This is a genomic window from Metamycoplasma alkalescens, assembly GCF_900476125.1.
Lineage (GTDB): Bacteria > Bacillota_I > Bacilli_A > Mycoplasmatales > Metamycoplasmataceae > Metamycoplasma > Metamycoplasma alkalescens.
In genome coordinates, this window is the sequence record NZ_LS991949.1 from 288,358 (window position 1) to 403,700 (window position 115,343).

Consider the following 115,343-nt stretch of genomic DNA (forward strand, 5'->3'; position numbering starts at 1 on the left):
CATTATAAAATATTATTTATTAAAATTTGTTTAAATAATTTTGTACAATTAGTAGTATTAAAAATAATTTTTTTTAAACTTAATTTAAGTCATAAAGTCAATATTTTTTATTAAATTTGTTAAAAAATATTAGAATTACTAATTGACAATCATTTTGATCTTTTTTATATTAGAATCAAAATTTACATACAAAATAATACCACTAAGCTAATAATTTTTTTCATTTTTTTAAATTTAAATTTTAAAAGTTTATTTTAAAAAAATTACTGGCAATTTTCTCCAGTAATTTTAGTTTATAAATTTAAATATCAAGAATATAAATAATAAAACTCATTTTAGTTATTAATTTATATCATCATCATTGAAGTTATTACTTTCTTGATTGCCGGCATCTCTAAATGATTTATTATTCTTATAATTTTTATACATTTCAAATACTTCAGTTAGAAATATCTCTTTTTCTGAATCACTAATTTGAAAATTGTTCATTCCAGGAATTGAATTTTTTTTAAATTCATCAACAAATTCTTCAAGTAATTCCTTAACCTTATCATCACTTAATTTAAGGTCATTTAACATTGTAATAAATTGATTTAAAAAATTCTCCTTAATTTTTTCAAATGATTCAGGATCAAAATTATTTTGATTAAATATTTTTTCAATTTCTTCTTTTGGTAGATTTTGCAACATAATTTTTTCTTCTTCAGTAAGTGAATCAAAATTAAAAAAAACATTATTTTTTCAATAATTTTTTTCTTGGGATGAATCTTTTTCTTCCTTATTTTTGCTTTGGTTATCATCACTTGTTTTTGAATCTTCAATATATTCTTCAGATTCATATCTAATTTCATTAATGTTCAATCGTCATTCAAAAATTGATAGCATTTCTGGTGAGATTGTTGCTAATTCAATTCGCGTAAATAATTCTTCATAAGCATCATGTGAATTAGTAATTTTAATAAATTCTGGTTTTTCATATTCAAATTCAAAAAAAGCAAAATTATTTTCTAGTAATTTAAGTACTAATTTGTTTCCTAATCAAAAGCTATCTCTTGCATTTTGAAACATTTTATTTTTATCAAAATTAAGACTAAAGTTAGCTAATTTTTTGTTTAATAAATTATCTTTTAAATCATCATAATTTTTTGAACTTGCTTGAAATGGTGTTTGTTTAAAGAAAAATTCAAATGAAACAAGTCCCCGATCTGCAAGCACAAGTGTCAAATAGTTTTTATTTGTTTGATTACCAAAATATTTTTTGTAATGATAAAGATAACTGTCATTATTAATCACAGTATCTTTGCTAATTTTTGACAAAAAATCAAGATTTTGATTTAACTGATTTTGATTTTTTTCTAAATTAAATAATTCAAGTTCAAAAAAAGCATAGTAATTGCCTCCTTGCAAACCATGCATTCCAGCAATGATTCCCCCCAATTCTTCAAAACTTAAATTATCACTAATTAAAAGTTCTAAATCTTTGCTTGAATCAAGAAACTTTGTTAGTTTTATATTATTATAAGTTTGCAATTCTGGTGACAAATAATCAACATTTTTAATCACTAAATGATGATTTTTTCCAATTCGTGTTATCTTCATTATTTATCCTCCAAAAATTCATGAAACATATGTTTTCTTGCAATATTTTTTAAACGATATAAGTAATCTAAAATTGCTTCACCTAAGCCATTTTGAATCACATCGCTTGTAAAAAATTTAGCTACTTCTAAAGGTTTTTTAGTTGAATTTGCCATTGCATATGAATAATTTGTTAATGCAAGCATTGGCAAATCATTGTTGCTATCACCAATTGTCATAATTTCTTCTAATTTAACTTCATTTTTTGAATAAATATTTTTAACTAATCACTCAATTGCACTTCCTTTATTAATTCCCAAAGCATTAATTTCAATATTACAATGTGTTACAATCATTTCAATTCCATCTATATGTTTAATATGTTGATAGATTTCTTGTGGATATGTTTCTGAAAGCGGATTATCAATTGAATAAAGTTCAATTTTAATTGGATTTATTTGTTCGTGATTTCATTTTTTAGGAATTGCTTTTTTATTTTTTTCACTAATAAAATGATAGTTTAGAATTTCAGTTGTTATCTCTGGTGCATCTTCTAAATAAAAATAATTTTCATTATCCCAAAAAAACATTTGTAAATTTAGTTGTTTAGCTATTTTAATTAATTGCTCAAGAATTAAAAAATCAATATTTCAACTTTTAATTAAAATTTTATTTTGAAAATCATAAATTTGTCCCCCAGATGAACAAAGTAGATATTTAACATTTAATTTTTTGCCTAAATCAAGCATTCTTTCTTGCAAAGGATTACCTGTACAAATATTAAAATCTGCACCATTTTCAATTGCAAATTCAACATCTTTAATTGTCGCATTCAATAAATTAAAATTTTTATAAATTGTTCCATCAACATCAGAGAAAATAACTGGTTTTTTATTGTTTGTGACTGAGTACATCTTTATTCCTTTCTTTTTTTGTTTTTAAAAGCCGATTTTTTTCTTTTTACTAGTAATGCAATTAAAATATATAACAACAATCCACCAATCGCAACACTTGGAACGACATAACTTAGAATTTTTCAAACTTGATTTTTTTGTTTATTTTTATCGAATTCCTCATTATAAAATCAATGTCCATACAAATTAATTTGTTTTTGTCCAAGATGTTTCATATTCTTAATTTCTTGATCTTTTTCAAGATATTTTTTTTGTGTTAATCAAACTCAGACCAATATTGCTGATTCAGGTGGATCTAATTTAATTGATCGAAAAATTACAATTAATTTTTTGTCATCATCTTTATTTGCATTGAATTCTTTAATTTTTTGATGAATTTCATTTTCTTCAAAAATATAATCCTTCAATGTATCTTCTTTATCAATTTCAAGTGAATGATCAACTTGTAATTTATCAGATGCTTGATTAATTTCAATTTTTTTTAAATTTGCAAGTTTTTCTTTTTCACCTGCATATTCAAAAAATGATTCGTATGTAAAATTTTTATAATTTAAAACTTGATTATTTTCATTTTTTGATAAATAAAAATCTTCTCATTTTAAATTTTTTATTAGGTTTTGAATCTCTTTAACTTGCTTGATTTCCTCATTATTCTCACTTTCATATTTTACTTCATTTTTGTTTGTACAAGATGTAACTAAGACTGATGGTGGTAATAGTATCGCAAGCGGAATTGTTAATGAAAGATTTAATTTTTTTAATCGCTTTTTCATGATTACATTAAATTTTATATTATTAAATGTTATTATTTAGTAATTAATGATAGATTAAAAAAAATATCTAAAATTAAAAACTAAGTTATTTAAGGAATAAATTCATGACAAAAGAACTAATTATTTTATTGGTTATAAATATAATTGTTGCCCTTGTATTAATTGGTGGACTAATTTATTTAATAATCATTAAAAAATCTCAAAAAAAATTATCAGATCAAAAAAATCTTGAAAATAATGTAAAAATAACAACTGAATTAACTAAAAATATTAATCATGAGTTGGAAAAAAATCTAAACACAAACTTAAATTCAATAAAAGATGAAGTAAGTAATAAACTCACTAATTTCATTACAACATCAAATGAAACAAACACAAGTAATTTAACAAAGTTATTTAACGAAATTAAAAGTTTTGAAAGTGAACAAAAACAAAATTTTTTAGATCTTGAAAAAAAATTAAATGATGGAGTGACAAATAAATTAGATGAAATTGACAAAAAAAACAAAACTCAATTTGAAACAATTAAAGAAAATATTGATAAATATTTCAATGATAAATTAACAGAACAAGTTAAAACACAATTTCAAAATATCAAAACATCAATGGATGATATGAATAGGGGAATGATTGAATTTAGTACAATTCAAGAAGCAGTAACAAATCTAAATAAAACATTTTCAAATAATAAAAATATTGGTAATTTTGGTGAGTTTAATTTAGAACAAATTTTTCAAAATCAATTCCCAAATCTGCAAAATAAATTTTGATTTAAACAATACATAATTAATGATAAAAATAATGAAAAGGTTGATTTTGTAGTTAAATCAAAATTTTTAGAAAAAGATGAAGAAAAAGAGTTAATTATTCCGATTGATTGCAAATTCCCTTTTGAAAAATGAAACAAATATTTGAATAATGAACTATCATATGTTGAAATTGAAAAAAGTATTGAACATATGGCAAAAGATATTGCATCAAAGTATATTAATTTAAACAAAAAAACAACCCCATTTGCAATTTTATATTTGCCTTCAGAATATATTTATTTAACAATTGTCAAGAATTTTGATCTTGTCACAAAAATTTTTGATAAATACAAAATTTTTATTCAAGGTCCTTCAACAATTATTGCTTTTATTTATAATTTATTTATTCAAAATCAAAATCTAATGATTTCAAAAAATATTGATAAAATCAAAAATTTATTTTTAGACATTCAAAAAAATTACAAATATTTAAATGATCATATTAATGAATCACATAAACAAATTACTAAAGCTTCAAATTCAATTGAAAAAGCAAAAAAATATACAAATTCAACATTTAATAAGATTAATAATTCATCAGGAATTTTAAACATTGAGGCAATTGAAATTAAAAATGAATTAGAAAATGAATCATAAAAATTATTCCGAATAAAAATTATTTAATATCGATATTATATATACAAGACCTTATAATTTTATGAGTTATTTTGGTTAACTTGCAACCACTTCACAATAAGTTGTTGAGTTGCTTTTTTATATAAAATTTAGAAGATTTTAAATTAAAAAAATCTTATTCTAATGAGTTTAATTATTTTGGATATGAAAAAAAATTTCTAAAGCAAGAATTATGATAATTTTATAAAATAAAATTTCTTTTTAAAACATCATCAGATTATTTGATATGTGTAAAAAATAACTTAAATTTTTTCTATTAGATAATAAAAAATACGTCACTTTTTTAGCAACATATTTTTTATTATTTTTTTTTATGTTTTGGACTATTTTGTAATTTTTGTTACAGTTCCAGCCCCAACAGTTCTACCACCTTCACGGATTGAGAATCTTGTACCTTCTTCAACAGCAATAGGTGCAATTAAAGTAACTTTTAATTCAACTGTGTCCCCTGGCATAACCATTTCACGTTGTCCAATAAATGAAATTCCACCTGTAACGTCAGTTGTACGGAAGTAAAATTGTGGTTTATAGTTTTGGAAAAATGGTGTGTGACGTCCACCTTCTTCTTTTTTAAGCACATAAACTGTAGCTTCAAATTCAGTGTGAGGAATGATTGTTTTAGGTTTTGCTAAAACTTGACCACGTTCGATTTCTGAACGATCAATTCCCCGTAATAATAAACCAGCATTATCTCCAGCTTGCGCTTCTTTTAAGTTCTTTCTGAACATTTCAATTCCAGTAACAACTGTTTTTTTGGTTGGTTTTAGTCCAACGATTTCAACTTCTTCGTTTAGAGTTAAAACACCACGTTCAACTCTACCAGTTGCAACAGTTCCACGTCCTGTAATTGTGAAAACATCTTCAATTGCCATTAAAAATGGTTTTTCAGTTTCACGAACTGGTTCTTCAACATAACTATCAACTGCATCCATTAATTGCATAATTTGTTCTTCATATGCAGGATCACCTTGTAAAGCTTTTAGTGCTGAACCAGCAATAACTGGAGTGTTATCCCCATCAAATTTGTATTGGTTTAATAAGTCACGGATATCCATTTCAACTAAACCAATCATTTCTTCTCTTTCGTCATCTTTAAACATATCAATTTTGTTTAAGAAAACAACGATTTTTGGTACACCAACTTGTTTTGCTAAAAGAATGTGTTCACGAGTTTGAGGCATTGGTCCATCAGTTGCAGCAACAACTAAAATTGCAGCATCCATTTGAGCAGCACCTGTAATCATGTTCTTTACATAGTCAGCATGTCCTGGACAGTCAACGTGTGCATAGTGACGTTTTTCTGTTTGATATTCAATATGTGATGTATTAATTGTAATTCCACGTGCTTTTTCTTCAGGAGCATTGTCGATTGATGCATAGTCTCGAGCTTCTGATAAGCCTTTTTTAGATAAAACTGTAGCGATCGCTGCGGTTAATGTTGTTTTACCATGGTCAACGTGACCGATTGTACCAATATTAACGTGCGCCTTTGAACGATCAAAATCTAATTTTGCCATTATATTTCCTTTCTTTTTTTGATAAATAAATAATTAGTTTTAGAATCTAAATTAATCTTATTTATATTTTTTTTATTAAAGATTTTTTTAAAAATCTTGATTAAACGCGTTTAACCACCTAAGCATAGCCTTTCATCTATGTCCCGTCCAATCTAATTTACGCATGTACAATATATTTAAAATTCAATAGAATAATTTTAACAAAAATATAGTCTTTATATCTAAATAATTTTAAGAAAATATTTTTTACAAAAGAAAAGAAAAAAAGTTATCTAAATTTCATTTCTTGCTTGAAAAAAAATCAAAACCTAATTAATCTTAATTTCTTAATTATTTTAAAATCAAAATTTTAATTAATTCTTGGATTATATGCATTTGCAAATGCGCCTGATAATAATTTAAGAGTTAAGGCAAACAATATAATATAAGTTGCAACAAGCAATAAATAACTTGGATTTTCAAAAAATAAAATAATTCCTTCTTTTAAAACAGTGCCAATATTAATTGCGTTACTTGCAATAATAAAATCTAAAAAAGCTAATGATGAAACAATTAAAATATTAATTGAAAATCTTTCAACAAATAAAATTAAAAATTCAGGATACAAGTAATTAAAAATATGTCAATAAGCAATTTTTCAGTTTGAAGAACCTAGTGTTTTAGCAACTAAAATAAACTCCTTATTTAGTAAAGAATAAATTTTTTCTTTTGCTAATTTATAATATGAAACTCAGCAGATAAAGGATAATGAAATAAGCATTGCATATCATTGTGTTCCAATAAAAATTGATAATAAAAACACCCAAATAATTTCTGGAATAACAGACATCGCTGTAATTAATTTATCCAAAAAATTTACAAAAAGATTTTTTTGATACAAATTAACAATCACAGCTAAATTAAAACCAATAAAAATATTGATAAAAATTGCAAGAATAATAATTAAAATTGTCATTCAAAGTGTAATAATTGATCTTGCATAAATATCAATTCCTTGGTTATTGGTTCCCATATATAAACCAGATGGAACATTGATTAAATTGGTGTTTTTATTTAAGGAATTAATCGCATTAATTAGATCATATGGATTATATGCTAATGTGATAATATCAGTATAAATTGTTTGATCCCCACCAATTTCTTTGGCTGAATCAAAATAGATCACAAATAAAGGGTTTCTTATTTCCAAATTTGCTTGTTTTTCTTCTAATTGCGCAATTTCGCGAATGAAATCAATTTCAGGTCCACGGTTAAAATTTTTTGTAATAATCGGGTTGAAAGATGAAGGTAAATTATTAACTAAATTTGTTGTTGGATCAATTGATTTTGTTGCTGAATTTCGAACTAAAAATAATGCGACTAATAATGATGCAAATAAAATGCAAAAAATAATAAATCAAGTCAAACTAATTTTATTGCTAAAAAAACGTTTTCAATATTGTTTTTTGGCAGTGGTATGAATGACATAATCATTTTTTTGTATTTCAGGGTGTTTTTTAAATTTAAAAAGGTTATCCATGTTGCACCTCTTTAAATTTAAATTTTTTATTTTTTAAAATCAAATATGAATTCTTTTGCAATTCAGGATTTAATTTTTTGATTAAGAAATTATTGAAAAACAAAATCAATGTTAATAACACAAAATTGAAACTAAAATAAAACATGATAATATCAATTTCACCTTTTTTAAAAGCAAAGGAAATAAAAAGACTTTGACCCGGAATTGAAAAAATTGTTTCAATCAAAATTGTAATTGTAAAAAGTAATATATAAACTAAAAAAAACAAATTTAATTCACTAATGAATAAATTTTTTAAAATGATTTTATTTAATAACTGTTTTTTATTTAGACCATATGTTTTTGCAAATAAATAATAATTTGATTGCAAAATCTCTGATGTTTTTTTTCTTGCTTTGGAGAAAAAAATTGCAATTGTGGGAAATGATGAAATTAAAATTGGCACTAATAAAGAAATAAATCCTAAACTTCTATTTGTTTCAATAAACTGTGAAGGATAACCAAATATTTCTGCATTTGTTAAAGCTAAAATTGCAAGAATTAAAATTGGAATTGCACCTAAAAATGAAATAAGAATTGAAAATATAATGTCATATGACTTATTTAATTTATATGCAGAAATTATTCCTAAAAAATTACCCAAAATAAAGCTAATTAAAAAAATCAAAATACTAATCAAAAATGTTCATTTGAATTGATCAAGGTATAATAAAAAAATATTATTTTGAACACTTGCTAATTGATGCGAATAAATCACTCCAGGATTGAAACTAAAAAAGTTTTTTAAAAATATTTTAAATCTTGTACCAAAATTCGAAGAAACTTGCGAATAGACCGCAAGATTTTTTTTAATTTGTGGTTGAATTAAAAGATTTATTGCAAAAAAAACAATTGTAATCGCAATAAAAAAAATCAAAATATAAAAAGCAAATGTTTTTAGAAAGCTGATTCTTTTTTTAGCTAACACATTGCCTCCATATTTTAATTTTTATTGCTTCTATTTATTTTCTATTTTAAATCCTAGTAATGTGAATCTTTCTTTAGTTTTATTTTTTCCAAATAATAAATCTAAATGAATTTCTCCTTCATCATCATGGGCATGAGTATTTTTGTCAACTGAAATTTCTTGGGTTTCTTTTAATTCGTATTTAATTGAATATTTATCAAATACTTTTTTAATATCTTCCCAATTTTTTGTTTCTTTTAATTCTTTTACAACATCAGATGCTTTAATATTTTCTTGCCCACTAACAAATTTATGAATTACTAATCCAGATTTTTCTTGTTTATTTTTTTGATTAAAAGCTAATATAATGTCATTTGCTTCTTTTAATAGTTTTTCAACATCTTCTAGATTTGTGTTTTTTTTCTCAAGTTTTTTGATTTTTTCTAATAATTCTTTTGCTTTGGTGTTTTCTTTTTCAAACTTGATAATGTTTTCAAGTTCAGTTGTTTTTCCTTTAACTTCATTTATTTTTGTATCTAATTTTTTTTCCTTATCATCACATGATGCTGCGATTAAAGGAATTGTTGCTAATGATACAAAGGGAGCTAAAGACAAGATAATTTTAAAATTTTTTTTCATTTAATTTCCTTTCTAATTTTAAATTGATAACAAAATTATAACAAAAAAATATATATTATAATTTTATTTTTTTTGTAATTATATATTAATAAAGTTTATTTTATCTCAAGTCTTAATAATAAGATTTTGAGATTCTATTAGAAAATTAGTATTTATACTAAATTATTATTAAAGTTTCAAAATCGTTAAAAAATGTCATTTAAGGAATAAATTTTTTTATGTATTCAAATTTGAAATCAAAATTTTTTAAAAAATGTTTTTTATTTTTTTGTTTTTATAAATAAAAATTAAATTTGGGTAAAATTCAAATAAATAAATTTTGAGGAAAAAAATGAATACTAAAAAAGAAATTAAAATTCCAAATCGTCATCATTACAATAATAAACATTATACAATTAATTATCAAAATAAAACAATAAAACTTAATGATGATTACCACCAAAAACTGCTTGCAATTAAACCTGGTGAATTTGGTGGATTTAGGAAAATAACTGGTTCAGCATTGGGTGATATTTTGAAATTAACCCCATTTAATAGTGAATTTGCTGCTTTTGCAAGAGTTGCAAATTTTTCTATGCCAATTTTGGATAGAAAATATGTCAATGCCGGAATTGCATTGGAACCTAAAATAATCAATAAAATTGAACAAAAATATAATTTTAAAATTGAGCGTTTTGAAGGATCGAAATATAATTTTGATTATTTTAAAGAAAATGAATTATTTGGTGGATTGCCAGATGGGTATTTAAAGGATCAAAATTTAATTATTGAGATTAAAACTGTTGGTGCTAAAAAATTTGATTTATGAAATAATTCAAATATTAATTTAGCTTATATTAAGCAAGCACAACTTTATTCATATTTAATTAAAGCAAAAAAATTCACAATTGTTGCAGCTTTTTTGGAAGAAGAAGATTATGCTAATCCTGAATTAGTTGATATTAATCAAAGAAAAATAAAAAATTGATTTTTTGATGTGAATGAAAAACAAGTTTTGGATGATATGAAGAAATGTGAAAATTGGTACAAAAAATATACTTCATTAGGAATAAGTCCGAAATGAAATGAACAAATTGATGGCGATTTAATTAAGTATTTAGAATGTGAAAATTTTGAACAATGAAAATTCCTTTATTTGGAATGAGTCAAAATTGGAAAGGCAATTCCTGAATATGAAGAAGAAAAATAAATTTAGTTTTAATGATTTTTTAATTGCAAATACAACAAGACCATGGTTTATTTTTAACAATATTGATGAGATTGATAAAAATAATAAAAAAATTTTACTTAATGCTGAAAATTTATTTGAATTTGATGAAGAAAACGTTGAAGAAGAATTAGATTTTTTAGATTTTAAAATAATTGAAATTGAAGAAATATTTGAAAAACATATTATCAAAAATCTTGATACTGAAACAAAGAAACAATTAAATAAATATCCAACTTATGAAAAAATTGATTTTTTGAAAAAGCAGTTAGATAATAATCAAAAATTAAAAAAAATAATTGATGATGATGAAATTTTAAAAAATATCAATTATTTGTTTAGTATTTTTGCAAATTTAAATATGGTTGCAATTGGATTGGATGAAGTTTCCAATCAAGCAATTGCTTATTTAATTGATTTTTATAAAAAAAATTACCAAATTTCTGATCAAAAAATCAAATTTATTTCTTTAAAAAATACTTTGGAAAACCGAATTTTAGAAACAAAAAAAGCTATTGAAGAGGGATATACATTGCTTATAAATCCAATTTTTGAGTATCAAAATTGTTATTCAAAAGTTTTATTTTGTGATCTTAAACAAAACTATTTTGGAAATTTGAATTATTCAAACAAAACCAAAAAGAAAAATATCTTAAAAGCTTATTTTGATTATCATATTATTAAAAACTATTTTGATATAAAAGAAATTTTTATTTTAAAACCTAAATTCCAAAAAGCAAAAAATATTAAAAAAAATAAATTAGATTTTTTATTATCAAAATATAGTTCAATATCCAAAGCAGGAATTTCAATTGATAAAGAAAAAAAGAATGCTTTATCTGAAGACGAAATAAATGCTTTGTATATTTCAGATCCTAATTTCGAATATTCATCAAAAAGAAAAACAAAAAATAGTCCCAAAAATAACATTTCCATTCTAGAACATATAAAAGCAAATATGATTTTTGCTAATTATGATTTTGATGAAAAAAAACTTGCTGATGATCATGAAAAAATCAATAGTATTTATACTTGTTCATTCAAAGAATTTTTATACTTAATAAATAATTATAATAATTTAGATGTTGATTGAAAAATTACCAAAGATGATTTTATTGATAATTTTGGAGCAAATATTTGATTTCTAAAAATCTTTAATAAAGCTTTTCCTAATTATGAATTTGGTTCAAAAAATATTTTAAAAATTATTTCCGGAGTTGAAAATAAGATTAATTCCTTGCAAAAAAAACAAATTAAAGAATTTTATGACAACAATTTAATTTCAATTGATCCAAATATAGAAAATTTATTTGAATATAAAGTGATTACCAATAAAGAAATAAACATTGCTTGGTTTGATTTTGAAGGCGTTTCATTACCTTATCCAATGATGGATAATGTTGCACATTGAAATCAAATTATTTCCCAAACATCAATCATTAAAACAAAAAATAATCAAATTTATCAAAGCAATGATTTTGTTTATGACCCACTTAATTATGATCTAAATACTTATAAAAAAATTGTTGATGATTTATATGATAAAGAAATTTCATATTACATTATTTATAATGAGGGATATGAAAAAACAAAATTAAATGAAATTAAAGAAAAAATGTGATTTTATATCAATAAAAAACAACTTTCTTCAAATGAATATCAAGAATATTGCCAAAAAATTGACTTTATTGTAAATAGATTAGTTGATATTTGTAAATTTTTTAGTCCCCATGGATCGCAATACTTTGTTAGAAATCGAACCATTAATCTTGGACAAATTCATGGTTCATATTCAATTAAAAAAATTGAATATTTTGTGACAAAAAATAATTTGGGTAAATATTTAAAGCACAAAATTATTCCTTATTCAGAATTAAATGTTAAAAACGGTTCATTAGCGCTATTAATTGCGACAACAAGAGCACTTGGCGTCATTGGTGATGAGGAATGAAAACAAAAAACAAGTGATTTAAAAAAATATTGTCATAATGATGTTTTAGCAATGCTTATGACAGCCAATTTAATTGAATATTTAATGAATAAAAAAGATGAATATTTTTATAACTGAAAAAAATATAATTGCTAAAAAAAATTAGGGAAAAACTAGGGACAAATTCCCTATTTTTTTATGTTTAATATTTAATATGAATCTAATTTTTAAAAACCGAGGAATGTTGCTTGAAACAATTATTAATCAAACAAATGAATTTTATTTTAAAAACAATATTTGCTTAATTCATAAAAAAAATTTAGACATCAATTTTAAATCAGTTTTTTTAAAAAATAAACAATTAAGTTTAGAAAATGCATTCATTAAAAATAAAAGTTCTGTTGATTATTATGGAGTATACAAAGGCAAATTTATTGCTTTTGAAGCAAAGAGTACTGAAGAAAATTCCTTACCACTTAATAACATTAAAAAACATCAAATTGAATATTTAGATTTAATTGAAAAACATCAAGGAATTGCTTTTTGAATAATTTATTATAAAATTCAAAATACATTTTTATTAATTTTTCATAAAAATTTAAAAGAAGGTATAAAAAATAAAAAAGCCCTTAAATATAAAGAGGCTTTAAAACTTGGTAAAAAATTAAGTTTGTCATTTCCTGGTGTATTAAACATTATTGAAAATCTTATTTTTTAATTTTTTGATAAGCATCATTAATTTTTTGTTTAAAAACATTTGAAAATTTAAATTTGGGAGCCATTTTTTCTGGAATTATAATTGTTTCTTTTGTAATGTTATGTTGCTTTGTTTTTGAAGGAATTAATTTTGAATTTAAAACTCCAAGTCCAGAAATTGTTACTTGATTTTCATTTGCAACTTCTTCAATTAAAATATTTACCATTTCTTCCAAAATTGATTCAACCATCGCATGTTGAAATCCGGTTTTTTCTGATGTTATTTTGATTAATTCTTTTTTTGTCATATATTCTTCACCTACTATTATAAATTTTAGATTTCTTTCATTAGTTTGGTAATTATTTTCCTTGGTTCAACTTTATTATATATGATTTTATAAAGACTTTCAATTAATGGTAGTTTTATTGATTTATTGTTTTTTATTTGTTTATAAATATATTTTAGAGCATATAAACCTTCAACAGTGACAAAATTGTCATCAAGCTTATTTTTAAAAAAATTCTTGCCATACATATAATTTCTTGATTTTTCAAATAAGCCTGTTAACATCAAATCACCCAATCCACATAGGTCATAAACTGTATCAATGTTTGCATTACAATATAATGCATAGTTTTTAATTTCTTTTAACCCATATGTTAAAAAAGCTGTTTGTGTATTTGTTGAATATCCCATGCCAGCAATCAATCCAGAACCAATTGCTAAAACATTTTTAAAAGTTGAACCAATTTCAGCGCCAATTACATCATTTGTAATTGCAACACCAAACCATTGATTTGAAAAAATTTTTTTAACTTTTTTTGCCAAGTTTATATTATTTGAAACTGCATTAATAATTGTGATGTTTTTATTAACTATATCAATTGCAAAAGATGGTCCAATTAATGAAACTACTCCTTGAATTTTCTTATTTTTTGTAGCTAATTTTTCCATTCTTGTATGAATAAAATCATTTGAATTAGGTCAAAAACCTTTGGATAAATTAACAATAATTGTTTGCTTTTTAACTAAATTAATTACCTGGTAAAAAACATCAGGAATAAATTTTGTTGGAATTGCAATAATTACATAATTTACATTTTCAAGAGTTTTTTTTAAGTCATTTGATGTATTAAATTTGCTAACTAATTTTGTGGCAAAATATTTATGATTATATCCAGTTGCTAAATCATTTAGTTCTTCTTGATTAATACCATAAATAATCACATCATGATTGTTTTCACTAAGGACATTGGCACAAGCAGTTCCCATCGCACCACTACCTAAAATTGCAATTTTTTGTTTCATAATTATTTTTCCTCTTTTTTATTTTTATTTTTTAAAACCAAATTAATTGGCGTGCCTGAAAAATCATAATTTTGACGGATTTGATTTTCAATATATCTTAAATATGTAAAATGGGCACATTTTGGATCATTAACAAAAAGTAAAAAAGTTGGGATTTTTGCATCAATTTGTTTTGAAAATGTAATTGATAATCTTTTACCATTGATTGGTGAAGCTGGCTTGATAATTTGTGCTGTCATCATGATTGAATTTAATTGGTTTGTATTAATTTTTCTTGATAAATTATTTTTTACTTGAATAATTGCATCTTTGAGTTTGTTAATTCGTTGTTTATTTTTGGCAGAAATAAATACAACTGGTGCTCAGTCTACGAATTTTAATTTTTTAGCAAGATTTTTTTTGTAATTTGCCATTGTATTCGTGTCTTTTTCAATTAAATCTCATTTATTTACAATTACAATTAAAGGTTTTTTTAATTCATAAGCAATACCAATAATATTTTGACTAAAATGACTTACTTCTTCTTTGGCATCCAAAATTAATAAGCAAAGATCGGCTTCTTCAATTGAATTTTTTGCCCGAATTAAAGCATAATGTTCAATACTATCAACAAGTTTACTTTTTCTTTTAATCCCCGCTGTATCAATAACTTCAAAAATTTCATCATTTATTTTAATTAAATATGAAACAGAATCACGTGTTGTTCCTGCGACATTTGATACAATTGATCTTTCTTCATTTGCCAAAGTATTTAACAATGTTGATTTGCCAACATTGGCAGCGCCTAAAATTGTTAATTTAAAATGATCTGATTGCGGATTTTGATTGAAATTCAAATTCGCAACAACTTCATCAAGTAAATTCCCGATTCCTTCACCATGAATGGCGCTAATTGGATAAATATCACTGAATCCTAATTTGTAAATTTGACTATCAAAAAAATGTAAGTTTGATTCTAATTTGTTAACTGCTAATAAAATTTTTTTATTTGCTTTTCTTAGTAAGCTTGCAACAAAAAAATCTTCTTTTGTTAATCCTTCTTTTCCATCAACAATAAAAATAATTATGTCTGCTTCATTGATTGCAATTTCAGCTTGTTTTTTGATTTCTTCTTTGAAATTGCCAGTTTCATCAGTTATTCCGCCTGTATCAATAACTCTAAATTCATGACCTGATCATTTTCCTAGATCATAAATGCGATCTCTTGTTACACCAGGAGTATCATAAACAATTGATTTTCGTTTATCAATAATTTTATTAAACAATGTTGATTTGCCAACGTTTGGTTTACCAATTAAAGCAATTGTATTTTTCATAAATTAATTTAGCCTTTTTAAAATTTCATCAAGCATAACTCTAAAATTTTCTTCAATACTCATATTTGTTGAATCAATGCGGATACTTCCTTCACAATATTTTAGCGGATCAACTTCCCGGTTTATATCATTGTAATCCCTAATTTTAATTGCTTGTAAAATATCATCAAAATTACTTTCAATTCCAATAATGATATTTTGTCGGTATCTTCGTTTTGCACGAATTTCTGGTTCAGCTCACAAAAAAAACTTAACTTCAGCATCCGGTAAAATTCGATATGTTGCATCTCTTCCTTCAACAATAATTCCTTTGTTTTCTTTGCCAAATTTTTGAATATATTCATTAACTTTTAGTCGGATTGAATTAAATCTCGCAATTGCTGAAGCAGCTAATGAAACATCATCTTTACGAATTTCAAATGAGATATCTTGATTATTCAAAAATATTTTTTCATTTTCATCAATATATAAGTTTTCAAAATTTCATGCATTATTAATTTCAGATTCATTTTCTAAATCAATATTTTTTTGAATTGCATTATATGCAATAGCACGATAAATGTTACCACTACTAATAAATTTATAATTTAATTCTTTTGCTAACATTTTTGCCATAATTGTTTTTCCCACACCTGAGGGACCATCTATTGCAATATTTATTCTTTTTTGTTTCATATATAACCTTTCGCTTATTTCTTTTGAGATTCTAAATGAGATCTTTAGAATCATGTGTTATTTTGAAAACTTAAAATACTTTAAAACTAAAAATTTAGATTTAATTTGAATGTAAATAATCTCATATTATTAAAAAATTTTAAATTTTAAATATCATCTAGAGTAAAAATTATGATTTTTGGATAACTTTCAATACGTTTTTGCTCATTTGTACTTACAAATTTGAATTTAATTGTTAATTCGTTTAATCCTTTTTTTGGATTTCATAAAACATATTGTGATTGATTTTCTTTTTCCAATGGTTCAATTTTGAAATTTTTTTCACTTGGATAAATATCTGAAAAAGCATTTGTTTTTTCAAAAATTTCTTTAAACCATTTGAAAATGCTTTCTTGAAATGAAGGAGCTTTAAATAATTCTTCCTTTTTCTTTTTCAAGTCTTCAATTTGTTTATCAAGTTTAGCAACTTCTTCTTCGTTGTCTTTTAATTGAAGTTTTTTTTCTTCTAATTCTTGAATTTCTTTGTCATGTTCTTTATTTTTTTCATTAATTTCTCCAATAATTTTTTCGGCATCTTTTTTGTTTGTTGCTCAATTATTGTAAAAACTTGACCCCGGATAAATTTTTAAGTCATTTGAAAAAAATTCAACATCTTGAGATGATTTAAAATAATATTTTGAATTTGGTGTTGATTTAATTTTGTTTGTTTCAAACACACCTCTAGCATATTCGTAATTCAAAAACACTTCAAAATGAATTTTTAATTTTGAATTATCATTTTGAATTTTTTCTAAATCTGTAAATTTAAAATCCAAATACTTGGTTTGTTCAAAGTTTAAAAGACTATTAATTTTTGGTTTTAAAAAAGCATCTGGATCAAAAGCTGGTGGTGCATTTTTCAAGATCTTTTGTTGGTCAGAAATTGATAACCCTAATAAAGGAGTTGCATTTTCATTCAACAAAATATCACTAAATAATTGCGGATGTTTATTAAAATATTCTTCCCTTTGTTTTTGTATTTTAATTTTTTCGTTATTAAAATCATCATAAAGTTTATTCGCTTCTAATGAACCTACGATCATGTCTTTGATTTTTATTTTGCCAACTTCTTCATTAAATTTTTCGACAGATCAAAATTCTTTTTCAATACTTCGGGTATTTTTTACAACATAATAAATTGCACCAGCAATTGCAGCTGCTGTTAAGGTTGGAATTGCAACTCATGTTGTAATTAAAAGACCTTTTCTTAATTTTGAATTTTTAGATTTCATGCTACTTATTTTACTATGCTAAGGAAATAAAAATTGTAATTTTGCTAAAAAATTTTAAAAAATATAAAATACATTGTATTTTAAAGTATCAATTTTAAATAAAAAACTCTCTGAAATTAAAAAGAAATTTTGAAAAAAATTAAATTATTTTAAGGGGCATAAAAAAATTCAAGTTCTTTTGCATAAAAGAAGCTTGAATTTTGATTTTATTTTTTTGTTGTTGTTTTTTTTCTAAAATATTTTCTTCCTGGATTATCAATATTTCGAATGTAATTACATTTAGGAAATGCAGAACAACCAATGAATTTTTGTTTTTTAATTTTTGTATAACGATAAACTAAATCAGCATTACATAATGGGCATTGTTCATTTAATTTGTTTAACTCAAGCGTTGTAATATCAATTTGATCCTTGATATCATCGTATCTTGCATTAAATTTATTTCAAAAGTCTTGCATTAATTTTTTGTAATCTTCTTTTCCTTCAGAAATTAAATCAAGTTCTGTTTCAACTAAGGCTGTATATGCCTCATTGATTGTTTTAGGGAAACTACTCAATAGTTTTTCCAAAACAACTTTTCCAAACTCAGTTGGAACTAAATGCCCATCAATTAATTCAACAAATAATCTTTGCTTAATCACAGAAATTGTTGAAGCGAATGTTGAAGGTCGACCCACTTTGATGTCATCCAATTTTTTAATTAATGAACCTTCGTTATAACGACTTGGTGCCTGGGTTTGTTTATCTTCTTTAATAAATTCCTTTGCATCAATGACATCACCAATTTTTAAATTAGGAATTTGAATTGTTTCTTCCTTTCCAGCATATGCATAATACCCATCAAAAATAACTTTACTAAAAGACATTCGGAAATTTTGACCACTATTTTTTAAATTAAATTTATAAATTTCTTTTTTAGGACAAGTCATTAATGACATAATTGTCTTGTCATAAATGATTTTATAAATATAGGCATCAATTTCATTTAAATCATATTGATTTTTTGCAGCTTCAGGATCTAAATCAATTCTTGTTGGCCGAATTGCTTCGTGTGCATCTTGTTTTCCTGAAAAACCTTTGATTTCTTTAGCAATATAAGCTTCCCCAAATTTTTCTTTAATGTAATTTCTTGCCTTAGCAACAAATGATTCACTTAATCTTGTTGAATCAGTTCGCGGATAAGAAATTAATCCGGCTTCAAAAAGTTTTTGGGCAGAGGATTGGACAGTTTTTGAATTATATTTCGCTTCTTTATATAAAACTGATTGTTTAAAGGGTGTATATGCACTTTCAGTTCGTTTTGAAACTACAATGTCATCAATTAAAAGTTTGTAATCACTTGCTAATAAGTCTGCATAAATTTTTTTTGCATGCTCTTGGTCAATTCAGGTATTATCTTCAAAATCTTTATTGTTTTTTAGATATAAAATTGCTTCTAACTCATTTTTTAATAAGACATTAATTTTTGAATATAAAATTGGTTGAAACTCTTCAATTTCTTTTTCACGATCACAAACTAATTTTAAAGCAATCGATTGCACTCTTCCGGCTGAGGGATTAGTTGGTGCATTTTTTACTTTTTTCTTCATTAATTCAGATAAACGAAAACCTATTATCCTGTCAAGCATTCGACGCGCTTTTTGGGCATTAACTAAAGCTTTATCAATTTCGAGTGGATTTTCAATTGCAAATTTTATTGCCTCATCTGTAATTTCATTATATTTGATTCTTTTGTATTTATTTTCTAATTTTAAAGTTGTTATTAAATTATTTGCTATTGCTTCACCTTCACGATCGGGGTCAGTTGCAATCAAAACTTCATCGGCATTTTTTGTTGCTTTTTTTAGATTTGAAATAATCGTTTTTTTAAGTGGATCAGGAATCATTTTTGGTTCTCAGTTTTCAAAATCAATTCCTAAATTATTAATTCCGCCTGTCGCTAGTTTAAGAATATGTCCAACTGAGGCTAAAACGATTATTTTATCGCCAACGATTTTTTGAATTGTATTAACTTTATTAGGTGACTCAACAATCATTATTTTTTCAGACATAAAAATCCCCTTTTTGTCAATAAAATTTAATAAACAATAATGATAACATAAAATCAAATATTAAAACTTTAAAATAAAAAAACGATTAGAATTTTTTTAATCATTCTTCTCGTTTTGTATCAGTCTTATCTTTGAATAATTCTTTAATTTGACTATTTTCATGGTGATTTAATTTCGGAATATATAAATCTAAATGAATAAATAAATCACCTTTTGAATTTGAATTTTTATATGGGTATCCGCAGTTTTTAATCCGAATTGGTTCATTTAAATCTAAATTATGACTTAATTTAACTTCCTTTTTACCATATGGTGTTGGCACTGAAATTGTTTCTTCTAATAAAACACTTTTGATTGAAAGCGGCATTGATAAAAATAAATCATTATTTTGTTTTTTATACAATTTACTTTGAGCAACAGAGAAAACAAGATATAAATCACCAACATGGGAACCATTTACTGATGGTTTACCAAAACCACTTATTTTAATTGAATCCCCGCTTTCAATTCCAGGAATAATCGAAATTTTCTTGCGGATTTGATTTTTTGTTGTTTTTTTGCCCTTACATTTAGAGCAAGTCTTATTAATTATTTTTCCTGATCCATTACATTTTGGACATGTTTTGATCGTTGAAAAAATTGCAATTCGTTTGCTAATTTGACCATTTCCATGACATTCTGAACATGTAATAATATCTTGTGGACTATCAGCACCACTACCGCCACATCCATCACACATGTCATATTGGTCCAAATTAATCTCGACTTCTTTACCAAAAATTGCATCTTCAAAATTAACATTTAAAACTAATTGTAAATCTTGACCACGTGCATTTGCTTCATTACCAAAACCTCCAAATGAGCCAAAAATGTCATCAAAAAAACTTCCACCTGAAAAACCTGAACCAAAACTTTCAAAAAAGCTACTAAATATATCTTCTGAATTTCCAAATGAATATGAATTTGGATCAAAAGCACTATGTCCAAATTTATCATATTTAGCTCTTTTATTTGCATCTGATAAAATCTCATATGCCTCTGAAACTTCTTTAAATTTTTCTTCAGCATCTGGAGCACTATTGCGATCAGGATGGTATTGCATCGCTAATTTACGATAAGCTGATTTGATTTCTTTTTCTGTTGCATTTTTATTTATGCCAAGTATTTCATAATAATCTCTTTTATTTGCCATAATAGATAGTATTTTAGCACATTTTTATTAAGAGTGCTATTTTTTTAGATCTTCATAACTTAAAATTGCAATTCGATAGTTTTTATTAATATCCTTTTTAAAAATTGCTTTTGGATAATTTTTTGCAATTCAGTTTTTAGCATATGCATCAATTTCTAAAATTAAATAACCTTGTAAATTTAAATAATTCCTTGCCTCATTCAAAATTTTTTTATAAAAAAATAAGCCTTCCTCTTTTGCAAATAAAGCTTTTTTGGGTTCTCATTTTAATGATTTAGGAAATTGATGATTTTTGTTTAAATAAGGCGGATTGGAAACGATTAAATCAAATTTTTGGTTAATTTTCTTAAATAAATTTGATTTAATTACTAAACAATTTTTTAAATTGTTTAGTTTAATATTTAATTTTGTTTGTTTAATTGCTTGATTTGAAATATCACTAAAAGTAACAAAAGCATTGATATTTTTATTGATTGCAAGTCCAATAAATCCTGAACCACAACATAAGTCTAGTACTTTTGAATCTTGATTAATATAATTATAACTTTCAAGAATAACCTCTTCTGTTTCATATCTTGGAATCAAAACATTATATCTTAGATCAATATGCACATTTTGCATTGTTTGATAACCAATAATTTTTTGCACTGGATAATCTTTTTTTAATAATTTTTCTTCCTTTTTTGAAACAAAAAGAGGCTGCTCATATCTTCTTTTTTCTTGTAGCAAAACCTCTTTATCAATCATTTTATAATCCTACTTCTTGAATTTTTTTAGCTTTTTCATCAGCAATTAATGCATCAATAATTTTATCCAAACTACCTTCCATAACTGTTTTTAGTGAAGTTGAAAATCCAATTCGATGATCTGTAACACGGTCTTGAGGATAATTATATGTCCGAATTTTTTCACTTCGATCTCCAGTTCCAGCTAATTTTCTTAATCCACTTTCTTCTTCTTCGCGTTTTTGAATTTCAATTTCATACAAGCGACTTTTTAAAACTTTTAATGCCGTTTCTTTGTTTTGAATTTGACTTCTTTCATCTTGTGAAGTAACAACAATTCCAGATGGTTTATGTGTGATTCGCACAGCTGAATCTGTTGTATTAACCGATTGTCCCCCAGCCCCAGATGATCGAAAAACATCAATTTCAAGATCTTCAGGTTTAATTACAATGTTGACATCATCATCAATTTCTGGTAAAACTGTTACTGTTGCTGTTGAAGTATGTACTCTTCCTTGCGTTTCTGTTGCTGGTACTCTTTGTACACGATGCACACCACGTTCAAATTTCATTTTTGAAAAAACTTTTTCACCTTTAATGCTAAAAACGATTTGACTATATCCACCTGCTGAACCATATGTATAATCAATAATTTTTATTTTAAAATCCATTTCTTCGGAATATTTTTGGTACATTTTAAACAAATCACCCGAAAAAATATTTGCTTCATCACCCCCTGCTGCACCACGAATTTCAACAATAACATTGCGTTTATCATTTTCATCAACAGGTAATAGCAATTCTTTTAATTTTTCTTCTAATTCATTCATTTTCTTTAATTGATTATCAATATCATTTCTTGCAAGTTCAATTAATTCACTATCTTTTTCATTTTCTAAAATATCTTTAGATAATAAATAAAGTTCTTCAAAATCTTGGTATTTTTTAAAATAAACATAAATATCCTCAAGATCTGCTTTTTCTTTGGAGATTTTGGCATATTTTTTAATGTCATTATAAACATCGGGAGAGTTTAATTTTTGTTCAAGTTCTAAATATTGTTTCTTGATAGCAATCAAGGAGTCATACATTGTTTTTTCCATAATATATATAAGTATATTTTAAATAATCCAAATTTTATTAAAAATAATAAGGCATTTTCTTATATAATAATCATTGAATTTTCCATCAAGCCGTCATAGCTCAGGGGCAGAGCACTTCCATGGTAAGGAAGGGGTCGCTGGTTCAATTCCAGTTGACGGCACCATATATTCAAAAATATCAAATTCCAATGAAAAAAGCAGTCTTCTAAAAAAATATGAAGTCTGCTTTTTAATATATTTTTCTTATAATCTAAGCTGTTTAATTTGAAACAAAGATTATTTTTTATTTCTTTTTAGCTTTGAATTTGATTGGGATATTTGTTCAAGTTTCATTTTCTTTTCTATTAATATTATTAAAATATTGATGATTTGTAACTTTATCAACTTTCCAATTTTTTAGATCCTGATTAAATGCTTTTGCATCAGTAAACATTGATTTCATTGTTGTTACATTGCTTGTGTCCCAAATTGAAATATCTTGATTGAATTTCAATGCATTTTCAAACATGTTATTCATTTTGGTGACTTTTGTTACTTTTCAGTTTTTAATATTTCCATTAAACTCATTTGTATTTTGAAACATGTTACTCATATCAGTAACATTTGAAACATCTCAATTTCCAATTTCTTGGTTGAATTTTTTAGCGCCATTAAAAACTGAAGCCATATCAGTTATTTTTGACGTTTTTCATCCTGAAATATTTTGATTGAAACTTGCTGCATCTTTAAAAATACCACGCATTGTCGTTAAATTCTCAGTTTTTCAATTTGATATATTTTGATTGAATTTGCTTGCACGAATAAACAAGAAATCCATATTAGTTACATTTGAAACATTTCATTTAGAAATATCTGCATTAAAGTTATTTGCAGTATCAAACATATTTTTCATGGTTTTAACTTTAGAAGTATTTCATTTAGAAATATCACCATTGAATTTTGTTGCTCCAAAGAAAACGCCATCCATGTTTGTTATATTGCTTGTGTCTCATTTTTCAATGCCCTCAATTTTATCATTAACATTTTCTTTAAAAGCATCTTTTAAGCTTGTTATTTGCTTTGGAAGGGTTGTTGGAACTTTTTTAACTGTTTTGGGAACAGCTTCAATTTGTCCATTTTTAAAACCAATTTGAATCAGTTCGGTTCCATCCTTACTTAGAACTTGTTTTTGTTCAGTTTTTGTAATATTACATGATGCAGATATTAAAGGACTTCCTAAAATAATTGCATTCACACTCAATAATAAAACTTTTTTATTCATTTAATTTACTCCTTCAATTTTTAAAAACTTAATTTTAATATTTTTTTTTTTTTTTTTCTAAAATTAAGGGAGATTTTAATTAAAGAATTATCTAATTAAAAACAAAAAAATTATGAATTTAAACAAATTAAATTTTTTTAATTAAATTTGAGTAATCATTTTTTTAAAAAAAAATTAAATAAAAAAGCAGATATAACTGCCTTTAGAATTCATTTTCTTTTATAAAGATATGGCACGGGTAGCAAGACTCGAACTCACAACACACGGGGTTGAAGCCCGTTGTTCTACCATTGAACTATACCCGTAAAATAATGTAAAATGTTTTTTTAATAAAACATAAACATTTTACATTATTTTTTTTATTTTCGATTTTTTTGTTCGATTAAGTTTATGACATCGCCAATAGTTTTTATTTGCATTAATTCATCATCAGTTATTTCAATATTAAAATTCGATTCCAACTCTGATATCAAAATTACTAAATCTAAACTATCAACATTTAAATCTTTAATTAAAGTATCTAAATCAAATTTCTTTTTTGTAAGTTTACTTATTTTTTTAAATACTAATTCTTTAAAATCCAAATTCATAAGAGAAATTATAACTTATTTGTACTTATTTTATAACTCACAACACTTTTTTGTTTGTCATTATTTCATTTAAAAGTAATTAATAAATTTTGATCATCAATTTGTTTGTAGGCATAATCAACTTCACCATCTATTACAAGCATCCGGTTTAAAACGTCTTTAATAATATAAACGATCATTTCTTCATCAATCCATGCTTGTCCATTACGATAATTTAATTTTTCATAATAATCAGAACTTTTAATTTCTGGAAAAATTTCTTTTCATGGAACATCCTTTTTGTTTTTTGTTTCAATAATGTTTTGATCTTCATCTTGATTTTTATCATCAATTACTGAATTATTTTGATCCTCAGATTTTGAATCATCACTTATTTTTGAGTCTTCATTATTTTTATTCTCATTTGGATTGTTCGGTTTTTTATTATCTTGATTAATTTTATTTGCATCTTTTTTATTTGATTTTTGTTGCAAAATCACAAATGTTGCTGCTAATCCACAGGCAATTGCAACAATTGAACTAATTCCCAACCACAACCAAATTTTTTTCTTTTTTTCTTTCATTATTTATTCCCCATTTCTTCAATAAAATTCAAAGAATCAGCGTTTTTTATGATTTCAGCAAAATTTTTATACTTAATTTTGTGTCATTTTTCGTTCGTCAATCATCCTTTAATTGCTTTTGTTTTCATTTTTATTAACCCATTTTGTAAATGAAAAAAAGCTTTGGGAAAATCTTGAGCATAAGAAAGTTTGAAATCTTTTAGATTTTTACCAATATTTAAATTAATTTGATAACCAAAAATTCCACTATGTTTTAAAGGAATAAGCATCCCTAATTTTGCATAAGGATTTTGTTGTCCGACAACAACATTATCCAATTCCCTATCATAATAACTATATGAATCAACTAAAATCTCACTTCGATTAAAAGATTTATATTTTAGTTTAGTTTCATATTTTTCTTTAAAAGGACTAAAAATACTAGCTTGACCCAAACTTAAATCATAAGTATCAGAATTATCTAATGGATATTCTTCTTGGTCATTTTTATTTATTTTTGTTATTTCTAAGTCATATAATTTTTGATTAAGCAAACCTTGTTTTAATAAATTGGGTTTGAAAAATAAGTTGATATATTTTGTTTTGAACTGATGATTAACTTTGTTTTTGTCAACTCAATCTGAATAAGAATTAATTGAAATTTCAGATAAAACTTGAATATTTGTTTCTTTGCTAACCAAGATATTTTTTGATTTACTATTATTTTTTAATCAATATGTGAAATGCTTTGTTTGATTTCAATAACGCCCAATTTTATATTCAATTTCAAAATTTAAATTTAAAATATCTTTAAATTCAAGCTTATTTTTACTATCCAAATCACTGTTGTAACTAAAAACAAATTTGTTTTTCTCTTGATCAAAAGCCGGCAAAAAGTCAACTTTATTATTATTGATTAATCCAGTCACTCTTATTTCTTTAATATCAGCTAAATTATTTATATGCTCAAAAAAGACAATAAATTTATCATTTTTAATAATTCTTCGAATTTTTAATTTTGTAATTTCATTTGTGCTTGACCATTGATCTGTATAATCAACTTTTTTAGCATTAAAAATGAATTCTTCTGTTCAAGTGCTTTGCTTATTTTCGAAATTATTTTGATTTTGCTTATGAACAATATACATAATCAATAAATAAATCAACCAAATAATTTAATTTTTTATAATAAGCATTTTTTGATCAATTATCTAAGTATCAATATGGATTATTTTCATTTTTAATAAAATCAACAATGAAAATTTTTTTATAATCTTCACTTAATGAATTAATAAAAAAATCAAGAATTGAAACATTTTTAAATTGTGAATTGATTTGATTTTTATTTTTTTTAAGTTTCTGATTTAAACAAAAATCAACAATAAAAGCCCTTTTCTTTTGCAAGCTCATATTTTTTAAATCATTAATTTTATTTTCTAGCATCTTGTTATCTCCTACCAAAAACTTTAATTAAAAAACTAAAGAAAAAAAATAAAATGAAACTTAAAATAAAAGTATTTATAATAATAAATAGCATTTTTAAAAGTCTCATTAAATTAAATTAGGATCTAAATTATGGATAAAAAAATTAAAATTCAAAAAAGGATTTCTGAAATGGGTTTTTGCTCCCGTAGAGAAGCTGAAAATCTCATTAAAGAAAAAAAAGTTTATGTCAATAATCAAATTGCAGTTATTGGTCAAAGAGTCTTTTTTGATGATGAAATTAAAATTAATAACCAGATTTTAAAAAATCAAAATCAAAAATTTTATATCCTTTTAAATAAACCAAGAAACACAATTTGCACACTAAAGGATCCCCAAAATCGCCAAACAATTTATCAATGAATGAAACTTGAAAAATTTTGTTTTTCCATTGGTCGACTTGATTTTAATACAACGGGGGTAATTATTGTTACAAATGATGGTGATTTTGCTAATTTATTAGCACATCCTTCAAGCAATATTGAACGCGAATACATTGCGACACTAAAAAAACCTTTAAGTGAAAAAGAATTAAAATTTCTTAACTCCAATTTTGTGATGCTAAATAATAAATTTTCAAAACAAACTGTGAAAAAAATTGATGATTTTAATTATCTTGTTAAATTAAATGAAGGAAGAAATCACCATGTCAAAAATCTTTTTTTATTAGTTGATAATCTTGTTTTAAAACTGCATCGAAAAAGATATGGTATTTGGGATGATAAAAATTTAAAAATTGGTCAATTTCGCTATTTAGATGAAAATGAAATTCATTCTTATTTAAAAAAAATAAAATCAAACCACTTAAACTAGGGTTTGATTTTTTATTTATCAATGATTTTTTTGATTGCTTTTTCAATCAAATTAAAATCAGATTTAACTTTATTATTTGTATTGTTAAGATTTAAATTCATCTTCGCATATTTTAATCAGCCATTTTTGATATCTTTTGTAAAAGTAATTGCGCAATTTTTATTGTAATTTAGTTTATCCAAATTATCTTCATTGGAAATTGAAATTAAATTTAATTGATCTTTAACTGCAATTTTATAAGCTAATTGTAAATCATTTCCTTTTGCTAGTAATGTATATTGCGAAGGATTTTTTAAAACATAATATGCACCCAAAATAAAATTTGCTTTCGATGTATTTTCAGAGTTTCAACTACTATTAAATTTCGCAATGATTACAACTGGGGAAGTAGCTTTATTAAAATAATATTCGATTGCGCCAGCTAATTCATTTGCATCAGCTGGATAAAGAATTTTTAGTCCTTCAATTTGGTTTAAAATTGCAACTTGTTCTTCTTCTTGATATGAAATATTTGAATTTTTAAGTGAATTTAAATCATTATTAAAAATAAAAAGCATTTTTAAATTATTTGCTGCTGCTTGTTTTAGCCCAGGAATAAATAAACTTGCATCCGATAATGAATCAAAAATAATTGGTTTAAAATTCGAATGATAAAAAATCCCACAAGCAATTAACCCCATTGCTGATTTTTTCATTTCTAAAAATAATTTTCTTCCTTCAGGATTATTGAAATCATGCACACCACCTGCATTTTTTATTTTTGTTAATAAATCAAATAAAGAAGAAATTGCAATCGTGTTTTTATATTTATCAAAAACATTGTTCATGATTGTGATTAATTTTGCAGCTAAATCATTTTTATTCATCAAATAATTATCATTAACATTTTCTTTAATATTTTCATTTAAAAAATGCATTAGCTTATCTGAAGGCGTTCATTTTATAAATAATTCATTATTTTTTGCAAAAACTTTTTTATATTCATTGACAACATCAATATAGCAATCAAACAAATCACTTTTTTTGAAATTTGTTAAATCTTTAAATTCATCAATTTGTTCAAAACTTAAACTTGAAGATCTTGAATAATATCCTTCAAAATTAATGATTTTCATTTCTTGTAATGAAGTTTTAATTTCAATGATTGTTGGTTTATTGCTTTTTTTAGCTTTTGTGATTGCTTTTGAGATTGATTTATAATTTGCATCATTGATTTTTAAATATTTAAACCCATATGATTCATATGTTTTTTTATTGTTTATCATTGTCTTTTTAACATTAAAATTGCTTAAAAAAGAATTCGAATCATACAAGACAATCAACTTATTTAAACTAATTAATCCAGCATATTTTAGCGCCTCTTGGGCAATGCCAGTTTCCAAATCTTTTCTTGAAACAAAAGCATAAGTAAAATGACTTACTTCTTTAAATTTATTTGATAAATTAGCCTCAGCAACAGCAATTCCAACTGCTTGAGCAACACCATAACCTGGTTTGGTTGAAGATATTTCAATCCCGAATTTGTTATTTTTTGCAAGAAAATTTTGATAATTCGAAGTTGGTTTATTGATATTTTCCAAATCATTTTTGGAAATTAATCCTAACAAATATAATGTTGAATAATATGTTGGATTAGCATTGGCATCACTAAGAATGAACCGATCTCTTGCAATTCAATCGGGGTTTTTTAAATCAAATTTATAATGGAAAGCAAAAAGGGTATGAAAAATTTTTGCTGCACTAATATTAATTGGAATATTTGTTGTTTTCATATTTGCAATTTGCGCTAAAGAATTAATTTTAATGTTATCAATTGCAATGTTATTTATCTGTTTTTTTTTAAACATTTTCAATACCTTCAAAAATTAGTTTTATATTGCTTGGTTTTGTATTAATTAATGAATATATTCTTTGTTCTAACATAAAGATCATTTTTTTTGTTTCAAAAGACAAAATTGCATCTTTTTTCAATTTATATGAAATAGAAATTTCAAGATTATTTTTGTTAATGATTATTTTTGGTTTGATTGTTAAAATAATTGCATCTTGGGTTGCAAAAAAATCATCAATTGCTTGATGTATCGTTTCAATTTCAACCTTGAAATCAAAATTCATTTTTGTATCTACTGATATAAAATCATTCATACTATGCTCTTCCTACATATTTCCCAGTTTCTGTTGAAACCAAAATAACTTCGCCTTCTTTAATGAATAGCGGTGTTTCAATCACAAAATTAGTTTCCAATGTAACTTTTTTTTGTGCTGCTGTGGCTGTATTGCCTTTTACTGCATCAGGTGCTTCAGTAACTTTTAAAGCAACATTAGCTGGTAATTCAATATCTAAAACTTCTTCTTCAAATTTGCGAATAATTACACGCATTCCTTCTCTTAAAAAGTTTAATTCTCACTCAACATCTGCAACTGGAATTTCAATTTGTTCAAATGTATCTTGATCCATTAAAACAATGCTATCTCCTGAATTATATAAATAATCCATTGAGACTTTATCAATCATTGCTTTTTCAACTTTTTCACCACCAGTAAAAGACTTAATTGTTGTTGAACCAGATCTTAAATCTTTTGCTTTAACTTTAACATTTGCTTGACCTCGACCTTGTTTTGAATGTTGAAATTCCAAGACAACATAAATATTTCCATCTAATTTAAAAGTTACTCCTGGTTTTAAATCATTAACATTAATCATTTAATTTGCTCCTTTGATAATTTTTTATAATTTAATCCAAATTTTTAAATAAATTCAAACATTGATATTTGTATTACTTAAGAAATTATAAAGTATTAGATATTTAAAAAAACAAAATAAAATTGGGTTTTTATTGTTCTTAATAGAATAAAATTATTATTATGGAAAAATGACCTTATATTAATTTAAGTGAACTTGAGATAAAAAAATATCAAAAACTTATTGATAAATTAAAAAAATGAATTGAAAAAAAAGTTCTTGATGCAAATGCAAAAGGAATTGTTTTAGGTATATCTGGTGGTATTGATAGTGCTACTTTAGCAATGATATGTAAAGATATTTTTCAAAAAAATGCACATTTTTATTATTTAAAAACAAAAAAAGATCTTGAAAATGAAAAAGATATAAAAAAATTGAACGCAGTTTTAGATAATTCAATCAAAACAATCAATCTAAAAAAACAATTCAATTCATTATCAAAAAAATTTTCTTTGAAAAATAATTGAATCAAGGCTAATACAAAATCAAGGTTTTTTATGAATGTCTTGTACACAAAAGCTCAACAAAATGATTGTTTAGTATTAGGAACTGATAACTATAATGAATATTTTTTAGGTTATTTTACTAAGTGAGGTGATGGTGGTTGTGATTTATTACCATTTGCTAATTTATTAAAAAGTGATATTTATAAAATTGCAGCAATTTTAAAAGTTCCAAATTCAATAATTAAAAAACGACCAAGTGCTAATTTGTTAAATAATCAATATGATGAAGAAGAATTAGGATTTAGTTATGAAGAATTTGAAAAATATATCAAAAATCCTTTAGATTCCAATCCATTCACTGCTAAAAAAATCAAAGCATTGCACAAAAAAACTGCGCATAAAAGAAATCCAATTCCAAAAGGACCAAAATTATAAAAAGCACAAATCGTGCTTTTTATAATATTTTTTTAGTTCAATGTTCATATTGCGTATCATAATCTTCTTCTTTAATATTAATTACTTGACAATATAATTTAATAAGTCCATTTTCAAAATCAAATAATTTTTTTGGAAAATTATTTCAATAATTTATTGTTAAAAAATCATTGATTATTTTTTGATTGATTTGATATTTTAAATTAAGATCACCATTGTATCGAATTGGTAAATGATATCCTAATGCATCATTTTTAGTTGAATCTATAAATTCTTTTTTTGAATCATCTCATTGATTTTTTTTATCAATAAAATATTCAATTTTGTGTTTAAATTTTGTGTAATTTGTGATTTTTGATTTCAGATTGAAAGTTTTTTCCAAATCATTTTCCTTAATATAAACTTTATTAAAAAAGTCATAGACATAATTTCTTTTTGGAATAAAATGTTGATTCGGTGTTTTTAACTCAATATTTTGCTCAATTGCTTTATAAAAGAAATCATTTTGTTTCATATCCAAAAAATCAATATCATAAACCAAATGATTATAATAAGCTGTATTACTTCCAAATGGATCACTTTGAAGTTTTTTATCCCATTGAAAAATGAAATTAATTGATTCAATAAACTTCAATTTCAATTTATTTTCCTTGGTATTAATTTTTTTAAAATCAAAATTAGACTTAGTTAAATCAAAATCAAGAATAAAACTTAATTTACTTAATAAATCTCGCAATGAACGAAAACCAAAAAGAATTTTAAATGTTTTTAAATCTTCAAATTTAATTGGACTGTTGTCCTTAAATTTTTTGATTCTAAAACGCTTTTTTTGATTATTTAAATTCTCAACATCTTCAATCAATAAATCTTTACCATTTAATTGAAGAATTCTTTGTGTTGGTGTATCATAGGTGTGTCTTGGGGTTATAAACTCAATAATTCATGTGTTATTTTCTAAATTTCGAACAAAACTCAATTCAACAACATCACCTTTGTTTCTTAATCCAAGTGGATAAAATTTTTCGGGACTACGAAACGTTTTGTTTTCAACCAAACGAGCTTTAACACTAACTTGTTCTTGATATTCCTCTAATTTTTTTTGTTTTTGAATAATTTGATAACTATTATTTAATAGCATATTAGATCTTCCTTTTCTTTTACCATATTTGGTATATAAAAACTACATCATACTAAAAAGGAAAATATTTATTTTTGGGAAAATTATTGTTCTATTTATATTTCATATAAATATTGAATTTGAAATTCTCAAGTATATTTTTTTTGATACTTAAATGTTTTTAAATTATTAATCAAAAAGACATCACTTAATAAATTTTTCAATAAATTTCAATCTTCTATAAAATGTTGATTTAGAAATATTAAATGTTTTTCAAGAAACATTTTTTAAATCTTTTCTAAATAATATTGTTAGAAAAATTGAACGATCCAAATCAGAAAAATTATTGATTGTAAGTACAATGAATTTTTTGAAATTCTTAGCTGAAGATAACTTTTCATTTTTTATTTTTGAAAAATTGCTTATTTTCTTTTTAAATTCTTTTTCCAATTCATCATCCTCTTTAGCATTTATTTTTTTATTAGTTATATTTTCATTATTATTGTTATCTTTATTTTTTAGTGACTTAATTTCATCTTTGATGAATCTTTTAATCATTGGTTTCATAATAATTAAGTTCTTGAATTTTTCTTTATCAGCCAAAATTTTCTCCCTTCATCTTCATTTTAAATCGCTTTGAAAAATTTTCAATATAAGTGGGAATTCCAAAAAATTTTTATATATATAAAATATATATAAAAAATAAATATCAGTATTAAAAAATGCAACTTTTTTCAAAGTTACATTTAATTTCAAATATTTTTAATTTCTAAAGATATTTTTCGGGATGAATTTTTTTCATTTCTTTAATAAATTCTTCTTTGTCTAAAGATCCATATTTTTGCATTAATTCAACACATTCTTCATATTCTTTTTGTGCTCAGGCAATATCTTCAAATCCAGTTACGTTTGTCACATTTGGACCTTTGAAGAATTTGTAATTTTTAAAAAATAATTCAACTGAATGAAGTCACATCTTATCCAAATCATTTAATGATTTAATATGATCTAAACGATAATCATCTGCATGAACTCCAATTAATTTTGTATCAGTTTCACCTGAATCAATCATTTTCATTGCCCCAACTATTCTTACTTCAACAACACTTCCTGGCATAAATTTTTCAGGTGAATAAATTAAAACATCCAATTCATCGCCATCTCAATCAAGTGCTTCTGAAATATAACCATAATTTGCTGGATATTTAAATCCTTCACGAAGAATTCGATCAATCTTAATTTTTCCTGTTTTACGATCATATTCATATTTAATATTTGAATCTTTAGGAATTTCGACATTAACCAATATATTTTTCATAATAAAAATTTTATCAATTTTTTAGTTTTCTTATTTTTTTCCTAGATTTTTCACATTTTAAAAAAAATCCACAGAATAAAACTTATATTTAAGACAAAAGGAGGTAAAAAATGACAATTTATTTATATGGAAAAATTGTCCATGTAAGCACAAACTATCTAATTTTGGATCATAATGGAATGGGTGAATTAATTTATGTCCCACAAATTGATCGATTTAAAGTTGGTGATATTAAAAAAATTTTCATTTCGCAAATTATTAATGAATATAATAAAGTGACGTATGGATTTGAAAATTTTAAAGAAATGGTTATTTTTGAAGATTTAATTACCTTACAAGGATTAGGACCAAAAACAGCAATTTCAATTTTAAATGTTGGTTGAGAAAATATTATTAATTTTATTGCTAATTCTAAAAAAGAAGAGTTAACAAAGATTCCTTATGTTTCTTCAAAAATTGCCAATGCAATTTTATTATCTTTTAAAGATAAATATGCAAAATTTTTATCAAAAATTAATGCTGAAGAATTAGAAAAATTTAATAAAGTAATTAAAGAAAATTCATATCTAAAAGAATTTGAAGAAACAATGAAAATGTTAGGTTTTAAAACAAGTCAAATCAAATTAGCACTTGATCATATTGAATTAACAAATAATATTGAAGAATGTGTTGAAAATGCAATTCGAATAATTAGCCAAAAACAAAATGAAACAAGAATTCAGAGTTAATAATTTTGATGATTTTGTTGGACAAAATAAAATTACTTCGACACTAAAAGTTATGATTAATTCCGCAATTAAACAAACCAAACCGATTGATCATCTTTTATTTTATGGACCTCCTGGATTAGGAAAAACAACACTTGCCCAAATTGTTGCAAATGAAATCAAGGCAAATATCATTTATGTTCAAGGACCATTAATTCAAAAAAAGAGTGATATCTTAACTTTGTTTTCATCACTAAATGAAAATGATATTATCTTTATTGATGAAATTCATGGAATTAATAAAAATGTTGAAGAATTACTTTATTCAGCAATTGAAGATTATGTCATAGATTTACCTGTCGGGGTTGAGGGTGATATGAAAATAATGCGTTTAAATCTAAAAAAATTTTCTTTAATTGGTGCAACAACAAAATTTAATTTAGTTTCAAATCCCTTAAAAGATCGATTTGGGTATATTGGAAAATTACTGCCTTATACTATTGAAGAAATTCAAACAATAATTATCAATTCAGCAAAAAGAAATAACATCAAAATCACAAATAAAGCAATTGAAGAAATATCTCTAAATTGCCGCGCAACTCCAAGAATAGCAAATAATTTATTAAAAAGAGTTTATGATTTTGCTTTATTTAAAAACTATAAAATAATTGATGAAAATTTAGTTAAAGAAGCTTTTAATTATTTAGATGTTTACCCTGGTGGACTAAATCTTTTTCAAATTGAATATCTTAAGATTCTTAAAAATATTTTTAAAAATAAGAGTGCTTCTTTGGACACAATAAGTTCAATTTTAAAAGATGACAAAATTACAATCATTAATGATTTAGAACCAATATTATTAATAAAAAAATTTATTGAAAAAACCTCCCGGGGACGCAAAATAACAAAAGAAGGTCTTGAATACTTAGTTCAAATAAATAAATAATTCTAGAAAAATTTTAATTGAAATTAAATTGTTGAAATAGGTGAATATCTTATAAAAAAGATAACAATTATTATATAATTGTATCCATGAATAAAAAAAATAAAGTAGCCCCTGCGATAAAATGAGTATTTAGTATTTTTATTCTTTTATTTATGATCTTAGCAATTATTTTTGGATCATTATTTTATTTAAGTCCTAACTTAAAGAAAAATAATCCAGTGAATGATGGTCATGTAAATTCAAGAATTCTTCTAAAAATTCAAAAAGATAATTACCAAACTAGTTCAAAAAGAGAGCTTGCTCCAAATAAAATTGCTGATATAGTTAAAGACTATTTGCAAGAAAAAGATGATAAATTAACATCAAATTTTGATGTTAATTTAGTGTCAAACGATCAAATTGAAGTTAAAAGTTTATTAGCAACAAATGAAAAGAAACAAGAACAGCTTATTAATACTTTGGTAAAAAAACCATATCTAACAATTACAGATCATACAGGAACACCACTTTTTTACAAAGGAAAATTTCAAGGTAATCTTGAAACAGTCCATGGATTAGATGAACTTATTAAAGAAGGTTCACAAAACTTTAATATGGACTTAGATGCTAACCCAGCAAGTGATAAAATTCCAGAAGGTTATGCAGATCGCATTCAAATTAAATTAAATAATCATGCATGGGATCAATTTACACATTTAGCATTTCATTATTATATTCGTTCACTTCAAAATCAAAACCAAGATTTTGAAGATCCTCAAAACAAAGTTTATTTTTGATTAAATCTTGATGAATTTGTTCAAAATGCAATGCAAAATGACAAAGAAAATTGGGATGCTGCACAAAAAAATCCAGTTAACTATGCATATGTTGGTCATAAACCTAAAGAAGAAATTGAAAAAGACAAAGATGGTAATGTTATCAAGAGTTTAAAACCTTTTTTAAAAAATTCTATTAACGCTCAAAAATATTTAATTTCATCAGCTTCTCCAATTTCTTTAATTTCATCCAAAAAAAGAGATTCAATCTTTTATTTAATTAATAATAGTCCAAATGGATACTCAAATAAGCAGTTAACATCCTTAATTAATTTTTCATACACTCCATTCATTTTGGAAAAAGAAAAAGCAGAATTTGGAAATAAAAATTCAATCCAATTTGATTCATATATTTTAGCAATCACAATTATATTCATAGCAATGTCTGCTTTTCTTGTGATCAAGCACCGTTTATTAGGTGTAATTTCAGTGGTTGCAATGGCATTTCTTTTATTCGTATTATTAACAATCATCACCGCATTCGGGGTTATAATCAATTCTTTAATTGCCTTGACAATAATTTTTATCTTAGTTGTTTTATTCAATTTGATTGCCAAAAAATTACAAATTTTTAACAAAGAAATTAAAGAAGGTTCAAATACAAATAAAGCAATTAATAAAGCAACAAAAAAATCACTTTTAACAGGATTAGACATACTTGCTGTTTTGGGAATTGGGGCAATAATATCCTTTTATTTAAACATAAATCATTCAGCAACAATCGGCGCAATTATTGGAATAAGTTGTTTATTAATAGCAATCATAATCATTGGTTTCAATACACTGATTCTAAGATCAACAATTCAAACTGAATTTTTTGAATTAAAAAGATATTTATTATTAAAAACTTCTTCGAAAGAGATGAAATGAACAAATAAAATCAATATTTTCTTCAAAGCAAAATTCTTTATTATTCCTTTAATATTAATTTTATTTGCTGCTTTAATAACTTATAGTGTTTTTGCAATCAAAGAAAATTCTGCATATGCTGGATTTAATATCAAAAATTATTTTAATTTTGAATTTATAAACCAAACAATTAATTTAGCAGATACAAATGTTAATTATTTATTAAGCTGAACAGTATTACTAATTGTCTTAATTAATTTAGCAATTTTAATTTATATTTCATTTAGATATTCAATTCAAGTAAGTTGCATTTATTTAGTCAAACAACTATTAGCAACTAGTTTACTAATTTCATTTTTCTTAATATTTAGAATTAAAATTGACAATTTTATTTTTGATGCTTTATTAATAATTTCATTTATTAATATTCTTAGCACAACTATTGATTCTTCAAGAATAAATTCTGAATTTAAAAAAGATATTAATACTAAAAACTTTATTTACAAAGAAGAACAAATTAAAGATATCTTTCAAACAATGATAACTGATTCATTCCTAATTCAAAATATTAATTTATTAATTGGAATCACAATCTTAATATCATCACCATTTTTATTAGTAAGTATATCTTTTAATGCAATTTTAGCGCTTGGTGGTGGAATAATTATCATATGATATTTAGATTTATTCATAATCCCAAAAATATGATCATCACTTCTAATTAAAAAATATCAAAAGAAACAAAAAAGAATTGAAAATAATTATTGAAAAACAGAAAAAATTGCAGAACAAACATTTATTGGAATCAATGATTTTTCAATCTAAAAATAAGGGGTGCAAATATGTTCAATAAATTAAAGGGAACAAAAGATATTTTTGGTCAAGAAGCAAAAATTTTAAATTTTATTCGCCAAAGTTTTGAAAAAGTAAGTCTAAGATATAACTTTGAATTTATTGAAACACCAATTATTGAAGATTATAATCTTTTTGTTCGGGCAACTGGGGAAACTAGTGATATTGTTACAAAAGAAATGTATGTTTTTAAAGATAATGGTAATCGTACAATCAGTTTGCGTCCCGAAGGGACTGCTTCAGTAATTCGAGCTTTTGTTGAAAACAAAATTAATAATTTAACAAATTCAAAATTTTATTATTTTGGACCAATGTTTCGGTATGAAAGACCACAAAAAGGTCGTTATAGACAATTCATTCAAGGTGGTATTGAATTAATTGAAAAAAAATCTGTTTTAGCAAATTTTGAAATTATTAAACTTGCACATGATTTTTTGAAAGAATTAAAAATTGATGAGTTTGTTTTAGAAATTAATAATTTAGGATCATTTGAAACAAGAAATAATTACATTGCTGAATTAAAAAAATATTTCTTAACATATCAAAACCAATTGAATGAAATTTCAAAATTGCGTCTTGAAAAAAATGTGCTAAGAATTCTTGATGACAAAGATGAAAGTGAAAAAGATTTTGTCAAAAATGCACCAAAATTAATTGATTTTTTAACAAATAAAGAAAAGCATGATTTTGAATCATTACTTAATTTTTTAGATAAATTTAAAATTAAATACACATTAAATCCATATCTAGTTCGTGGTCTTGATTATTATAATGATATTGTTTTTGAATTTGTATCAACATCTAAAGCACTAGGAACAAAATCTACCATTTTGGGTGGGGGTAGATATGATGGTATGATTCAATCTTTTGGCGGACCAAATATTGACTCAATTGGATTTGCCTTTGGCGTTGATCGGATTGCTGAAATAATTGCATTTAATTTTGATAAATATAAAAATCTTGAAAATGATTTAGAAATTTTAATCGCTTATTTAAATGAAAATGAATTTAATTCAATTTTAGAAATTGCTTATGATTTACGGCAAGAATTTAAAGTTGAATTAATCAATGAAAAAATTGATGTTACAAAATTATTCAAAAAAAATTATCAATTAAAACCCAAAATCTTAATTTTTAAAGAATTAAATGCAAGGGGAAATGAGATTAAAATCAAAACAATGAAAAAAGAAGTTGTTTTTGAATATAAAAATATTGATGATTTTAAAAAGAAAATAAAGGAATTGCTATAAATGAAAACAAATTATTGCTCAAATTTAAATATCAATGATTTAAACAAAGAAATTGAGCTTTTTGGCTGAATTGCAAATAAAAGAAAATTTAAAAATCAAATGTTTGTTGACTTACGAGACTCAAGTGGTATCATTCAATTAGTTTTTAATAATATTTCTGATCCACTTTTAACAAAGGAAACATGTTTGTTTGTAAAAGGTAAAGTTTTAAAAAGAATTGAAACAAATAATCAACTTAAATCAGGTGAAATTGAAATTTTAGTTTCAGAATATAAAATTCTAAACCATGCTAAACAAATTCCTTTTGAAATCAATGATGATAAATTAAACTCAGCCAATGAAGATCTTCGTTTGGAATATCGTTTTTTAGACTTACGAAATGAAAAAGTTTTAAACAACTTAAAAATCAGACACAAACTAGCGCTACACATAAGAAATTTTTTTGATAAAAAGAATTTTGTTGAGATTGAAACACCTATTTTAGCAAAATCTACACCCGAAGGAGCGAGAGATTATTTAGTTCCAACAAGAAAAAAGGGTAAATTTTTTGCTTTACCACAATCTCCGCAATTATTTAAACAATTACTAATGGCAGGGGGGGTTGAAAAATACTTTCAATTAGCTCGTGTTTTTCGGGATGAAGATTTAAGAAAAGACCGCCAACCTGAATTTACACAATTAGACCTTGAAATGTCATTTGCAAACCAAGAAGATATTTTCTTACTTTGTGAGGAATTATGAGTTGAAACACTAGGTAAATTAGGTTTTCAAATTGCACCAAAATTTCCAAGAATGGATTTTGAATTTGCGCTAAAAAATTATGGAACTGATAAGCCAGATACAAGATATGAGTTTTTAATCAAAGATTATTCAAATCAATTTAAAACTTTATTTGGAAAAGAATATGTTAAGGCAATTATTTTTGATCGCGATGTAAATAAAAATATCAAATTGATTGAAGAAATTTTTTATAAAAACGGTGGTGAATTTTTTGAAGTTCTTGATCTAAGCTGTGCAACATGTCATGTGGGAACAAACTTAGCAAAAACAAAAGAAGCAACTTCATTCAAACAATCATATGCCTTAATTGCAGCTGGAAATGATGAAGAAAGCACCCTTAAAGCACTTGGAGCAATTCGAACATTATTAAATGAACTATATCAATTAGCAAACCCTGAACAACTAAACTTTTTATGGATAGTAAATTGACCGATGTTTGAATATAACAAAGAAGAAAAAAAATATGTTCCAGCTCATCATCCTTTTACGCAATTTGAAGAAAATACCTTGAAATATTTAGAAACAAAGGAATTTGAAAAAGTTAAGGCCAAATCTTATGATTTAGTTCTAAATGGTTTTGAATTAGGTTCAGGTTCAATCCGAATCTTTGATTTGGAAACACAAAAAATAATGTTTGATATTTTAGAAATCTCTGAAAAAGAACAAAAATCAAGATTTGGTTTCTTTCTAAAATCATTTGAATATGGTTTGCCGCCACATTGTGGGATTGCATTTGGAATTGAAAGACTTTTAATGATTCTCACAAAATCTTCATCAATTCGGGATGTAATTGCTTTCCCTAAAAATGCTAAGGGAACTGATTTATTAACATCAGCCCCATCAGAAATAACATCTGAACAACTACTAGAATATCATCTAGAAATAAAAAAATAAAGGAGTAATTATATAATATAGATATGACTTGATTTTTAGTTATTATGCTTTTAATATTTTCATTAGGAGTAATTGGAATTTCATTTATGATGGCCCCAGATTCAAACAGTTTTAGTGGGGCTTTGGTTGGAAGTAGTGATTTAGATCTATTTAAAATTTCAAAAGAACGGGGCATTAAAAAAGTTCTAAAATGATCGATGATTTTATTAGGAATTTTAATTTTTATTTTTGCAATTATCTTACGTGTTGTTTTACAATAAAGGAATAAATGAAATACGAAAATAAAAATATTGATAATCTAAACAAAGAAGAAATTCTTAAATTCATTCAAAATAATCATTTGGGGTCAAGTTTTTTAGAGATTGTTAAAAAATTAAAAATTCAACCAACATTAAATTCGCAACTATCAATTTTTTTAAAGCAATTGATTGATGAAGAAAAAATTGAAATAAATCGTGAGCAAAAGTATCTTCCAATTTTTTATTTGAAAACTGTCAAAAAACCAATTGCAATCACCAATAAAAGACTTGGTTTTATTGATCTAGAAGAAAGTGATCATAAAAAAAATAAAGCTGCAATTTTATTTCCCTTTCAAATAAGAAATCTTTTAAATGGTGATCTTGTTGAAGCAAAAATTTTTTATTACTATAATGAAAAAAATGAAATTCTATACAAAGCAAAAATAACTAAATTAATTGAACATAAAAAAAATATTATTACTGGAATTATTACTAAAAATTTAAAAAATCATTTTGTATTTGAAGCAATTAATGATAAAGATAAAGCTAATTTTGAAATCATTAATTACATTCATATTCCTAAAAATATTACTGAAAAAGATCTTGTTGAAGTAGAGATTTTAGAACCAAATAATAAATTTGTTGCCATCAAATTCAAAAAAATTCTTGATCGGGTTGATAATTTTGATTATCCATTTAAAAAGATTTTTTCTGAAAATGAAATTGAACTTAATTTTCCAACTGAAGTTTTAGAAAAAGCAAAAAAATTACCACAAAGTGTTTCAGAAAATGAAATTAAAAAGCGGCATGATCTAAGAAATTTATTAACTGTAACAATTGATGGACTCGATACAAAAGATTTTGATGATGCAATTTCTTGTTATACATTAGCAAATAAAAATACAAAACTATTTATTCATATTGCTGATGTTTCATATTATGTGGAAGAAAATGATGAAATTGATAAAGAAGCACTAAGAAGAGGGACATCAATTTATTTGCCTGACAAAGTAATTCCAATGTTACCTTTTGAATTATCAAATGGGATTTGTTCGCTTAATCCACATGTTGATCGGTGCACGATTACGCTTGAACTTGAAATTGATTCACAAGGAAAAAATGTTGACACAAAAATTTATGAAAGTGTTATTAATTCTAACTATCGTTTAACATACAATGAAGTTAATGATTATTTTAATAACAAAATCAATTTACCAAATGAAATTAAAAATATTTTAGATTCTTCACGAAGCATTTCATCCATCATAAGAAAAAATAAATTATTAGAAGGTTATGTAAATTTTGAAATAAAAGAACCAAAAATTATTATTCAAGATAATAAAGTAATTGATATTAAATTACGTGAAGAGGGTGAAAGTGAGAACATGATTGAGGATTTCATGGTTCGTGCCAATGAAACAATTGCTGCAATGATGCATGCGAAAAAAATTCCATCAATTTATCGTATTCATGATAAACCTTCGGATGAAAAATTACTTGAATTACAAGAATTAATTAAATTTGCAAACTTAAAAGATATTGCTGTTCCTTTTGATGGTGAACCCTTAAGTTTTGCAAAAATGGTGGAAAAAATTAAAACAAGAAAACTTGATGAATATATGAAAAGCGCACTCTTAAAAACAATGCAAAAAGCAATATATTCCTCAAAAAATATTGGTCATTTTGGACTTGCTTCAAAATTTTATTCACATTTTACATCACCAATAAGAAGATATCCCGATCTTTTATTGCATCGTTTAATTAAAAAATATCTATTTACAAACAAGGAATTTAGTGAAGATGAATTTAAGCAATTAAACACAAAAATTGAAGAAATAGCGCAATTAAATTCTGAAAGTGAAAAAATTGCAATGAGTGTTGAAAGAGATATTGTTGATATAAGAAAAGCTGAATTTTTTGAAGAATTAAAAAATAAAATTTTTAATGCAACATTGATATCAATTGAAAAATTCGGAGTTTTTTTAAATATTTATCAATACCAAACAAGTGTTTTAATTCATTTTGATGAACTTGATGATGAAATTAAAAAAATTTCAAATTTTGAAGCTAAAGGAAAAAAATATCATTTCAAGGTTGGCAAAGAGTACAAAATTCAAATTCTTGGAATTGAAAGAATTAAAGGAAACATTAATGCTAAATTGTGTTAGTGTTTTTTTATTCATTTATAATTTTAGTTATGCCAAAATTAATTGTAAAAAACAAATTTGCAAAATCTGATTATCAGATTCATAGCACATATGAAGCTGGCATTTCACTATTAGGTTGAGAAGTAAAAAGTTTGCGCGCAAAAAATGCAAAGTTAGATAATGCATTTTGTACAATTAGCAAAAAAAATGAAATTTGGCTTAACAACATGCATATTTCACAATATATGCTAGTAAAAGGTGAATTAGATCGCTCAAGAAAATTATTAATGCATAAAAATGAAATTTTAAAAATAAAAAATAATCTTGATCGTTTATCACTAATCATTATTCCACTTAGCATATACTGAAGCAATAATTACATTAAATTAGAAATTGCTTTAGCTAAAAAACTAAAGAAATATGACAAACGTGAAAAAATTAAAAAAGAAGAACTAAAAAAAGCCTTAAAAAACCAATATTAATTTTTTTGGGGATGTAATGGCATCGACAGGCATCTAAGTGTTTTTGTGGCAGTGGTCTTGTAAACCATAATACTTTCTAGGCTTTTTAAATGCAAACTTAGAAAAAAAACAAAAAGAATTCTACATGACAAACGTGATGTTGAATCAAGCAAACCCAGTTTACGCTTAATTAGTAATTGGTCGAAATTTTATGATGGCCCGTTATAAAATTTTGTTGTGAGGGCTTTTTGGTTTAGTGAAATTCAGTTAATAACTAAACGACATTGATAGCTGAAACTTATTATTTTTTTTGTTAGTTTTTAATTAATAAGTTTTTAAAAAAAATTAACTAAACTGTAGAAATAAAACATAAGGGTGTTTGGACCGGGGTTCAATTCCCCGCATCTCCACCATTTGTTAAATAAAAACACCAAAAAAATAAAACTTAATCGTATAGCATTTTTTTAAAATAAAAACCAATGCAAAATTTTTATTGGGCATTGGTTTTTTGGTTTTTTAAGCAATTAAATTCATATTATCTAATAAAATTTTGATTACATTATATAATGTAATGTAACTATATTTAATTTTGAATTAAACTTAAGGAGAAAAATAAAATTATATGGCTGTAAGACTAGTAATTAATCACCCAGATGGTTGGGCTGTTAAAAACCCAAAAGGCAAAAAAGCACTTAGAGTTTTCAAAACCCAAAAAGAAGCAATGGAATATGCCAAATCATTAAAAGACACAACATCAATTAATGTCCAAAGTAAAGTGGGTTCTTTTAGAAAAGCATAATATGACAATCATTTTAGATGGTAAAAAAACTAAAGAAAAAATTCAAAAAAAAATTCAATTAACAATAAATAACATTCCCCAAGAAAAATTACCAATTCTTGGAATTTTGCAAGTTGGAAATTTAGAGGAATCAAACCTCTATATCAAACATAAATTAAACATCGCGCACAGCTTAGGAATAAAAACCAAATTTATTAAATTACCCCAGGATGCGCAAAAAAAAGCAATTATTTCTGCAATAAAAATTTTAAATAGACAAACAACAGGATTCATTATTCAACTTCCAATTCAAACAACAAAAATAAAAAATCTTGACCAAATTTTAAACAAAATAAAAAAGCAAAAAGATATTGATGGCTTAACAAAGCATAACCAAAACACAAATTTTGTTTCAAATCCCAAATCATTTTTGCCCGCAACTGCCCTGGGAATTATTTGTTTATTAAATGAATATAAAATTGATTTTGTAAAAATGAATATTGGTGTCATTGGACAAAGCAAAATTGTTGGCAAACCGCTTGCAAATTATTTTGAACAAATTGGTGCCAAAGTTAGAAGATATGATCTTAATACGCCAAAAAATGATTTACATTACAACGATTTAATTGTTGTTGCAACTGGTAATCGAGGTTGTTTGGATAACATCCCCCTAAAAAACAATGTAATTATCATTGATGTGGGAATTCACCGCCTAGAAAGTGGTAAAATTGTTGGTGATGTGGATATTAATAAAATTAAAGAAAATATTGCTTTTTTAACCCCTGTTCCAGGAGGTGTTGGACCAATGACAATCATTGGTTTAATCCTAAATTTAATCAAAGCTTATGATTTGCAAAATAAAACTCAAATTTATAAAAAAATAATTTCTTAGTTTTTATTTCTCATTTTTTCTTATCCTAAAAAAGATAAGAAAATTTTTTTTATAATTATTTTTCTAGTAAAATAAATTAACACTTTTTTAATATTGAAAGGAAATTTAGATTATGGTAATAGGAATTAGTGGCATGATTGCGGCTGGAAAAAGTTCGTTAGCAAAAAAATTAAACCAACATTACCCAAATTCAATGATTTTGCATGAATTTGATGATAATGATGAAGTTTTTAATACATTTTTAAAATGATTATATGAAAAAAGACCAAATTTGACAATCGGATTTCAAAGTTATATTATTGAAAATCACTCTGATAAATTTGCAAATATCTTCAAAGAATTACAAACAAAAGAAAATAAGGACCGACATTTATTTTTGGATCGTTTTTCGGTTGAGCATTATATTTTTGCAAAAATAATTTTGGAGCAAAAAAATAAAAAATATCTTGAAGCTTATGATGCGTTATTTTCAAAATTAATCACCAAAGAAGAGCTTCCTGAATTAGTGATATTTTTAAACATTAATTTTAATACTTTTAAAAAACGAATTTTTGAACGGGGTCGCAAAGAAGAAATTGAAAACTGAGATCTAAATTTCGAATATTTTAAAAATTTACATGAAAATTATTATAAAATGTTTAAAACATTAGCAGATCGTTTTCAACTTAATTTTAAAACAATTGAGACTGATGAATTAAGTGAAGAAGATGTGTTTAAACAAGTAATAAAAATTATTGATGAAGAGGAAAAACTATGCCAAATGAGGCAATTGATCCAAGAATAGATAAAATTCTTTTTACCAAAGAAGAACTAGAGAAAAAAATTTATGAATTAAGTAATTGAGTAAATCAAACATACGCAAATTCTTCTGAGTTAATTGTTGTTGGACTTCTTAAGGGTTGCCTTCCTTTCTATGCCCAATTAATTAAAAATATCAATATTGATTTAATTACTGATTTTATGATTGCTAGTTCATATGATGGAACCCTAAAATCTTCAGGTAATGTCAAAATAATTTTAGATTTAGTTACAAATATCGAAGGTAAAGATGTTTTATTAGTTGAAGACATTGTTGACACCGGGCGAACAATATCCAAAACTGTTTCAATCTTAAAATCAAGAAATCCAAAGTCGCTAAGAGTTATTACACTCCTAAATAAACCAAGTGGTCGAGTTGTTGAATTTGAACCTGATAAATTTGGTTTTTTAATTGAAGAAGAAGATGACTTCGTTGTTGGTTTTGGTTTTGATTTAGAAGAAAAAATGCGCCAATTCCCATATATTGGAACAATCAAAAAAACATCTTAAAATTTCTTAAATAGTAGAATAAAAAACTTTTTTAATCATTTTTGTTTGGTTAAAAGAGTTTTTTTATTTTAATAATTTAATTTCAATTAAATTTAAAAGATCTATTTTTTTAAAAAAGATTGCTTCTTTTGAATATTTAAATTCCATCTTAGTTTATAATCAACTTTTTTAAAATATATTATGAAAACTAATATAATTATTTTTATGATTGAAATTAAGAATCTTAGTTATAAATATCCTGGTTCAAAAAAACTTGCACTTGATAATATCAACTTGACGATTGAAGATGGTCAATATGTTGCAATTTTAGGTCACAATGGTTCAGGAAAAAGCACATTTTCAAAGTTACTTGCAGCAATTTATAAAGCAACATCTGGAAAAATCATCATCGATGGTTTAGAAATAAATTCCGAAAATTTAACGCAAATAAGAAAACTTATTGGAATTGTTTATCAAAATCCTGATAATCAATTCATTGGTTCAACAGTTGAAGATGACATTGCTTTTGGTCTGGAAAATAAGCAAATTGAACATAATGAGATGGAAGCAATAATTAAAAAATATGCCAAGGAAGTTGGGATGCTTAAATTTTTGGAACATGAACCCCAAAATTTATCAGGAGGGCAAAAACAAAGAGTTGCAATTGCTTCAACTTTAGCACTAAATCCAAAAATTATTCTTCTTGACGAAATCACATCAATGTTAGATCCACGGGGAAGAAATGATATTTATAAAATTATTCATAATCTTCATCAAACAACTAATAAAACAATAATTTCAATCACCCATGATATGGATGAAGCTTTATTGGCTGATAAACTAATTGTTTTTTCAAACGGCAATGTTGTTGCGCAGGGAAAGCCAATTGAAATTTTAAATGATAAAAAAATTATTGAAATTGCCAAAATTGATTCACCGTTTATTTATAAACTAAGTGAAATGCTTAATGGGATTGAACCAACTTATGATCCAAATAAGCTATTGGAGACTTTATGCAAATTGAAATTAAAGTAAACAATATTACAAAAGAATACAACAAAGGTTTCCCAACCTATATTAAAGTTTTGGATAATGTTTCAGTTCAAATTAAAGAAGGTGAAGCAATTTCAATTATTGGCCCAACTGGATCAGGTAAAACAACTTTAATTGAACATTTTAATGCTTTGTTGCTTCCAGATACTGGTTCATTAAATTTTTTAAATATTCCGATTACAAAAAAAATTAAAAAACCAAAAAAACCAAAGCAAAAAAATTTTGATAACATTGAAGATTTTAATGCGCAGTATGATTTATATTTAAAAAAACTAGAAGATTACAAAAATCTAAATAAAAAAGAAAGAGTAGAAATTGTTTATACTGACATCAATATTGTCAAAACAAAAAAAAGAATTAAAAACATTAAGGCATTAAGAAAACAAGTTGGTGTTGTTTTTCAGTTTGCTGAGTATCAACTCTTTGAATCAACAATTGAAAAAGATATTATTTTTGGTGCTATTTCAATGGGGATTAAAAAAGATAAGGCCAAAGAATTAGCAGCTAAATACATTCAAATGGTCGGATTACCACTTGATTATTTACAAAGAAGTCCCTTTAATTTATCAGGAGGGCAAAAAAGAAGAGTTGCTTTAGCTGGAATCTTGGCAATGGAACCAAAATTTTTAGTTCTTGATGAACCAACAGCCGGTTTAGATCCACAAGGCGTTGAAGAAATGCTGCAATTATTTCATGACTTATATAAAAATGGGACAACAATCATTATTGTGACCCATGATCTTGATAATGCTTTAAAATGAACAAATCGAACGCTATTTGTCAAAGATGGAAAAATTATTCAAGATGGCAATACATATGAGATATTAAGCAATAATCAATTATTAATTGAAAATGATTTAATACCAACAAGACTATTATCTTATGTTGATAGATTAAAAGAATGTGGTTTTAAAATTGCAAAAGTAACAAATATTGAAGAACTTGCAGAAGAGATAAATAAACAAATTAAAAAACAAAAAAAAGGTAATCAACATGAGTAAAACAATTATTGGAAGATATATCAATCTTGATACACCAATTCATAAATTGGATCCAAGACTAAAATTTCTTGCAAATATTTTATTTATTGTACTTTTTTTTATTTCGCCACATTATATTACATTAGGAATTTTGATCTTATTTAGTATGGTTTTGTATTGCATTACAACAAAATCAATTAAATCAGTGTTTAAAAAATTAAAACTTCCTTTATATATTGCAATTTTTTTATTAATAATAAATATGCTTACTGTCAAAGGGGCAGTGATGTATTATGATGCTCACAACTATGTGCCTCTTCCCTCGGATCTTCGGCCTGATGCATATATCATTCACCGGGGAAAATTGTTTATTAATGTTGTTTATTTTGCTCCAAAAAATGATGTAAATTATGTTTTTCAATTAAACCTTTTTTCAATTCATCGAACATTTGCAATTTTTCTAAGAATCTATGGCGTGATTTTAATTACAACAATTTTAACAGTTTCAACAAAACCAATTTTGTTAACTAAAGCTATTAATGATTTATTATACCCTCTAAAACTAATTAAAATTCCAACTGAAATTATTACGATGATTATTTCAATTGCCTTAAGATTCATTCCAACACTAATGGAAGAATCAGGTCGGATCATGAAAGCACAATCAAGTCGGGGTGTTGATTTTAAAAATGGAAATTTTAAAGATAAAATAAGAGCTTTTATTGTGTTATTAATTCCTTTATTTGTTTCATCATTCAATAAAGCAAATGATTTAGCAGATGCAATGACTTCAAGAGGATATGAACCTTATTCAAAAAGAACACATTATCGTCAACTTATTCCAAACTGAAAAGATCTTTTAGCAACACTTATTTTATTAGCTTTTACTTTGCTTGTTATTATTTCTTTAATTAATAAAATCCCCTTACCTTCATGATGAATTGCAACATTTCAAAAAGTATAGATTATGGAAGAAAAAGAAATAAAAATTAAAAATCAGATCATTGAATTACAAAATCAAATTATTGAATGAGATAAACATTATTATGATTTTGATAATCCGGTTGTTACGGATGAAATTTATGATACAGCATATAATAAATTGAAAGCATATGAAAATCAGTATTCATATCTTTTTAGTCAAGAAGAACTTGAAAAATCGCCAACTAATCGCATCAATGCCCATGTTGCAAAAATCTTTAAAAAGATTCATCATAGTGAGCCGATGCTTTCTTTGAATAAAACATATACAATTGATGAAATTGAAAAATTTATGCAAAATATTGCAAAAATTACTAATAATTTTAGTTTTTTTATTGAACCAAAAATCGATGGTTTATCAATTGCAATCAAATATAAAAACGGTCGATTATTTCAAGCAATCACACGAGGTAATGGTGAAATTGGTGAAGATGTCACAAGTAATATTTTGCAAATCAAAAATATTCCCAAAAGAATTGATTACAAAAAAAACTTAGAAGTCCGTGGTGAAATTTTTTTACCAATTGATGAATTTAATCAAATTAATAAAAAACTAATTACCCAAAACAAACCAATTTTAGCAAATCCAAGAAATGCTGCTTCTGGTACAATTCGGCAATTAAATCCAGAAATTGTCAAAGAAAGAAATTTATCATCGTTTTTATATTATATAGTTTCAGCTGCAGAACATAATATTCATACGATGGAAGAAGCATTTAATTTTTTAAATAAACTTGGTTTTAATACTTCATCACAAGCAAAAAAAGTTTCTAATTTAGAAGCAATCAAAAAATATATTGATGACTTTAAAAATATCAAAAAAGATTTAAACTATGAAACTGATGGAATTGTTATCAAACTCAACGAAATGAAATTGTATGATCAACTCGGATCAACATCAAAATTTCCACATTGGGCAATTGCTTTCAAATACGAACCAGATATTGCCATCACCACACTTAAAGATATTTTTATCACAATTGGTCGAACTGGTGTGGTTACTTATAATGCCTCATTAGAAGAAGTTGAACTATCAGGAACAAAGGTTACTTTTGCAACCTTAAATAATTTTGAATTTATTAAAAATCTAAATATTAACATTGGTGATGAAGTATATATCAAAAAATCAGGTGAAATTATTCCATGTGTAATTGGCGTTGCAAACAAAAAAAATCAAGCTGCTTTTGAACCATTTGAAAAATGTCCATATTGTCAAGAAAAGATATTTTTCAATGAAACAAAATTGGAACAATTTTGCCTAAATGAAAATTGTCCAGAAATCAAAATTAGAAAATTAATTCATTTTACTTCCAAAGAAGCACTTGATATTAATTCCTTAGGTGAAAAAAACATAATTTTTCTTAATAAACTTGGTTTCATTGAAAAAATTGAAGATATTTATAATTTAAAAAATCATAAAGATAAACTTATTGCACTGCAAGGATTTGGTGAAGTGTCGATAAATAAAATCATTGCATCAATTGAAGAATCAAAAGAAAAATCATTGGAAAAATTTATTTTTGGTTTCTCGATTCCTCTCGTTGGACAAAAAGCTGCGAAATTTATTGCTTCAAAATTATTAAAACTAGAAAATGTGCTAAATTTTGATTTTGGAATTTTTGCAACATTTCATGATTTTGGTGAAAAAATCACTTCAGCACTTATTACATGATTTAATAAAAAAGAAAATTTACAATTAATTAATAATTTGTTAGCAATGAATATCAATCCGCAATATCAAAACACAATTAAAACAAATATTTTGCAAGATATTTCATTTGTGATTACTGGGACATTATCAAAACCAAGAAGTCATTTTGAAAAAATTATTCTTGATAATGGTGGCCAAGTATTCTCATCAATTTCATCTAATATCAAATACTTATTAGCTGGTGAAAAAGCAGGAAGTAAACTTCAAAAAGCTAAAAAAAGTAATGTCACAATTATCAATGAAGATGAATTTAATCAATTAATAAAAAGTATTTAAAACTTCGAACCGAATTTGGTGATGAAGTTTTATTTTTTTTCAAATCAAAATTGGCAAACAACCAATTAAGCAAATAACAATTGGAATTTTAAATTTAATCACAATTGCAATTTCAAATAGCAAATCAAATAAAGTATCAATAAAACTAAGAATTTTTTCAATAAAAAAGTTAAATCTAAAAAAGATTAAAGTAAGAATATAGTTAACTGAAATTAAAGGAACTAATAAAATTTGGTTAAAAAATGAAAAAATATTATACTCCTCATGAAATGTATGAAGAATTAAAACTGAATAAAAATGTGCAACTATTATCACTAATAATGCTTTCAAATAAAAATTATAGTTTTTGAAAATAAAAATTGCAATAAGAATAAATAATGTAATTAAAAAAGACAAAATATATGAATATGAATAAATTACAAACGGATTAATTAAAGCAATAATCAAACCACATAAACTTAAAATTGTAATATTATTCAATTTATAATTCAAAATATGCTTATTTATAAAAATCAATAAAATAAAAAGCAAAGATCTTGCTGCACTAATCTTAAAATTCAAGATCACCAAATAAATTCCTAAAAAACCAATTGCAATCAAATCATCAAAAGGAATTTTTTTATTGATTTTTTTAAACAAAAAAACAATAAACAAATAGATTAAATTAAAATGAAAACCACTAATTGTAAAAAAATGAATAATATTTAAACTTACTAGTTTTTTATAAAGCAAACTATTGGGTTGTGATTTATTAAGAATAATAATATTCAGATATTCAATAACATTTTCATTTGCTGAATTACTAATTAAAAAGTTATTTTCTTTTCTTAAAAAATTCATTTCTTCAAGTTTTAACTTAAAAAATATTTGATTGCTAAAATTAAATAAATTTAAATTTTTTATTTTTTCTAATTTACCTTTGAGATAAAAAATATATGATCAATTATTTTCAAAATCAAAAGAATTATTTTTTAAAAAATTACTATTATCAACCATAAAATTAATATTCTTATATTTAAATAAGAAAAAATTTTTGTAATTTTTTTGCAAAATAAATTCATTAGCAATGACTTTATTTTCATATCCATTAAATATTATTTGATAAATTGCATAACTAAAAAATAATATACTAAACAAAGAAAAAAATAGAAGTCAAAATTTTAAATTAAAAAAATTTAAAAATAAAATGATTGCAAATAAACTAGCTGAAATAATAAAATCAATTTTTAAAAATAAATTAAGAGTTAAAAATGCAGCTAAACAAGTTGGAAGAAATAAATCTATATATCGATATTTTTTAATAGTATTGAATAAGTTTTTTCACCAATACCAGATAATTCTAAAATTTCTTTTCAATCCCTAATTTCTCTTTTTTTTAAATATGAATAAACTTTTTGGGCAAGATGTGATTTAATTCCTAATTCAACAAGTGTTTGATAACTAGTAATTTCATTTAATTTAAGCTTTTGATTTTTTAAAAAAGGAACATAAATTTTTTCATTATCTTTTAAGAGCTGATTTTTATCAAGATTTTGCAAATCTGCTTTTGATTTTAAAATTGCTTGGTTAAATAATTCTAAATAAGTGCTTCCTTTTTTAAATGAATATTCCCCCGGATACTCAATTGCACCATCAATTAAAACAGAAATATATTCTGAATCATTTTTTTGAACTTGATTATTTTGCTGCTTAATTATTTGATTTTTAACAACAATCGCTGTAATTAAAATTGTTGAAGAAAATAAAAATAAACCAGCTGCTAAAAAAAATTTTTTCTTATTAAATTTAATTTTCATACTTTAATTTTCAAAAGAAATTTAAATAAATGATTGATTTTAGGAAAAAATTAAGAAAAAATTCACAAGTAAACATCTTTCACTTGTAAATTTAAAAATAAATTTCTATTTAAATTATTCTAAAAAAGTTGCATTATGTCAAACTTCTTGCACATCTTCATCATCTTCTAATAAATCAACAAATTTATTAAGTTGTTCAAATTTGTCTTTTTCAATTTCTGTTTCTGAATTAGGAATATATGTAACTTCTGCTGTTGAATAATTTTCAATTGCAAAAGCCTCATCAATTGCTTGTTTAACTTTTTGGAAATCAGATGGTTTTGTGATAATAACAAACAAATCATCTTCGATTTCAAAATCTTCAGCACCCGCATCCATTGCAACCATCATCACTTCATCTTCATTAGCAAGATTTTTTGAAAATTCAATTAATCCTTTTTGATCAAAAACATATGATGCTGTTCCTTGTTTGCCCAATTGACCATTATATTTATTAAAATAATGCTTAATATTTGAAGCTAAACGATTAAAATTATCTGTTAAGCAACTCACAACAAAATTTACACCACCAAAAGCTGTTCCTGAATATAAGTAGTTTTGATAATTAGCACCTTCTTTTGAACCACCTTTTACTTTTGAAATTGCTTTTTCAATGTTTGCTTTAGGCATTGATTTTGCTTTCGCTTTTGTAATTGCTAATTTTAAGGCAGGATTTGAATCAGGATCTGGTCCACCAATTGTGGCTGCAACAATGATTTCTTTTGAGAATTTTTGAAACATTTGTGCACGTTTTGAATCCATTGCTGCTTTATGATGTTTTGTTGTTGCTCATTTTGAATGTCCTGACATGCTTCTTAACTCCTATTAAATTTGATTATATTTTTAGAAAGATATTATTAGATTAATTTTATTAATAATATTTCGTGTTTATTATATCAAAATAATGCTTATATAATATAATAAATAACATCCATGTATTTAATTAAAGGTGATGAAAATTATTTTATTGACGAAAAAATCAATGAAATAATCAAAAATGAAACAAATAATAATCAAGAGGAAATAGAATTTATTAAATTCTATGATTTTTTTATGCTCGAGGAATTAGCTGATGCAATCAATAATCAAGGTTTGTTTTTTAATAAAAAAATCATCATTTTTAAAAATCCTTTTCTTTTCAATATTAAAAACAAAAATGTTAATGAAAAATTAATCAATGATTTTATTGAATTAATCAAATCTTTTTCACAAGATCAAAACACAATTCTTATTTTTAGTCAAGAAATTTATAAATATGACAAAAACTTTTTTGCTTCAAAAGCATTTAATTACATTGATAAAAATAGTCAAGTTATTCAGATTAAAAAAATTGAAGAAAAAAACCTTTTTTCGTTTGTATTTTCAATGGTGAAAAATCTTGGAGGAAACATCAGTGATCAGGCATTAATTTTCTTATTAGAAATCATGCCGAATAATCTTGATTTAATAAAGCAAGAAATTAAAAAATTGTTATTAATCGAAAAAAATATTACAAAGCAAATGATTGAGGATAACATTTTTTCAATGTCAAATAATATTGAATTTGCTTTATCAGAAGCAATTTTAAAATGACAAAGTCAAAGTCAAATAATTAAAAAAATTAATGAGCAAATTCAATATGGTTTTGATGCAAACCAAATCATTTCCCAAATTGCTTCGATTTTATTAAACACAAAAATGATTGCAATTTTAAGAAAGAAAAATTTGGGCAATGATGTCATTGCAAAAATAATAAATATTCATCCTTATCGGGTTAAATTACATCTTGATTTTTTTAGCAAAATTGACAGCAATAAACTTAATAAAATTATTGAAGAAATTGCAACAATTGATTTAAATTTAAAAAAAGGTTACTTGAATGATGAATTAGCTATGAATTTAATTATTTTAAAATTATTAAGATAAGGAATAAAATCTATGAATTTAACAAAAAAAATAATTTTATATGAATTAAAAGTTGAAAATTTCTTTGATAAAGAAAGAAGTGGGTTTGGTAATTTTAATGGTATTTTAAACAAATTAGCATATTTCAAAAACTTAGATGTTGATATTATTGCAATCGATGACATTTTAAACCAATATGAAAACAACATTGATCTTGAAGACATTAAAAATAAATTTGGTTCAATTAAAGATTTTGTTAATTTAGTCAATGTTTTTAAAGAAAATTCAATTGAAATTGCACCAATTATTGATTTAATGAACATCAAGCAATCATTTATTAATTGAAACAATATGATGAGTTTATATGATCTTAATGAAAAAAATGCCAATTTATATTTAACCAAACTAGATACATATTTAATCAATAAAAGTATTAAAAAAACTTCATTATATGAAATATATAATTTCATTAAATATTTTAAAAACATTTTAAATTTCTATTTAAAATTAAACATTTCAACAATCGTTCTTGATAATTTTGAATTTTTAGCATTTGATGGCTTAAAAGAGGATAAAAAAATTGATTTTATTAATGATTTATACAAAATCATTAAAAGAAAAAAACCAAATATGACAGTCATTTTTAAAACAGCAAATAACAATTTTAATTTATACAAAAAAATGCTATCGCCAAAAAATGAAAACATTGATTTTTTGTATCTAACTAATCTTTCAATTTTAGAGCAAAAAAATAAGCAAAAAATCATGAAAAATAAAAAAATAAGTTATAAAAATATTTTTAAATTTATTAAAAATTTTAATCAATCGCCAAAAGTAATTTTAAGTTTAAACTCAAATTTATCAGGAAGATTTTTATCTAAATGAGGTAGTGAGAAAGCTTATTTTAATGAATCACTAAAAACATTTTTAATGTTTTTATACTCAGGCAATAATTCCATTGCTTTTTATTATGGTGATGAAGTTGGTACATTACGAGCTTCTTTTAAAAAGGATTTTAATTTTAATGATGAAAATTACAATGAAGAAAAAAGATTTTATCAATCAAAAAATATTAGTTTAGAAAGTTTTTTTAATTATCATTGTTATTTCAATAAACTAAGTTCATACACGCAAATGCCTTGAGATAGCAAACAAAGTTCAAATTTCAAAAACAATAAAAATTTATTTTATGCAATTAATTATCAAAACCAAAATGTTGAAAATCAACTAGAAAATAAAAATAGTGCATTAAACTTTGTTTATTTTTTAAACAGCTTAATTTTTGATTCAAAATATGCAAAATTTTTTAAAAATAATCATTTCAAAATTAAGCACAAAAAAGGCATTTATATTATCAAAAAAAACATTGATAAAGAAAGTTTAGTTTTTTTACTTAATTTAACAAACCAACATAAAAAAATCTTGCAACTACATGATTATATGATTCTAAATGGCTCTTATGCAAATAAATTTTATTCAGAATTTCCAAAAGAATTAGGTCCTTTTGAAAGTCTTATTTTATGCAAACAAAAGCAAGACAATAAATAATTTAATGATTTAGTTAATGTTATAATATTAAAATGCAATAAATTATAAGGAGAAATTATGCCAGGAGGCGGTGGTCAAGTAGTTGTTTATACAATACTATCATTGATTCTTTTCTTTATTGTTTTTTATATTATTTGAAAAGCAACAAAAACAAAAAGAATGAAAAAACGCATGGAAAAGATTGAACAAAAAAAAGCAAAAGAAACACTAGAACTTTATTTTGAGTTTATTCTAACTTATAATTTAATCATTGATTTCACAAACAATGAATTAGAAAATTTCTTGAATAAAAATAGTGAAAGAAAAATGAGTGAAATTAAGGTTGGAGCAAAAAAATTGTTACTAAAATTAATTTCTCGAGAAGATTTTGCGATCTTTTTTCAAAATGATAGTAAATATGAATTATTTGTTCACAATGCCGAGCTTTTAACAGCAACTCAAGCTAATTTATGAGATAAAAAAATCCCAAATGTTCTTAATTTTTTCAAAGAGCAAAAAAAACTTGTTCCAAATGATGAAAAAATTAACAAATTAGTTGAAATTACAAATAAGACAATTATGAGGCAATTTTATGAAGAAAGAAAAAAAGATGCATAACCCAGGAAAAAACAATTTTCAAGCTGAAAAAAAATACTTGGGAACTGCTAATTGATTAACAATTATAAGAATGCTTTTAATGATTCCATTTGTTATTTTGATGACAATTGCTTTTCTTTTTATTTCAAAATATAATGGAACATTTTGATATGACAAAATTAAATTAGTTGGGCAGCAACAATATCCAGTTGCCCTTTCAGCAATCTATTGAATAAACGTAATTATTTTCTTAGCGGCAATGATCACAGATTTTGTTGATGGCCATATTGCACGTAAAACCAAAACGATTTCACAATTTGGAAAAATTTTTGATCCGATTGCGGACAAAATCACAACCTCATTGATGCTTTTATTCATTGCATTAATGAATTACTCATTTCTACCAATTGTTGTCTTTTTCATTGTAAGAGATATTCTTGTTGAAGGTGCTAGAATATATGCGGTAAAAAAAGATATTAAGGTTGCTTCAAATTGATGGGGTAAAACAAAAACAATTGTTGTTTCACTTGCATTAATTGTTGTTGCATTTGCTGGGCCTTGAATGGTTAAACTTGATGAAAAGGGCAACTATACACCAGATTATTTAAAATTATTCTTTATCAACATTCCTTTGATTCTTGGTTCAATTTTTAGTTGAATAACTGCAATTATTTATCTAGCAAAATACTTAAAAGGTATTACTAAAGATTATTCTGAAGAGATTAAAAACCAAAATGATAATCAAAAAAAAGAAATAAATCAAGTACAAGAAATCAAAGAACAAAATAAAGAAGAAAACAATAGCACTGAAATAAATCAAAATGAGCAAAATAAATAAATAGATTTAATAGTTGGTAATAAGCAATAACCAACTATCCTAAATGAAAAGTTCAAGTGCAACACTGTTGCATTTGCTTTTTTTATTATAAATTAAATGTTTCTATAACTTATTTTTTTGTTTAAAATGAAAAAATATTTATTATTTTTTTGAATCTAAATTCAATTTAAAGAGTTTTATTATTAAAACTAAAATTTGGAATACTCAAAAAACTGACATTAGTCAGTTATTATTTTTTTTAGTTTGATTTTATCAATTTTAAATAAGTAAATTTTTATAATATAAAGTCATTACTATTTTCTTTTTTAAACAACTCCAAAGGTGTTAATCAGTTTAATATTTCTCTTGGCATATTGTTGATTTTGAAAACTATTTTTTCTAATTCTTCTTGGGTTATTTCATTAAAATCAAACCCCTTTTTAAATTCTCTTCTTAAAATCCCATTTCAATGTTCATTACTACCTCGTTGGAATGATGCATATGGTTCTGCACGATATATTTTTATGTCTAACCACTTAGCTAATAAACCAATTTTTTCAAATTCAATACCATTATCTATGGTTATGCTTTTGACAAATAAATTGTTATCTTGAATTAGATTTTTAAGACTTGAATTTATTACAAATCCAGATTTTGAACGAACTTTTATTGCGAATCCGATTCTTGTTTTTCTTTCTGTAAGTGTTAAAACATTGTAATATCCATTTGATTTTCTACCCAATACAAGATCAGCTTCTCAGTGTCCAAATTCTTTTCTTAAATCAATTTTTTTTGGTCTTGTTCATATTGGAAAAACGTAATCTGCTGAATTAACCAATCTTTTTATAACTGATGTAGTTCTTTTTCCGCCCTTTTTATATCATTTTCTTAATCTATCTTTTCTTTTGATAACTCAAAGATTTTTATTTATTCAGTTGTATACCGTTCTTAATGAAGGACAATTTATATTTGGATCCTTTTTTATCTCATGTAATGTAGCTTTCACACCATAGTATTTTTTGTCATATTTATTTTTGAATAATTCTGTAAATTTATCAAATTTATTCGGCAACAAAAATCTAAAATAATATTTATGTCTATGACGTTTTTTAGCCTTAATGTTTGCTACAATGGGGTCATAAGTTCCTAAACTTGTGTTTCTTTTTATTTCTCGCATAATTGTTGAAGGACTTCTATCTAATTTTTTTGCAATTGAACGTATTGATTTATTACGATTAAGCTCAAATTTTATATAAGATCTTTCAACTTCATTTATATGTTTATATTTATTATTTTTGTTATAATTCATATTGAAAGTTCCTTTATCTCAAGCGGGACTTTTTTTCTTATTTTTAAAAATAAAAATTCAAGTGTCCACAACTATATTTTATATCTTTAGTGTGTTGCACTTGAATTTATAATTAAGCATAGTTGGTAATAAGCAATAACCAACTATTATTTTTTTAGGAAAAAAATAAGATTTGAAAAATTTATTAATTGATAAAAATCCTAAGTTTAATTCAGTTTTATACTATAATTTATTTATTATTTTTTAAATTTAGTGTCAGCGTATTTTATTAAATTCAATCAAAGAATATTAAAGTGGAGGAAAAATGCCAAGAGAAGGATTAACACTAAGATGTGAAGAATGTAAAATGGAAAATTACATTACCAAAAAAAATAAAAAATTACATCCTGACAAAATGGAAGTAAAAAAATATTGTTCAAAATGTAATGCACATACCAATCACAAAGAAAAAAAATAAAATAAGTTTTTAAAGGGGAATTTTAAATGCTAAAACAAGAATTATCAAAAGTATTTGATCAACTACAATTAGATGCAATATTATCTGAAGCACCACAAACAAGATTATGATACTCAAACATTCAAACTTCAGATGGATTTATTGTTATTGAAAAAGAAAAAGCATTTTTATTTGTTGACCATCGTTACATTGAATATGCAACAAAAAATGCCAAAAATGTCGAAGTTATTTTATTAGAAAAAGATTCATTATCAGCTTTTTTAAAAAAGAAAAATTACAAAACTATTGGAATTGAAGAAGATTATTTGAAAATTCAAACATTTGAACATTTCAAAAAAATGTTGCCAAAAACAACTTTTAAAAATTTAATTGGACAACAATATCGAATTAAAAAAGATGAAGAAGAAATTACAAAAATTCAAGAGGCATGTCTAATTTCACTTCAAGCTTTTGAGGAACTTAAAAAACTTCTTGAAGAAGGCATGACTGAATTAGAAGCTTCAAATAAATTAGGTTACTTAATGCGTTTATTTGGAGCTGAAAAAGAATCTTTTGAATCAATTGTTGCATTTGGCCCGAATACTGCTGAACCACATCATCACCCAACAAACCGTAAGTTAGCAGATGGTGATATTGTTAAAGTTGATTTTGGTGCCCAATTTGAAGGTTGAGCAAGTGATATAACAAGAACATTTTTCTTTGGCAAACCAAAAGCATCTTCAGGTGAATTAATTGATATTTTAAATATTGTTACTGAAGCCCAAAAATTAGGACGTGAAGCAGTTAAACCAGGAATTAAAGCTTCAGAAATCGATAAAATTTGCCGTGAATATATTGAATCAAAAGGATATGGTAAATTCTTTAGTCATTCAACTGGACATGGTGTTGGGATTGATGTTCACGAACTTCCTTCAGTAAGCAAAAATTCAGATATTGAATTAGAAGAAGGTATGATCATTACCGTTGAACCTGGCATTTATATCGAAGGTTTAGGTGGCGCAAGAATTGAAGATACAATTTTGGTTACAAAAGATAGTTCAAAAGTTTTAAGTCGTCCCGAAGATTATTAAAAAAGTGGTTTAGAGACTACTTTTTTTATTTAAAAAGCAAACAAAAAAATAAGTCTTTTTTAAGCTTAATTATAAATTCAAGTGCAACACACTAAAGATATAAAATATAGTTGTGGACACTTGAATTTTTATTTTTAAAAATAAGAAAAAAAGTCCCGCTTGAGATAAAGGAACTTTCAATATGAATTATAACAAAAATAATAAATATAAACATATAAATGAAGTTGAAAGATCTTATATAAAATTTGAGCTTAATCGTAATAAATCAATACATTCAATTGCAAAAAAATTAGATAGAAGTCCTTCAACAATTATGCGAGAAATAAAAAGAAACACAAGTTTAGGAACTTATGACCCCATTGTAGCAAACATTAAAGCTAAAAAACGTCATAGACATAAATATTATTTTAGATTTTTGTTGCCGAATAAATTTGATAAATTTACAGAATTATTCAAAAATAAATATGACAAAAAATACTATGGTGTGAAAGCTACATTACATGAGATAAAAAAGGATCCAAATATAAATTGTCCTTCATTAAGAACGATATACAACTGAATAAATAAAAATCTTTGAGTTATCAAAAGAAAAGATAGATTAAGAAAATGATATAAAAAGGGCGGAAAAAGAACTACATCAGTTATAAAAAGATTGGTTAATTCAGCAGATTACGTTTTTCCAATATGAACAAGACCAAAAAAAATTGATTTAAGAAAAGAATTTGGACACTGAGAAGCTGATCTTGTATTGGGTAAAAAATCAAATGGATATTACAATGTTTTAACACTTACAGAAAGAAAAACAAGAATCTGATTCGCAATAAAAGTTCGTTCAAAATCTGGATTTGTAATAAATTCAAGTCTTAAAAATCTAATTCAAGATAACAATTTATTTGTCAAAAGCATAACCATAGATAATGGTATTGAATTTGAAAAAATTGGTTTATTGGCTAAGTGGTTAGACATAAAAATATATCGTGCAGAACCATATGCATCATTCCAACGAGGTAGTAATGAACATTGAAATGGGATTTTAAGAAGAGAATTTAAAAAGGGGTTTGATTTTAATGAAATAACCCAAGAAGAATTAGAAAAAATAGTTTTCAAAATTAACAATATGCCAAGAGAAATATTAAACTGATTAACACCTTTTGAGTTGTTTAAAAAAGAAAATAGTAATGATTTTATATTATAAAAATTTACTTATTTAAAATTGATAAAATCAAACTAAAAAAAATAATAACTGACTAATGTCAGTTTTTTGAGTATTCCAAATTTTAGTTTTAATAATAAAACTCTTTAAATTGAATTTAGATTCAAAAAAATAATAAATATTTTTTCATTTTAAACAAAAAAATAAGTTATAGAAACATTTAATTTATAATAAAAAAAGCAAATGCAACAGTGTTGCACTTGAACTTTTCATTTAGGATAAGTCTTTTTTAAAAAATTAGACTTATTTTTTTAAATTATTAAATTTATTTTTTTATTAAAATAGCGTTGGTTCTTCTTTATTTAATAACATTGCAATTTCTTCTTTGTAAGGAGGTTTATTATTAATATAAGGGGTTTCAAGAATAATTGGAATATTATCAAAATCCTTGTCAAAAACAAATTTTTTTAGGGTTTCAAGTCCAATGTAACCTTGGTTTAAATTTGCGTGGCGGTCTTTTTTAGAATTTAGTTCATTTTTTGAATCATTTAAATGAATTACTTTTATATGTTTTAAAAAATCATTATCTTTTAAATATTTTTTAAATGCATCATAATTTTTTAAATTATATCCAGCATCCCAAATATGACATGTGTCCAAACAAATTTGAATCCGTTCCGAATTAATTTCATCAATGATTTCTTTTAAAATTTCAAAGTTATTGCAAAAATTTGAACCATTACCTGCCATTGTTTCTAAGACAATTACAACATCTTTTGTTTGCGCTAAAATTTCTTTTAATGAACAAATTAGGCTTTCTTTTGCTTCCTTAATTGTATAAGTTGTATGCGCACCGGGGTGCAAAACTAAATATTTGGCATTGATATAATTCATTCTTTTAATTTCTTGAACTAAAAAATCAACTGCAAAAGATCTTTTAGCTGGATTTGAAGGATTAACAATATAAGGAGCATGAACAATAATATCTTCTGGTTTGATTTTTTTAGCATACAATGCTTGATATTGTTCCAAATGATAATTTTCTTTGGCAACACGCATTGTTGTTTGTGGTGGGCCTAAATAAATCATCATGCAATTTGCCCCATTTTCAATTGACTCTTTAGCGGCTTTTTCCAAATAATCAGGTTTTGCAAAAGAGATATGACTGCCAATTTTAATCATTTTTTGTTCCTTAATATTTTTTATTAAATTAATCTAAATTATAACTTTCATTAACGAAGAATTCTTTTAATTTCTTACGTTTTTGGGGGTGTTTTAATTTTCTTAAAACTTTTGTTTCAATTTGACGAATTTTTTCTTTTGAAATTCCCAATTCTTTTGAAAGTTCATCCAGCGAATGCGGACGATAAGCTTCACCATTCACGTCTGAAACACCATATCTTTTACGAATTAACAAACGATCTGATTCATCAGGCAATGAGTTAATCATTTCATTTAAAATCACACTCAATTCTTGTTGTGATGTGAAATTAGTTGGACTAATCACACTTTCATCTTTAACAAAATCAGAAAAACTTGAGTTTTCTTCTTTTCCAATATTTTTATCCAGCGAAATTGGATTTATATTAATTTTTCTTATATAACGAACTTTTTCAGCAGTGAAATCTCCACCATATTTTTTTGCAATTTCTTCATCTGTTGGTGGATAATCCAATTCTTGCTGTAATTCTCTTTCAATTTTTAAAACCTTATTAATTGTTTCAACCATATGCACTGGTACCCGTACAGTTCTTGCTTGATCAGCAACCGCTCTTGTGATTGCTTGTCTAATTCATCATGTTGCATAAGTTGAAAATTTATACCCTGTTTTATAATCATATTTTGAAACTGCTTTAAGAATGCCGGCATTTCCTTCAGAAATTAAATCAATAAAATTAAGTCCTCTGTTTTTATATTTTTTAGCATTATTAATAACTAATCTTAGATTTCTTTTGACAAGTAAATCTCTTGCTCGCTTGAATTTATACATATTCCCAGCTTGCTTTGCGTTTTCCATTTTTTCAGCAAGTTCTCTTTCTTCTTTAGCAGTTAAAAGTTTTCCATATTTTCCAATTCAACGCATGTATCATTTAACAATATCATTTGTTTCAGTTAGGCGGTTTGATAAATTACTATTTTCAGAAGTATTTCGTGATGAATTAATTTGAATATCTTCAGAATTATAGTTTTTTAATAATTTAGAAGCACCAAAATCATCTGATTTTTTTGATCCTCAACTGCCTTCAGCATATTCATCATAGTCATCTAAATCATAAGTCCCATAGCCTTCTTCATCATCTTCATATTCATCACTATTGATACTATTTGAAAGAAATTCAACTTCTTCATCATAAATTTCTTCTTCTTTTAAATTCCCATCTGTTCTTGGAATTAAAGCATCATCAAATTCAACATATTCAGCGCCATTTTCAGTTTCAGCAAAAATATCATCATTATCTAGATCTTCAGTATCAATATCTTTTAGTTCTTCTTCATTAAAATGAACATCATCCCCAAAGTCAATAACATCATCATTATCGCCTTCATCAACATTGTTTGAAATAATCTTTTTTTCCAACAATTTTTTTAGCAATAAATCAGCTTCTTCTTCGTCAACATATAATTTCTTTTTATCAATAATATTAAAAACTTCTTCTTGAGAAAAAGTTTTTTTACTTGCATTTTTCTTTTGAATCTTCTTAATTTCTTGTTCAATAATTTTGACTGTATAGTCAATTGATTTTTCTAAATCTTTATTTTCCATTTCCCACTCCCTTAATAATTATTTTTTTTGGTTTTTTTTGTTTTTGATTAATTAAATCATCAATTTTTTTTATAAGAAAATAAGAATCTTCATTTTTATTTTCATCAAATCAAGTAATTTCTTTGATTTCCTTTGCTGCTTCTAAACTATTTTCAATTTTTTTCCTTCATTCCAAACGACTCTCTTGCGCTAAATCAGCCTCTAAAAAAAGAATCAAATTATTTGCATTAATTTCAATCCCTTCTTTTCTTTTATTAACAACATAATTGATTAAATCTTTCAATGGTTGATATGAATCATCAAAAGTGATTGCTTCAAAATTTTTACTTCAAAAATATGCTTCAAAACCAGGTTGGAATAAAGTAATTAAAAGTATTTCCTTCAATAAAGTTCCATGGGCACTAATGTTTTTTTTGTTGTTATTTTTTTTGATTTCTAATTTTGAAATTTTATTTTGATTTTTTAAATCATTTGAAAAATATTGATATTGTTGAATTTCTTCTTTTTTATTGTTTATACTTGCTTGATCACTTGATTCTTTTTCAAAAACTTTTGTTTTAAAAAAAGGATCTGAAGGAAAATTAGGTTTGGCATGTTCCTTATAATATGATTGAAATAATTTTTCGGATAAAATTGCATTTTTTTGGAGTTTTTCTTGCAAAATAATTGTTAATTGTTCTTTTAGATAATACACATATTCAAAAATTTGTTTATAATTCTCAAATTTTGTTTGTTCACTATTATTTGATTTATGGATTTCTAAAAACATGTTAAAAATAAATTCAACAAGATCAATTTTTTGATTTATTAATTGTTCTAATGTTTTACCTTGATCCAAATTGTATAATTCATCAGGATCCTTATTTAAATTATTTTTAATAAAGTTTATGTTTAAATGATATTTTTCTAAGTAATACAAAATTATTCTTAAACTTTTTAAAGTTGCATTTTTTCCAGCTTGATCATTATCAAAAAATAACGTAATTGTTTTATTGCTTAATTCTTTCAGGTGATATGGTGATAGCGAAGTCCCCATAATTGCAATTGCATTTTTAATGCCAATTTTTCATAACGCAATGCAATCAAATTGTCCTTCAACAATCAAAACTTCATTTGTTTTAATGATTTCATCTTTAGCATGATAATAATTAAACATTGCTTCATTTTTTTTAAAAACAATTGTTTCTGAACTATTTAAATATTTCGGATTTCCTAACCCTGTTATATCACGTCCTGAAAAAGCAACAATATTCCCAAATTTATCATGAATTGGGAATATTAAACGATCATTAAAAAAATTTCGATTTTCATTTCCGGATAGCAATGAGGAATTAAAAATTGCATAATCATCAATTTCATTATTTTTAAGTGTTTCATAAATTGATTTATCTTTAGCAGCAAACCCAATTTCAAATTCCTTGATGATTTCCTTTGTTAAATTTCTTTTTTGTAAGAAATTTTCAAGCAAAGAAGTTTTTTCAAAAGTAATTTGGTATCGAAAAAAATTAAGTGCGACTTGATTAGCTTCAAAAATTTTTGAATGTTCAGATGAAAGATTAGAATTATTTAAAAAATCTCCAAAATTACTAATATCTAAATTTTGTTTTTTTGCTAAAAATTTTAGCGCTTCAATGCCATTTAAATTTTCTTTGAATTCAATAAATTTAATTACATTACCACTTTTACCACAACCAAAGCATTTAAAAATCCCTTTTTCTTGACTAACAATAAATGATGGTGTTTTTTCACCATGAAAAGGACAACATGCTTTGTAGTTTTTACCTTGTTTGATTAAGTTAACATATTGACCAATAACATTTACAATATCAGATTTTGCAATAACAAATTCTCAAACACTTTCTTTTGACATTTATTACCTTTACCTTATTAAATATTTGCTAACTTAAAATATTTTTCAATCTCATCAATTGCAATGATATCTTGCTTCATTGTATCACGATTTCGAATTGTGACTGTTTGTTTTAATTCTGTATCAAAATCAATTGTTATACAATATGGTGTTCCAATTGCATCTTGCCGACGATATCTTTTACCAATTGATCCACTTTCATCATAAGTAATTCTTAAATTTGTATGAACTAACAAATCTTCAAAAATTTTTTTAGCTTGTTCAGATTGTTTTTTCATTAAAGGCAAAATTGCTAATTGATAAGGAGCAATTTTTTTATTTAATTTTAAAAGTACTCTTTCTTCATTATTTGGCAACTGTTCAATTGCAAATGCATCAATCAATAAAGCAAATAACAATCTATCCAATCCAATGGATGGTTCAATTACATAAGGAATTATTTTGCTACCATCTTCCTTTAAGTATTCAAGTGATTCACCAGAAAATTTCATATGTTGTTTTAAATCATAATCACCACGGTTTGCAATCCCCAACAATTCACCTCAACCAAATGGGAATAAATATTCAATGTCTGATGTTCCTTTTGAGTAATGACTCAATTCATCAACTTGATGTTCTCTAATCCGAATGTTTTCTTTTTTAAGTCCTAAAGATAAAATTAATGTTTGACATTTATTTATTCAATATTGATAAAATTCATTACTATCTTTTTCTTCACAAAAAAATTCCAATTCCATTTGTTCAAATTCTCTTGTTCGAAAAATGAAATCACGGGGGGTTATTTCATTCCGAAAACTTTTTCCAATTTGACCAATTCCAAATGGCAATTTTGCTCTTGAACTTCGCACTAAATTTTTAAAATTTACAAAAATTCCTTGTGCTGTTTCCGGACGTAAAAATGTTTCGGCAGAATTATTATCAATTGCTCCTAATTGTGTTTTAAACATTAAATTAAAGGGGCGAATAAATCCTCAATCAGTTTCAGAGTTTTCATATTTTTTAACTTTTTCTTTAATGATAGTTTCTAATTCTGAAAATGAACATGCTTCAGCATTAATTTCAGGAAATAAATCTTTAACAATATGATCAGCTCGATATCTTTTGTTATTAATCTTATTTTCAATCAAATAATCTGAAAAATTATCAAGATGTCCGCTTGCTTTTCAAACATTTTTATTCATGATAATCTTTGTATCAATTTGATAATTTTTTTCTTTTCGAATAAATTCATTAATCCATATCTTTTTAATTTCATTAAGCATTGAAGTTGCTAGTGGACCATAATCTCAAGTGTTTACTAACCCACCATAAATTTCTGAATTTTGATAAACAAATCCTTGATTTTTTAAGTGGGCTATTACAATTTGAATGTCTTTTTCTAAATTATTATCCACAAAGCCTCCAAACAATCTTTTATTATTAAACTTAATAATAAATTGTACCAAAAAATATTCTATTTAATTTGCAATATAGAAAATATTGTTTTTGTCAACTAAATTAGATAAATATAAGAAATTTTTTTTAATTTAATTCTTGATTAATTTTTTCAAAAATTAGATTCAAAATCGATTATTTTTTAGTTTTGTTATAATATGTTTATGTTAAATTTTATACAAAAAAGAATTCAAAAATCAATTGATAAGATTAATAAAAAATTGTCAATCAATGAAGAAGACATTCTAGAAATTTTAAGAGAAGTAAAATTAGCTTTACTTGAAGCCGATGTTAACTTAGAAGTTGTTAAATTATTTATCAAACAAGTCAAAGAAAAAGCGCTTAATAGTCAAATCATTGGTAAGTTAAATCAACAGCAAATGGTTTTGAAAATTTTTAAAGATGAACTAACAAATATTCTTGGGAATAATCCAATTGAAATTAAGCCTAAGGCATTTCCAACAAAAATCATGATGGTTGGATTACAAGGTTCAGGGAAAACTACAACATCAGCAAAATTAGCTTTTTATTTAAGAAAAAAAGGCATTTTTAAAAAACCACTTTTAGTTGGAGATGATATTTATCGGCCAGCGGCAAGAGATCAATTAGATCAATTAGCAAAACAAAATCAAATTGATTTTTTTACTAAAAATGAAAATGATGCCTTATTAATTGCAACTGAATCAATCAAAAAAGCTGAAAACTTCAATAATGACTTAGTGATTATTGATACTGCTGGACGTTTAGCAATTGATGAAGATTTAATGCAAGAGCTAAAAGAAATTAAACGCTATACAAAACCAGATTATATTTTCTTAGTTGTTGATGCAATGAGTGGACAAGATGTAATTAATAGTGCAAAAAAATTCCATGAAGAATTGAATCTAACTGGAACAATAATTACCAAATTAGATTCCGATGCTCGGGGTGGTGCTGCACTAAGTATTACACATCTATTAAATATCAATATTGCCTTTATTGGAACAAGTGAAAAAATTAGTGGTTTAGAATTATTTCATCCTGATCGAATGGCTGATCGGATTCTTGGGATGGGGGATGTTTTATCATTAATCGAAAAAGCCTCAGAAGAAGTTGATGAAAAAATGATGAAAAAAATTGGCTATAAAATGATTAGTGGTAAATTTGATCTTAATGACCTTATGAATTCATTAATGCAAATTAAAAAACTTGGCAAAATGAAAGCAATATTAAAATTAATTCCTGGCATGGCTGATAAAGTTAGTGATGAAAAAATTGATGAAGCTGAAAACAAATTTAAAATTTATACCCATTTAATTAATTCTATGACCGAAGCTGAAAAGAAAAATCCAAAATTATTAAAAAATCCGACGCGAAAAGAAAGAATTATCAAAGGTTCGGGTAGAAGTCCAAGAGAGTATAATATGCTTGTCAACGATTTTGAAAGAATGGCAAAACAAATGAAAGAAATGGCTTCAAACCCTCAAATCAAAAATGGAATTCTAAATCAATAAATAATAATAAAAGTTGGTATTTGTTACCAACTTTTAAATTTTATATTTGGCAATAATTTTTTTAATTGTTTGAATATTTTTAAGAATTCTAAATCCCAAAATTAAATAACGATTAATCGCAATGAAATGTGTTCATTTAATAATTTTTTGTTTATTTTCTTTAATTTGAAAAATTAAATCATATAATGAAAGATTTTTAATTTTATCAAGAAATTTTAAGACAACATAATTTCAATATTTTGGATTATTTTTAAAAATATCAATAATGTTTGAAATTGAATTTTTTAATAATTTATAGTCTTTTGATTCTAATTCTAAACGTAATAAATCATTGATTGCTTGTGTAAAAAAATCAACTGTTTGTGAGAAATTATTTTCATTTGTTAATTCAACTAGAATCTTGTCAAATAATAAAAGTAAGTTATATTTATTTTTAACAATAAAATGTTTTCAAAGTTCATCAAAATTTTTTAAATTAACATAAACATTTGAGTAATTAACTAAAGATTCAACAAAGAAATTAATAAAATCCTTAAATGAATCAAGACTTAATAAATAATTAATAATTTTTTCAAATTTTTGGTTGTTATTGAAATTAAATAAATAAGATAAAAGTTTTGTATTCAAACTTTCTTTGACAAAAAGTTCAATAATTTCATTGATTTCTTTTCTTGATTCATTGATTAGTTGTGAATTAAAAAAATATTTTAAAACATCATAAACTAAATATTGATTGTCCCTAAGAATTTTAAATAATTCTTTTTTTATTAAGTTTAAATCAATTTTTTTGTTTTCTAAAAGCTCTTTTTTAAAAAGAATTTGTTCTAAAATATACAAAATATTATCTGTTTTTTGATTTTTTAGCAAAATAAGAATAATTTCTTTTGTTCGCTGTTCATTGCTTAAAAATTTTGTTAATTTTTCAATAAATTGATAATTTTCTTTTGCTTGATTAAAGCGACTAATAATTAATCTTCGTGTTAATTCTGAGACTGAAACATTATAATATCTTAAAAATAAGGTTAAAAAATCTGAAATCCGAATTTTATAATTTAAAAGATCTTGATATTTTTTTTCATTATCATCCAACAAATAAATGCTTTCATTTTTATTTTTGCCATAAACTTGCTTAAACAACGCATGATTATTATTTACTTCATGAATTGAGTGATATAAATCAATATCATTTTCTCAATATGATTGACTAGATATATATTTATTTAAAAATTCAATGTTTTTTAAATCTTCTTTGAATGCATTTTTATTAATAAATAATTTTGTATAAATATCCATGCCAATTTTTTTATAGCCTTTTTCAGTCGGATAAAATGCAAAAATATTTTCAAATAAATATTTCTTATTTTCATTTCAATATACTGTGTCATTTACATCAATGAAATCGCAACCGACTTTTTTTGCTGCTTCTTTGATTGACTGATCAAAATTTGTTTGAATAAAATGATAAAGATTGAACTCATTTGCTTGTTTGGGATTGACATATGAATTAATTGCAAATTTTAAATGCAAAAGCAACTGAGGATAATTAGTAAGAACAATTTTTGCTTGTTTATTTTTATTTTGAATAGATTTAATTAAGGAAATTAATTTGTTTTTAACTTCAATAGTTATTTCTTCAATAATTTTTTTAATAACGTTAATTTCTTCTGCTTTTTTTTGTTGATCGATTTTATTTAGTAAACGGAAATGTTTAAAGGGTAATTTATTAAAAAAATCAAAAAATCCAGCTGTGATTGTAATAAAATTTGCTTCTTTAATTTTTTTGAAAAAAAAACTAAAATCATCATTATTTATATTTCAATCATTTAAGAAATTCGAAAAATAATTTTTAAAAGGATTTGTTGAAATTCAATCAATTGCTTGGATTAAATCAATAATATTGTTCATTTTTTTAAGTGCTTTTTTATCATTTGTATACAAAGCTTCTAAAAAACGTAGCGAATTTGTTGGAACTGCTAAATTATAAAAACTCTCAAGCATAAAATCTTGATTGTTTTTAATTAAATTAGCAATCACTGTTGGATAACATAACCCATGAATTTCATTGTTTGTATCTAAATATCCATTTGTTGAAAAACCTAATTTTGAATTATAGCCAGATGCAAATGCCTCACCAAGTGCAACATAATTAATTTTTATTTTTTTATTATTATTTTCCTGCATTATTTTTTTTCACTTTCTTCATAAACATCAAAAATAACATTATCTAAATTTTTAAAATAATTTATTAATAAATTAATTCCTTTTTTTAAATCATAAACACCATTTTTTAATAATAAATTATTGTTCTTTGCAAATTTATTTAAATTTTCAAAAATTGCTTCTTCTTCAAAAACAGCATTTAAATTAAGTTCATTTAATTTATTTGGATAGTATTTGGACATTAATTGATATAAAACAACAATTAATTGATTTTGATCAATTGCTTCTTGACGAATTGAACCAACAATTGCTAATTTAGCTCCGACTTCATCATTTTTAATTTTGGGCATTAAAAGACCAGGAGTGTCAAGAAGCAAATAATTTTTACAATTAATTCATTGCTCTGATCTTGTAATTCCAGCAATTGCCCCAACTTTTGTTGATTTAGTTTTTGACATCGTATTAATTAATGTTGATTTACCAACATTTGGAATCCCTAGAACTACACATTTAAGGGGGGGTGTTAATTTGCCTTTTAAAGCATTTTTTTGCTTAAATTTTAAATATTCTTGGTTCAATGCTTGATTGATTTTATGATATCCATCTTTGTTTTTTAAATTTGTTACAACAACTTGACCGCGTTCTTGGTATTTTTTAATAAATGGTTGCAATAAATTTAAATTTGTTTTATCGGCTTTATTAAGCACAAATAAAATTGGTTTTTGACCAATGATTTTAAAAATTTCTTCATTAAAGGAGCTACGAGGAATTCTTGCATCCATAACCACAATAAACAAATCAAAAATTTTTTGTTTTTCTTGAAGTAAGCGAAATTGCTTAGCCATGTGTCCTGGAAATCAATGAATCATTTTTGTAACCTCCTTTATTAAAAATTTAATTAATCTTTTTTTAGAATAAAATCTTTACCTTTTTGAACCTCATATTGTGAAAGACCAAAAAAATTTGTTTGACGCAAAATTTCATATAAAACAATTGCGACAGAATTTGCTAAGTTTAAACTTCGACAATGTTGATTCATTGGAATTCTTAAACAATTTTCAATATTATTTTGCAAAATTTTTTTAGGAATTCCGGTACTTTCAGTGCCAAACATGATTCAAATTTCTTGATTATTATCTAAAATTTCTTTGTAATTCAATTCCGCATAGTTATTTAATCCATAACGCGTAATATAAAAAATTTTTTTGTTTGGATATTTTTTTAAAAATGCCTCATAATTTGCATGAATTTCATGTTGAATTTCACTCAAAAAATGCCCAGCTGCCTTTCTTTTTAATCAATGGGGGTGTAAATCAAAAGCAATTGGTTTGATAATATGCAACTTTGCATTTCCGGCAAAAGATGTTCTTATAATATTTGCTGTATTTGGACTTATTTCAGGTTGGTAGAGCACAATGTTAATCATAATAAGAATTTTACTATATAAAAAATAAAATAAATGTTTTATAAAATTAAAAAAATCCAAGTAGAAAATAAAAAAATCTACTTGAATTTTTTAATGATTTAAATACTAAAAAATTACTTAAAAATCAATTATTTTCTAATATTTAATGCTTTAATGGTTGATTGATATAAAGTATAATCTTCATTTTTTAAGTGATTTAATAAAGCTTTACGGTGGTTAACTTTAGCCATAAATCCTCGCATTGAATGAAGATCTTTTTTATTAAGTGCAAAGTGTTTTTTTAGTGATTCAATATCTTCAGTAAGAATGGCAATTTGCACAGGAAGATATCCTGTATCCTTATCATTTCTTCCAAATTGTTTCACTAATTCACTTTTTCTTTGTTTTGAAACCATTTTTTTCCTTTCATAACCTAGCAATAATCGTAATCATCACCAAGGAATAAATTTTAATCGTCATTAAGTATATCACTTTTCAGACAATATCCTTATTTTTAGATGGATATTTTCTTAATTAAGATTTATATATCAAACATTAATCTAACCTTATTCTAATAGTTAAATATTTATTTCAATCACTATAATATGGTACCGAATATTTTTGACATAATTCTTGAACTTTTTTATCCCAATATAAAAAACTTTTATCAGCATCTTTAAAGAAAGAATAAAGTGGGACAATCATTCCATTGTTTGGATATGTTGTTTGTGCCATAACTATTATATAATGTAGAAATAGGTGTTGATCAAATGTTATTAATATTGCATCTGCAGTTTTATAATGTTCAGATGTTGCGGGGTGTTCTTTGAATATTGCACCACTAATTCTTATTTCATCAATATGATGTCTACAATAATTTCACTGCCCAACTTCATTTTTAGAATTACGATTACGATGTTCTTTTATATTTAAAATATTATAAGGTTTTATAATTGCTCCTTCAGCAACCATTTTATCAATAACTTGATAATAAACTTTTACTCAAGGGTTATTTTTTTGTTCATTTTCAAATTCTTCTGGAGATAAGAAATTATTTATTTGTTTATCCACTCCCGAAATAATTGCAGAAAGTGGTGATTTTGGTGTTTTATTTGTTAAAAAAACAGCATTATTTTTGTTATTATCATTATTTTTATTATTTAATTCAAATGAAACAATTTTTTTTATTACTTTTTTTTGGTTATTATTTTTTAATTTATTTAAAATTACTCCAATCAAAATTATGAGAGTTGCTAACAAAATTGTAAAATTTATAAAAAATATTTTCATTTTTTCTCCTTAAATTAAAAATTGTTAATTTGTTTGTTGTAAAACAAATTATAAAAAAATCTAATTAAAAAAACACGCAAATCGCGTGTTTGTTTTTTTGATCAAATACTGAAATGGTGCGAACAAATGGACTTGAACCATCGACCTCACGATTATCAGTCGTGTGCTCTAACCAACTGAGCTATGCTCGCATTAAACTCATATGGAATAAAAACCCATATAAGTATATCATAAAATCACTAACGTTTTGAAAATTGTCTTGCTCTTCTTGCTTTTCTCAAACCAAATTTCTTACGTTCTTTGACACGGGCATCTCTTGTTAGAAATCCTGCCTCTTTTAATTTGTTGTGGTATTCATTATTTGATGCTTCTAGTAGTGCTCTTGCAATTCCTAAGCGAATTGCTCCTGCTTGTCCTGTTAATCCCCCACCATTCACATTCACAAAAATATCAAATTGATTAGTTGTTTCAGTTACAGTAAATGGACTTGTTGCATCTTTTAATAAAATCCCTGAATTTAAGTATTGTTTTGCTTCCTTACCATTAATTACAAAGTTACCTTTTCCTGGAATCAAGTAAACTCTAGCAACAGATGATTTACGACGGCCTAAACCATAATATCTAATTTTTTCTGCCATTATTTAACCTCTAAGACTGTTGGTTGTTGTCCAACTTGTTTATGATTTGCATCTGCATATACATATAAGTTTTTAAATTGTTTACGGCCTAGTTTTGTATGAGGTAACATCCCTCTAACTGCTTTTTCAACCAAAAGTTCAGGTTTTTTAGCTCTTAGGTTTGCAGCTGTAATTTGTTTTAATCCACCAGGATATCCGGTGTGGTGGTAATAAATTTTCTTTTCATCTTTTTTAGCTGTTAAAAGAACATCTTTTGCATTAATAACAACTACATTGTCGCCCATGTCAACATTTGGTGTAAATGTTGGTTTATTTTTTCCGCGAAGGACTGAAGCTACAAGAGTTGAAAGTCTACCTAGTGGTACGTTGGCTGCATCGACGATGTATCATTTTTTGTCAACTAATTCTTTTTTAATAATTGTTGTTTGACGCATACTTTCTCTTTCTTATTTTATTTTTTATCTAAAATTAAATTGCAATTTAAATTTATGCTTACCAATTATAATATACAAATTAAGATTTTTAAATAATTTTTGCCAACATGTAAATAAGTGCTGTCTCAGTTCGCAAAATTGTTTTTGTTAATCCCACGACATTGACTTGATGATTTAGTGCCAAATTGATTTCATCTTGACTAAATCCTCCTTCAGGACCAACAATTAAAAGTGTATCTTTGTTTGTTTGACAAAGAGTATTTTCTTTTTTCTTTTCATAAGCAATAAACTTATTTTTAAAATCTAATTTAATTACTTCTTCAAAACTTAAGGGAGCTTCTAAACTAGGAATTTGGTTACGAAATGCTTGTTGGGAAGCTTCAAAAATAATTTTTTTAAATCTTTGGTATTTTTTAATTAACTCCAAATTTGATTTATCAGTATATTGCGAAATAAACGGAATAATTTTTGTCACACCTAACTCTGAACATTTTTGCAGCGCAATTTCAAAATGACTTTGTTTGATGAAAGGAATGGCAACAACTAATTGGTATCCAAGTTCATTATTAATTGCTAACTTTTTTTTAATAATTGCCTTATTTGGATACAAATAATTACACAAATAAAATTCATTTTGATAATTAATTAAAAAATCTTCATTTTTAATTCTAATTACTTTTAGATGTTTTTGAAGTTCTGGATCTAATAAAAAATAATTATCAATCTTTTTTTGACTAAAAAATTTGTACATAATAAAAATTATATCTAAAATAAAAAGAAGGAAAGACCAAGTCTTCCTTTCTTTCTGATTTAGATTGTAAGGAAATTTGTTTCACTAAAATTTCGATACATCATCTTAATTTCTAAAATTTCTATGCACTAAATCATTATCCTCATCATTAAAATCATTTTGGTTTGAATATGATTTTTTTGACTCTGAAAACAAACCTGGGAATGTCAAAAATTCTTGTGTTGTTTCTTCATCATGATAAGAATCTTTATGATTTTCATTTTCAAGCAAATGAAAATCATTTTCATCTTGGTTTTTTTTGTTCCCTGTTGCAATCACAGAAACATAAGTTTCACCAAGTTTTTCATGGGCATCATTGTTTGAAGTGCCAACGCCAAAAATAACATCAATATTTTGGCCAGCAATCTTTTTTAATTCATTGATTGCAAGTTGAAAATCATTAATTGAATTATTTGTTGATGATGAAAAATAAACAATTGCTTTGGAAATTTCAATATTACTTTCTAAAATTGGACTACTAATTGCATTAATCATTGCTCTTTGAGCGGCATTTTCACCACTTGCATTACCAATTCCAACAATGGTTTCACCCGCATCCTTAATTAATGTTTCTAAATCAGCTAAATCAAGATTGATTAGTCCAGGAACAGCAATAATATCAACAACTGTTCGAATAAATTGCTTTACGATGTTGTTAGCAATACTAAAAGCATCTTTAAAATTAATGTCGCCATATTCTTTTCCTAATTTATCATTGGAAATAATAATATATGAATCAACATATTTTTTTAGCTCTTCAATGCCTTCTTTTGCAACTTTATTTCTTTTAATTCCTTCAAATTCAAATGGCGTTGTGACGATGGCAATCACTAATGAATTTTGTTCTTTTGCAGCTTTTGCAATCACAGGCGCAGCTCCCGTTCCAGTTCCGCCACCCATCCCTGCAGTAATCACAACTAAATTTGCATTTTTGATTTTTTCTTTGATTTCTTGAATTGAGTGCTCTGCTGCTTTTTTACCAACCTCAGGATTTGCACCAGCACCAATTCCTCTTTTATCGCCCAATTGTAAGGTTACTGATTTATCAAATCTGTCTAAAATTTGTTTATCAGTGTTTGCAACAATAAATTCTAACCCATCAATTTTTGTATCTAAAATACCTTGAATACTATTATTACCCCCACCTCCAACTCCAATTACTTTTATTTTTGCAACTGAGTTAAAATTTTCAGTGTCCAACATTTAAATCTCCTTTTTTTTAATAATTTTTAAGTCATAATTTAGAATTTAATTCTTTATTTATAATCTCATGACAAATTACAGAAATTTTGTTGTAATTTGAGATTAATAATAGTATTTTTTTAGGTTTATAGTTTTTGAATTTATTGTTATAAATTTGTTATCAAAGTGGCATTTTTATTCTTAATTTGAGACTAATTTTTTTATTCAAAGCAAAATTATTAGTCACAATTCTTTATTAAAGTAATATAATATTAACGTTTTTTATGATTGTAAGACATTTCACGTTTCGAAATTTTAAACAAAATTTTGAAACCTTTTTTTTATTTATTTAGAAAAAAATAAACAAAAAGTAATTTAAATTAAATACAAATTTTGAACCAAGATTTTCACTTTTATTAATTTCATTAATTCAAATTTTTCTTTGATTTATTTTAAATTTAGATATTATATTTCATTAACAAATCATAAGAATAATTAACCTAATTTTGTGATCACTCTTAATTTTGCACTACGTGATCTTTTGTTATTTCGAATTTCAAATTCTGAAGGCAAAAACTTTTTTTGTTTTCAGTTTTTATTGATTTGAATTGGTAGTTTGTTTAATTTAGGATCAATATAACTAAGTTTTTGAAAGAATTTTTTTACTTTGATATCTTCCTTACTATGGAAAGTAATAATTGCTAATTTTCCATTTACATTTAATAAATTAGGAATTTGGGATAATAAATCATCTAAAGCATTCAATTCATCATTAACAGCAATTCTTATTGCTTGAAAAATTGCTTTCGAAGGGTTTTTTTCCCGAATGACTTTGGCTGGAAGGCTTTTTTTAATAATCTCATTTAATTCAAATGAAGTTTGAATCGGACGGTTTTTTATGATTGATTTCGCAATCGCTTTCGCAAATTTTACATCACCATAATCATAAAGAATTTGTTCAATTTGAGCTTCATCTCAGAAATTGATGATTTGATAAGCATCCAATTTTGCATCCAAATCCATACGCATATCCAATTTTGTGTTTTGTGAATATGAAAACCCACGGCTAATTTCATCTAATTGTGGGCTTGATACACCCAAATCAGCTAAAATTCCATCAACTTTTTCAATGTTAAGTTTTTTTAGTTCATTTGTTAGATACCTAAAATCACTTTTTATTAAGATATAAGAGTCACTGATTTTTTTTAATTTTGGTTCTGATTCTTTAATTGCTTGAATGTCTTTATCAAAGCAAATTAGTAATCCTGAACCATTTTCATGAATTTTTTTAAGTATTTCAAGACTATGACCTGCGCGCCCAAGGGTTAAATCTAAATAAATTCCTTGTTTTTTTATTTCCAATGCATCAATTACTTCATGCAATAAAACAGGAATATGTTTTTTTATAATTTAATACCTTCTTCAAAAAGTTTTTGTGCTAGATCATCAATACTTTCTTCATTCTCAAAATAATTTTCTTTTGCATCATAAATTTCCTTAGAAAAGATTTCACAAACATTTCCTAAACCGATGATGACAATGTTTTTTTTGATAGCGGCTTTTTCAGTTAAATGTTTTGGAAGAATAATTCGATTTGATTTATCCGGACTAACTAATTCAGTATTGGCATAAATAAACCGACTTAATTCTCTTAAATTTTTGTTAAGTAAGTTATTTTCATCAAGTCTTGATTTCATTTTTTCAAATTCTTTTTTATCTCTAAGAATTATTTGTTTGTCAAACCCGATTGTCAAAAAAAATTCATTACCTAATTCAGATAAGATTTTTGGCGGAATGACAATTCTATTTTTGTCATCAAGACTTCTTTCATATTTACCAAACATTTACACTTTCTCCCACTATCACCCAAATTGTATCATACTTAAAATTATAATTTTAAAAAATATTATAAATTTTGTTAAAATGATTTGTATGCTGGTTTAGCTCAGTTGGTAGAGCAACTAATTCGTAATTAGTAGCGCAGGGGTTCAAATCCTCTAACCAGCACCATAATTTGCTGATGATAATGGGCTATGTTGGAAAAAAATATCGCCAAAATTAATTTTTTATTTTTTTTATGAATTAAAAATTTTTTTGGTTATAATAATTAAGCATTTCAAATGAGTGCCGACTTAGCTCAGCGGTAGAGCAGCTGGCTGTTAACCAGTTGGTCGTTGGTTCAATCCCAATAGTCGGCGCCATTATGGCCCTATGGTGAAGTGGTTAACACATATGGTTTTCATCCATACATGCGTGGGTTCGAGTCCCGCTAGGGTCACCAAATTTGGAGAATTAGCTCAGTTGGGAGAGCATCGCCCTTACAAGGCGAGGGTCGTGGGTTCGAGCCCCTCATTCTCCACCATTTGTTAAATACATCTAAAAATGCTCAAGGGCATTTTTTTATTATTTTCTTTATATATAATATATATATAAATTAAATTTAAATTTAGAGTTTAAAATTAAACAAATAAAAAAAATAAAAAGTTACTTTATTTCAAATTACAAAGTAACTTTTATCCAATTTAATGATATGGTGCACGAGGAGGGACTTGAACCCTCACGCCAAAAGCATTAGTGCCTAAAACTAACGTGTCTGCCAATTTCACCACTCGCGCATATCTGGTGCCGTTTATAGGACTTGAACCTACGACCTACTGATTACAAGTCAGTTGCTCTGCCAACTGAGCTAAAACGGCTTGTTTTTTTAATGCTTCATAATTATATATAAATTTTTTTAATTTTTATAAAAAGTTGCATTATTTAGAAAATAAAAAAATGATTTAATGTTATATAAAATAAACATTTTAATTAAATAATCTACATATTTTGTTAAAACATTAAATTTTAATAAAAAAGACCTATATAAAGGTCTTATGCTTAATTATAAATTCAAGTGCAACACAATAAAGATATAAAATATAGTTGTGGACACTTGAATTTTTATTTTTAAAAATAAGAAAAAAAGTCCCGCTTGAGATAAAGGAACTTTCAATATGAATTATAACAAAAATAATAAATATAAACACATAAATGAAGTTGAAAGATCTTATATAAAATTTGAGCTTAATCGTAATAAATCAATACGTTCAATTGCAAAAAAATTAGATAGAAGTCCTTCAACAATTATGCGAGAAATAAAAAGAAACACAAGTTTAGGAACTTATGACCCCATGGTAGCAAACATTAAAGCTAAAAAACGTCATAGACATAAATATTATTTTAGATTTTTGTTGCCGAATAAATTTGATAAATTTACAGAATTATTCAAAAATAAATATGACAAAAAATACTATGGTGTGAAAGCTACATTACATGAGATAAAAAAGGATCCAAATATAAATTGTCCTTCATTAAGAACGGTATACAACTGAATAAATAAAAATCTTTGAGTTATCAAAAGAAAAGATAGATTAAGAAAATGATATAAAAAGGGTGGAAAAAGAACTACATCAGTTATAAAAAGATTGGTTAATTCAGCAGATTACGTTTTTCCAATATGAACAAGACCAAAAAAAATTGATTTAAGAAAAGAATTTGGACACTGAGAAGCTGATCTTGTATTGGGTAGAAAATCAAATGGATATTACAATGTTTTAACACTTACAGAAAGAAAAACAAGAATCGGATTCGCAATAAAAGTTCGTTCAAAATCTGGATTTGTAATAAATTCAAGTCTTAAAAATCTAATTCAAGATAACAATTTATTTGTCAAAAGCATAACCATAGATAATGGTATTGAATTTGAAAAAATTGGTTTATTAGCTAAGTGGTTAGACATAAAAATATATCGTGCAGAACCATATGCATCATTCCAACGAGGTAGTAATGAACATTGAAATGGGATTTTAAGAAGAGAATTTAAAAAGGGGTTTGATTTTAATGAAATAACCCAAGAAGAATTAGAAAAAATAGTTTTCAAAATTAACAATATGCCAAGAGAAATATTAAACTGATTAACACCTTTGGAGTTGTTTAAAAAAGAAAATAGTAATGATTTTATATTATAAAAATTTACTTATTTAAAATTGATAAAATCAAACTAAAAAAAATAATAACTGACTAATGTCAGTTTTTTGAGTATTTCAAATTTTAGTTTTAATAATAAAACTCTTTAAATTGAATTTAGATTCAAAAAAATAATAAATATTTTTTCATTTTAAACAAAAAAATAAGTTATAGAAACATTTAATTTATAATAAAAAAAGCAAATGCAACAGTGTTGCACTTGAACTTTTCATTTAGGAAAAGACCTATATAAAGGTCTTATTTTATTTTATTAAATTTATCTAATTATTTTAAATTAATACACAATTATTTTTTTAGACATTAATTATTTATTAATATTAAATTTATATTCATTTCCTAATTCATCCATATTAATTATTTCAAATTTTTCTAATAGAGAAGTTGTTGACAACTCAGGAATATTGTTTTTAACTTTTCCTTGTTTTTCATCTTTAATTTTTGAATCTTTTAATAAATATTTAATTGCATATTTAGTATCACCTATTTTTCTTTTAGAAATTCCAGAAATATAAAAATAATTTTCTTCATTATTTTTATCAAGATTTTTTCTTTTTAAAATCATTCCCTTTTTTAAGACAAACAAAGGTTTTAAATTGGCATTAATTTTAAGATCTTCCTTCATTTTTTTTACCAATCCATCTTTTTTATAAATATCTTCATTTAATCAATCCTTTTCTTTCTTATTATCAAATTGAATTGATAAAAAATTGATTGGTATTGATCTAAAATCATTTTCTTCTATTTGATAAACTAAAGACAATAATGATAAATTGCTATCTTTAAAAGCTAATTTACTACTATTTTCATATTTCTTAATATATTTATAATCCAATGGAATTTTAGCTTTTTCCAGTATTCTAAGTGTCTTAATATATCTTAAATTTTTATTGTCATCTAACAAAACAATAACTTTTTTCGTTGCAATTGCATTGTCAACTATTTCTTTATCTAATATCTCTTTTTCAACAAGATCATTCATATATTTAACAAAGAAGTTACCATTAGACTTTTCTTTTTTAGACTCTTCTTGATTAGGTTTTTCTTTGTTAGACTTTTCTTGACAATAATAAATATTAAATATTTCTTTAAGTTTTTTGAATTCATTAGGATTATTTTCAGCCATTAGCACTAAAAAACTATCTTTTCTTTTTTCTAAATCATCATCAAAATATTTCTTTAAATCAGAATTTTTAGATTTCATAAGTTTTATTTTTTTGATTGCATTTCCATTTTTAGCATCAATTTTTATTAGACTATATAAATTATCTGAAAAGATTTTGCCATTTGTTAATATTTTTATTTTTCTTGAATATTTTATTTTTGAATTAATTTCGTTTATTTTATTGACTAATTTATCTCTAATTAAATTTTTCAATAATTCAACTTTTAAGTTTTTTACATTTTTTTTATTTTCACCTGTATATTTATGGACCGCAGGATTATCGTCTTTTATTTCCCAATTATTATCAGATAGTGTAAGTAATCTTGAAATATTTTGATCATTATTGGCAATTAAAGCTAATATTGATGCATCAATTGCATGATGATCATTTAGTGACCTATTTTTTCTTAATACATATTCTCAATTTTTTCCACTAAATTGCGATCTAAAATAATTCGTCACATGTCCATTTATACCTATTATTAGAGTTTTATCAGAAAAGTGATCGCGAAGTAAATCTACAAATAATTTTGTGGCATATCTTGTGTCATTTAAATTCCGATTTATAAACTCGATTTGATCATAATTATTGAAATCTTCCAAAGTTAATAATTTATATTTCTTTGTTGCATCTTCTTTTGATAATTCAAAAGCACTTTTATTTTTTGATTTTTTAAATGCTTGTTTTACAAATAATTTCTCACATTTTTCTAAATATGTCTTTAATTCGTTTGGTTTGTACTGTGATATAAACTCATAAGCTGTCTTATTACCTTTACTTGCATTATTTGCTTTTAATGTTAAGACCTTATTTAAAATTGAATTATCATAAGACATTGAATAAGGAATAATATGATCAATCTCATATTTTGATATATTATTCAAAAGATCAGGTAATTTAATTTTTTCTGGTGAATATAAATCATGCCCATCTTGCTGAATGAAAAGTTTTAATTTTTCAATTAACGCATTTGATTTTCTTGCTATCTCTTTGAATTCTTCTAATTTTATTCCATCTTTATCTAACTCTAACTTCTCATAAATTTGCTTTATGCCTTTTTCTTGGTTTGATTTGATAAGATTTTGTTTTGTTTTTGGATCATTTTTTGTTTTGGGTATTTCAACAACAATTTTTTCAATTTTGTATTCATTAGAATACAATTTTATTATCCGATTCAAAACTTTAATTGATTGCTCAAATGTTTGTTTTGCGGTTGGAGAAATGATTTCGTCCTTAAAAATGAATGGATCTAAATATTTAGTTTTTTTACCCAATTCTTTTTTTGATTTTAATTCTTCAATTTCTTTTTGAATATCTTTATCTTTTCATTTAAGTTCTTCTGAATTTAAATTTTTTTCAAACATTTTTGGTAAATAAAGATTTATTGCTTTACGTGAAAGATTTCCATTTTTACTAAAATCAAATTTCTTCTTATTTAAATTATCCAAGATTTTGCTTATAAATTCGCCTTCAGAATCTTGTTTTAATTCCAATCGCTTGATTATTTCTAAATCAGAAAATTCTTTATATATTGCATCGTTTAGTTTTGGATTTTCAATGATTGCACATATGTCATCAAAAATATTTAGAAATTCAAACAAATTATCAATATTAATCCAGTTAGTCTCATTAGGTTTAAACTCTGAAATTATTCTAATTAATAATTTCATTGTATTTAAGGTTGTGATTTTATTATGTAATCCTAATTTTTTTAGAACACTTCTTCCATCTATTATACTTTTTGAATCTGACTCCAAGTTATTATCTTTTTTAAATATTTTTTCTAATTCTTCAAATTCAATGTCTGCATTTCTTTTGTTTTTGATTGTCTTTTCAAGAAATGAAGATAACAATTTCTTTTTAACATCTAAATCTAATTTTCAATCTCTATTTATTTCTGAACGAATATTTGCTAAATCATTTAAAAGATTAAAAAGTTCATATGATGGGTATGCAACTGAAATTGTATTTTCATTAGTATACAAACTACATTTTTTAAGTGTCTTATCCCAAATATTACCAATTGGATTTCCATTCTCATCGAATTTAGAAATCCCATATGGACTAATGCTATGTTTGCTTCCTGGTCCTCATTGAAATTCTCTTACATATGAAAATAGTTGGTAATGTCAAGAATTAAGTGTAGTTATATAAACCAAACTTATTACATTATAAATTATAACATAAAAATAAAGAATGATTTAAAAAATATTTAATTTCTTTTAAGGTAAAAACAAGGATAAAAAATCCTTGTAAAAAAGTTATTTATTTTTTAAAATATATAGTTTTCAATATACAAACCAGATGTTTCTTTTGTAATTAATAACAAAATTGAATTGATACTATAAATACTTCAATATCTCTTAATCTTTTTCTTCACAAGATGACTGACAAAGGATTCTGCTACATTGCCAAAGTACAAATTATCATTAATAGGAACATCTATTAAACCATTTAAATTATTCTTTATATATTTATAAAAGTTAAAAAGATGAGTTCATCTTGATAAATTAAAATACTCTTTTAAATTATCTAGTGAAGATTTTAATAATTTAATTAAATCTTGATATTTTTGATATCTTAACAATTTATTAATAATTCTATCAAGTGCAATTCCTGTTTCATTAAAATACTTTTTTAACATAAGTTTCAATTCTTTTGAGTTGTTAAAAATAACTTTAAGTTTTTGAAATATATGGAATCTACAAAGGATATATTTTGCTTTTAATTTGTTTGCAAGAGTTTTAATTCAAGATGCACCATCTCCGGTTACAACTAATTTAATGTTTTCACCATAACAATAAGAAATTATCTTTTTGATTTTTTCAGATAAAACTGAAACTGGATAAGTTATTTTGTTGGATGTATCATCAAGAATTAAAAAGTGATTTTTGTTAATTAATTTTTTATATTGATTTAACATAAAAAAATTGATGATTTTGAATTTGATTTTGTGAACAACATTCTTTTTAATATAAAACTTATGATAGGTATCATCAACTGAGATATAAACAACATTGGTTGAATTACTATTTAACTTTTTTTTAAAAGAAATTAAATTATTTTTTTCTATTTTGAAATGTCTAATGATGCTTCAAACAGAACCTAAGGAAATGTTATGTTTTTTAGCATTTTGACGATAACTATATCCATTTAAAAAATCTTGAATAACTGATTGATAAACTGAAGAATCAATATTTTTATATTTATTTTTTAGAAGTGGATGTTTGTCAAAGATATAAGTTTTAGTAGGTTTGTTTTTTTCTAGATTATTTTGTTTCTCAATTCTAGTATTATTAATGCGTTTATTATTTAAAAAAATAAAATACTTCTAATATACCGTTTTAAAATACTTTTTTAGCAAATAGCATTTTAAAAATAATATCTTCACAATTAATTTTAATACTTTCAAAATAAAAAAATTCAAAAAGTACTTTAAAAAATTAATGTACTTTTTATTTATTTTAACTATATTTAGTACTAATATGTATATAAATTATATAACAAATTTATATACATATTAGTTACTTATAATTTAGATTTATAATAATCTAAATTATAAGTATATATATAAATAAAGTAAGTTCGACAATGACTTACTTTATTTATAGAATATTAATATTATTCAAGAAATTTAACTTCTTCTTGAATTATTAAATTTCAAAAAATATATTTATTTCCTTTTCTAATAACTAAAATAGGAATTGAATTTCTAGAATTTGAAAAATGCATTAAAATTTGCTTTTCTTCTTGGTTTAAATTTTCAAATTTATTTTTAAGTTGTAAAAAATACCTAATATTATTCTTTTTAACAATCAAATCGACTTTAAAAATTGAATCTAATTTTAGATTACTAAATTTAACAGTAAAATTATTTAATTCTAATAAATTTTTAAGTTGTAATTCTCTTTTAAAATTCACAAAACTTCAATAAAATAGAACTTCATAATAATTTTTAATAAACTTTAAACTTATATTTTCTTTCTTCATTCATTTCTTTAAATTTATTAAAAAAGATGCTTGGAATTTATCCTTCCAAGCATTAAAATTTTTAGGGTTATGCTTATGCAACAACGCCTTTAAATTCATTTTTAGATCCGTTCAAGTTGGCATTTTTAGTTTGTTCTTCATTTTCTAAATTTAACCTTTCTTTTAAACGCAAAATTTCTTGATTTTGCAACATTATAATCTCTTTTAGTTTATTTACTTCAAGACTGTTGATAGAGTCCATATTTCCAAGTTCTAATAGTTGTTTTTGGTATGTGCTTGAAGTCTTGATATAATGGTTTGTAATTGTGCTAATTTCAACATGTCCTGTTGCGACTTGAATCTTATCTGCACTTAATCCACACATGTGCATGTTTGTGATTAATTGTGCTCTAAGCACGTGTGCTGTTAGTGGTTTTGTTCAATCAGGATATAAATTTTTCAAAAAAATTGAAAATTTTTTAAACAGATTTTGAACTGTATTATAGCCATATTGAATTCCAAATTTTATAAAATCACTTCTTAATTCGACTGGCACAATTATAGTTCTATATCTACCATGTTTTTTTGCTTTAATTTGTACCTCATAGTTTGTTTTATCTATGTTATCTCAATCAACAGCAAAAAATTCGCCTAGTCTACAGCCGTTATATTTTAATAAATTAAAAATTAGTTTAAATTCTGGATTATTTCATTTTTCTAATGCATTTTCAATTTTTGATAATTCTAAGCTATTAAAGATTTGCTTGGGTTTGGTATCATTTTCAAAGCTTATTAACTTAGAAGTATCATAAAATTTGTTTTCTATTTTTGACATAGTATTAATGAATTTGCGAATGTATGCAAGCTCTGTATTTTTGCTAGATCCAGACAAATTTAATAAATTATAAATCTTGTTAATTTTATCTATGTTTATCTCGCCAATAATTAATATTCTGTTTAATGCAGTTTTTGCAGAGTTTCTAGTAATTCGGTTTTTATAATTTGTATTCAAAAAAATATTTATTTTTTCTTCGAAGTTTTTCATTAAAAAAATCCTTTCTGCCCAACAAACTAAAAAGTTAGGCAAAAAGGATTAATTTTCATATAAAAAGAATAATATATATGTTATAATACTTTTGCCTAGCAAGTCTCGTTTGCTAGGTACTTTTTTATTTTTATTTTGAATTAATATTATTTAACAGGAAATTAAATTTTAAAAAGGAAGTCTCGTTTCCTGTCAAAATTAAGTTTATCATATTTTTTAAATAAAATTTATAATTTATGTTATGAAGAAATATTTACCATACACTTTAACTGGATTATTTCCCTTTTCGATATTTACTATTTCATGCCAAGAAGAAAAATATGATAAAACTAAGCATTCAGAGCTTGAGAACTTCGAAAATTTTGTTAAGGCAATTCCTGAAAAATGGAATCTATTTGATACTGAAAGTTCATTTGAAATTGATAAAAAAAGATTATTTCATAGTGCTAGATGAGATTTGAGACATAATTGGAATAAATTTAATTATTTTAAATATCATTTTGCTTCAAAAAATAGAGATAGAGATTATACAAATTTTAATAGTAGCATCTTACTAGAACCGTTTTCATACCTTCCAACAAGTCCTGAATGAATGAAAAAACTTGCTGAAAAATACCTACCTGAAAAGTATATAAAAAATCAAGATAAATACTCAGTTGGATTTATTGTTATGAATGAGCTCCAACAAGACGAGACGTTAAGCTTATTTCAGATGTTTTTGGAAAATAAATATGAATGAAAATATACTGAATTTTTTAAAAATACAGATTACGTAAAAAATTCTGATAGTTACAATGAATGAATTAAATTTATCCCCCAAAAAGTCTCGACTTGAAAAAAACTAGAAGCTACTAATCAAGGCAAAAAACCCTATCCATTTTACATTAAGAATTTACTAATTAATATTCGATTGGGTTATCGAGATCAAGATGGAAAAATTAGGTCTAAAAAAGATTATTTAAAATTTGTAGATGTATTCACAGTCTTTTAAAATAAGTAAAAGAGCGTTCTACACGCTCTTTTCTATTTCAGAAGTATTTCAAGCTAATGGTTTAGTTTCTTTATCTACAATTGAATCATCTTTTTCAGGAGCTTCTGATTTTTTTGAAAAATTAAAGTTTTTAATACTTTCTTCAAATTTCTTTACATTTTCCATGAAAGAGACCTGTTTATCAAGTTCTTGTTCTAAAGTTCCAACTTTCATTTTTAATTTTCTATTTTCAAATGTTACAATTTCAATTCTATGCAGCAATTCTGCTTTATCATTTTTAACTTTTAAAAGTTCATTTGATAATTCGTCAGAAGTCTTTAAGTAATCATTCAATTTGTCTTCTAATTCTTTGTTATATTCAACACTTGAATTGTTCTTATACATTTCAATTTTTTTAATTAATAGTGTGTTTTCATCAAGTGCTTTCTTTAAATCAACTTTCATATCAAAAGCTCAGTGATCCATCTTTTCCTTATATAGTTTAAAATCCAAATGAATTTGATTGTTTTCTTTTTCTAATTCTTCCAATCTTGTTCTAAAATATTTTATTTTTTTGCTGTGATTCAAACTTGTAAAAATTACTGTTAAAAATAAACCTACAAAACTCGAAATTATAGGGACAATTACTGGTAATAATTGTATTAGTGTATTCGTATTAGTCATCTAAATCCTCCATTTCTTCTTTCATTTTTAAATAAAATTTCAAAAGTATTTTTCTACATTTCTCTAAATACGCTATATCTTTATCTTTAGTTGTTCAATTTTTAATTCGTCTAATAATCTCTCAATTAGGTTCCTTTGTAGACAATAAACTAGACAAGTAACAATAGTGATAATAGTCCTTTTTATTTTTAAAATTATAAGCAAATGTCTCAATTCGCAATAAGTCTAATTGGATTTGGTTTAGAATTAATTTTTCTTTTTTTTCTTTAATTTTGTTTTTAAAAGCAATAAAATCAAAAGAAAAATCCATATATAAAATATGCTCTGGACGTACAAATAAATTTTGTAATAAACTTATCCCTTTAAAAAAATCCGAACCATATACTTCCAATTCAGGGGTTGTAAAGAATATGTCAATTTTTGAATTTAAATTTTCATCAAAAACTTGATAGTTTTTTTCTAAATTTTTTGTAATTAAGCAAATATCGTAATCCGAATTTAAATTCTCTATTCCAAACATCCTGCTGCCTTTTATAATAATTGCAAGCGGATTATGTTTTTCAATTAAATTATTTTTCAGTTTCTCTAGTTTGTTTGTCAATTCCAAATTCATAATAAGTCCACTCATATCAAGGTTCTCCCCCGTTAGATTCTGAACGAGGATAAACCAGTGTTTTTCTAATTAAAAATTTATAAGTATTTTCATTTTTTATAAATTCAAAATGCTTGTATTTAGAGGAGTAATAATCTTCAGTTAGATCCGATTTTAGAATACTTTTTTGATGGTCATATAAATATATAGCTAACATTGCAGCAACAAGATTATTATTATTTTTTAATTGGTTTTTTTCATCAATAAAATTTTCAATTTTTTTTAATGCGTTATCCAACCGCTCTTCAACCCGATTTAAGATTGCTTCGTTATTTCTTACTCGATCAATCGAATTAGCAATAGATTTAAACTCTGAATCTAAATTAGATAATGTTCTATTAGTATTGACCTTGTACGCATTTAAATTTTGATCTTGAGAATTATTTTTGTGGCCTAAATCGTCAATTTGTGAAGATAAAATATTTTTTAACTTATTTATTTCTTGATTAATTTGATCTGGAATTTTATTTTTAATAATTCCAATTTGCTTCGCGTTATCTTGTGCTTTTTGGTTAAATTTATCAAATGATAAAGCTAAATTTAAAATATTATCTTTATTCATTTCAATATTTTGCTTTAAATTATTTTTAACTAACGAATCAAGCTTTTGAATTTCTTGATTTGTTAAGACAATATGATTTTTATTATTTTTATTAATTGCTTTTTCAGAATTTAATTCTTTTTCTAATTTTAAAAAATTAGATTTTAAATCTGAATTTGAATCTTTTATTGTTTTTAATTCATTTAAAAGAATATCTTTAAGTTGTTGTTGTAAATCTTTATATTTTTGAATCACTTCAGCATCAGATAACTCATTTTGTTTAAAAGCATTTAGCAAAAAATCTAATTGGTTTTTAAATAAACCCAAATTAATATCTATCTTTTTTTCAGACTCAAATTGCCGACTCTCAAGATTCTGTTTAAATTCTTCTTGATTCTGCAGAATTTTATTCTGGAACAAAATTTGCTTATCGTAAATTAAAGACTCAATATTTTTTTGTTTGTTTTCAATAATATCTTTTAAATCCAATAATTTATCCACAATAGGAATTTCAAGTTTATTTCAACCCGAATTTAAAATTAAAATTGCTGCAGTTGGACACAAATAATTTTCAATTGTATTAAATTCTCTCTGAACTCCGATTTTTTGAAAATTGTTTAGACTGATTTTTTCTTGAAAATAAAACTCAGGAAAACTATTAGACAACAATCTAAATTTAATTTCTTCATAAATTGCTTCTTTTAAATTTTGATATCTGCTTTTCCCCACCTGAGCAATGAAATCTTCTAAGTTTTTTGAAGACGAAATATAATAGCTTATTCTTTGTCCCAGCAGTAAATTAATTTGATTTAAAATTGTTCCTGCTAGATTTATAAAGCATTCTTCTTCCTTGTTGCTTAGTTTTTCATAAAAAATTAACAGTTTTTTTGGCACAAAAAACTTATTCATTAAATTTAAAGAACTGTTATAATCTTCTAAACTTATTCCAAGAAACGACACACTTGTCTTATCCACATAACCTCCTTTACAATTTTTTTATACTCTTGACCAAAGTAACTGGTTTACTAATACTCTTAATCTTATTTTGTTTATTCAAGAAAAAATTATTGTATTTTTCTTCAGTTTGAAACCCCCTACGATCCAAAAAACTAACCTTGTTATCATTTCATTCAACTACAACCTTGTTGCCAAGAAATCGGTTCCTTGCTGAACTCAAGACTTTAAAATTATCTTTTAAATTTTCAACAACTTCTTTTGAATTTTTATCAAATTCTTTAATTGAACTCAAAAAATGTTCTGAGTATTTTGTGTTTTCAAGTTTTTTAATTGCAAGCTCTGATTTCTTGTTAATTGCCTTACCAACTTCCCAACCTCATGCAAGGTTATCAAGATAAAATTTACCTTTTGATTTTGCATCCAAAAAATTTTGAAATTCTTCAATTGGACGATTAAAAAACAATAAACTTTTTTTATAATTTGTTGCTTGCTTATTAAAAAATACAAAATAAGATAGTGTTTGATTTGTTTCTTCATAAATTCAAGTATCAGAAGCTATTTTTAACCCATCAATTCACTTTGAAGCACCTTGAAAATCAATTCAAGTTTTGTCTGCAGAACTCATTATTTTTTTGAGATCTTCACGTGACTTCATTTTTTTAAGATTCTTAAAAACAGATTTTCTAATAATACTTTTTGAAAATTTTTTTATTGCTGCAACACCATAGTTATTCAGTCTATTAAGTAAAAATTCCTTTTTATCTTTTGCTGCAATAAAACCTGAAGTAAAAGCAGTTGCCTTGATTGAAAACTTAAAAATATTTCTAATTATTTTTATAGTTCTAATGCCTGCTTCTTTTCCAAATTTTTTCATCAAAACTTTTTTCAAACCATATGTTGATTTATTTACTACGTAATTTACTGCTGATGCAGGGTTTGAGATAAATCTAGCTATTGTTTGTGCTTTTTGAATAACTTTTTTAAAACCTAAAACTTTGTTAACTTTTTTTATTTTTCTAAGATGCTTTAACCCTAATCTTGATCCAAAAATTAAACCCCTAAATAAAGCATTTTGCCCTATTTCTTGTCATTCAATTTCATACCCAAAAATAGTAGGCAAAACTAGGTCATTTATGACCCCTAGAAAAATTCTCACAAAGTCTCCAATAAACTTATTTCCGCTCAAAACCGTAATTAATCCTGAAACAGCATCAATTACTAGTTCTGCTAAGAAGTTTAAAATTCTAAACAATCAATTTCTTTGACCTTTAGGTTTCTTTAAAAGTTCAGGTAATGCTTCTCTGATATTTAAATTTGAACCATAAAATAGCATAATTATTATGCTATTTCTACTTTCTTATTAATAATTGCAGTTGGAATCATGTCTAATACGACTCCACTTATAAATGACGTTTCTAAATATGCTCCAAGGTCGTTAGATAAATTATCAATTTTCCCTGCATTTGCTGCAATTATACGTCTTGCATTCGCCATAGAATTTGTTGTAGTGATTATTACAGATGTTTCTTTTAAAAAAGGACATGCATAAGTTGTATAGCCACCTAATGTCCCGAGTGCATAAGACCCTAAGTTAACTGATGTTGTAGTGTGATCGCCTTTCATAGCATAAATGCTTATTTTTGTTAATACATCAGGACGAGCAAAAATTACAATCTTGTTTGCATCGATTAAATCAATTCCTGCCTTTTTATCAACCAGTTGAGTAATTGCATCTGCTGCTTGGACAATTTGTGCATACAATTGTTCTCCTGTTGCTGTTGCAGTGTCTATTTCAATTGGTCTGAAAGTCTTGTTACTTTTTGCTGCTGCTTCTAATTTTGAAAATCCAAGACGCTCAAAGTCTTTTGAATCTTGTTCAACGAAGGCAACTAGTTTTTCGGCAACTGTTGCTGGAAAGTTATTGATTGCATACGCTGGTAACCCCTCTCTAAAAACATATGGTTCATCTCAATCGATTGTTATTGGTTTAGAAATTGAGTATTTATCAAATGGACCAGTTCCCAAACTACTTTTTATTTTTTTAGTCCCTCCTAGTAAATTACTAAATTTAACACTCTTTGCATCAGATGCAACAATATTAATATCCTTCGATGCCTCCATTATTAAACTCTTTGAAACAAAGTGCTTTAATAACATTGTGTTTTGTAATTCACTTAATTTAATGTTCTCAAAATTAATTTGCCCTCCGGGTTGTGGATTCCAACTCTGTGCAATTTCGGTTTCTAAAATCTTTTTGATTGACATTATTTTCTCCTATTTTTTTACAGCGCCATTAACTGCAATTGCATTAATGGCACTTTCATTATTTTCTTTTTCTTTTTCATTTATAAACTCAGAAAAACTAGGTTTAGAAAATGCTAGTCCTTCTGCGTTTGCGTAGTCAATTAGACTTTTTCTTAGATTCGAAAAATCTAAACTCGAATAATCAAATATCTCTTTTTCAAAACTTCTTTTAATGCCTAAGTTTTCTCATTCTTTCTTAACGAAATTAGAAATAATAGTTTTGTAATTTAAGTTATTTTCCAAACTCTTATTTAACTTTTCTATTTCTATTTTTTGCTTTTCAATTAGCTCTTTATTAGAATTAACTTTATCAGAATACGAATTAATCAAATCTTCTTTATTAGCTAGTTTTGAATTAATGTACTCAGCATGTTCTTCTTTAGTTTCAAATATAGAATAAACCCCTAATTTTCTTGCTAATTCTTTCGAGCTTGTATCATCTTTAATATCTAATTTATTTTTTAATTCATCCACACCAATTTCCAATAATGCTGATAAATTTTCAATAATTTTTTTCATAGTTAATTTCCTTTAATTTTTGAAAAAATTCCGTCTTTTCTTTTTAAATTCGCAGCGGTTCGAATTGTCTTTTTAAATTATTAGTTTTGTTTCTGAAACAAGTTTATTGTTCTCATAATTTAATTTGAAATTCTTATCTAGATAATCATCAATTTTTACCTTGATTTGATCCGCAAAAATTGATTTCAAATTGATTTCTTCTAAAATAAAATCTGAATTTTCGATTTCAAAAGTTATATCGATTTCACTTGATTTTTCAGAATTAAGAATTTTTTTGAATTCATTTGCCTCTTTAAACAAATAGTCAATTTTAATTAATTTTTGTGGTGATGAATTTTCGGTATATGAAATTGGAAAAATTGCTTTTTCTTTTGAAAATTTTAAACTTCAACCCCGAGGTGGTGTTGAACCTCGACTGTTATGAGTTGGACCACTAAAAAATTGTGTTTCAAAATTTTCTCTAAAAACATGAGCTTCACTCTCGGTATAGCCCTTATTAACTTCATAATTACTATTTTTTAAAATTGATTTAATTTTTGGGTACGTTTCTTCTAAATAAGTTCAAATTGAATTTCAATCTCTTAAATTTTTACCAAAAATCTTGGATGTGTCTTTAGTTAGTTCGTTGTATTTCAGTATTTTTAATTTTTGCTTTGGTTGCTCTGAAAAACGGGTCTTAAAAAAAGGTTGTTCTGAATTCATTAAAATTTCTAGGTTGTAATCATGAGTAATTTGAGAACCAGGTTTAACTCCAAGAATTTCAAAATACTCTGATATAAATTCTGATTTGCTTGGATTCCAGAATAAGTAATTAAAGTTGTGGCTTGTAGAAGTATTAAAATCTAGTGGCGAATTAGATATATTTATTTCATTTATTTTTTCAGGAATAATAGGCATCTGGATAATTTTGTTATGAAACAAAAATGAATTATGTTCATTTAATATGTGATCCTTTGGAACTCAATTGTGTTCCTCTGGAACAAAATAGAAATAATTTGATCGAACTATAAATTCATCAGAATCTGTAGTTTTATCTAAGTAGAACGGAAGCAATAATTCATGTTCCTCGGTTAAGCCACCTTTAAAACAATAACTAGAAGATATATGCTTAGACAGCATTAAAATAATTAATCTAACTATATCCTTTAATTCATTATTTGGTATTTTGTTTAGTAAGGTATTAATTTCGAAATCACAATATTGTTTCGGATCGGTACCATTAAACACTTCTTCCTTAAATTCTTTTCTTTCCTTTTCGCTCATATTTGCGAAATTAGAAGTTAATGTATCTGTTACTCTAAATAATTTCTTTTTAAGAATATCATTAGCAAAATTTATTATTTCTTTTTTTCCATCATGATCTCTGAATTTTTCATCTATAAGGTTGTAATAAAAAACGCTTCACCGCAAGTAATCCGATTCAAAAAAATATGATTTTCATTCTTTCAAAAAAAATAAAGTCTGGTCAAATCAATTTACATAACTATTTTGAACGTTTATTGGATGCAAAATATGCGGATAAAAAGTTACATTGTTTTTCACGCTAAAATCAGCTATTACATTATTCTCTGTAACAACAGCATTTTGCTCAATTCGTCCTTTAAAAACAATATCGCTAATTAAAATAGTATTAGGAACAGTAATTGTTACTGTTTTAGTTTCTTTTTTATTTATTGAATCAATTCAACGGTATTCTATTTTGTTTACATCGTAATTTTTTAGTGCTTTTACATTTGAAAAACTCACTTGAAATAAATAATTCTCAGCGTTATAGAAATCATCTGAAAAATCATATTCAACATTTGAGTTCGAATCTAAATAATAAAACTTATCTTGGTTAAAATCTATATCATTTTTTTCTTTAAATGAAAACAAATAAAAATCATTGTTTTTTTTAAAAATTGGTTCAATTATTTTTTCATTTGTATAAAAGTTAAATGTTTCCAAATATGAAAACAAAACCCTATCATCTTCCACCTTCTCATTTAAGTTAAATGTTGATTGATTTAGAAAACCACTAAAAAATCCATCTTCTTCTAAAATTATTAGATCATTTGTTTTAGTATTAAATTTTAAGTATTCTTTAAACTTCAAATTAACTACTTTATAGCGGTAAAGTTTTACTTCACCTGAAGAGTTAACATAATCGCTTAACTTAATCATTTTTTATTTCACTTTCAATTTCTTGAGATGAATTATTTAAAACAACACCATTAAAATCGGTCCGATAAATTGCTTCTTTTGATTTTAAGTATTTTGTTGAATTTGGTACAATTACCTCAAAATCACTTTGTAGATTTGCAATTTTTAAGAATAACTCTATAAAATCACAATAATAACTCTCTCTTGAGTTTGCCTTACTCTCAACATAATCATTAAAGTTTGAATTTAGATTTTCAAACTCAGCATTATGCATGTTTTTAGTTCCAAAATCTGCAGAACTCATTTTGAAAAACATTTGATCCTTAATTAGATAATTTAATTTGTCAATTTTTTGCAAAATATTATTTGTGTTTGAATTTCCTTGATGGAATTCTATAGGATTCCCTATTCCAGAGCTTAAGGACATTGTCGAACTTGAAATTACTCTTTTCCCAAAATCATAAATAGACTGTTTGATATCCTCTGCAGAATTCAAGTTGTAATTATCCACTACGAAAATAAATGGATTAGATCAAAAATTATCTCTTAAAACACATTCCAAAGAATTATCCAACATCTGAAATAAGCTCTTATCCACATCGTCTATTTCCGAATTTCCCATATAATTATTTTTAAAAACAATTCATGGTATAAAATCTTCTCGAAATTCATTTAAATAACTAAAATCCTGGTTTTTAAATTTATCTAATTCCACTCAATGGTTAGTTAATTTGCTACGCGCTGCAACAGAAACATAATTATTATTTGTTTTCTTGGTTAAGTCATATTCTTTTATAATGTCATAATTTTCGGTATTTTCAGAAAAACTATCAACCACTATTGATAGTTTAATCAATTTATTATTAAATAATTTGAATCGTTCAACTTTTGCTAAAGTGATTTTAAAATCGTTTGGAGCAATTTTAGAAATGCCTAAAGCGTAATATCCGTGTTCATACAAATTTGATTCCAATTGTTGGACAATTTCTAAAAACTTATTTGACTTAATCGTTTTATCTCATAATACCTGAACATTATTATTTTCAAATGTTATTTCTGGTATCTTAAAAGCAAGTGTATTAGCTTGTATTTTTGCTCCTAATTTCAAATAAGCAAGTCTTGAATTAGGTCTATTGTAAAGAGTTATATCAAATATGTCTTGAGTTGATTTTTCTGCTGCCTTGAAATGATCCATTAGACTGATTTGTTTCTGGTTAGTCATCAGTTTCCTCGCTTTCATTATTTGAATGCAAAATTTGTTGGTGTCTTGAAAAATACTGGAATGAATATAATCTCGAGCAAGACATTTCAAATGCATTTATTAGATCATAAATTTCACGATTAATTGTTTCGTCTCGTTTTTTTTCGCCGGGCAAAATAACTTGTTTTGCTAAATAATTAATTAAGAAATAACTTTCAAGACTCAAAATTATCATTTTTTCTGCAAACAATCATTTTTGCCAATTTTGGCGGTTTATGATTCCAAATTTATTGTGTAATGTATCGCGCCTATTTGCCAACATTGCTCTAGCATTTATATTTTCTTGCCTAAACAATAATTCTAATGATTCAGCAATAATATCATTATCAGTCAACAGCAATGATTCAAAGTTATTTTTTGGATGATAGAATTTTTTTGCTAATTTAATTTTTTCATTATCCTCTTTAATCAAGTTTGCCAGTAACTTATTTATTTCTGATCTTGGGTATCTTGCTTTAGATTTTTGCTTAACACCTAAATCATCAATTGCTCTTCAAATTACTACTCTACCGTCTACTAGCAACAAACTTCTAACTCAAGCACTTTTGTCTGATAGACCAGGGTCAAACCCATCGTAAATTGCAAAAATAGAGTGATCCGGTATAGAGTCTAAACTTGTAATTGTTAGAATTGGAGTTTTGTTTTCTTTTTTGAAAATATATGGCATCATAAAGTAGTTTGGTTTATTGATTTCATCCTCGAATGCAAATCCTAAGACGGTTATAACTCAGAGTCTATAATCATCTTTTTTTAGAGTTTCAAGATATTTTATTTGTGCTTCTCCTAATTCCGACTTGGGAATAAAATACTTAGAATACATAGTCACGCTTATTCCTAAATTTTCCTTAAATTTTTCATCGAATTTTTGGACAAATTTATTTTTCTCTAATTCTTTTTGAACTGATAAATTTAAAATTCCATTATTTTTTATAATTTCAATAATTTGATTATGATAGTTTTTTATAATCCAATGATCCGTTGTGAAAATGTTATATAGAAACTTTACTTTGATTTGGAAATCAGAAGGCGCTTCTAAACGCGCTACTGTATTTGATATAAGAAGTGGTAATTTTTGCTCCTGGAGTTTATAAAGTTCTGCTAATTGATGAGGCAATTTTGCAGTATCACTTGGATCTTCAATAGGTTCATCTAAAACTAACTCACCAAATAAGAAATTATTGTTTTTTAAAGTAATTCCTTGAAATGCTTGAATTTTTTCAAAGTTTTCAAAATAAATTGCTCTACCTTTTCCCCCGTCGTCCATTTCTCAATAAAGTCCACTGTCATAAATGGAAAAACAGTTTGTATAATCTAATCCATGTTTTTGTTTTAAAAAAGATAAAACTTTCTCAAACATTGGGCGAAGAGTTTTTTTAATGTGGTTGTATTGGTTACGACATCAAACGCTACAAAATCTCTTATCGTTAACAATTCGGTAAATTGTGATTATTGCTTGACCAAATGACTTAGAAACTCCTTTTGCTCCACTGTGCAATTCAAAAATTGTGTTTGACTTAAAGCTTTGAAATGCCGGATTATCAGATAGGTCTGTGTAATGCAAAATTTCTTTTAATTTTTCTTCGGTAAATTTAGGAATATCTAACATTATGTCGAACTTGTATACTTATCTGAAACTATGACTAATCCATCATTTTTAAAAACTTGAATTTCATCAACTAATAAAGATATTTTTGGCACATAAATTAATTTTGAATTATTACTTGGATCTGCAATTGTTTCATTCGCAATATCCAATTTACCAGAAACAATAGAAACATCTTCTTTTTCTAATTTTGATTCCAAGAGATTAATAATTTTTTCATCAAAACAAGCACAAGGCAAGAAAAATTTTTTAATATTAGTGTTGAAAATAATGCTACTTTCAGAACTTAATAATGAGATTTTTAAGGTAAAAAATAAATATTTTTTGTTTTTCTTAGATAAACCAAACTTTGGGTTAGATGCAATTGTTCCGCCAATTTTCAATTTATTTATGCCGCCATATTTAACCGTTCTATGAAGTATTTCGGCAGGAACTCCACCGAAACCTTCAGGTCGAATATAAAAATGATTGTTATCTTTATAATCAACTTCACGACCCTTTAAATTTAGTGAATCTAAAAAAACATCTAATACTTCTTTATTCTTTTCCATTTATGTACCGCTTTAATGTTTTTAAAATTGAATTTCATAACGAATCAAGCATTTTCACGTCTTCGTACAATTTTAAAATAATTTTTTTAAACTCTTGATGAGGTAATTTTGACAAATATTCAACACTTATATTTTCATAATCAACAAGGCAAGTTGCTGCCAATTCAGCAATTTCGTTGAAATGCGAATCCTTATAATTGTCTAATTTGTCGATTAATGGAAAAAATACTGCAGCAATTTTAAATTCTCTTGAACTAGGCATCTTTAGTTAACTCCTTAACATTATTAATTCTATTTTTTATTTCTAAATCTCAAAGTTCCTTAATGCTCATCGAATCGTCCATTAGATTTTTCAAGCAAGACTCAAACTCAGCATCACTAATTTTATAAATATCAATTGCTCAGTATTTTTTTAAAGCTTTTTGTCCCATTTCACGAACTGTTTGAAAATCTGATTGTGAATATCTTTTTAGATTCATAAGATGGTAAAGTCATAAATTATTTAAGTTCATTATTTTCTCCTATTTTTTTTAAATTAACTAAGCATTCTTCAGAGCATACAAAATTTCCATCTGCTAATTTTGTTTTTTTAGAATCAACAATAAGATTTTTGCATACCTTACAAAATTCATCACCTTTAAAACAGAATAAAAACTTTTCCTTAAAAAATTTGGAATCAATTATTTCAGTACTTCCGTTCCTATTTTTTGAAATTACTAAACCATATCTATCTTTATCTTTTAAATCTTTCCGAACTATTAAAAACATTACAACATCAGCATCCTGCTCAATTGATCCACTATCCCTTAAATCTGACAATTGGACATCAATTTCAGTTTTTGCAGAGTTTCTTTTTTCAAAATCTCTTGAAAGTTGCGAAATAGCTAATATGTTTATGTTCTTATCTTTCGCTAATATTTTTAATTGTCTAGTAATTTGAGTCATTTTTTCATATCTAGGCAAATTATTTTGATGTTTATCAAGATTTAATAATTGAAGATGATCAATTATCAAGCTTTTAATTTTAAAATTCTTACTCAAATCATCCAAAAAATTACCTATTTTAAATACATTAGAATTTGGAAAATCCACAATTAATAACCTTTTTTCTTCAACCAATTTCTCAATTTCATTTTTTGGTCACAAAAATGCCAAAATTTTCAAAAGTCGATTCAAAATTTCTTTGGATGACATTTCTAAACTAAAAAAAACAATAATTTCATTATTTTTTAAATTTCTTAAAGATCTTACAATTAAGTTTAAACAAAATGTTGTTTTTCCAACACTAGGTCTAGCAGCAAGCACGTAAAATTGCTGTTCTACTAATCCTTTAACATATTTATCTAAATTTAAAATTCCGGTTTTTAGATAAAAATTGTTATCTTTTAAAATTTTATCTTTATTTTTCAGCAAGTCATTAAGCCAAAAATAACCGCTTTTTATTTCATTCATATTTATTTAATCTCCTATTTTTTTAATAGTTAGATTAAATGTAAAAAAGTTCTATTTTTTTTCACCCAATTTATTAGGGTGAAATTTCTATAAAATGTATTGAAAAAGTATTTTATGGTTTTAATATACTTTTTATAATATACTTTCCCTTTCCATCTTTTAGCAATCTAGTTATTAATAAGTTCTTGAATATTAATATTGTTTAGTATTGCAATTTCGGTACCAACCGAATGTACGAAATTGCAATATAAATAAATTAAATTTAAAATTAGTAATTAGTTGATTGCTAAAAGATAAAACTTTTAAACACTTATAACTATTTATTTGAATGAAAATATTATCTAAAAATATGAAAAAACACTAATTCCTGAAGATATTAGTGCTTTTTCGAGGTATATTAAAAAAATAACATCATTTTTAGGTAGATTTTTATATCATGCAATTTCTTCCTTAAGCAAAATTTGAAATAAATTTATTTAAATTTATATTATAAAATTCCGCATTATAATAAAAACTTCATCATCTGAATATTTCATAATTAACTTGTAATTTTTTATTTAGATAAATTTTTTTCTAATAAAGATATTAAAAAATATCATCCTTTAATAATTTATTTTAAGAATGATATTTTTTTATGAATAATCTTTAAAAATTTTGGTTAGAACTTCTTGAAGATTTTCTAAAGGAATTGGTTGTAAAATTCCATTTTCAGCTAAAGAAACTCCGCCATTTTCTTCACTCACGATTAATGTTGAAGCATCACAGATTTCAGAAATTCCTAGCGCTGCACGGTGTCTTGCACCATATTTATTATCAATTGATTTTTTTGTAATCTTGTAAAATGTTCCAACGTAATGAATTTTATTATTTCGAATAACAACAGCACCATCATGAAGTGGACTGTGTTTATTAAAAATTGAAACAAGAATTGAAGATGAAATATTTGCATCTAAAATAATTCCGTCTGTTCTTAATGAATCTAAGTTATCTTTATTTTCAATTGTAATAATTGCCCCAGTTTTTGTTTTAGCTAAGGTTTCAAGTGCTTCTTTTAATTGATAAAAAATACGAATTTTTGTTGAACTACCAAGTTTATTTTTAATTGATTTGTTTTTAATTATTCATTTTGTTAAGATAATTAAATAATTTGTAAGAATTGCAATTGTAATTAAGATTAATAAAGCTAAAATAACATATGTTACTTTTTCCATAATTTTTAACGAAGTCCTATCATCATTTATTTAAGCCAATTATAATCAATAACAAGATTATGATAATAATTACAAAAGCTGAAACAATAAAGATTTTTTTTCACATTGAAAGTGGTTTAGTTTTTGTTGCTAATGGGGAGTCTGATCATTTAGCATATTCAATATATCGGTTGTATTTTAACTTAATTTTATCCTGTCTTTTTTTAGTTTCATCAATTAAATCTTTATTTTTTTCATCAACAATTTGCATAAAATTAATTTTTTTAAAAAATGAAAAAATTTCCATTTCAGAATAATCTTTATAGAATTTGGCATTTTTACGATACGTTTGAAATTCTTTGATAACTCTTGTTAGACTATCGCTTTCAGGATCATATTTGAGAGTTCTTGTATCCTTTTGTTTTTGGGCATTCAATAATTTTGCCATATTTTTTACCAACCTTTTTTCAAATCAATCTTCCTTATAATAAATTAATAATAACTCATTATATTATTAAGATTAGAATCTAATGAGAATAATTTTATTATAATTTTATAATATTTATAATTATTAAAATTTTATATCATTTAGGAGTTTATATATGAAAAAAACAATCAAGGACATTGAGTTAAAAAACAAAAAAGTTATCTTGCGTGTTGATTTTAATGTCCCAATTGCAAACAATTGTGTTGTTGATACAAAACGAATTGATGCAGCAATTCCAACGATTAAATATATTCTAGAAAATGGTGCTAGTTTAATTATAATTTCGCATTTAGGAAGAATTAAAACTGAAGAAGATAAAAAAAGCAAATCATTAGCAATTGTTGCAAAAAAATTTAGTGAAATTTTAGATAAGGAAGTTAAATTTATACCTTTTACAAGAGGAAAAGAAGTTGAAAAAGCTGCATCTTCATTAAAACCTGGCGAAATTATTTTTTTAGAAAATACCCGTTTTGAAGACTTAAATAATAAAGCTGAATCACAAAATGATCCAGAATTAGCAAAATACTGAGCCAATTTAGCTGATGTTTTTGTTAATGATGCTTTTGGAGCATCACACCGTGCTCATGCTTCAACAGCTGGCATTGCCAAATATGCAAAAGAATCAGCTTTAGGGTTTTTAATGGATGATGAAGTTAAACATCTTCAAAAAATTTTAAGTGGTTTTGAAAGACCTTTTGTAGCAATTATTGGTGGTGCTAAAGTTAGTGATAAAATCAAAGTTTTAGAAAAATTATTTAATATTGCTGATAAGGTTTTAATTGTTGGTGGAATGGCTTATACTTTCCAAAAAGCTTTAGGAAATAAAATTGGCGAATCAATTTATGAGGAAGATAAAATTGAAATGGCAAAACAATATCTAAAAGAATTTAAAAACAAAATTGTTTTACCAATTGATAATGCTTATGTTGATGAGTTTGCTGATAAAACTCCTTTATTTACAAACAAAAATAATCTTAATATCCCTGATGGGTATATGGGACTAGACATTGGTCCACAATCAATTGAATTATTTAATCAAATTATTGCAAATGCAAAAACAATTTTTTGAAATGGTCCAGCTGGTGTAACTGAATTTAAGAATTTCGAAAATGGAACAAAAGGAATTGCGATTGCGATTGCAAATAACAAAGAAGCTTATTCTGTTGTTGGTGGCGGCGATTCAGTTACAGCGATTAATAAATTAGGTTACCAAGATAAATTTAGTTTCATTTCCACTGGGGGTGGTGCTTCAATTGAATTCATTCAAGGAAACAAAATGCCTGGATTTGATGAAATTCAAGATCAAGAATAATTAATTGAATTAAATTAAAATAGCTTAAACTTCATTTAAAAAAGTTATTTTAATTTTTTTTAAAAAAGTAATTTCATTATCTCTAAATTAAAAATGATAAAATAATGTAAATAATTAAAAAAATACATAAAGAGTTGTTTAGCTTGACAAGCGTTTGAAACATGCCAACCTGTTTTTAAATAAAAAATAAGGTGGATAGTCAGGGATATTTTATATCCAACATGTATCATTTTATGTTTACGCTTTTTAAAAAAACAACTTGAATGAAGTTGTTTTTTTTATCTAAAAAAATAAAGAGGAAAAAATTATGAAAAGATTATTAACAAGTGAATCTGTTGGCGCAGGACATCCAGATAAAATTTGTGACCAAATTTCTGATGCGATTGTCGATGCACTTTTAGAACAAGATAAATATTCAAGAATTGCTTGCGATGTAATTGCAAACGATGACATTATTTATATTGGTGGACAAATCACAACAAAAGGTTATATTGATACAATTAAAGAAGCATGAAAAATTTTAAAAAATCTTGGTTATAACGAAAACGATTTTAAAATCATCAATGCGATCACTGGTCAAAGTCCAGATATTGCCCAAGGTGTAAATAAAAATAAAAACAAAGAACTAGGAGCTGGGGATCAAGGAATATTATTTGGTTATGCAACAAATGAAAATGATTATTATATGCCATGAACGATTGTTTTAGCACATGAACTTGTTAAGCGAGCTGAAAAATTACGAAAAGAGAAAAAATTTCCTTATGCAAAAAGTGATATGAAAAGCCAAGTTACAATTGAGTATGATGACAAACTAAATACTTATACGATTAAAAAAGTTTTAATGTCAATTCAACATGAAGAAAATTTTGATTTTGAAGAATTTAAGCAATTTATTCAAAAAAACATTGTTGATTATGTTTTAAAAAAACATCATTTCAATCTTGATTATCAATTATTAATTAATCCGACTGGTCGTTTTGTAATTGGGGGTCCAATTGGGGATACTGGTTTAACAGGAAGAAAAATTATTGTTGATACTTATGGTGGTTTTGCAAGACATGGTGGTGGTGCTTTTTCTGGCAAAGATGCAACAAAAATTGATCGCTCCGCTGCCTATATGGCTCGCTATATTGCAAAAAACTTAGTTGCAGCGGGGGTTGCTAAAAAAATTGAAATTCAACTTTCATATGCAATTGGGCTTCCAAGACCGCAATCAATAGATATTGAAACATTTGGCTCTTCAAACTTTGATGAGAAAAAAATTATTGAAGCAATTTATAACTTATTTGATTTAAGTGTTGAAGGAATTATTAATACTCTTAATTTATTAAAACCAATTTATTTACAAACAGCAACATTTGGACATTTTGGAAGAAAAGATCTTGATTTAAGTTGAGAAAAATTAGATAAAGTAAAAGCAATTAAAGAGTTTTTTAAAATTAATTAAGAATATAAAACTTTAATTATAATTTATATGTGCATTAGGGGATTAGTTTAATGGTAGAACCATGGACTCCAAACCCATTTGTGCGGGTTCGATTCCTGCATCCCCTGCCATATATCAAAAATTGATTCCAAAAAATATTAAAATCTTAAAAAAGATTAAATTTTTTAATTAGTTTTATTTTGATAACAAACTCACCAAACACATAAATTGTTTGGTGAGTATTTTTTATTTTTAAATTTTAAATAAATTTAAATCAAAAGAATTTTTAATTATTTACTAAAACTAAGAAGAAATTTTTAGAAATTAAAAACATATATTTCAAATCTAAAAAATGGCTATAAAAATATACAATATAATAAAAACTTTTGTAAATGTGTTTGTAATAAATTCATTTAACATATATTTTTCAAAACTATTAAAAAGATAAAAAAATTAATTTTGATTTAAAATACTTTTAAAATATTAGTTTTTTTATTGATTTATTTAAATATAACTAAATTTGATAAAATTTTCTTGTTTTTTTATTAAAGTTAGGATGAAATAATTATGAATATGAAAAGGAATATGAAAAGAAATTTAAATTTACTTTTGGGTTTTTTATTAATTAATACAAGTGCTTTTATTGGTATTAGTTGTAGTATCCAAAAAAATAAAAATAGTATTACTAATAACCAAGTAAGTAATGATGGTGAAGAAGAAAAAACTAGGTTAATACCAAACCCAAGTACAAATCAAATTACAAAAAAAGAAAAAGAATCTTCGGACACGGAATTAATTAAACCAAAAATAAATAAACCGCAAGAAAATAAGAATAGCATACCTCAAACAAAACCTAATAACAAAAATAATATCAATAATGATGTTGATAGAAAAGATTATTCAGACCGTCATTTATTTAGCTTAGAATTTTTACAAAATAATAATCCTTATCAAATTATTAAGCAAACTCCAAGTTATATAAATACTTTAAAAGATTTAAATAATTTTTTAAAAAATGAAAAAATAAATTTTCGTGATTATTATGGAGAATATAGAAAAAAAGAACTAAATGACAAATTTTGAAATTACACCAATAAAATTGGGCATTATAATAACTTTGGTGAAGATGACAAACAAAAAGTTGAATGATATAATGACCAAGTTTCAAAAAATGGGATGATTAAACAAAAATATTTAGATAAATTTGAAAATAAAAATAATTTCGAAGCTCTAAATTATAATTTCAATGATTTGATTTCTAAAAATCCTTTTGGTTTTTTACCATCTAATTTAAGCCAGTTATTTTATTATATGAATTTTGATTCAATAAAAAAATTATTTAATTTAAGTAATGATGTTAAAAATATAAAAGCAAACTTTGATGACTCAAATGGCTGATTTGAATTATTAATTACAACTACTAATAATAAAAATTTTTATATTAAAATAGACACAAATTCGACCCAAAATTTAAAAAAAGATCTTGATTATTATCAATTTATATATGACCATACATTTATGTTAAAAATGGATTTTAAAAGATGAGATAGAAATCCATATACTTGAGAAGATAAAATAGTTCCTGATTTTAAGGGCGGAACAATGTGAGTTGTTGATCGGATAGTAAATGATGATGAAAAAAACAGTGATTATTGAGATTTATTATTTGCAACAAATATTCATGTATTCACATTAAATAAAGCATTTGATAGATCATTATATTTTAATAAAGATAGTAATCATAGTGATAAAAATAGTTGACATGAATATGTTAAATTTGAAAATAATAATTATAATATGGAAAATCGATATAATGACTCTAGTCAACCAATGTTTTGAACACTAAAAACAAATAGTGATAAATTAGCTTTAAAATATAATGATGATCAAACTATTAATAAATGAGTTGCATCCTTTGAAGCTAAACAATATTTAGATGCACCATACTATACACCAAGATATACAGTTTCAGGAATTAAAACAAAAACTGTTGATGATGCTAAATTGTATTTTGAAAAAGAGTTTGATGATAGAATGGTTGAAACTAAAAATGGTGGTGCTGATTTTGTATTATTACGTTTAAAAATTAAAAAAGAAATATTAAAATATGTCTTACCTGCACTAGATAAAGTTATTGGAAAACCTGAAGAAAAAACTTGACATATTGGTGTTGGGAAAAAAGAAAAATTTAGTCCACTTAAAACTCAATTTTATGCTGGTTATCCTGATTATAAATTTAAAGGTAATAAATCAACTGGTGGAATTATAAGTGCTTCTAAGCGTTATGTTGATGCAGACGATTTTCAAAGTTTATGAGTAAAATATAATGAAAATGAAAATAAAGATTGAAATTCTCATAATCAAAAATATCAAGAATATACTGAACCCTTTAAAGAACAAAATGAACATGGAATGAGAAAACAAGTTTTAATTCAACATTCAACTTTATGAACTAAAATTGATAATAAAGAAGATGTATTGGATAGTGGTTCTTCTGGATCGATGGCAATTGATTCTTCATTTAATTTAATTGGTATTAATTATTTACATACAACTGATTCATATAATAACACTATAACCAATGGAATTAATTTAATGGAAGGGAATAGTACATATAAAAATGGATTTGATGGTGATTTAAGAAATGATATAAAAAATAAATTAATAAAAGATAAACTAAACACCATTGTAATTAATCCTAAAAAATAATATTAAATTTCAAAAAACTACATAATATTATTTTTGGATTAAAAAACTTTTTATTCTATTAAATTAAGTATTTTACATATAAAAAAATCAATTTTTTAATAGTAAATTTTGATTAATTTAAGATTAATTATTTTTATAGAAATATCTAAAATTAAGTTGAAATTTTTAAAAATAACTGGCTTTTAACCAGTTATTGCTTAATTATAAATTCAAGTGCAACACAATAAAGATATAAAATATAGTTGTGGACACTTGAATTTTTATTTTTAAAAATAAGAAAAAAAGTCCCGCTTGAGATAAAGGAACTTTCAATATGAATTATAACAAAAATAATAAATATAAACACATAAATGAAGTTGAAAGATCTTATATAAAATTTGAGCTTAATCGTAATAAATCAATACGTTCAATTGCAAAAAAATTAGATAGAAGTCCTTCAACAATTATGCGAGAAATAAAAAGAAACACAAGTTTAGGAACTTATGACCCCATGGTAGCAAACATTAAAGCTAAAAAACGTCATAGACATAAATATTATTTTAGATTTTTGTTGCCGAATAAATTTGATAAATTTACAGAATTATTCAAAAATAAATATGACAAAAAATACTATGGTGTGAAAGCTACATTACATGAGATAAAAAAGGATCCAAATATAAATTGTCCTTCATTAAGAACGGTATACAACTGAATAAATAAAAATCTTTGAGTTATCAAAAGAAAAGATAGATTAAGAAAATGATATAAAAAGGGTGGAAAAAGAACTACATCAGTTATAAAAAGATTGGTTAATTCAGCAGATTACGTTTTTCCAATATGAACAAGACCAAAAAAAATTGATTTAAGAAAAGAATTTGGACACTGAGAAGCTGATCTTGTATTGGGTAGAAAATCAAATGGATATTACAATGTTTTAACACTTACAGAAAGAAAAACAAGAATCGGATTCGCAATAAAAGTTCGTTCAAAATCTGGATTTGTAATAAATTCAAGTCTTAAAAATCTAATTCAAGATAACAATTTATTTGTCAAAAGCATAACCATAGATAATGGTATTGAATTTGAAAAAATTGGTTTATTAGCTAAGTGGTTAGACATAAAAATATATCGTGCAGAACCATATGCATCATTCCAACGAGGTAGTAATGAACATTGAAATGGGATTTTAAGAAGAGAATTTAAAAAGGGGTTTGATTTTAATGAAATAACCCAAGAAGAATTAGAAAAAATAGTTTTCAAAATTAACAATATGCCAAGAGAAATATTAAACTGATTAACACCTTTGGAGTTGTTTAAAAAAGAAAATAGTAATGATTTTATATTATAAAAATTTACTTATTTAAAATTGATAAAATCAAACTAAAAAAAATAATAACTGACTAATGTCAGTTTTTTGAGTATTTCAAATTTTAGTTTTAATAATAAAACTCTTTAAATTGAATTTAGATTCAAAAAAATAATAAATATTTGGTCGTGTCCAATTTTAAGTGGGAAGAAAGAAAAATCTAAATTAAAACTTATTACAAATTATGAAAAATATACTATTTAAATATATTTTTATAATCTTTTTATATTTTTAGTATTTTCAGAAAGCGATATATGTTTTAAATTAGACTTTCTTTTTTTTCTTTTGGTACACACTTTTAATTTAAAGTTTTAATTTTTATTACATATTATGAAAATGATAAAAAAATACTTAGTTTAATTTCAATTCTAACTATAAAAAGTAATATAGTTATATCTTGTAAGAAACCTAAAAATAGAATTAATAAAACATCTAAAACTAATTTAATTCTTTGGTTTGTTTTTATATATATTGTATTTATTCAAACTATAATTTGTGACTTCTTTTCTTAAAAATATAGTTCTTAATGAGTTTAAATAACTTTCATCATTCTTTTCATTAATTTTGATACTATATAGTATTAAAGTCATAAATTAAAGATTCAATAAATTAACCCGAACCAGTTTTAGATTAATCTTTCAATCAAATTAATCTAAACCGATTTTAACAAAAGCACAGCAACATCTGTGTTTTTTATTTAATTTTTAATATTTAAAAGATATAAATCAACAATTTTTATCTATTATTATTAAATAATAGATATCTTTGTTTTGTGATATAATTAAATTACCAAAAGTTAAAAGAAAATCTTAACAATAAAACATATATTCTTTCCAAAAAAAAGAAAGGATATGTGTTTATTTTTATTTTTTATAACTAAAAATAATTATTACTAATCCAATCATCAAAAAGGAATATTATGTCAAAAAAATCAAAATGAAAAACAAGAATAACACCTAAAAAAGCAATTTACAATGATGATGAAACTGAATGTCTAGAAATAGGTTTTGATTCTTCAGGAACAATCATTCCATTTCTTGAAACAACAAAAAAAGTTCCAAAAGAACTTCCAAAAGAAATCACCAGTTTAGCATATGCTTTTGCATCAAATCAAAATAAAACAATCGAAGGAATTCAACATTGAGATGTTTCTAATATAACTAATATGGAAGGTATGTTTGCATATGCTTATAATTTCGATCAAGATATATCGAATTGAAATACATCAAAAGTTACTTATATGAATCATATGTTTGCTTTAGCAGAATCCTTCAATCAAGACATATCATCTTGAAATACATCCAATGTTACTGATATGGGTTTGATGTTCTATTTTGCCTCATCCTTCAATCAAGACTTATCAAATTGAAATACATCAAAAGTTACTTATATGAATCATATGTTTTCCTTTGCCAGTTCTTTCAACCAACCATTGAATGATTGAAATGTCTCTAAAGTAACTGATATGGAAGGTATGTTTGCACATGCTTATAATTTCAATCAAGACATTTCAAAATGAGATACATCAAATGTAACTAATATTAAAGATATGTTTACTTTTGTAGAATCATTCAATCAAGGAATTGGAAACTGAGACACTTCAAATGTAACAAATATGTTCGGGATGTTTTTAGGAGCAATATCCTTCAATCAAGACATTTCAAAATGAAACACATCAAATGTAACTACAATGTCTGACATGTTTTCAAATGCCAAATCCTTCAATCGTCCATTAAACGATTGAAATACATCAAATGTAACTAATATGGAAGGTATGTTTGCACATGCTTATAATTTCAATCAAGACATTTCAAAATGAGATACATCAAATGTAACTAATATGAAAAGTATGTTTTTAAATGCTAAAAGATTCAACCAAGACATTTCAAAATGAAACATAGAGAACTTAAAAACTAAACATTGAATGTTTAAAGATTGTCCAATTTTAGATAAATATAAAATTAAATTAAAAAGAAAAAAATTCAACCAAAACTAATTTAAGAACCAAGTCTCAAAATAACCATTTTTTTTAATTTTACTAATCCAAATAATAGTTTTCATCCAAAAAAACTATCTTAAATTAAGTAACTTTTATCTTTTTAGCATATATATTCAATATAATATATTTTGAAAATTAGATATGTAAACTATTTTCTTACTTTTTGTGCTATATAATTTATTACTATAGTCAAACAAAAAAACTAGCACAAATTATAATTAATTAAACTAAAAGAATTACAACAAATAAAAAAGTAAAGGAGAAAAAAAATATGAAGAAAAAGATTAATAAATCAAAAATAAAAAAGATTCTTTGATTTTCAATTTTTGCACCAATTGCAATTGGTTCATTAATTGCTATTTCTTGTACAAACAAAGACAAAAAAACTACTTCTTCCTCAACAATCAACATTGGTAATAAAGAAGTTTTGTTAAATAAATTAAGATTACAAGAAAAACTTGTTGATGAATCTTGAAAAACAAAACAATTAAAACTAGAAAAAAACAGTGATGAATATTTAAAATATCAAAAACAATATCTTGATTTTATTTCATTCAAAAACCAAGCATTTCTAGCATCTTCATCAGAAAAAACAATTGAAGAAGCAATCAAAAAATCAGAAGAGTTTTTAAATGACATTTTTGCTTCTCATCATCAAAAACTAGATTTAGAAAAATCTCTAGAAAACACAGAAAGAATTATTAATCTTCGGAAAAGATTTTATGACCTTTTAACAAATGAATATATCACTCCACCATATGATAAATTAAAAGAAGAGTTCAAACAAAAAACATTTGAACATAAAGGAAAAAAATACAAAATCTATTCAGAATATTTAGAAATAACTCAAAACATATCAGTTTTAGACTATGAAAGATATGCCAATGAATTAGAAAAACTTGTAAATGAGTTTGAAAAAAGAGCAGAATGAATAGTTGATAACACATACCACAATGATTTTGATGTTGACCCTGAAAATATTGAACCTAGAGAAGGTAAATATGATTTTTTTGAATGACAAAAATACATGCAACTCTTAGTAAAAAACGCTTGAGCAAGATATTTCCAAAATAAAATTAAACAAGGTGAAAAATATAATGATATTTTAGATAGATTAAGAAACAAACTAAAAGAAATCACACTTGATCCAGGTTATTCACACTTAGGATTGGATGGTTGAGAAGAATATGTTATTCTTCATCCTTCAGAAGCAGAAAAATCTGTTGATTTAACAAGTTATAATTCATTCAAAATAATGGTTTTTGCAATGCCAATTGAATTGTTTTTAAGAAGTAATCCAAAATCGGCAATTGACATTGTAAAAGAATATTGAAATGAAGAAATTGCTCCTAATATCACAACATATCATTCATACATAGTTTTATTTAATAAACTTAAAAAAGGTTTTTATAAATGAGCAATAAGAAAATATGATTTTGATTTATATCCTGAAATAAAATCAGATAATCTTCGAATCCAAAAAAATAGAGATTTTATTCCTACAACATTTCCTGATATAAATTACAGTAATTCCTTTCCAATTTTAATCAATGGTCAAGACCCAAAAATAACAGTAAAAGCATTAAAAGAAGATTCATCCAAACCAACCATATTCAAAACAAAAGATGGTAAAACAAAAGGGACATATGATCGAGATTTATCAAGAAGAAGAGATATTGAAGAAATTATTCAAATTGGATATTTCAAAAATAAAAATAATCAAATCCAATCAGTAAAAATGCCTGCTTACTTCCAACAAATTCCAAAAGATTTACCAGAGGAAATTACTTCTACAAAATCTATGTTCCAAGGAATCCAAGACGCATTTTCTGACCAACTAGTTAACTTTGTCAACCACCCTAATATTTCAAGTTGAGACACCTCAAATGTGACTGATATGTCTCATATGTTTGAAAATGCATCTAAATTCAACCAAGATCTTTCTAACTGAGATACATCAAATGTAACTGATATGAATCATATGTTTGCTGGTGCAATTTCATTTAATCAAGATATTTCTAATTGAAATGTCTCCAAAGTAAAAAATATGGAATCAATGTTTAAAAATGCATTGAAATTCAATCAAGATATTTCAGATTGAAATGTATCACAAGTAGAAAATATGACAACTATGTTCTTTTTTGCCTCATCCTTTAATCAAGACTTATCAGATTGAGATGTATCAAATGTACAAGGTTGACCAACATTGTTTTATAGGGGTGCTAAATCTTGAACAAATGGAAAATATCCTAAGTTTAAATAGTTTTTCAATGTTTAACTATGTTATTTACTAAAAGTAACATAGTTTTTTTATTTTAAAAAAGATTCTTCAAAATAAACTTTATTTTTGTTTAAATTAAAAATGATTCAAACAAAAAAACTATACTATTAATCTAAATAGTATAGTCACATTGAGATTGATTGATTTTTTCTTTATATTATATAAGACTAAGATTTGTCTAATCTTTTTAAAAGTTCTATAAAGTGTTTATCTTTCATTGTATCGTCCAGATTTTTTTCAATAATTTTCATCATTAGTTTTTTATCGGTAAATCTTTTTGAATTTTCTACAAAAGTTCCTTTTGGTCATTTATCCATATTATATCTCCTTTTTTTTATTTAATTATCTTTAATAAGATTTAACAAATCTAATTTAAGTAAATAGTTCTTATATTGGATAATTAAATCATCAACATCTAAAATCTCAACATTTCTAAGGTCATTTATATAATAAACAAATTCAAAATAGTTTTTAATAATTTTTGGTTTTGAAGTTTCAGAATCTATTAAATAATTAATAATATCGCCAACATTTTTATTACCAAAAGACAATTCATCAATTTTATTTCATCAGTTAAAATCTTTTTCAAGATTTTTTTGACTAAAACCAATATTGTTTTCGTCTAAAAAATTAATTATTTGTTGTTTTAAACCATCTAAATGATTATATCTTTCAACTTCAAATGCTCAAGTTCAAAAACTAAAGTCTTTGTTAATTCAATTATGCTTTTCAATTAATTCACTTGGAAGTATTTCATTTTGGAATAATAGTGAATATTTTTCAATTTTTTCTAAATCTTTTGGATTTAAATCAGTAGATTTTTTAATTGTTAAATATATTTGTTCTTTAGGATTAATTTCTTTAATTTTTGAAAAATTATCATTAATTTTTTTAATTAATGAAACAAAAATTATTTGTTCATTCTTAGAAAAACTCTTTAATTTTTTATTTAACAAAAAACAAAACTCTTCTAATTCTTTTTGATTGTTAAATAGAACATTAAAATTAATTAATTCTTGTTTTTTTAACATATTTTCTCTTTAATTTTAGGTTTGTTTTTTTCAGAAATTGGACAGTATCAAAACATACTTTCCATATCAATTATATTTGATGTATTTCAAGATGAAATGTCTTGATTGAAGGATTTTGCTCAATGAAACATTTTGGACATATTTATAACATTTGAAACATCTCA

Annotated in this window: 106 protein-coding genes, 10 tRNA genes and 1 other RNA gene (1 of these 117 running past the window's edge); 45 read left to right on the forward strand and 72 right to left on the reverse strand. The window is 24.7% G+C overall.

Features of this window, described 5'->3' with window-relative positions; genetic code table 4:
- Positions 1 to 342: 342 nt before the first annotated feature.
- Genes D2845_RS06155 through D2845_RS06160 form a run of 3 tightly spaced genes read right to left on the reverse strand, consistent with a single transcriptional unit; the run spans position 343 to position 3,265 of the window.
- Positions 343 to 1,599, reverse strand: coding sequence for a hypothetical protein (locus D2845_RS06155; RefSeq protein WP_110858223.1), 1,257 nt, complete (start codon positions 1,597 to 1,599; stop codon positions 343 to 345).
- Positions 1,599 to 2,492 (reverse strand): HAD-IIB family hydrolase, encoded by an 894-nt coding sequence (locus D2845_RS01225; RefSeq protein WP_110858224.1) that lies wholly within the window; start codon positions 2,490 to 2,492, stop codon positions 1,599 to 1,601. The genes D2845_RS06155 and D2845_RS01225 overlap by 1 nt, the downstream gene beginning before the upstream one ends.
- Positions 2,493 to 2,494: 2 nt before the next feature.
- Positions 2,495 to 3,265 carry a hypothetical protein gene (locus D2845_RS06160; protein WP_002880920.1) on the reverse strand — a complete coding sequence of 257 codons (771 nt, stop codon included), beginning with the start codon at positions 3,263 to 3,265 and terminating at the stop codon, positions 2,495 to 2,497.
- A gap of 104 nt (positions 3,266 to 3,369) precedes the next feature.
- On the opposite strand from D2845_RS06160, the gene rmuC reads away from it, so the two are divergent.
- Positions 3,370 to 4,671, forward strand: coding sequence for a DNA recombination protein RmuC (gene rmuC, locus D2845_RS06165; protein ID WP_110858225.1), 1,302 nt, complete (start codon positions 3,370 to 3,372; stop codon positions 4,669 to 4,671).
- A 362-nt stretch (positions 4,672 to 5,033) separates the two neighbouring features.
- On the opposite strand, the gene tuf is transcribed toward rmuC, so the two are convergent.
- From tuf to D2845_RS01255, 4 genes are all read right to left on the reverse strand, one after another.
- Positions 5,034 to 6,227, reverse strand: coding sequence for an elongation factor Tu (gene tuf / locus D2845_RS01240; RefSeq protein ID WP_002880918.1), 1,194 nt, complete (start codon positions 6,225 to 6,227; stop codon positions 5,034 to 5,036).
- A gap of 349 nt (positions 6,228 to 6,576) precedes the next feature.
- Positions 6,577 to 7,746 (reverse strand): peptide ABC transporter permease, encoded by a 1,170-nt coding sequence (locus D2845_RS06170; protein WP_110858226.1) that lies wholly within the window; start codon positions 7,744 to 7,746, stop codon positions 6,577 to 6,579.
- Positions 7,739 to 8,713, reverse strand: coding sequence for an ABC transporter permease subunit (locus D2845_RS01250; protein WP_110858227.1), 975 nt, complete (start codon positions 8,711 to 8,713; stop codon positions 7,739 to 7,741). Before D2845_RS01250 ends, D2845_RS06170 begins: the two co-directional genes overlap by 8 nt.
- 30 nt (positions 8,714 to 8,743) lie before the next feature.
- Complete coding sequence (locus D2845_RS01255) at positions 8,744 to 9,331, reverse strand: variable surface lipoprotein (RefSeq protein ID WP_110858228.1); 588 nt, start codon at positions 9,329 to 9,331, stop codon at positions 8,744 to 8,746.
- A gap of 331 nt (positions 9,332 to 9,662) precedes the next feature.
- Here D2845_RS01255 and D2845_RS06175 point away from each other — a divergent pair, with 331 nt between their 5' ends.
- The 3 genes from D2845_RS06175 to recU are packed head-to-tail and all read left to right on the forward strand — an operon-like array spanning position 9,663 to position 13,186.
- On the forward strand, positions 9,663 to 10,520 hold the full coding sequence (locus tag D2845_RS06175; RefSeq protein WP_110858229.1) for an MAGa7180 family putative nuclease: 858 nt from the start codon (positions 9,663 to 9,665) through the stop codon (positions 10,518 to 10,520).
- On the forward strand, positions 10,504 to 12,624 hold the full coding sequence (locus tag D2845_RS06180) for a UU173 family protein (protein WP_110858230.1): 2,121 nt from the start codon (positions 10,504 to 10,506) through the stop codon (positions 12,622 to 12,624). Before D2845_RS06175 ends, D2845_RS06180 begins: the two co-directional genes overlap by 17 nt.
- A gap of 58 nt (positions 12,625 to 12,682) precedes the next feature.
- Entirely contained in the window at positions 12,683 to 13,186 is a 504-nt protein-coding gene (gene recU / locus D2845_RS01270) for a Holliday junction resolvase RecU (RefSeq protein ID WP_002880908.1), read from the forward strand.
- On the opposite strand, the gene D2845_RS01275 is transcribed toward recU, so the two are convergent.
- The 9 genes from D2845_RS01275 to prfA all read right to left on the reverse strand — a co-directional run bounded on the left by D2845_RS01275 (position 13,176) and on the right by prfA (position 22,806).
- Positions 13,176 to 13,472, reverse strand: a complete 297-nt coding sequence (locus D2845_RS01275) for an HU family DNA-binding protein (RefSeq protein ID WP_002880906.1) — start codon at positions 13,470 to 13,472, stop codon at positions 13,176 to 13,178. The genes recU and D2845_RS01275 overlap by 11 nt on opposite strands.
- A gap of 26 nt (positions 13,473 to 13,498) precedes the next feature.
- Entirely contained in the window at positions 13,499 to 14,473 is a 975-nt protein-coding gene (locus D2845_RS01280; protein ID WP_110858231.1) for an NAD(P)H-dependent glycerol-3-phosphate dehydrogenase, read from the reverse strand.
- Between the two features lie 2 nt (positions 14,474 to 14,475).
- Positions 14,476 to 15,789, reverse strand: a complete 1,314-nt coding sequence (gene der / locus D2845_RS06185; protein ID WP_110858232.1) for a ribosome biogenesis GTPase Der — start codon at positions 15,787 to 15,789, stop codon at positions 14,476 to 14,478.
- A gap of 3 nt (positions 15,790 to 15,792) precedes the next feature.
- Entirely contained in the window at positions 15,793 to 16,464 is a 672-nt protein-coding gene (cmk, locus tag D2845_RS01290) for a (d)CMP kinase (RefSeq protein ID WP_110858233.1), read from the reverse strand.
- A 146-nt stretch (positions 16,465 to 16,610) separates the two neighbouring features.
- The gene (locus D2845_RS06190) at positions 16,611 to 17,735 is read right to left on the reverse strand and encodes a hypothetical protein (RefSeq protein WP_110858234.1); all 1,125 of its coding nucleotides are present in this window, start codon (positions 17,733 to 17,735) and stop codon (positions 16,611 to 16,613) included.
- A gap of 206 nt (positions 17,736 to 17,941) precedes the next feature.
- On the reverse strand, positions 17,942 to 19,786 hold the full coding sequence (gene topA / locus D2845_RS01300) for a type I DNA topoisomerase (protein ID WP_110858235.1): 1,845 nt from the start codon (positions 19,784 to 19,786) through the stop codon (positions 17,942 to 17,944).
- Between the two features lie 85 nt (positions 19,787 to 19,871).
- Positions 19,872 to 20,978, reverse strand: coding sequence for a molecular chaperone DnaJ (gene dnaJ / locus D2845_RS01305; protein ID WP_110858236.1), 1,107 nt, complete (start codon positions 20,976 to 20,978; stop codon positions 19,872 to 19,874).
- 36 nt (positions 20,979 to 21,014) lie between these two features.
- Entirely contained in the window at positions 21,015 to 21,725 is a 711-nt protein-coding gene (locus D2845_RS01310) for a peptide chain release factor N(5)-glutamine methyltransferase (protein WP_110858237.1), read from the reverse strand.
- A gap of 1 nt (position 21,726) precedes the next feature.
- A complete protein-coding gene (prfA, locus tag D2845_RS01315) occupies positions 21,727 to 22,806 on the reverse strand; it encodes a peptide chain release factor 1 (RefSeq protein ID WP_110858238.1) in 1,080 nt (359 codons plus the stop codon).
- Between the two features lie 89 nt (positions 22,807 to 22,895).
- Between prfA and D2845_RS01320 the strand changes: the two genes are divergently transcribed.
- A tRNA-Thr gene (locus tag D2845_RS01320) sits at positions 22,896 to 22,970 on the forward strand.
- 119 nt (positions 22,971 to 23,089) lie between these two features.
- On the opposite strand, the gene D2845_RS01325 is transcribed toward D2845_RS01320, so the two are convergent.
- The 6 genes from D2845_RS01325 to D2845_RS01350 form a co-directional block, all read right to left on the reverse strand.
- On the reverse strand, positions 23,090 to 24,067 hold the full coding sequence (locus tag D2845_RS01325) for a BspA family leucine-rich repeat surface protein (RefSeq protein ID WP_110858239.1): 978 nt from the start codon (positions 24,065 to 24,067) through the stop codon (positions 23,090 to 23,092).
- Between the two features lie 230 nt (positions 24,068 to 24,297).
- Positions 24,298 to 24,372 (reverse strand) — tRNA-Trp (locus D2845_RS06195).
- A 54-nt stretch (positions 24,373 to 24,426) separates the two neighbouring features.
- Entirely contained in the window at positions 24,427 to 24,651 is a 225-nt protein-coding gene (locus D2845_RS01335; protein ID WP_002880883.1) for a phosphopantetheine-binding protein, read from the reverse strand.
- Positions 24,652 to 24,665: 14 nt separating this feature from the next.
- A complete protein-coding gene (locus tag D2845_RS06200) occupies positions 24,666 to 25,220 on the reverse strand; it encodes an MHO_1590 family protein (RefSeq protein WP_110858240.1) in 555 nt (184 codons plus the stop codon).
- On the reverse strand, positions 25,220 to 26,347 hold the full coding sequence (locus tag D2845_RS06205) for an MHO_1580 family protein (RefSeq protein WP_110858241.1): 1,128 nt from the start codon (positions 26,345 to 26,347) through the stop codon (positions 25,220 to 25,222). The genes D2845_RS06200 and D2845_RS06205 overlap by 1 nt, the downstream gene beginning before the upstream one ends.
- A complete protein-coding gene (locus D2845_RS01350; protein WP_002880880.1) occupies positions 26,331 to 26,642 on the reverse strand; it encodes an MG284/MPN403 family protein in 312 nt (103 codons plus the stop codon). The genes D2845_RS06205 and D2845_RS01350 overlap by 17 nt, the downstream gene beginning before the upstream one ends.
- Positions 26,643 to 26,774: 132 nt before the next feature.
- On the opposite strand from D2845_RS01350, the gene D2845_RS06210 reads away from it, so the two are divergent.
- A complete protein-coding gene (locus tag D2845_RS06210) occupies positions 26,775 to 27,494 on the forward strand; it encodes a pseudouridine synthase (protein ID WP_110858242.1) in 720 nt (239 codons plus the stop codon).
- An 11-nt stretch (positions 27,495 to 27,505) separates the two neighbouring features.
- Here D2845_RS06210 and D2845_RS01360 read toward each other — a convergent pair whose 3' ends face one another.
- The 3 genes from D2845_RS01360 to efp are packed head-to-tail and all read right to left on the reverse strand — an operon-like array spanning position 27,506 to position 30,198.
- The gene (locus D2845_RS01360; protein WP_002880878.1) at positions 27,506 to 29,341 is read right to left on the reverse strand and encodes a transketolase family protein; all 1,836 of its coding nucleotides are present in this window, start codon (positions 29,339 to 29,341) and stop codon (positions 27,506 to 27,508) included.
- A complete protein-coding gene (locus D2845_RS01365; RefSeq protein ID WP_002880877.1) occupies positions 29,334 to 29,639 on the reverse strand; it encodes an MMB_0454 family protein in 306 nt (101 codons plus the stop codon). Before D2845_RS01365 ends, D2845_RS01360 begins: the two co-directional genes overlap by 8 nt.
- Before the next feature lies 1 nt (position 29,640).
- Entirely contained in the window at positions 29,641 to 30,198 is a 558-nt protein-coding gene (gene efp, locus D2845_RS01370; protein ID WP_110858243.1) for an elongation factor P, read from the reverse strand.
- Positions 30,199 to 30,359: 161 nt separating this feature from the next.
- On the opposite strand from efp, the gene nadE reads away from it, so the two are divergent.
- Positions 30,360 to 31,118 carry an NAD(+) synthase gene (nadE, locus tag D2845_RS01375; RefSeq protein ID WP_002880873.1) on the forward strand — a complete coding sequence of 253 codons (759 nt, stop codon included), beginning with the start codon at positions 30,360 to 30,362 and terminating at the stop codon, positions 31,116 to 31,118.
- 19 nt (positions 31,119 to 31,137) lie between these two features.
- Here the strand turns inward: nadE and D2845_RS06215 are convergent, their stop codons facing one another.
- The 3 genes from D2845_RS06215 to D2845_RS01390 form a co-directional block, all read right to left on the reverse strand.
- Positions 31,138 to 32,256, reverse strand: coding sequence for an MHO_1580 family protein (locus tag D2845_RS06215; protein ID WP_002880872.1), 1,119 nt, complete (start codon positions 32,254 to 32,256; stop codon positions 31,138 to 31,140).
- A gap of 168 nt (positions 32,257 to 32,424) precedes the next feature.
- The gene (locus D2845_RS01385) at positions 32,425 to 32,838 is read right to left on the reverse strand and encodes a hypothetical protein (RefSeq protein ID WP_231992793.1); all 414 of its coding nucleotides are present in this window, start codon (positions 32,836 to 32,838) and stop codon (positions 32,425 to 32,427) included.
- A 166-nt stretch (positions 32,839 to 33,004) separates the two neighbouring features.
- A complete protein-coding gene (locus tag D2845_RS01390) occupies positions 33,005 to 33,553 on the reverse strand; it encodes an inorganic diphosphatase (RefSeq protein WP_110858244.1) in 549 nt (182 codons plus the stop codon).
- Between the two features lie 110 nt (positions 33,554 to 33,663).
- On the opposite strand from D2845_RS01390, the gene ruvA reads away from it, so the two are divergent.
- From ruvA to ligA, 17 genes are all read left to right on the forward strand, one after another.
- The gene (ruvA, locus tag D2845_RS06220; protein ID WP_002880869.1) at positions 33,664 to 34,281 is read left to right on the forward strand and encodes a Holliday junction branch migration protein RuvA; all 618 of its coding nucleotides are present in this window, start codon (positions 33,664 to 33,666) and stop codon (positions 34,279 to 34,281) included.
- On the forward strand, positions 34,259 to 35,206 hold the full coding sequence (gene ruvB, locus D2845_RS01400; RefSeq protein ID WP_002880867.1) for a Holliday junction branch migration DNA helicase RuvB: 948 nt from the start codon (positions 34,259 to 34,261) through the stop codon (positions 35,204 to 35,206). Before ruvA ends, ruvB begins: the two co-directional genes overlap by 23 nt.
- 86 nt (positions 35,207 to 35,292) lie before the next feature.
- Positions 35,293 to 37,695: a protein translocase subunit SecDF gene (gene secDF / locus D2845_RS06225; RefSeq protein ID WP_110858245.1), complete on the forward strand. Its 2,403-nt coding sequence runs from the start codon at positions 35,293 to 35,295 to the stop codon at positions 37,693 to 37,695.
- A gap of 17 nt (positions 37,696 to 37,712) precedes the next feature.
- Positions 37,713 to 38,972: a histidine--tRNA ligase gene (gene hisS, locus D2845_RS01410; RefSeq protein WP_110858246.1), complete on the forward strand. Its 1,260-nt coding sequence runs from the start codon at positions 37,713 to 37,715 to the stop codon at positions 38,970 to 38,972.
- Positions 38,973 to 40,646 carry an aspartate--tRNA ligase gene (gene aspS, locus D2845_RS06230; RefSeq protein ID WP_110858247.1) on the forward strand — a complete coding sequence of 558 codons (1,674 nt, stop codon included), beginning with the start codon at positions 38,973 to 38,975 and terminating at the stop codon, positions 40,644 to 40,646.
- Positions 40,647 to 40,669: 23 nt separating this feature from the next.
- A complete protein-coding gene (gene secG, locus D2845_RS06235; RefSeq protein WP_002880860.1) occupies positions 40,670 to 40,906 on the forward strand; it encodes a preprotein translocase subunit SecG in 237 nt (78 codons plus the stop codon).
- A gap of 8 nt (positions 40,907 to 40,914) precedes the next feature.
- Complete coding sequence (gene rnr / locus D2845_RS01425) at positions 40,915 to 43,053, forward strand: ribonuclease R (protein ID WP_110858248.1); 2,139 nt, start codon at positions 40,915 to 40,917, stop codon at positions 43,051 to 43,053.
- A gap of 29 nt (positions 43,054 to 43,082) precedes the next feature.
- Positions 43,083 to 43,514 (forward strand): SsrA-binding protein SmpB, encoded by a 432-nt coding sequence (smpB, locus tag D2845_RS01430; protein ID WP_002880855.1) that lies wholly within the window; start codon positions 43,083 to 43,085, stop codon positions 43,512 to 43,514.
- 7 nt (positions 43,515 to 43,521) lie between these two features.
- Positions 43,522 to 43,906, forward strand: a transfer-messenger RNA (tmRNA) gene (gene ssrA, locus D2845_RS01435).
- A 209-nt stretch (positions 43,907 to 44,115) separates the two neighbouring features.
- The gene (locus D2845_RS01440) at positions 44,116 to 44,292 is read left to right on the forward strand and encodes a DUF2188 domain-containing protein (protein ID WP_110858249.1); all 177 of its coding nucleotides are present in this window, start codon (positions 44,116 to 44,118) and stop codon (positions 44,290 to 44,292) included.
- Between the two features lies 1 nt (position 44,293).
- On the forward strand, positions 44,294 to 45,163 hold the full coding sequence (locus tag D2845_RS01445) for a bifunctional 5,10-methylenetetrahydrofolate dehydrogenase/5,10-methenyltetrahydrofolate cyclohydrolase (RefSeq protein ID WP_110858250.1): 870 nt from the start codon (positions 44,294 to 44,296) through the stop codon (positions 45,161 to 45,163).
- A gap of 112 nt (positions 45,164 to 45,275) precedes the next feature.
- Complete coding sequence (locus D2845_RS01450) at positions 45,276 to 45,947, forward strand: deoxynucleoside kinase (RefSeq protein ID WP_110858251.1); 672 nt, start codon at positions 45,276 to 45,278, stop codon at positions 45,945 to 45,947.
- Positions 45,917 to 46,471 carry a hypoxanthine phosphoribosyltransferase gene (gene hpt, locus D2845_RS01455; protein WP_110858252.1) on the forward strand — a complete coding sequence of 185 codons (555 nt, stop codon included), beginning with the start codon at positions 45,917 to 45,919 and terminating at the stop codon, positions 46,469 to 46,471. The genes D2845_RS01450 and hpt overlap by 31 nt, the downstream gene beginning before the upstream one ends.
- Before the next feature lie 204 nt (positions 46,472 to 46,675).
- On the forward strand, positions 46,676 to 47,485 hold the full coding sequence (locus D2845_RS01460; RefSeq protein WP_002880839.1) for an energy-coupling factor transporter ATPase: 810 nt from the start codon (positions 46,676 to 46,678) through the stop codon (positions 47,483 to 47,485).
- On the forward strand, positions 47,464 to 48,504 hold the full coding sequence (locus D2845_RS01465; RefSeq protein WP_197712583.1) for an ATP-binding cassette domain-containing protein: 1,041 nt from the start codon (positions 47,464 to 47,466) through the stop codon (positions 48,502 to 48,504). Before D2845_RS01460 ends, D2845_RS01465 begins: the two co-directional genes overlap by 22 nt.
- Complete coding sequence (locus tag D2845_RS01470) at positions 48,497 to 49,447, forward strand: energy-coupling factor transporter transmembrane component T family protein (protein ID WP_002880836.1); 951 nt, start codon at positions 48,497 to 48,499, stop codon at positions 49,445 to 49,447. Before D2845_RS01465 ends, D2845_RS01470 begins: the two co-directional genes overlap by 8 nt.
- Before the next feature lie 3 nt (positions 49,448 to 49,450).
- Positions 49,451 to 51,451, forward strand: coding sequence for an NAD-dependent DNA ligase LigA (ligA, locus tag D2845_RS01475; protein WP_110858253.1), 2,001 nt, complete (start codon positions 49,451 to 49,453; stop codon positions 51,449 to 51,451).
- Here ligA and D2845_RS01480 read toward each other — a convergent pair.
- The 3 genes from D2845_RS01480 to D2845_RS01490 form a co-directional block, all read right to left on the reverse strand.
- The gene (locus D2845_RS01480) at positions 51,434 to 52,807 is read right to left on the reverse strand and encodes an MAG0480 family ComEC-like protein (RefSeq protein ID WP_110858254.1); all 1,374 of its coding nucleotides are present in this window, start codon (positions 52,805 to 52,807) and stop codon (positions 51,434 to 51,436) included. The two genes, ligA and D2845_RS01480, sit on opposite strands and share 18 nt — an antisense overlap.
- Positions 52,732 to 53,247: an MAG0490 family ComEA-like DNA-binding protein gene (locus tag D2845_RS01485; protein WP_002880830.1), complete on the reverse strand. Its 516-nt coding sequence runs from the start codon at positions 53,245 to 53,247 to the stop codon at positions 52,732 to 52,734. The genes D2845_RS01480 and D2845_RS01485 overlap by 76 nt, the downstream gene beginning before the upstream one ends.
- A gap of 114 nt (positions 53,248 to 53,361) precedes the next feature.
- Entirely contained in the window at positions 53,362 to 54,096 is a 735-nt protein-coding gene (locus tag D2845_RS01490; protein ID WP_002880828.1) for a YebC/PmpR family DNA-binding transcriptional regulator, read from the reverse strand.
- Positions 54,097 to 54,219: 123 nt separating this feature from the next.
- On the opposite strand from D2845_RS01490, the gene holA reads away from it, so the two are divergent.
- From holA to pgsA, 4 genes are read left to right on the forward strand one after another with little or no spacing between them, the layout of a single operon-like run.
- Entirely contained in the window at positions 54,220 to 55,191 is a 972-nt protein-coding gene (holA, locus tag D2845_RS06240; RefSeq protein WP_110858255.1) for a DNA polymerase III subunit delta, read from the forward strand.
- A 12-nt stretch (positions 55,192 to 55,203) separates the two neighbouring features.
- Positions 55,204 to 56,718, forward strand: coding sequence for an alpha-amylase family glycosyl hydrolase (locus D2845_RS01500; protein WP_110858256.1), 1,515 nt, complete (start codon positions 55,204 to 55,206; stop codon positions 56,716 to 56,718).
- 57 nt (positions 56,719 to 56,775) lie between these two features.
- Positions 56,776 to 57,315: an MHJ_0274 family protein gene (locus D2845_RS06245; protein ID WP_002880824.1), complete on the forward strand. Its 540-nt coding sequence runs from the start codon at positions 56,776 to 56,778 to the stop codon at positions 57,313 to 57,315.
- Positions 57,290 to 58,132, forward strand: coding sequence for a CDP-diacylglycerol--glycerol-3-phosphate 3-phosphatidyltransferase (gene pgsA / locus D2845_RS01510; RefSeq protein WP_110858257.1), 843 nt, complete (start codon positions 57,290 to 57,292; stop codon positions 58,130 to 58,132). The genes D2845_RS06245 and pgsA overlap by 26 nt, the downstream gene beginning before the upstream one ends.
- A gap of 274 nt (positions 58,133 to 58,406) precedes the next feature.
- Here the strand turns inward: pgsA and D2845_RS01515 are convergent, their stop codons facing one another.
- Positions 58,407 to 59,420: an IS30 family transposase gene (locus tag D2845_RS01515; protein WP_117275964.1), complete on the reverse strand. Its 1,014-nt coding sequence runs from the start codon at positions 59,418 to 59,420 to the stop codon at positions 58,407 to 58,409.
- 304 nt (positions 59,421 to 59,724) lie between these two features.
- Between D2845_RS01515 and rpmG the strand changes: the two genes are divergently transcribed.
- The 3 genes from rpmG to D2845_RS01530 all read left to right on the forward strand — a co-directional run bounded on the left by rpmG (position 59,725) and on the right by D2845_RS01530 (position 62,142).
- Positions 59,725 to 59,877: a 50S ribosomal protein L33 gene (gene rpmG, locus D2845_RS01520; RefSeq protein ID WP_002880795.1), complete on the forward strand. Its 153-nt coding sequence runs from the start codon at positions 59,725 to 59,727 to the stop codon at positions 59,875 to 59,877.
- 26 nt (positions 59,878 to 59,903) lie between these two features.
- Positions 59,904 to 60,947 (forward strand): aminopeptidase P family protein, encoded by a 1,044-nt coding sequence (locus D2845_RS01525; protein WP_002880791.1) that lies wholly within the window; start codon positions 59,904 to 59,906, stop codon positions 60,945 to 60,947.
- A gap of 181 nt (positions 60,948 to 61,128) precedes the next feature.
- A complete protein-coding gene (locus D2845_RS01530; RefSeq protein ID WP_117275965.1) occupies positions 61,129 to 62,142 on the forward strand; it encodes an IS30 family transposase in 1,014 nt (337 codons plus the stop codon).
- Positions 62,143 to 62,436: 294 nt separating this feature from the next.
- Here the strand turns inward: D2845_RS01530 and D2845_RS01535 are convergent, their stop codons facing one another.
- Genes D2845_RS01535 through D2845_RS06250 form a run of 4 tightly spaced genes read right to left on the reverse strand, consistent with a single transcriptional unit; the run spans position 62,437 to position 68,128 of the window.
- On the reverse strand, positions 62,437 to 63,282 hold the full coding sequence (locus tag D2845_RS01535; protein WP_002880788.1) for a deoxyribonuclease IV: 846 nt from the start codon (positions 63,280 to 63,282) through the stop codon (positions 62,437 to 62,439).
- A 28-nt stretch (positions 63,283 to 63,310) separates the two neighbouring features.
- Positions 63,311 to 64,864 (reverse strand): RNA polymerase sigma factor, encoded by a 1,554-nt coding sequence (locus D2845_RS01540; protein ID WP_110858458.1) that lies wholly within the window; start codon positions 64,862 to 64,864, stop codon positions 63,311 to 63,313.
- On the reverse strand, positions 64,854 to 66,734 hold the full coding sequence (gene dnaG / locus D2845_RS01545; protein WP_110858459.1) for a DNA primase: 1,881 nt from the start codon (positions 66,732 to 66,734) through the stop codon (positions 64,854 to 64,856). Before dnaG ends, D2845_RS01540 begins: the two co-directional genes overlap by 11 nt.
- Positions 66,735 to 66,751: 17 nt before the next feature.
- The gene (locus D2845_RS06250; protein WP_002880783.1) at positions 66,752 to 68,128 is read right to left on the reverse strand and encodes a glycine--tRNA ligase; all 1,377 of its coding nucleotides are present in this window, start codon (positions 68,126 to 68,128) and stop codon (positions 66,752 to 66,754) included.
- 204 nt (positions 68,129 to 68,332) lie between these two features.
- Here D2845_RS06250 and ffh point away from each other — a divergent pair, with 204 nt between their 5' ends.
- Positions 68,333 to 69,661, forward strand: a complete 1,329-nt coding sequence (ffh, locus tag D2845_RS01555) for a signal recognition particle protein (RefSeq protein ID WP_110858460.1) — start codon at positions 68,333 to 68,335, stop codon at positions 69,659 to 69,661.
- A gap of 33 nt (positions 69,662 to 69,694) precedes the next feature.
- On the opposite strand, the gene D2845_RS06255 is transcribed toward ffh, so the two are convergent.
- From D2845_RS06255 to D2845_RS01615, 12 genes are all read right to left on the reverse strand, one after another.
- Positions 69,695 to 71,842, reverse strand: coding sequence for an SGNH/GDSL hydrolase family protein (locus tag D2845_RS06255; RefSeq protein WP_110858461.1), 2,148 nt, complete (start codon positions 71,840 to 71,842; stop codon positions 69,695 to 69,697).
- The gene (ylqF, locus tag D2845_RS06260; protein WP_002880771.1) at positions 71,842 to 72,690 is read right to left on the reverse strand and encodes a ribosome biogenesis GTPase YlqF; all 849 of its coding nucleotides are present in this window, start codon (positions 72,688 to 72,690) and stop codon (positions 71,842 to 71,844) included. Before ylqF ends, D2845_RS06255 begins: the two co-directional genes overlap by 1 nt.
- Before the next feature lie 29 nt (positions 72,691 to 72,719).
- The gene (locus D2845_RS06265; protein ID WP_110858462.1) at positions 72,720 to 73,247 is read right to left on the reverse strand and encodes a tRNA (cytidine(34)-2'-O)-methyltransferase; all 528 of its coding nucleotides are present in this window, start codon (positions 73,245 to 73,247) and stop codon (positions 72,720 to 72,722) included.
- A 128-nt stretch (positions 73,248 to 73,375) separates the two neighbouring features.
- On the reverse strand, positions 73,376 to 73,642 hold the full coding sequence (gene rpsO / locus D2845_RS01575) for a 30S ribosomal protein S15 (RefSeq protein WP_002880766.1): 267 nt from the start codon (positions 73,640 to 73,642) through the stop codon (positions 73,376 to 73,378).
- 139 nt (positions 73,643 to 73,781) lie between these two features.
- Positions 73,782 to 74,516, reverse strand: a complete 735-nt coding sequence (locus D2845_RS06270; protein WP_110858463.1) for a hypothetical protein — start codon at positions 74,514 to 74,516, stop codon at positions 73,782 to 73,784.
- Positions 74,517 to 74,630: 114 nt separating this feature from the next.
- A tRNA-Ile gene (locus tag D2845_RS01585) sits at positions 74,631 to 74,707 on the reverse strand.
- A gap of 48 nt (positions 74,708 to 74,755) precedes the next feature.
- Positions 74,756 to 75,154 (reverse strand): 30S ribosomal protein S9, encoded by a 399-nt coding sequence (rpsI, locus tag D2845_RS01590; protein ID WP_002880762.1) that lies wholly within the window; start codon positions 75,152 to 75,154, stop codon positions 74,756 to 74,758.
- The gene (rplM, locus tag D2845_RS01595) at positions 75,154 to 75,588 is read right to left on the reverse strand and encodes a 50S ribosomal protein L13 (protein ID WP_002880760.1); all 435 of its coding nucleotides are present in this window, start codon (positions 75,586 to 75,588) and stop codon (positions 75,154 to 75,156) included. Before rplM ends, rpsI begins: the two co-directional genes overlap by 1 nt.
- An 88-nt stretch (positions 75,589 to 75,676) precedes the next feature.
- A complete protein-coding gene (locus D2845_RS01600; RefSeq protein WP_110858464.1) occupies positions 75,677 to 76,339 on the reverse strand; it encodes a 16S rRNA (uracil(1498)-N(3))-methyltransferase in 663 nt (220 codons plus the stop codon).
- Between the two features lie 105 nt (positions 76,340 to 76,444).
- Positions 76,445 to 77,581 (reverse strand): cell division protein FtsZ, encoded by a 1,137-nt coding sequence (gene ftsZ, locus D2845_RS01605; protein WP_002880755.1) that lies wholly within the window; start codon positions 77,579 to 77,581, stop codon positions 76,445 to 76,447.
- Positions 77,582 to 78,055: 474 nt separating this feature from the next.
- Positions 78,056 to 78,970 carry a 16S rRNA (cytosine(1402)-N(4))-methyltransferase RsmH gene (gene rsmH / locus D2845_RS01610; protein WP_110858465.1) on the reverse strand — a complete coding sequence of 305 codons (915 nt, stop codon included), beginning with the start codon at positions 78,968 to 78,970 and terminating at the stop codon, positions 78,056 to 78,058.
- The gene (locus tag D2845_RS01615) at positions 78,964 to 79,404 is read right to left on the reverse strand and encodes a division/cell wall cluster transcriptional repressor MraZ (protein WP_110858466.1); all 441 of its coding nucleotides are present in this window, start codon (positions 79,402 to 79,404) and stop codon (positions 78,964 to 78,966) included. The genes rsmH and D2845_RS01615 overlap by 7 nt, the downstream gene beginning before the upstream one ends.
- 90 nt (positions 79,405 to 79,494) lie before the next feature.
- Between D2845_RS01615 and D2845_RS01620 the strand changes: the two genes are divergently transcribed.
- The 4 genes from D2845_RS01620 (at position 79,495) to D2845_RS01635 (ending at position 79,922) form a co-directional block, all read left to right on the forward strand.
- A tRNA-Thr gene (locus tag D2845_RS01620) sits at positions 79,495 to 79,570 on the forward strand.
- Between the two features lie 116 nt (positions 79,571 to 79,686).
- Positions 79,687 to 79,761 (forward strand) — tRNA-Asn (locus tag D2845_RS01625).
- Between the two features lie 4 nt (positions 79,762 to 79,765).
- A tRNA-Glu gene (locus tag D2845_RS01630) sits at positions 79,766 to 79,841 on the forward strand.
- Between the two features lie 5 nt (positions 79,842 to 79,846).
- A tRNA-Val gene (locus D2845_RS01635) sits at positions 79,847 to 79,922 on the forward strand.
- Between the two features lie 169 nt (positions 79,923 to 80,091).
- Here D2845_RS01635 and D2845_RS01640 read toward each other — a convergent pair.
- Both D2845_RS01640 and D2845_RS01645 read right to left on the reverse strand, forming a co-directional pair.
- Positions 80,092 to 80,175, reverse strand: a tRNA-Leu gene (locus D2845_RS01640).
- 5 nt (positions 80,176 to 80,180) lie between these two features.
- A tRNA-Thr gene (locus tag D2845_RS01645) sits at positions 80,181 to 80,256 on the reverse strand.
- A 297-nt stretch (positions 80,257 to 80,553) separates the two neighbouring features.
- Between D2845_RS01645 and D2845_RS01650 the strand changes: the two genes are divergently transcribed.
- Complete coding sequence (locus tag D2845_RS01650; protein ID WP_117275966.1) at positions 80,554 to 81,567, forward strand: IS30 family transposase; 1,014 nt, start codon at positions 80,554 to 80,556, stop codon at positions 81,565 to 81,567.
- A 323-nt stretch (positions 81,568 to 81,890) separates the two neighbouring features.
- On the opposite strand, the gene cas9 is transcribed toward D2845_RS01650, so the two are convergent.
- The 4 genes from cas9 to D2845_RS06280 all read right to left on the reverse strand — a co-directional run bounded on the left by cas9 (position 81,891) and on the right by D2845_RS06280 (position 87,763).
- Complete coding sequence (cas9, locus tag D2845_RS01655) at positions 81,891 to 84,908, reverse strand: type II CRISPR RNA-guided endonuclease Cas9 (protein WP_110858495.1); 3,018 nt, start codon at positions 84,906 to 84,908, stop codon at positions 81,891 to 81,893.
- A gap of 113 nt (positions 84,909 to 85,021) precedes the next feature.
- Positions 85,022 to 86,071, reverse strand: a complete 1,050-nt coding sequence (locus D2845_RS06990; RefSeq protein WP_420811657.1) for an Mbov_0401 family ICE element transposase-like protein — start codon at positions 86,069 to 86,071, stop codon at positions 85,022 to 85,024.
- Between the two features lie 299 nt (positions 86,072 to 86,370).
- Positions 86,371 to 86,739 (reverse strand): excisionase, encoded by a 369-nt coding sequence (locus tag D2845_RS01665; RefSeq protein WP_145960849.1) that lies wholly within the window; start codon positions 86,737 to 86,739, stop codon positions 86,371 to 86,373.
- Between the two features lie 73 nt (positions 86,740 to 86,812).
- Positions 86,813 to 87,763, reverse strand: a complete 951-nt coding sequence (locus D2845_RS06280) for a tyrosine-type recombinase/integrase (protein ID WP_110858428.1) — start codon at positions 87,761 to 87,763, stop codon at positions 86,813 to 86,815.
- A 241-nt stretch (positions 87,764 to 88,004) separates the two neighbouring features.
- Between D2845_RS06280 and D2845_RS06285 the strand changes: the two genes are divergently transcribed.
- Positions 88,005 to 88,754 (forward strand): hypothetical protein, encoded by a 750-nt coding sequence (locus D2845_RS06285; RefSeq protein WP_110858429.1) that lies wholly within the window; start codon positions 88,005 to 88,007, stop codon positions 88,752 to 88,754.
- Between the two features lie 18 nt (positions 88,755 to 88,772).
- Here the strand turns inward: D2845_RS06285 and D2845_RS06290 are convergent, their stop codons facing one another.
- The 15 genes from D2845_RS06290 to D2845_RS01750 form a co-directional block, all read right to left on the reverse strand.
- Positions 88,773 to 89,417: a hypothetical protein gene (locus D2845_RS06290; RefSeq protein WP_110858430.1), complete on the reverse strand. Its 645-nt coding sequence runs from the start codon at positions 89,415 to 89,417 to the stop codon at positions 88,773 to 88,775.
- Complete coding sequence (locus tag D2845_RS01685) at positions 89,410 to 90,045, reverse strand: hypothetical protein (RefSeq protein ID WP_145960850.1); 636 nt, start codon at positions 90,043 to 90,045, stop codon at positions 89,410 to 89,412. Before D2845_RS01685 ends, D2845_RS06290 begins: the two co-directional genes overlap by 8 nt.
- The gene (locus D2845_RS01690; RefSeq protein ID WP_110858432.1) at positions 89,987 to 91,585 is read right to left on the reverse strand and encodes a coiled-coil domain-containing protein; all 1,599 of its coding nucleotides are present in this window, start codon (positions 91,583 to 91,585) and stop codon (positions 89,987 to 89,989) included. Before D2845_RS01690 ends, D2845_RS01685 begins: the two co-directional genes overlap by 59 nt.
- Positions 91,586 to 91,595: 10 nt before the next feature.
- Positions 91,596 to 92,900: a hypothetical protein gene (locus D2845_RS06295; protein ID WP_110858433.1), complete on the reverse strand. Its 1,305-nt coding sequence runs from the start codon at positions 92,898 to 92,900 to the stop codon at positions 91,596 to 91,598.
- Between the two features lie 5 nt (positions 92,901 to 92,905).
- Positions 92,906 to 93,832 (reverse strand): hypothetical protein, encoded by a 927-nt coding sequence (locus D2845_RS06300; protein ID WP_110858434.1) that lies wholly within the window; start codon positions 93,830 to 93,832, stop codon positions 92,906 to 92,908.
- A 9-nt stretch (positions 93,833 to 93,841) separates the two neighbouring features.
- A complete protein-coding gene (locus tag D2845_RS06305) occupies positions 93,842 to 94,390 on the reverse strand; it encodes a hypothetical protein (RefSeq protein WP_110858435.1) in 549 nt (182 codons plus the stop codon).
- 72 nt (positions 94,391 to 94,462) lie between these two features.
- Positions 94,463 to 96,553 (reverse strand): hypothetical protein, encoded by a 2,091-nt coding sequence (locus tag D2845_RS06310; protein WP_110858436.1) that lies wholly within the window; start codon positions 96,551 to 96,553, stop codon positions 94,463 to 94,465.
- Positions 96,546 to 97,754, reverse strand: coding sequence for a hypothetical protein (locus D2845_RS06315; protein ID WP_197712585.1), 1,209 nt, complete (start codon positions 97,752 to 97,754; stop codon positions 96,546 to 96,548). The genes D2845_RS06310 and D2845_RS06315 overlap by 8 nt, the downstream gene beginning before the upstream one ends.
- Positions 97,747 to 99,399, reverse strand: coding sequence for a hypothetical protein (locus tag D2845_RS06320; protein WP_110858437.1), 1,653 nt, complete (start codon positions 99,397 to 99,399; stop codon positions 97,747 to 97,749). Before D2845_RS06320 ends, D2845_RS06315 begins: the two co-directional genes overlap by 8 nt.
- Positions 99,399 to 99,947, reverse strand: coding sequence for a hypothetical protein (locus D2845_RS01725; protein ID WP_110858438.1), 549 nt, complete (start codon positions 99,945 to 99,947; stop codon positions 99,399 to 99,401). The genes D2845_RS06320 and D2845_RS01725 overlap by 1 nt, the downstream gene beginning before the upstream one ends.
- Positions 99,934 to 100,209: a hypothetical protein gene (locus tag D2845_RS01730; RefSeq protein WP_110858439.1), complete on the reverse strand. Its 276-nt coding sequence runs from the start codon at positions 100,207 to 100,209 to the stop codon at positions 99,934 to 99,936. The genes D2845_RS01725 and D2845_RS01730 overlap by 14 nt, the downstream gene beginning before the upstream one ends.
- The gene (locus D2845_RS06325) at positions 100,202 to 100,459 is read right to left on the reverse strand and encodes a hypothetical protein (protein WP_110858440.1); all 258 of its coding nucleotides are present in this window, start codon (positions 100,457 to 100,459) and stop codon (positions 100,202 to 100,204) included. Before D2845_RS06325 ends, D2845_RS01730 begins: the two co-directional genes overlap by 8 nt.
- Entirely contained in the window at positions 100,446 to 101,399 is a 954-nt protein-coding gene (locus tag D2845_RS01740) for a DnaB-like helicase C-terminal domain-containing protein (protein WP_110858441.1), read from the reverse strand. Before D2845_RS01740 ends, D2845_RS06325 begins: the two co-directional genes overlap by 14 nt.
- Positions 101,400 to 102,031: 632 nt before the next feature.
- Positions 102,032 to 102,610 (reverse strand): diadenylate cyclase, encoded by a 579-nt coding sequence (locus D2845_RS06330; RefSeq protein WP_002882082.1) that lies wholly within the window; start codon positions 102,608 to 102,610, stop codon positions 102,032 to 102,034.
- Positions 102,611 to 102,626: 16 nt separating this feature from the next.
- Positions 102,627 to 103,037 (reverse strand): hypothetical protein, encoded by a 411-nt coding sequence (locus D2845_RS01750; RefSeq protein ID WP_110858442.1) that lies wholly within the window; start codon positions 103,035 to 103,037, stop codon positions 102,627 to 102,629.
- Positions 103,038 to 103,191: 154 nt separating this feature from the next.
- On the opposite strand from D2845_RS01750, the gene D2845_RS01755 reads away from it, so the two are divergent.
- The 7 genes from D2845_RS01755 (at position 103,192) to D2845_RS06345 (ending at position 114,130) form a co-directional block, all read left to right on the forward strand.
- Positions 103,192 to 104,388, forward strand: a complete 1,197-nt coding sequence (locus D2845_RS01755) for a phosphoglycerate kinase (protein WP_002882079.1) — start codon at positions 103,192 to 103,194, stop codon at positions 104,386 to 104,388.
- Positions 104,389 to 104,695: 307 nt separating this feature from the next.
- On the forward strand, positions 104,696 to 105,835 hold the full coding sequence (gene metK / locus D2845_RS01760) for a methionine adenosyltransferase (RefSeq protein ID WP_110858443.1): 1,140 nt from the start codon (positions 104,696 to 104,698) through the stop codon (positions 105,833 to 105,835).
- 36 nt (positions 105,836 to 105,871) lie between these two features.
- Positions 105,872 to 105,945, forward strand: a tRNA-Trp gene (locus D2845_RS01765).
- 454 nt (positions 105,946 to 106,399) lie between these two features.
- Positions 106,400 to 108,523: an MAG2960 family serine endopeptidase lipoprotein gene (locus tag D2845_RS06335; protein ID WP_110858444.1), complete on the forward strand. Its 2,124-nt coding sequence runs from the start codon at positions 106,400 to 106,402 to the stop codon at positions 108,521 to 108,523.
- 313 nt (positions 108,524 to 108,836) lie between these two features.
- Positions 108,837 to 109,850, forward strand: coding sequence for an IS30 family transposase (locus tag D2845_RS01775; protein ID WP_117275966.1), 1,014 nt, complete (start codon positions 108,837 to 108,839; stop codon positions 109,848 to 109,850).
- Positions 109,851 to 110,787: 937 nt separating this feature from the next.
- Complete coding sequence (locus D2845_RS06340; RefSeq protein ID WP_117275967.1) at positions 110,788 to 111,864, forward strand: BspA family leucine-rich repeat surface protein; 1,077 nt, start codon at positions 110,788 to 110,790, stop codon at positions 111,862 to 111,864.
- Between the two features lie 274 nt (positions 111,865 to 112,138).
- Positions 112,139 to 114,130: a BspA family leucine-rich repeat surface protein gene (locus D2845_RS06345; protein ID WP_197712586.1), complete on the forward strand. Its 1,992-nt coding sequence runs from the start codon at positions 112,139 to 112,141 to the stop codon at positions 114,128 to 114,130.
- A 185-nt stretch (positions 114,131 to 114,315) separates the two neighbouring features.
- Here the strand turns inward: D2845_RS06345 and D2845_RS06350 are convergent, their stop codons facing one another.
- The 3 genes in view from D2845_RS06350 to D2845_RS06360 are tightly spaced (at most 21 nt apart) and all read right to left on the reverse strand, a layout consistent with a single transcriptional unit that may run on beyond the window.
- On the reverse strand, positions 114,316 to 114,465 hold the full coding sequence (locus D2845_RS06350) for a hypothetical protein (protein ID WP_170107393.1): 150 nt from the start codon (positions 114,463 to 114,465) through the stop codon (positions 114,316 to 114,318).
- 21 nt (positions 114,466 to 114,486) lie between these two features.
- Positions 114,487 to 115,179 carry a hypothetical protein gene (locus tag D2845_RS06355; protein WP_110858396.1) on the reverse strand — a complete coding sequence of 231 codons (693 nt, stop codon included), beginning with the start codon at positions 115,177 to 115,179 and terminating at the stop codon, positions 114,487 to 114,489.
- Positions 115,173 to 115,343, reverse strand: the end of a protein-coding gene (locus tag D2845_RS06360) for a BspA family leucine-rich repeat surface protein (RefSeq protein WP_117275968.1). 435 nt of this gene lie beyond the right edge of the window; the window shows 171 of its 606 coding nt (coding positions 436-606); the start codon falls outside the window, past its right edge; the stop codon is at positions 115,173 to 115,175. Before D2845_RS06360 ends, D2845_RS06355 begins: the two co-directional genes overlap by 7 nt.